The sequence below is a fragment of the Adhaeribacter sp. genome, assembly GCF_057359045.1.
Map to the genome: position 1 here is coordinate 1 of NZ_JBMQUD010000003.1, position 80,886 is coordinate 80,886.

The 80,886-nt window shown below is 43.1% G+C and carries 58 protein-coding genes and 2 tRNA genes; 35 read left to right on the plus strand and 25 right to left on the minus strand.

All coding sequences use genetic code 11. The features are described from left to right. The coding region (locus ACO1R6_RS00370; protein WP_486261332.1) for a M48 family metallopeptidase at positions 1–790 on the minus strand (790 nt) is incomplete at its 3' end. A gap of 254 nt (positions 791–1,044) precedes the next feature. Between ACO1R6_RS00370 and ACO1R6_RS00375 the strand changes: the two genes are divergently transcribed. The 9 genes from ACO1R6_RS00375 to ACO1R6_RS00415 all read left to right on the plus strand — a co-directional run bounded on the left by ACO1R6_RS00375 (position 1,045) and on the right by ACO1R6_RS00415 (position 11,288). Then, entirely contained in the window at positions 1,045–1,656 is a 612-nt protein-coding gene (locus ACO1R6_RS00375; protein WP_486261334.1) for a fumarylacetoacetate hydrolase family protein, read from the plus strand. Beyond that, complete coding sequence (locus ACO1R6_RS00380) at positions 1,643–3,565, plus strand: M23 family metallopeptidase (RefSeq protein ID WP_486261336.1); 1,923 nt, start codon at positions 1,643–1,645, stop codon at positions 3,563–3,565. Before ACO1R6_RS00375 ends, ACO1R6_RS00380 begins: the two co-directional genes overlap by 14 nt. 75 nt (positions 3,566–3,640) lie before the next feature. Next, entirely contained in the window at positions 3,641–4,090 is a 450-nt protein-coding gene (bcp, locus tag ACO1R6_RS00385) for a thioredoxin-dependent thiol peroxidase (RefSeq protein WP_486261338.1), read from the plus strand. 595 nt (positions 4,091–4,685) lie between these two features. Then, positions 4,686–6,092 carry a vWA domain-containing protein gene (locus tag ACO1R6_RS00390; protein ID WP_486261340.1) on the plus strand — a complete coding sequence of 469 codons (1,407 nt, stop codon included), beginning with the start codon at positions 4,686–4,688 and terminating at the stop codon, positions 6,090–6,092. Between the two features lie 454 nt (positions 6,093–6,546). Further along, positions 6,547–7,086: an RNA polymerase sigma factor gene (locus tag ACO1R6_RS00395; protein WP_486261448.1), complete on the plus strand. Its 540-nt coding sequence runs from the start codon at positions 6,547–6,549 to the stop codon at positions 7,084–7,086. A gap of 30 nt (positions 7,087–7,116) precedes the next feature. Then, entirely contained in the window at positions 7,117–7,542 is a 426-nt protein-coding gene (locus ACO1R6_RS00400) for a hypothetical protein (RefSeq protein WP_486261342.1), read from the plus strand. A gap of 7 nt (positions 7,543–7,549) precedes the next feature. Continuing rightward, positions 7,550–8,020, plus strand: a complete 471-nt coding sequence (locus ACO1R6_RS00405; protein ID WP_486261344.1) for a Spy/CpxP family protein refolding chaperone — start codon at positions 7,550–7,552, stop codon at positions 8,018–8,020. Between the two features lie 166 nt (positions 8,021–8,186). Continuing rightward, positions 8,187–9,374 carry an aspartate aminotransferase family protein gene (locus tag ACO1R6_RS00410; RefSeq protein WP_486261346.1) on the plus strand — a complete coding sequence of 396 codons (1,188 nt, stop codon included), beginning with the start codon at positions 8,187–8,189 and terminating at the stop codon, positions 9,372–9,374. Between the two features lie 156 nt (positions 9,375–9,530). Then, positions 9,531–11,288 carry an SLC13 family permease gene (locus ACO1R6_RS00415; protein WP_486261348.1) on the plus strand — a complete coding sequence of 586 codons (1,758 nt, stop codon included), beginning with the start codon at positions 9,531–9,533 and terminating at the stop codon, positions 11,286–11,288. A gap of 150 nt (positions 11,289–11,438) precedes the next feature. Here the strand turns inward: ACO1R6_RS00415 and ACO1R6_RS00420 are convergent, their stop codons facing one another. Then, the gene (locus ACO1R6_RS00420; RefSeq protein WP_486261350.1) at positions 11,439–11,870 is read right to left on the minus strand and encodes a tellurite resistance TerB family protein; all 432 of its coding nucleotides are present in this window, start codon (positions 11,868–11,870) and stop codon (positions 11,439–11,441) included. Positions 11,871–12,203: 333 nt separating this feature from the next. Here ACO1R6_RS00420 and pfkA point away from each other — a divergent pair, with 333 nt between their 5' ends. After that, positions 12,204–13,175 carry a 6-phosphofructokinase gene (gene pfkA, locus ACO1R6_RS00425; RefSeq protein ID WP_486261352.1) on the plus strand — a complete coding sequence of 324 codons (972 nt, stop codon included), beginning with the start codon at positions 12,204–12,206 and terminating at the stop codon, positions 13,173–13,175. A 140-nt stretch (positions 13,176–13,315) separates the two neighbouring features. Here the strand turns inward: pfkA and miaA are convergent, their stop codons facing one another. Further along, positions 13,316–14,248 (minus strand): tRNA (adenosine(37)-N6)-dimethylallyltransferase MiaA, encoded by a 933-nt coding sequence (miaA, locus tag ACO1R6_RS00430; RefSeq protein WP_486261354.1) that lies wholly within the window; start codon positions 14,246–14,248, stop codon positions 13,316–13,318. Positions 14,249–14,676: 428 nt separating this feature from the next. Here miaA and ACO1R6_RS00435 point away from each other — a divergent pair, with 428 nt between their 5' ends. From ACO1R6_RS00435 to ACO1R6_RS00455, 5 genes are read left to right on the plus strand one after another with little or no spacing between them, the layout of a single operon-like run. Next, positions 14,677–19,923, plus strand: a complete 5,247-nt coding sequence (locus tag ACO1R6_RS00435) for a PAS domain S-box protein (RefSeq protein ID WP_486261356.1) — start codon at positions 14,677–14,679, stop codon at positions 19,921–19,923. A gap of 1 nt (position 19,924) precedes the next feature. Beyond that, a complete protein-coding gene (locus tag ACO1R6_RS00440) occupies positions 19,925–20,302 on the plus strand; it encodes a response regulator (RefSeq protein ID WP_486261358.1) in 378 nt (125 codons plus the stop codon). A 9-nt stretch (positions 20,303–20,311) separates the two neighbouring features. Then, positions 20,312–20,587, plus strand: coding sequence for a hypothetical protein (locus tag ACO1R6_RS00445; protein ID WP_486261360.1), 276 nt, complete (start codon positions 20,312–20,314; stop codon positions 20,585–20,587). After that, positions 20,584–21,345 (plus strand): MBL fold metallo-hydrolase, encoded by a 762-nt coding sequence (locus tag ACO1R6_RS00450; protein ID WP_486261362.1) that lies wholly within the window; start codon positions 20,584–20,586, stop codon positions 21,343–21,345. Before ACO1R6_RS00445 ends, ACO1R6_RS00450 begins: the two co-directional genes overlap by 4 nt. A 3-nt stretch (positions 21,346–21,348) precedes the next feature. Continuing rightward, positions 21,349–22,929: an NFACT RNA binding domain-containing protein gene (locus tag ACO1R6_RS00455; RefSeq protein ID WP_486261365.1), complete on the plus strand. Its 1,581-nt coding sequence runs from the start codon at positions 21,349–21,351 to the stop codon at positions 22,927–22,929. A 159-nt stretch (positions 22,930–23,088) separates the two neighbouring features. Here ACO1R6_RS00455 and ACO1R6_RS00460 read toward each other — a convergent pair. After that, positions 23,089–23,171 (minus strand) — tRNA-Leu (locus ACO1R6_RS00460). Positions 23,172–23,403: 232 nt separating this feature from the next. Here ACO1R6_RS00460 and ACO1R6_RS00465 point away from each other — a divergent pair. Further along, positions 23,404–23,985 carry an RNA polymerase sigma factor gene (locus ACO1R6_RS00465; RefSeq protein WP_486261367.1) on the plus strand — a complete coding sequence of 194 codons (582 nt, stop codon included), beginning with the start codon at positions 23,404–23,406 and terminating at the stop codon, positions 23,983–23,985. 60 nt (positions 23,986–24,045) lie between these two features. After that, a complete protein-coding gene (locus ACO1R6_RS00470; protein WP_486261369.1) occupies positions 24,046–25,182 on the plus strand; it encodes a trypsin-like peptidase domain-containing protein in 1,137 nt (378 codons plus the stop codon). A 110-nt stretch (positions 25,183–25,292) separates the two neighbouring features. On the opposite strand, the gene ACO1R6_RS00475 is transcribed toward ACO1R6_RS00470, so the two are convergent. From ACO1R6_RS00475 to ACO1R6_RS00545, 15 genes are all read right to left on the minus strand, one after another. Beyond that, entirely contained in the window at positions 25,293–26,780 is a 1,488-nt protein-coding gene (locus ACO1R6_RS00475; RefSeq protein WP_486261371.1) for a glycoside hydrolase 5 family protein, read from the minus strand. A 100-nt stretch (positions 26,781–26,880) separates the two neighbouring features. Continuing rightward, complete coding sequence (locus ACO1R6_RS00480; protein WP_486261373.1) at positions 26,881–27,699, minus strand: TIGR04290 family methyltransferase; 819 nt, start codon at positions 27,697–27,699, stop codon at positions 26,881–26,883. A gap of 92 nt (positions 27,700–27,791) precedes the next feature. Beyond that, positions 27,792–28,883 (minus strand): CgeB family protein, encoded by a 1,092-nt coding sequence (locus ACO1R6_RS00485; protein WP_486261375.1) that lies wholly within the window; start codon positions 28,881–28,883, stop codon positions 27,792–27,794. Continuing rightward, a complete protein-coding gene (locus tag ACO1R6_RS00490) occupies positions 28,880–29,986 on the minus strand; it encodes a CgeB family protein (RefSeq protein WP_486261377.1) in 1,107 nt (368 codons plus the stop codon). Before ACO1R6_RS00490 ends, ACO1R6_RS00485 begins: the two co-directional genes overlap by 4 nt. Further along, the gene (locus ACO1R6_RS00495) at positions 29,976–31,112 is read right to left on the minus strand and encodes a CgeB family protein (protein WP_486261379.1); all 1,137 of its coding nucleotides are present in this window, start codon (positions 31,110–31,112) and stop codon (positions 29,976–29,978) included. Before ACO1R6_RS00495 ends, ACO1R6_RS00490 begins: the two co-directional genes overlap by 11 nt. A gap of 6 nt (positions 31,113–31,118) precedes the next feature. Beyond that, complete coding sequence (locus tag ACO1R6_RS00500) at positions 31,119–32,249, minus strand: glycosyltransferase family 4 protein (protein ID WP_486261381.1); 1,131 nt, start codon at positions 32,247–32,249, stop codon at positions 31,119–31,121. Further along, the gene (locus tag ACO1R6_RS00505; RefSeq protein ID WP_486261383.1) at positions 32,239–33,273 is read right to left on the minus strand and encodes a Gfo/Idh/MocA family protein; all 1,035 of its coding nucleotides are present in this window, start codon (positions 33,271–33,273) and stop codon (positions 32,239–32,241) included. The genes ACO1R6_RS00500 and ACO1R6_RS00505 overlap by 11 nt, the downstream gene beginning before the upstream one ends. A 210-nt stretch (positions 33,274–33,483) precedes the next feature. Continuing rightward, the gene (locus tag ACO1R6_RS00510; protein WP_486261385.1) at positions 33,484–34,494 is read right to left on the minus strand and encodes an MDR/zinc-dependent alcohol dehydrogenase-like family protein; all 1,011 of its coding nucleotides are present in this window, start codon (positions 34,492–34,494) and stop codon (positions 33,484–33,486) included. After that, positions 34,494–36,506, minus strand: a complete 2,013-nt coding sequence (locus tag ACO1R6_RS00515; protein WP_486261387.1) for a GDP-mannose 4,6-dehydratase — start codon at positions 36,504–36,506, stop codon at positions 34,494–34,496. The genes ACO1R6_RS00510 and ACO1R6_RS00515 overlap by 1 nt, the downstream gene beginning before the upstream one ends. A 36-nt stretch (positions 36,507–36,542) precedes the next feature. Then, positions 36,543–37,661, minus strand: a complete 1,119-nt coding sequence (locus tag ACO1R6_RS00520) for an SDR family NAD(P)-dependent oxidoreductase (protein WP_486261389.1) — start codon at positions 37,659–37,661, stop codon at positions 36,543–36,545. Positions 37,662–39,220: 1,559 nt separating this feature from the next. Further along, the gene (locus ACO1R6_RS00525; protein WP_486261391.1) at positions 39,221–39,472 is read right to left on the minus strand and encodes a hypothetical protein; all 252 of its coding nucleotides are present in this window, start codon (positions 39,470–39,472) and stop codon (positions 39,221–39,223) included. A gap of 186 nt (positions 39,473–39,658) precedes the next feature. Then, positions 39,659–39,937 (minus strand): hypothetical protein, encoded by a 279-nt coding sequence (locus tag ACO1R6_RS00530; protein ID WP_486261393.1) that lies wholly within the window; start codon positions 39,935–39,937, stop codon positions 39,659–39,661. A gap of 299 nt (positions 39,938–40,236) precedes the next feature. Then, entirely contained in the window at positions 40,237–40,773 is a 537-nt protein-coding gene (locus ACO1R6_RS00535) for a hypothetical protein (protein ID WP_486261395.1), read from the minus strand. Positions 40,774–41,236: 463 nt separating this feature from the next. Further along, positions 41,237–42,103 (minus strand): DMT family transporter, encoded by an 867-nt coding sequence (locus ACO1R6_RS00540; protein ID WP_486261397.1) that lies wholly within the window; start codon positions 42,101–42,103, stop codon positions 41,237–41,239. 211 nt (positions 42,104–42,314) lie between these two features. After that, positions 42,315–43,844, minus strand: a complete 1,530-nt coding sequence (locus tag ACO1R6_RS00545; RefSeq protein WP_486261399.1) for a hypothetical protein — start codon at positions 43,842–43,844, stop codon at positions 42,315–42,317. A 212-nt stretch (positions 43,845–44,056) separates the two neighbouring features. Between ACO1R6_RS00545 and rbsK the strand changes: the two genes are divergently transcribed. From rbsK to ACO1R6_RS00595, 10 genes are all read left to right on the plus strand, one after another. Continuing rightward, entirely contained in the window at positions 44,057–44,986 is a 930-nt protein-coding gene (rbsK, locus tag ACO1R6_RS00550; protein ID WP_486261401.1) for a ribokinase, read from the plus strand. Between the two features lie 74 nt (positions 44,987–45,060). Continuing rightward, positions 45,061–48,042, plus strand: coding sequence for a SusC/RagA family TonB-linked outer membrane protein (locus ACO1R6_RS00555; protein ID WP_486261403.1), 2,982 nt, complete (start codon positions 45,061–45,063; stop codon positions 48,040–48,042). Between the two features lie 26 nt (positions 48,043–48,068). Then, a complete protein-coding gene (locus ACO1R6_RS00560) occupies positions 48,069–49,583 on the plus strand; it encodes a RagB/SusD family nutrient uptake outer membrane protein (protein WP_486261406.1) in 1,515 nt (504 codons plus the stop codon). Positions 49,584–49,831: 248 nt separating this feature from the next. Continuing rightward, positions 49,832–50,788: a nucleoside hydrolase gene (locus tag ACO1R6_RS00565; RefSeq protein ID WP_486261408.1), complete on the plus strand. Its 957-nt coding sequence runs from the start codon at positions 49,832–49,834 to the stop codon at positions 50,786–50,788. 58 nt (positions 50,789–50,846) lie between these two features. After that, positions 50,847–52,427 carry an ADP-ribosylglycohydrolase family protein gene (locus ACO1R6_RS00570; RefSeq protein ID WP_486261410.1) on the plus strand — a complete coding sequence of 527 codons (1,581 nt, stop codon included), beginning with the start codon at positions 50,847–50,849 and terminating at the stop codon, positions 52,425–52,427. Positions 52,428–52,467: 40 nt separating this feature from the next. After that, positions 52,468–53,469, plus strand: coding sequence for a GRP family sugar transporter (locus tag ACO1R6_RS00575; RefSeq protein WP_486261412.1), 1,002 nt, complete (start codon positions 52,468–52,470; stop codon positions 53,467–53,469). Between the two features lie 1,093 nt (positions 53,470–54,562). Continuing rightward, positions 54,563–57,739: a SusC/RagA family TonB-linked outer membrane protein gene (locus ACO1R6_RS00580; RefSeq protein ID WP_486261414.1), complete on the plus strand. Its 3,177-nt coding sequence runs from the start codon at positions 54,563–54,565 to the stop codon at positions 57,737–57,739. 30 nt (positions 57,740–57,769) lie between these two features. Next, entirely contained in the window at positions 57,770–59,344 is a 1,575-nt protein-coding gene (locus ACO1R6_RS00585) for a RagB/SusD family nutrient uptake outer membrane protein (RefSeq protein ID WP_486261416.1), read from the plus strand. Between the two features lie 7 nt (positions 59,345–59,351). Further along, complete coding sequence (locus ACO1R6_RS00590; protein ID WP_486261418.1) at positions 59,352–60,275, plus strand: DUF6528 family protein; 924 nt, start codon at positions 59,352–59,354, stop codon at positions 60,273–60,275. A gap of 114 nt (positions 60,276–60,389) precedes the next feature. Beyond that, entirely contained in the window at positions 60,390–61,931 is a 1,542-nt protein-coding gene (locus ACO1R6_RS00595; protein WP_486261420.1) for an arylsulfatase, read from the plus strand. A 110-nt stretch (positions 61,932–62,041) separates the two neighbouring features. Here the strand turns inward: ACO1R6_RS00595 and ACO1R6_RS00600 are convergent, their stop codons facing one another. Together ACO1R6_RS00600 and ACO1R6_RS00605 are read right to left on the minus strand one after the other, a co-directional pair. Then, a complete protein-coding gene (locus tag ACO1R6_RS00600) occupies positions 62,042–63,568 on the minus strand; it encodes a RagB/SusD family nutrient uptake outer membrane protein (protein WP_486261422.1) in 1,527 nt (508 codons plus the stop codon). A gap of 24 nt (positions 63,569–63,592) precedes the next feature. Then, positions 63,593–66,631 carry a SusC/RagA family TonB-linked outer membrane protein gene (locus ACO1R6_RS00605; protein WP_486261424.1) on the minus strand — a complete coding sequence of 1,013 codons (3,039 nt, stop codon included), beginning with the start codon at positions 66,629–66,631 and terminating at the stop codon, positions 63,593–63,595. Between the two features lie 975 nt (positions 66,632–67,606). Between ACO1R6_RS00605 and ACO1R6_RS00610 the strand changes: the two genes are divergently transcribed. Then, positions 67,607–69,295: a helicase associated domain-containing protein gene (locus tag ACO1R6_RS00610; protein ID WP_486261426.1), complete on the plus strand. Its 1,689-nt coding sequence runs from the start codon at positions 67,607–67,609 to the stop codon at positions 69,293–69,295. Positions 69,296–69,816: 521 nt separating this feature from the next. Here the strand turns inward: ACO1R6_RS00610 and ACO1R6_RS00615 are convergent. Together ACO1R6_RS00615 and ACO1R6_RS00620 are read right to left on the minus strand one after the other, a co-directional pair. Continuing rightward, positions 69,817–70,080: a hypothetical protein gene (locus tag ACO1R6_RS00615; protein WP_486261428.1), complete on the minus strand. Its 264-nt coding sequence runs from the start codon at positions 70,078–70,080 to the stop codon at positions 69,817–69,819. 469 nt (positions 70,081–70,549) lie between these two features. Continuing rightward, positions 70,550–72,247, minus strand: a complete 1,698-nt coding sequence (locus ACO1R6_RS00620) for a glycosyltransferase family 39 protein (RefSeq protein ID WP_486261430.1) — start codon at positions 72,245–72,247, stop codon at positions 70,550–70,552. A 387-nt stretch (positions 72,248–72,634) separates the two neighbouring features. On the opposite strand from ACO1R6_RS00620, the gene ACO1R6_RS00625 reads away from it, so the two are divergent. Beyond that, positions 72,635–74,398: a hypothetical protein gene (locus ACO1R6_RS00625; protein ID WP_486261432.1), complete on the plus strand. Its 1,764-nt coding sequence runs from the start codon at positions 72,635–72,637 to the stop codon at positions 74,396–74,398. 325 nt (positions 74,399–74,723) lie between these two features. Continuing rightward, complete coding sequence (locus ACO1R6_RS00630; RefSeq protein WP_486261434.1) at positions 74,724–75,371, plus strand: Crp/Fnr family transcriptional regulator; 648 nt, start codon at positions 74,724–74,726, stop codon at positions 75,369–75,371. Positions 75,372–75,479: 108 nt separating this feature from the next. Here the strand turns inward: ACO1R6_RS00630 and ACO1R6_RS00635 are convergent, their stop codons facing one another. Continuing rightward, complete coding sequence (locus tag ACO1R6_RS00635; protein ID WP_486261436.1) at positions 75,480–75,644, minus strand: YgaP family membrane protein; 165 nt, start codon at positions 75,642–75,644, stop codon at positions 75,480–75,482. Between the two features lie 348 nt (positions 75,645–75,992). On the opposite strand from ACO1R6_RS00635, the gene ACO1R6_RS00640 reads away from it, so the two are divergent. The 5 genes from ACO1R6_RS00640 to ACO1R6_RS00660 all read left to right on the plus strand — a co-directional run bounded on the left by ACO1R6_RS00640 (position 75,993) and on the right by ACO1R6_RS00660 (position 80,107). Continuing rightward, positions 75,993–76,841 (plus strand): sulfite exporter TauE/SafE family protein, encoded by an 849-nt coding sequence (locus tag ACO1R6_RS00640; RefSeq protein ID WP_486261438.1) that lies wholly within the window; start codon positions 75,993–75,995, stop codon positions 76,839–76,841. Between the two features lie 121 nt (positions 76,842–76,962). Beyond that, the gene (locus ACO1R6_RS00645; protein WP_486261440.1) at positions 76,963–78,375 is read left to right on the plus strand and encodes an MBL fold metallo-hydrolase; all 1,413 of its coding nucleotides are present in this window, start codon (positions 76,963–76,965) and stop codon (positions 78,373–78,375) included. A gap of 192 nt (positions 78,376–78,567) precedes the next feature. Next, positions 78,568–78,906: a rhodanese-like domain-containing protein gene (locus ACO1R6_RS00650; protein WP_486261442.1), complete on the plus strand. Its 339-nt coding sequence runs from the start codon at positions 78,568–78,570 to the stop codon at positions 78,904–78,906. A 77-nt stretch (positions 78,907–78,983) separates the two neighbouring features. Continuing rightward, a complete protein-coding gene (locus ACO1R6_RS00655; protein WP_486261444.1) occupies positions 78,984–79,541 on the plus strand; it encodes a YeeE/YedE family protein in 558 nt (185 codons plus the stop codon). 152 nt (positions 79,542–79,693) lie between these two features. Further along, positions 79,694–80,107 (plus strand): YeeE/YedE family protein, encoded by a 414-nt coding sequence (locus tag ACO1R6_RS00660; protein WP_486261446.1) that lies wholly within the window; start codon positions 79,694–79,696, stop codon positions 80,105–80,107. A 703-nt stretch (positions 80,108–80,810) separates the two neighbouring features. Here ACO1R6_RS00660 and ACO1R6_RS00665 read toward each other — a convergent pair. Continuing rightward, positions 80,811–80,883: transfer RNA gene (locus tag ACO1R6_RS00665), tRNA-Lys, on the minus strand. Positions 80,884–80,886 lie beyond the last annotated feature (3 nt).

Genomic DNA, 80,886 nt, shown 5'->3' on the forward strand with positions numbered 1-80,886 from the left:
ATTTTTTTTTGTAATACTTAAGCGCTTCGGGCATTAATCGCTGAATATCCCGGATACGGGTAGCATCGGTAGGGTGCGAAGACAACAATTGCGGTGGTGCTGCGCCTCCTTTTTGTGCCGCCATACGTTCCCAGAAAGGAATGGCTTGCTGCGGATCGTAACCCGCCATGGCCATAAATATTAAACCTAAGTGGTCAGCTTCCGATTCCTGGTTACGGCCGTAATGCAACATACCTAACTGCGAACCAGCTCCCACAGCTGTTAATAAAATATTTTGCGCAACCGGCGTACGGTTAGCTACCGCCACTTGTGCGGCCGAACTACCCATCTGGGCTATTAACGCCTGGCTCATGCGCTCATCGCCGTGCTTAGCAATAGCATGTGCAATTTCGTGGCCCATTACTACTGCTAAACCAGTTTCGTTTTGGGTTAAAGGTAAAATACCGGTATAAACCGCCACTTTACCGCCCGGCATACACCAGGCGTTTACCTGTTTATCCTGAATTAAATTAAACTCCCACTGGAAACCCGCCAACTGGCTCGATAAGTTATTCTGAGCCATATATTGTTCTACGGCTCGCTGTACCCGCTGCCCTACCCTTTTAACCATGGCCGCATTAGAATTATTTAACACCGTAGAGGTATCTAAAACCTGCTTATAACTGGTGTAACTCATACTTTGCATTTCGGCACTAGACACCAACGATAATTGCCGCCGACCGGTAATAGGTACCGTTGAACAAGCTACAGTTGCAAGTAAAGCGGCAGAAACAAATATTTTTCTTAACATAGTTTTAGTTTTTTAAGGACTTAAATTTCTTAAAAACCTGAAGTACAATCTGAAACAACATTACTGCTCCATATTTCCCCTTATTATACCTCCGGCATTTTAAGTATATGCATATTACATGCCAAACACTTTTTATACGTTGGCGCGAATATAAAATGTTATAGCATGCTTTTACTAAAATATTTAATTCTGGTTAGCATATTTTTATGCCCGGAAATATCTGTTTATTTTTGAATGGAAAAGCCAAGGACTTTATGAAAATACTTGCCATCGGCCGAAATTACGCCGAACATATTGCCGAATTACAAAATGAAGTACCCGACGAACCCGTTATATTTTTTAAACCCGACACAGCTTTACTTAAAAATAACGATCCGTTTTATTTCCCCGATTTTTCACAAGATATTCACCACGAGGTGGAACTAACGCTACGGATTTGTAAAGAAGGCAAAAACATCAGTTCTAAATTTGCTTCTAAATATTACGATGCCATTGGCCTGGGTATAGATTTTACGGCCCGCGATTTACAAGCCAAAGCCAAAGCCAAAGGTTTGCCCTGGACTTTAGCCAAAGGGTTTAATGGCTCAGCCCCGGTTTCTGAATTTTTACCTGTTACCAATTTCCCGGATTTAAGTAACATTAATTTTAAACTACTGGTAAACGGCACCGAAAAACAAACCGGCAATACCAGCTTCATGTTAAATTCGTTTGATGAAATGATCGCTTACATGTCGCGGTTTATAACCTTAAAAAAAGGCGATATTATTTTTACCGGCACGCCCAAAGGCGTAGGTCCGGTAAAAATTGGCGACCGGTTAGAAGGATTTATAGAAGATAAAAAGCTTTTAGATTTTGAGATTAAGTAATAAAATAAGCCTGCCGTTCTTTTTCCTGTATTTTCTTTTTTCGTTTACCACTCAGGCCCAATTTAATCAGCTTACTTTACCCACCGATTTAGCGCCACCGGGTTACTTTGGTTTCCCGATAATGCCGGGTCAACAAAATTTTCTGGCTGGCAGTATGGGCGAAATCCGGCCGAACCATTTTCATGGGGGTATTGATATTAAAACCAACCAGGTAATTGACTTGCCGGTGTATGCTGCCGCCGATGGTTACGTGTCGCGCATTGAGGTATCTACCTACGGGTACGGCAACATGCTTTACATAACCCACCCCAACGGATTAGTAACCACGTACGCCCACCTCGAAACCTTTCATCCGGCTATTACCGACTACGTGCTGCGCAAGCATTACGAACAGGAGGCTTTTGAACTGCGGCTAAATGTACCCAAAGATTTATTTATTTTCCGGAAAGGCGACGAAATTGCCCGTTCCGGCAACACCGGCGGCTCGGCTGGTCCGCATTTACACTTTGAGGTGCGCGATGGCAAAAACAACCTGCAAAATCCACTTAAATACAATTTCCCGGAAATTAAAGACGATGTACCGCCCACTTTTACTTCGCTGGCGCTCCGCTCTTTATCTATTGATGGGCGCGTAAATAACCGCTTTGGCCGCTTTGAATTTACGCCGGTAAAAAGTGGCTTAAATTATACCTTACCCGATACCCTTACTGCCCACGGCTTAATTGGTTTGGAAGTACTGGCTTTTGATCGCTTAAGCCAGGCCCAAAATAAAAATGGCGTACAACAAGTTGACGTAGAGATAGACGGCAAACCGTTTTACACCCATGTAATTGATGGCGTGCCTTTTGATTTAAACCGGCAGGTATCCTGGCACATCAATTATGAGACTTATAAATCTACGGGCAAAAATTTTCAGAAACTGTATATTGATGATGGTAACCAACTGCCTTTGTACCGCACCGGCGCTAACCGGGGTAAATTAAATGTGCTTCCGGACAAAATTTACCAGGTAAGTGTGCAGCTAAAAGACTCGCACAATAATATTACCACGTTGCGCTTTGCTTTAAAAGGCGTAAAACCAAGTTATTTTTATACCCCGGGTCCGGTTGTTAAGAAGATAGATTTCAGCTACGATATCTCCGAGAATATTCTAAAAATAGTGGGCAACGATACTACCCGCAACGTGCCTAATGTACAGCTATTTGTAAATAAATTGCGTTACGATTTGTTGCCCAGCTACTCGCAGGCCTCTTACGCCGTTTACCTCTACGATTTACGCGGCGGCTTGCCCGACTCTATGCGTTGGAATAATATTACCAAGCGTTTTGCGCATAACCTGGCGGTGCCATCGGGTAGTGAGTATACTTTTTCGAACCGCTACCTCACGGCCGTATTCGGTAAAAATTCTTTATACGATACTTTGTACGTGCAAGCCTCTTTTGATAAAGGCATTTATGCTATCAATAATCCGCTTACCCCTTTATTTCAGCCGGTAAAAGTTACTTTAAAAACCGACGAAGTTATTCCGGATAAGAGCAAAGCAGCCGTATATTATTTGGGCTGGGGCAACAGCCGGGGCTTTTTGGGTGGCGCTTGGGAGGGCAATAATATTACTTTTTCAGCGCGTAACCTGGGTAAGTTTAAAATTTTAAGCGATACAAAAGCTCCTACCATGAAACTGGTTTCTAAATCGGCGCAGGTAATTAAAATCAAAATCGGCGACGATTTATCGGGCGTATCTTATTTCCGGGCCGAGTTGAATGGGGAATTTTTGCTGATGAAATTTGAACACAAAAACGCTACTTTAACTTCCGAACGGTTAAATAAATCGGAACCATTGGCCGGCGATTTGGTCCTGCGCTTAAAAGATGCTGTTGGCAATGAGGGTATTTACCGCCTTAAAATTTAAGCGTCGCCTTTTAAACAAAACCAAAGCGCGCCAGTTATAAACCGCACTCTTTAATTAAATTAAACCATTAAGCTTATGAAACTGCAAGTTGGCGACCAAGCCCCCGATTTCGCGATTCCGGATCAGGATGGCATTGCCCATAAATTATCGGATTACCGCGGCCGCAAACTCGTTATATATTTTTACCCCAAAGACGATACCCCCGGTTGTACTGCCCAGGCCTGTAACCTCCGCGACAATTATTACGACCTGCGCCAAAAAGGCTACGAGGTTATTGGCGTGAGCGTCGATGACGAGAAATCGCACCAGAAGTTTATTCAGAAGTTTGAACTGCCTTTTACCTTGCTCTCCGATACCGATAAAAAAATGGTAGAAGCGTACGGGGTTTGGCAGGAAAAATCGATGTACGGCCGCAAATACATGGGCACCATGCGCTACACTTTCCTCATCGACGAAAACGGTATTATCCAGGATATTATTACCAAGGTAGACACTAAAAACCATGCGGCCCAATTGGTGAAATAAACCGGTGGCTAACTAACTTTTATTATCTCTTTACCTGGCCCGGTGGGTGTTTAATTATGTAAACACCCGCCGGGCTTTTTATTTGCAAAATAATCCAGCGCTTTGCAAAGAATAATTTGTTTTAGAAACCACATCCCACTAAACTTAAAACTAAAACTTCTTTAAACCCGGGCCAGAAAAGCTAAATCTGCCTACCACCATTAATCTAAATTTTAAAACTTCTTCGGCTTAACCCGCTGACCTTTTATGGCAAAATAACACACCCAGGATATAGGATTCATTTTATAAACATAAAATATATAATAAGATTAATATACATACTTAAACTAAGCTTATTTTACCTATAATGGCTTATTAGCTAAGGTATAAATCTAACGTTGCCTCTTTGTAGAACAAATATTATTTTGCATAAAAATCAGATTACTCTTAAATAGTTTTTCTATCTTTAGGGTAATTTAGCTTTGCCGGCATATTGTTATATTTAAAGTTATTTAACGTAGGTGGGCATACATGAGGCCCACGCCTCTACAGCTTTAAGTATCAAAAAGTATTTACCAGGTAAATTTATCGTTATAAAAGAAATCTAAATCGGGGTATGGGGAAAAACCTCTTTCGGGCAATAATCTTAGCCAGCCTTATATGGGGTTTGGTTACCGGCAGTTGTGCCTTTGCCCAAACCAAAAATAATCCCGTTCCGCCTAAAAAAACCCGTATTCTTTTTTTACTCGATATGTCGGGTAGTATGCTGGCCAAATGGGAAAACAGCACCCGCACCGAAGTAGCCAAAAATTTGCTTTCTAAGCTGGTAGATTCTTTGCAGCAATACCAAAACCTGGAACTTGCCTTACGGGCTTACGGGCATTTATATGGCCGCGAAAGCAATAATTGCCAGGACTCTAAACTAGAAGTACCTTTTTCGGAGGGCAACGAAGCGCAAATTATTAACCGGTTAAAACAAATTACACCCAAAGGCAATACCCCTATCACGTACTCTTTGCAGCAATCGGCTAACGATTTTCCGGCCGATAAATTTGCCCGCAATATTATTATAATTATTACCGATGGCTTAGAATCTTGTGGCGGTGACCCTTGCGCGGCTTCGCTGGCATTGCAGCAAAAGCATATTTTTTTACGGCCTTTTGTTATTGGTATTGGGGCCGACAGCCAGTTTGAACAGCATTTTTCGTGTGTAGGGCAATATTTTAATGCCGCTGATATTAATGCGTTTAGTAAAATCCTGAACCAGGTGGTAGATATTGCTTTAAGCAATACATCCGTAGCCGTAGAATTAAAAGACGATCGTGGCCGCTCGGTAGAATCGAATGTAAATCTTACACTGGTAAATTCACTTACCAACGAACCCGAGTACAATTATGTGCATTACCTGGACCAGAACGGCAAACCCGATAACCTGAATATTGATGCCCTGATGAGTTATGATTTAGTCGTGAATACCGTGCCTCCCACTATTTTGCGCCGCTTAGAAATTCAGCCGGGTAAGCACAATGTATTTTCAGTAAAGGTACCCCAAGGCACCTTGCACCTGCGGCAAGACGGCCCTACGCCTTATGGTTTGGTACAAGCTTTGGTGCGGGAAAAAGGCTCCGATAAAATATTACTGGCCCAACCTTTTGGTTCCCGGCAAAAATATTTAACCGGCAATTACGATTTAGAAATACTTACTCTACCGCGCCTTTATTTACCCGATGTAACCGTTAAACCGAGCCAAACCAACACCATTACTTTTCCCTCGCCGGGCATTTTAAGCGTACCCAATGAGTTGCAGGGTTACGGCAGTTTATACACCATAAACGAAAACGGGCAACAAACCTGGATTTACAACTTTCCGGAAAACAGCAGCAAAATAAATTTACCCCTACAGCCAGGAAACTACCGCTTGGTTTACCGCACCAAATTTGCCAACGGCAGTAAATTTACCGATGTGCAAGATTTTACCATAAAATCGGCGGTTACCACTACGGTTAAACTCTTTACCAAATAATTTTTTCCAATAGCTTTTTTTACCAGCATTTCTCAGGCAAATACTACCAGCAGGTAAACAGTTTCTGTAAGGCCCTGCGGGCACTTATTTTTTTATTATTATTCTCTTAAATTCAAATTTCCTACAGAATTACAATTCTATATTGCTAGAAGTATTTTAGCCTGCATAAGCTTGGTTCAGAAAAAATTCTGTTACTCAGTTAATCCCAAAAAATAAGTTAAAGTCGATTTATGCTTTTTTGACCAAGATTTTTTCGGGTTCCGGCTATTTACCACAGCAAACATTCTAAAGGTACTAAACCCGAATACTTGGGCTAATCTATACTGGTTTAGACAATAAAATTATTAACCGCCCGGCGGAGTGTTATTTTATATAATGAAAATTAGTCATAAATTACTTCTTACATAAAAATTACTTGGCAACTATTAACCGCCTCGAACCGATTTTAAAAACCTTGGAAGATAAAGAGCTAGTCCAGAAATTTTTGGACCCGGATACCCGCAACTTTGCTTATAACCAGCTAGTGCGCAAGTATCAGCAAAAAGTTTACTGGCATATCCGCAAAATGGTAATCGACCACGACGATGCGGATGACCTCACCCAAGAAACTTTTATTAAAATCTGGAAAAATCTGGAAAATTTCCGCCAAGAATCGCAACTTTACACCTGGATTTACCGCATTGCCACGAACGAATGTTTAAATTTTCTGGCTTCGAAACGCCGCAAGTTTTTTTTACCAATTAACGATGTAGCCGCCGAATTATCCGAAAAGATTGATGCCACGCCTACTATGGCCGGCGACGAAATTCAGAAACAACTGCAAAAAGCGTTGCTCCGGTTACCCGATAAGCAACGCTTGGTGTTTAATATGCGTTACTACGACGATTTAACATACGAGCAAATATCAGAAATTGTAGGAACCTCTGTAGGTGCTTTAAAAGCTTCTTATCACTTAGCGGTAAAAAAAATTGAAGAATTTTTGACTTCACATTAAACCCAAGGCTTAGTTATAACTCTAACTAACATGAAACTGGACGAATTACCGAAGAAGAATATTTACGAGGCACCGGCGGGTTATTTCGAAAAGTTGCCGGGCGTTGTAATGGCCCGGGTACAGCAAGATAAACGCGTTTCCCAACCAGCCTGGATGCTTTGGCTCCGCAACTATGGTTTACAAGGGGCTTTAGCCGGATTGGTCTTATTATTGGGCATATTTTTTGTAACTTTCCGCAACCAGAACCAACCAACCGAAAACCCGGAACAATTATTAGCTACGGTATCTAAAACCGAAGTAGTAGATTATTTAGTAAATACAGAACAACTGCACCCTACCGACTTAGCTTATTTGTCGCAGGCCGAAAAAGATATTTCTTACGAATTTATTCAGGCTACCGAAGAAGATATCTGGCACGAAGTTGAGTTGGCCGACTTAAATGAAATTACCTTTTAATTAACGAATGAAAGATTTTAAATTTATTTTTACTTTTTTTTGGCTATTAACCGGCTCCGGTTTGTTCTTACAGGCCCAGAACCGTGACCAGCCCAGCAAAGAAAGATTACAAAATATTCAGAACGCCAAAATTGCTTACCTGACCGAAAAGTTAGACTTAACCCCGGAACAATCGCAGAAATTCTGGCCCATTTACAACCAGTTAGAAAGCGAGCGCGAGTTACTGCGCGATAAATCGCGGGCTTTACGCATGGAAAATATTGATGCCATGTCGGAAGCCGAAATCAGAACGGCCCTGAACAACCGTTTTAACTGGCGTCAGGAAGAACTGAACTTAGATAAAAATTACATGGAGCGGTTTATGCGGGTAATTTCGGTTAGGCAAATTGCTACTTTATACCGGAGCGAACGCGATTTTACCAAAGTTTTATTAAAAAAACTAGACACCGGCCAAACGGCCCGGGGCAGCAACCGATAGAACATTAACCAATAAAAAAGCCTGACTTAAACAAAGTCAGGCTTTTTTTTGATCTTTGCAGTCGAAAAGAAAAAATATCGGTTTTAAACTAGCGGAGCTAAAATACTGCCTGGCTTAACTGGTTATTACTTTTTAGGTCTAATTGTAACATACAGCCCCAAATTATATGCTTTCGAATCGCCAGTTATTTTTACAACACCAGGCCCAGACTTCTGATTTTCCGTTGCTTCTGGAAATTGAAAAAGCGGAAGGTGTTTACATGTACAGCCAGGACGGCCAACGTTACCTGGATTTAATTTCGGGCATTGGCGTTAGCAATGTAGGCCACCGGCATCCGCATGTGTTAGCGGCCATCCAGAACCAGTTAGATAAGTATTTGCACCTGATGGTATACGGCGAATTTGTGCAAGCCCCACAGGCCCAATTGGCTACCGAACTGCAAAAAACATTACCAGCTCCTTTAGATAATGTTTACTTGGTAAATTCCGGTGCCGAGGCCGTAGAGGGTGCTTTAAAACTAGCTAAACGCTATACCGGCCGTACCCAGTTTATTTCTTGTTTCAACTCTTACCACGGTTCTACGCACGGCGCTTTATCGGTTACCGGGAGCGAAAATTTTAAACGCGCTTACCGGCCGTTGCTACCCGGCGTCAGTCATATCCAGTATAATTATTTGCCCGATTTAGATAATATTACAAACCAAACAGCAGCGGTAATTATAGAAGCCGTACAGGGCGAAGCCGGCGTGCGGATACCGGATACAGATTATTTTATTGCCTTACGCCGCCAATGCGACCAGACCGGCACCTTGCTCATTCTCGATGAAATTCAGACGGGCTTTGGCCGTACCGGTACGTTCTGGGCTTTTGAGAAATACCAGATTATCCCCGATATTATATTATGCGCCAAAGGAATGGGCGGCGGCATGCCCATTGGGGCTTTTATTTCCTCGGCTAAGATTATGTCGGTTTTTAAGACGGAGCCTATTCTGGGCCATCTAACCACCTTTGGCGGCCATCCGGTATCTTGCGCTGCCTCTTTGGCTACGCTGCAAGTGGTACAATCAGAAAACCTGCTTGCGGCTGTACCCGGTAAAGCTAATTTATTTCGGGAGTTGTTGGTGCACCCCCAAATTAAGGCTATCCGCAACAGTGGCTTACTCATGGCCGTTGAATTTGCCTCCTTTGCCGTGTTAAAACCCATTATTGATCGGGCAATTACCAAAGGCGTACTTACCGATTGGTTTTTGTTTTGCGATAACGCTATGCGCATTGCCCCGCCCCTGACCATTAACCCTGACCAAATTAAAGAAGCCTGTACCCAAATTCTGGCTGCTATTGATGAATCCGCTTAATTTTATTAGCTTGAACCGCTTTAAAGAAAGGTTATATAATTCTTAATCGCATAGAACTATAATCAGCCCAAAGAGTAAAAGCAATACCTGTTGTAAAAAGCCAATGTTTTTTAATTCCGGACAGGTTTAATTAGCTGCTACGTTTTTAACCAGAATATGCAAATAGCTATTGTTTTAACATTGCTCGTTATAGCCATTATTTTATTCGCTACAGAAAAAATATCTGTAGACATGGTTACTTTAATCATGCTGATTGTATTGTGCACCACCCGGGTTATTACCCCCGCCGATGCCTTTGCCGGTTTCAGCAGCGATTTTATTGTAATACTGGCGTGTATATTTGTATTAACAGCGGCATTAGAAGAATCGGGTATTCTGGAGTTTTTAATTGCCCGACTGGTAAAAGTGGCCAGTAAAGGTGCGAATATTCTGTTGTTTCTGGTAATGCTTATTTCGGGTGCTATATCAGCATTTATGAACAACACCACTGTTACGGCTATGTTTGTTTCGCCGCTTATGGGTGTTTCCCGGAAACTTAAAATAAGCTCTTCTAAATTATTAATGCCGCTGGCTTTTTCTTCTATCCTGGGCGGTACCTGTACCTTAATTGGTACCTCAACCAACGTTGCAGTTAGTGGTTACATTGCCAAAGCCGGCTTAGATCCGGTAGGCATGTTCGAGATTTCGACTATTGGCATTACTATCTTTATAGTAGGCATTATTTACATGATGACCATTGGGAAAAGACTTTTGCCCAACCACCAGGAGCACGCACTTACCGAAGAATATGCCATGCAGAAATATATTACCGAAGTGCTGGTTAATCAAAATTCGCCGCTGGTGGGCCAACTGGTATATGCCTCGGATTTAAGCAAAAAAAAGTTTAAAATGCTGAATATTATCCGGGAGAAAGAAAAGTTTTTACCCGATTACCGGACGCGCATACAAGGCGGTGATATTTTGCTGGTAGAAGGCGAAATAGATGATTTGATAAAAATCCGGGAAACCAAAGGCATTGAAATTATGGCCGACGTGGTGCTGGAAGATGCCTTACAAAGTCCGGACATCCGGCTAGCCGAAATATTGATAACCGCGCATTCTAACCTTATCCGGCATACCATCCGGGAAATAGATTTTCAGCGGCGCTACGGCTTAATTGTGCTGGCCGTATCGCGCAAAGGCGAAACCCTACGGACCCAAATAAGTGATGTGCGCTTAAAATTAGGCGATTTGCTTTTGGTACAGGGCTCGCAGGAACGCTTAAATTATTTACGTTCTAACCAACACCTGGCTGTATTAGAAGAGTTTTCGCAGGTGCTGTTCCGGAAACGTAAAGGTATAATCACCATGTCGGCGTTTGTGCTGGCTATTATTCTGGGCTCGTTTAATATTCTGCCTTTATCAATCAGCTTTTTGAGCGCTGCTGTTATCAGTATATTAACGGGTTGCATTAGTACCGACCGGGCGTACCAGGCCATTGATTGGCGACTTTTAATTTTGATTGGGGGCATGACTGCTTTTGGTGCGGCCATGGATAAATCAGGGGCCGCCAATTACCTGGCCAATGGTATTGTAGATTTACTGGCCCCTTTCGGAACCCTGAGTATTCTGGCCGGTTTTATTTTCCTGACCGTTTTCTTAACCCAGCCCATGTCTAATGCAGCCGCCGCTTTGGTAATTGTACCGGTGGCCCTGCAAACCGCCGAAGCCCTGGATGCCAACCCCCGTACTTTTGCTATTGCCATTATGTTAGCAGCTTCGGTATCGCTGGTAACACCTTTCGAACCATCTTGTATTCTGGTTTACGGGCCGGGCAAATACCGCTTCAGCGATTTTCTTAAAATTGGTTCGGGACTTACATTAATTACCGTCCTGATTATAATATTTATGGTGCCTATATTCTGGCCTTTGTAATAAATTAAATAGTTTGGTTAAACTAATTGCAAGTTGCAAACAACGGTTTAACAGAACTTTGTTAAAAAAGAAAGCGGGGGCAAAACCTACTAATGTTTTACCCCCGCTTTCTTTTTGCGTGTAAATATTTATAGCGCCAGGTTAATGGCTTTATTTAATATTTAAAAAAGATTGCGATTCGTTTTTAATGTGCTCCCGCGAAAACCCATCTTTTACGCCCATCGAAATTTTACGAACCAAAACACCTACCACGGCTTTCCGGAAACCCAATTTGGCGGCCATTTCCATGCAAAATTCCATTTCGTTGTCGTCTACAATACCATCGGCCAGCATCATTTCTACCAGGTCATAAATTTGGTCAAACCGTTCCGAATCGTTTTCCGGAATATGTACCTTCACCGAATCGGTATTCGAAATTAAAGTGCGCACGTCTTCGGGTTTTAAACCATTTTTCTGGCCTACAGCAATTATATAATTCATTTCCGAAGAATCGATATGGCCATCTATTTTGGCCAACGCACCTAAATTGGCAATGTGGTTCTTAACCCGCTTAATTTGTTCATTTTCAAAAAGATTAAACATATCCGTTTATATTAAGTCTTAGACCTGATTAAAAAAATGGCTCGAAAAGTCTGGCATCCTATACCAAATCAGAAATAAAATTATTGTTTTTGCTCAGAAAATTAACGTAAGCAAGCCTGACCCGGGAACTACATAAGATACGATATATTATTGTTTTTGTATATGTTAACTGTTACTTTTTTAATTAAAACGGCTACAAAGGCCCGATTATATATTTTTTGTAAAAAAAAGGTTTCAGTATTATAGAAATTTAAATCTTAAGTTAAAATATAAGAAATTTAGCGAATTAATAGGGCTAAATTTATTTAATTTGCCGGCTTAATTAAGGTGAACATGAAACGAATTGCGGTTTTTACTTCTGGTGGCGATTCGCCGGGAATGAATGCTTGTATCCGGGCAGTAGTCAGAACGGCCATTTACCACGGTATTGAGGTATACGGCATCCGGAAAGGCTATAATGGCATGATTAAAGGTGAATTCTTCCGGATGGAATCTTCATCGGTGAGCAATACCATACAGAAAGGCGGTACCATTTTAAAATCGGCCCGGAGCCAAGAATTTATGACCCGCGAAGGCCGGGAAAAAGCGTATGAGCAATTAAAGAAATTTGAGATAGATGGTTTGGTAGCCATTGGTGGCAACGGTACTTTTACCGGCGCTACCCTTTTTCAGGAAGAATTTGGGATTCCGATTGTGGGGGCACCCGGCACCATTGATAACGATTTATACGGCACCGATTACACCATTGGCTACGATACAGCGGTAAATACGGCCCTCGACGCCATTGATAAAATACGCGATACCGCCGACAGCCACGAACGGGTATTTTTTATTGAAGTAATGGGCCGCGATTCTGGTTACATTGCCATGCCCTGCGCCATTGGCGGAGGTGCCGAAATTGTTATGATTCCGGAAACATCTACTTCCATAGACCAGGTGATAGATACTTTGCGCAACGGTTGGAGCCGCTCTAAAACGTCCTTTATCATTATAATTGCCGAAGGCGACGAAGAAGGCAATGCAACTCATATAGCTGCGCAGGTTAAAGAAGCTTTGCCCCAAATGGATGCCCGCGTAACAATTCTGGGCCACGTGCAACGGGGCGGTGCCCCAACAGCCGCCGACCGATTACTGGCCAGCCAGATTGGTATTGCAACCGTAGAGGGTTTAATAAACGGCAAAGCCGACGTAATGGCCGGGATAGTAAATTCGCGTTTGGTTTATACCCCGTTTAAAGATACCATTAACAAAAAGAAAATAATTAACCAGCGTTTTGTACGAATGGTTGAAATATTAAGCGTTTAATCTGTAGTACTTTAAAATTTTTAGCGGCAACCCATTACCTTCATTCAACAGAACAGGTTTTTACTTTCAGCATCACTGTTTCTGCTGAATGCAAGGTAAGGCCAATCGCCCCTATTTTTCGCTCTTACTTGTTTTTTAAATTATTCCGGCCGGCCGGTAGTTTGGTTTATATATGCTAGCATGGCCTCGTATTCATCCGGATGAAACCACTTAAAATCCGGGTCGCGGGTAAACCAGGTAAGCTGTCTTTTGGCATACCGCCGACTGTTGCGTTTAAGTAAACGTACCGTTTCGTCCCAATCCTGTTTACCTTCAAAAAAATCAAATATTTCTTGGTAACCAACGGTTTGTAATGCATTGTGGTGCCTGTAAGCATAAAATTCCCGTGCTTCTTCGGCTAAGCCAGCAATTAACATTTGGTCCATCCGTTGGTCAATGCGGGCGTACAATTCTGTTCGGTCGCGATTTAAACCAATTTTTATAATCCCGAAAGGCCTTTCTGCCCGGCTCTTTTTCCGGAAGGAGGAATAAGGCTGGCCCGTGCCATAACAAACCTCTAGTGCCCGGATTACCCGTTGCGGATTAGCCCGATCTACTTGCTGAAAATAAACCGGATCTTGTTTTTCGAGCTCGGCTAATAATGCAGGTAATCCTTGCTGGGCCAAAGTAGATATTAAATTTTCCCGAATCTGGGGGTTAATGGCGGGCATTTCGTCGAGGCCTTCACAAACCGCCTGGATGTACAGCCCCGAACCACCGGTTAAAATAACCAAATCAGTCTCGCTAAACAATTGTTGCAGTAACGCCAGCGCGTCTTGTTCATAAGCGCCACAACTATAAACCTGGGTTAAAGTATGCGAATTAATGAAATAATGCGGCACTGCGGCTAACTCAGCGGGAGTAGGTTTAGCCGTACCAATACTTAATTCTTTGTAAAATTGGCGAGAGTCGGCAGATACAATTGGTGCCTGAAGATGAGTAGCCAACCGCAAACACAGTTCTGTTTTACCTACCGCAGTTGGGCCAGCTACTACCAATAAAGTTTTTAAATCCGGAGCTTTTTGTAAAGGCATTAAAGGCAAATAATTAAGCAGCTTAAGATTTTTTAAGCCCGTAAAGTTACCCAGCAAATATTAATTTCGTATATCCAGTCACTTTTAAGTTTAAACCAGACGTTTTACTTTACCCTTTTATGTACTATTACACCACGCCTGATATTTTAACAAAATTTAGCCCTGCTACTTTAACTTATAGTACCAAAAGGCAAACGCCCGTATAGCTTATTCTATTAATGCAAAAAACCAAGCGTAAGTCATTCTCGTTTTAACATTTACAGCTACAAAACAAATCATAAATAAAACGGTAATTAGTTGTAAATATGATTATATTTTTTGAATTTTAACCTGATTTAAAAACATATCTATACTGTTTTAGATATATAAATATATTACAAATTTCTCTGCTCTAGCTACAACTTTTTATGCGCCATAATCCAGTATCTTTGCCTGAAGTTTCTGTAAAGGAGTTAGCCCAAAATTTATTGGACCTTACTTTGCAACTTACCGACTCTCAACAGAAATTATTGGTTTGCGCGCCCGACGGTAGTATCCTGGCCGCTACGCGACTTGCTCAAGACACCATTACCCTCGATCATTTACATGCGGTAAGCTTAACTAACCTGGTACCCGGTAGCGAAAAGAAAAAGATTTCGGACTTGCTGGTAAAATTACCGCAGAAAAAACACGCTAGCTTAGCTTTATCAGAGTCGCAAAAACCTAATAATAATTTAAACTTAAACCTTACTTACGTTCAGGATTTTGAAGGGCATGCTTTTATTTGTTGTACCCTGAACGACAAAACACCTGCTAATAAAACGACAGCGGGTAAAAATGTGAAAGAAGATAACTATAAAGAAATATTCGAAAACAGCTTAGAGAGTATATGTATACTCGATGCGCAGGGTAAAATTCTGGATCTGAACAAAGCAGCTTTACAATTATCTTCTTACCAGAAAGAAGAATTAATTAACAAACCCATTTCGGAAATTCTGGATTTTAACTCTTTTGAAAGTTCGTTTTTCCGGAAAAGGTTGACCCAAACCCTAAACGGCAATATTCAGAAATTTGACTCCTGGTTTAAAGGCAAAAACCAAGAACTGATTACCGTAGAAATAATTTTAACGCCAGGCTACTTTAAAGGTCAAAAAGTAATAATTGCCAGCGCCATAGATACTTTAAACCGGTTACATTCCGAGCAAAATATCCGGCTCCGCAACGACCAGCTTGAGTTTATTAATTATTTGCTGTCGCATTTACCTAGGTTTAAAACCACCGAAGAAATTCTGCAGTTTACCCTGGAGCAATTAATGGAAAAAACCCCGTTAATTGGAGGTGGCATTTACCTGTACCAGGAAGGCGATCACCTTTTAAATCTGCTGTCGGCCAGTGGTACCAACCAAGCGTTACTAAACAAAAATGCCTCGGTTGCGCTAGAACCGGAGTTAAAAGAAAAGCTTAACCGCAAAGAAATTCGCGACTCGGTAAAATTGCTGTATGCCTTTTTTGAAAAAGTCCTGCGAATTAAAGATTTGGTTATTATGCCGGTTTGCTCCGATAACTCGTGTGTAGCCGTGCTGGTACTATTTGTACACAATCCTAAAAAAATAACTTATTCATTTACTTCGCTTGTAGATTCTATTGGCAATGAAATAGGCCAATACATTACCAAACACGAGTTAAACCGTCAGTTAAGTTACTCCGAGAGCAAGTACCAGGCCCTCTACGATTCTTCGTCGGATGCCATTATTTTAAGTGAAGGTGTAACCATTGCCGATAGCAACCGCACAACCCAATCTATCATTGGCATTAGCAAAAATAATATTATTGGCAAAACCATTCCGGAAATTTTAGGCAATAATAACCCCGCCGAAGAAGAGCGCCTCCGAAATTATTTGCAGGAAGTACTGGAAAAAGGCGGAGAATTAAAATTTGAGTGGAAAAGAAAACATGCCGATTTGCCCAGCTTAGAGGCAGAAGTACGCTTCAACCGTATTTTAATTAGTGGCCGGTTCTACATCCAAACGGTAATCCGCGATATTACCGAACTTAAGCAAATACACATTGCCAAACGTAAAGAAGAGGTATTAACGGAATCTATTAACCAGTTCCGCGATTTCATCGGCAAAATAGAAATGGCCTATCTGAACGTGGACCTGACGGGCCAGATCAAATACGTAAATACTTACCTGCAAGATATTCTGGGTTACGAACCCGAAGAATTAATTGGTAAAGATTATTTTGATTTGTTTGTTTCGGGACCTGAGCAGGAAGAAAGACGCACGCTGTTCCTGGAATCGGTAAAGAACCGCAAACTCATTAATAATTTTGAACGCGAATTAAAAACGAAAAGCGGCGAAGCCCGGACATTTTTCTGGCAACGCATGTTTGAATACGATTCGGATGGCGAAATAATTGGCGTTATAAATTTAGGAAAAGACAATACCGATAAAAAAGCCGCTTTAGAAGCCATAAAGGATAATCGTAACCGGCTGCAAGATATATTTGATAATTCGCACGACTTAATCCAGAACGTATCTACCGATAACAAATTTTTATTTGTAAATAAAGCCTGGAAAGAAAAACTAGGTTTCGATGATTTTGATATTGAGAAACTTAGCCTGAATGATATTGTACACCCGTATTACAAGGCCAAGCTGATTTACCAGTTACGCAACCTGTACAAAGGCGAAAATGTAAATAAAATAGAAACGGTATTTCTGACCAAAACCGGCAAGCCGGTGCACTTAATTGGTAGTATTACCTGTACCTGGCAAGGCAATAAAGCCGTTGCTACCCGGGCTATTCTGCACGATATAACCGACCGGATTAAAGCCGAGCGTCTGCAAAAAGTTTATTACAGTATCGCTAACCTAGCCATTAGTAGCAAAGACTTACAATCGCTTTATGGCGCTATTCACCGTGAGCTGAGCAAAATTATTGAAACAAACAATATTTATATTGCTTTATGCAACGAAGATAAAACCCAATTAAATTACGTTTACTTCGTAGACCAATACAATACCGCCAATAGTACCGAAAGCGAAAGACCATTTGCCTTTGGCATTTCAGAATATATTATCAATACAGGTAAACCACTATTTCTGCTAAAAGAAGATATTCTGGAATTAGAAAATAAAGGCGTTATTCATATTGATGGCCCTATGCCCGAGGTAATATTGTGTTCCCCACTCATGGTGGGCGAGCGCATTATTGGGGTAATTGCCGTGCAGGATTATCGTAAACAAGAAGCCTACGTAAGTTCTGATATTGAAATCCTACATTTTATCTCGAACCAGGTAGCTTTGGCCATTGAGCGGAAGCGCAACGAGGTACAGATAAATAAACAAAATGCCCGGTTAAAAGCTATTTTCGAAAGCGGCTCCCACATGATGTGGTCGGTTAACCGCGATTTAATATTTACATCTTACAACCAGAACTTCTTTAATTTTTACAGCGAAAACTGGGGCACCCATCCGCAATTGGGTTTACCTTTATTCTATAATTTGGCCATTGCGGCTGGCAACCGCCCTGCCGAACAGGAAGCTGAAATTAACATCTGGCACGAGCTGTACCAGAAAGCTTTTGCGGGCCATCCGTGTCATTTTGAGCTAAGAAGTTACACGCCGCAAGGCGATATTAAATGGCAGGAAATATTTTTAAATCCCATTTACCTCGAAGACGGTTCTTTTGAAGAAATATCGGCCATGGCGCTGGATATTACGGAGAAGAAAGTTTCGGCGCTGGCGCTGGAAGAAAGCGAAGAAAAATTCCGGAATATCTTTACCTCCTTCCAGGATTTGTTCTATCAAACCGATGCTGATGGTAGAATAACCCTGATGAGCCCATCTGTAACTGAAATTCTGGGCTACCACCCCGATGAAGTTTCCGGTGAGCATGCCTCCATGCTTTATGCCGACCTGAATGAACGGGATACCCTGCTCCAAAGGTTAAGGGAACAAGGTAAAGTCCGGAACTTTGAAGCTGGCTTTAAAAGCAAAGACGGTTCAATCAAAGATTTTCTGATTAGTGCCAGCCAGGTTTACGACAGCAACGGCAATCCGTTAGGTACTGAAGGCGTAGCCCGCGACATTTCCGATATTAAGAAAATTCAGCTAGAATTAATAAAAGCCAAAGATCTGGCTGAAAGCTCTTTACAAGCCAAAACACAGTTTTTGGCCAACATGAGCCACGAACTGCGCACGCCTATGAACGGTATTATTGGTATGATTGATCTATTGTACCATGCCATTAATACAGAGGAGCAGAAAGAATATGTAGATACTTTGCGTAAATCATCGGAAGCGTTATTGGCCATCCTGAACGATATTCTCGATTTATCTAAAATACAAGCCGGTAAGCTATCTTTAAATATTACCGGTATAGATTTACATTATACTTTAAGCAAAATACACTCACTGTTTGCCAACCGGGCCCAACAGAAAAACCTGCGGTTTAATTATCATATTACCCCGCACACGCCGCAGTTTATTTATTCCGATGAAACCCGTTTGCTCCAGGTATTATCTAACCTTACTTCTAATGCTATTAAATTTACCAATTCGGGCACTATTAATTTAAATGTATCCAGTATTAGTACCGATGGCGAATTCTGCACCATTATGTTCCGGGTTAAAGACAGCGGCATAGGTATTACCGATGAAAACAAAAAGCTATTGTTTACCAATTTTACCCAGCTCGATAACTCTTCGACCAAATCTTTTGGCGGTACTGGTTTAGGCTTAGCCATTTCTAAACAATTGAGCGAATTATTGGGCGGCGAAATCGGGGTCGATTCGGTTTACGGCGAAGGCAGTACTTTCTGGTTTACCATTCAGTGCCGCATTGCCCACAACGAAGAAGACATTATTCAGCAACAGCAACTGCGCGAAGAATCAGATGATGTAAGCAAGTTTGAGCAAAACCCATACGTATTACTTGTAGACGATAACTTGATTAACCAGAAAGTAGCCGAGAAGCTTTTAATGCGCCTGGGTTGTAAAGCTGATATTGCTTCTAACGGTTACGAAGCCATAGAACTGGCCACTTCGCAAACCTACGATTTAATATTTATGGATATTCAGATGCCCGAAATGGATGGGGTTACTGCTACTGCCGAAATCAAGAAAATATTAGGCAAAGCTTGTCCGCCCATTATTGCCATGACGGCCTACTCCATGAAAGACGATGCCGATAAATTTTTAGGCCAAGGTTTAGACGATTATGTCTCTAAACCCGTAAAAGCTAATTTCCTGCACGCCGTTATTCAAAAATGGTTTGTGCATAAAGATAATGCTATTATTCAGGATACCGAAATAATACCGGAACCAGCAGAAACGGCCGCAGATGAAGCATTAATCGATGATAATGTAATAGAACAATTGCGCCAGATTGGCGGCGACGATTTTGCCAGAAGTTTGTACGATGAATTTGCAGAAGAAACCGAAGTTTTACTCGAAGAAGCTGGTATGGCCATTGCTTTAAAACAGCATAAAGAAATTTTAGATAAACTACACCAGTTAAAAGGTACCAGCTCTACATTAGGTATTATATTTGTGGCCGAAACAGCAAAAAAATTAGAACATGATATAAAAAAGAAAGAATTATCTAACGTAGATAAAGATTTTGCATTACTTTTAGATCATTATTCGAACTTTAGAAAAGACTATCCGAAAAAATTTACACTAAACTAAAATGGCTGAAAATAAAACTATACTGATAGCAGAAGATAGCTCTGTAATTCTTAATCTGACTAAGAAAATTCTGGAATTGCAGAATTATAAAATTCTTACAGCTAAGAATGGCGGTGAAGTCTTGAAACAGGTGGAAAAGCAAAAGATAGATGCCATCCTGATGGATTTAAATATTCCCGTAAAAAATGGCATGGAGTGCACCCGCGAAATCCGGAAACATTCCGACGAACAAATAGCCAAGATTCCGATTATTGCGGTAACCGGTAACGCGAATAATTATACCATGGATGATTTTAAAGAAGCCGGCATTAACGCTTATTTGCCTAAACCACTAGACTTTGATATGCTGGTACAAACGGTAAAACAATATGTATCTTAATCCGCAAGGATGGAGTTAAAGTACACCCGCTCTTTTTTAACCCGCCTGGAAGATATTTTTGCCGAATCGGACTTTATGTTGCGATACGAAAAAGGTAACTTTAAGGCGGGTTACTGTTTAATAAAGGATAGGAAAGTGGCCGTGGTAAATAAATATTTTCCGCTGGAAGGCCGCATTAATTGTTTATACGAAATATTACGCCACACCCCCCTGGATACCAGCCGGCTTACGGAAAAAAGCATGTTGTTGTACCAGGAAATTTGTAACCAGGAAAAGGCACTTTGACCGTAACTTTTTTAGGCACCGGCACCTCCCAGGGAGTACCGGTAATTGGTTGTGAATGTGAAGTTTGCCGTTCGCTCGATTTCCGGGATAAACGCCTCCGGGTTTCGGTGCATATTCAAACACAGGGCAAAAGCATTATTATCGATTCCGGGCCAGATTTCCGGCAACAAGTATTGCGGGAGCGCATTAAACGCCTCGATGCCCTGCTTTTTACCCACGAACACAAAGACCACACCTCCGGCTTAGACGATATCCGGGCTTACAATTTTATGCAGCACACCGACATGCCCCTTTACGGCGAAGAACGCGTGCTCAATCAGATTAAACAAGAATTTGCCTATATTTTTTCGGGTCATAATTACCCCGGTATACCGCGGGTAAACCTCTACCCCATTACCGAAGCACCCTTTACTTTAGACGATATTCCGGTGCAACCCATCCGGGTAAAACACTACAAATTGCCGGTACTGGGTTTCCGCATTCAAAATTTCACCTACATTACCGACGCCAATTATATCAGCGCCGAAGAAAAAAAGAAAATTATAGGCTCCGAGGTTATTGTGCTCAATGCCTTGCGGAAAGAACCACATATTTCGCATTATTCTTTAGCCGAAGCCCTGGATCTGTTAACTGAGTTACGCCCGCAAAAAGCTTACCTCACGCATATCAGTCATTTAATGGGCTTGCACCACGAAGTAGAAGCCGAACTACCCGAGTTTGTTAGTCTGGCCTACGATGGCCTGAAACTAGAACTTTAAACTGTGCACAACAATTATTACTTTCTGCGGCAGCTTACCCCGGCGCTCGAACAAAAAATACGGCATTTTACCATAGTCTCTTGTTTTAGCCAGGAAAAAGACGAGTTAATTATTGGGTTTACTGATAACCACACCGACTTTTACCTAAAAGCGCAACTTACCGAGCAATTTTCGGCTTTGTCTTTCCCGGCCACTTTTAACCGGGCGCGGGCCAATAGTGTAGATTTATTTCCCGAAATTATTGGCAAGAAAGTTTTAGCGGTAGTACAGCAGCCTAATGAGCGCAGCTTTTACTTAGAATTGGAAGACAACTGGGCACTTCTTTTTAAATTATTTGGTAACCGGGCCAACCTGGTTTTATACCGGCACCAGGAAGCCCAAACGCTCTTCCGGAAAAAGTTAATTAAAGATTTAGCCCTGCCGCTTTCGGCGCTGGGGCGCCAACTAGAGGTAAGCCAGGAATATTTCTTACTTAACCGCCACCAACCCGAAAAAATTTATCCTACGTTCGGCGATATTCCGGTTGATTATTTAAAAGAAAAAGGCTACGCTACAGCCGCGCCCGAAACGCAATGGCAATTACTAAACGAGGTAGTAAGTTTACTCGAAAATCCGGAATATTATATTACCCGGCATAAAGGAAAAATCCGCCTTAGCCTTTTACCGCTCGGCGAAATAAGCCACACCTTCACCGACCCTTTGCTTGCATTGCAGGAGTTTGTCCGGATTTATTTATCCCAAAATTATTTTGAAGCGCATTATACAGCCACGCACGCCAAACTTTCTCGACAATTGGCCGGAGCCAAAAAATACCTCGACCAGACCGAATACCAGATTCTGGAAATGGAATACGATAGTACCCTAAGTCAAACCGCTGATTTGATTATGGCCAATCTAACCCGTATCCGGCCCGAAGCAACCGAAGTAACTGTAGAAAATTTTTACCAGGAAAATCAGCCGCTTACCATTAAATTAAACCCCAAAGAAACGCCGCAAAAATTTGCCGAACGGCTTTACAAAAAGAACAAAAACCGCCAGATAGAAATACGTTACCTTATCGAAAGGTCTGAAGCAAAAAAAGTTGAAATAGGCCGACTGGAGCGTTTGCTGCATCAGCTTAATGGCATTAAAACAAACCAGGAGTTAAAAATTTTCCTGAAGCAAAACGATTTATTACAAACCGAAGCCAAAAAAGACAATGAGCATTTATTCCGCGAATTTATAACCGATGGCTTTAAAATACTGGTAGGTAAAAATGCTAAAAACAACGATTTACTTACCCAAAAACACAGCTACAAAGAAGATTTGTGGTTGCACGCCAAAGATGTATCGGGGTCGCACGTGGTAATCAAATACCAGGCTGGCAAAAGCTTTCCGGCGCCGGTGCTGGAAAAAGCCGCGCAACTGGCTGCCTGGTACTCCAAGCGCAAAAACGATTCGTTGTGCCCGGTGCTGTATACGCCCAAGAAATATGTACGCAAACCCAAAGGTGCCGAACCGGGTGCCGTTATCGTAGAACGCGAAAAAGTTATTCTGGTAAAACCACTAAATCCCTTCGAGAAATTCCCAGGCAAGAACGATTAGCTTTTTTACGTTTGGCTTTAGGTTCGCTAAATAACCGAATTATAAAAAGCTTAAATTAAGCAACTAGCTGGTTTAAGGTTTGTGAATAATATTCCGCCTAAAATATATTATCCTAAAAAAATAAAAGCCTGGCAACAAATATTGTTACCAGGCTTTAAGTGCGCGCGGGGAGATTCGAACTCCCACACCCGTAAGGCACCACCCCCTCAAGATGGCGTGTCTACCAGTTTCACCACGTGCGCATTTTTAAGGTATATTTTTGCGTTGTACCTATGCCCAAAGGTAAGAAGCATTTCAGAAGTGTGCAAGTGCCGCTGGCCTTACATTCTTACTTTTTCGCTTTGATTTTGAATTTAAGCTCGCCAAATTTGATTTTAGAATAAAGATAAAATGCCCGTATTACTATTTTTTATAAAATACGCTAAAATAAATGGGTTACAAAATTAACCAAATGGTATTAAGAGAGGAACGTGAATGCCTAATGTAGTTTATTTTTCGGAGGAGGCTTTGCTGGCAGGTATTCGGGACGAAGACGAAGCTGCCTTGGCTTACCTTTACAAGCAACATTACCCCATGGTTCTGCATTTGGTATTAAATAATAACGGTACCGAAGAAGAAGCTAAAGATATTTACCAGGAGGCAATAATTGTTTTTTTTGAAAAAATTCGGGACGAAACCCTCGAACTGAATTGCTTGATAAAAACATATTTGTATTCGGTTTGTAGGCGCTTATGGCTAAAACGTTTGGCCTTTAAAAACAGGTTTGCGGGTCTGGTCTCCGAATCAGATAATTATTTAGACGTAACCGACGATGTACAGGAACTGGAAGAGCGGGAATTGAAGTTTAGCAAAATGGGCGAAGCCTTATCGCAGTTAGGCGAGCCTTGCAAAACATTGCTCGAAGACTTTTACATCCAGGACTTAAACATGCAGGAAATAACCGAAAAGTTTGGTTATACCAACGCCGATAATACCAAGAACCAAAAGTACAAGTGTCTTTTACGTTTAAAAAAGGTATTTTTTAATATTTATAAAATTAAAGCCGAACGTTTTTAATCAAAACAAACAAGTAATAAAATCCGATTTACCTGCGGCAAAGCGTAAGTCACCCCATATATGAAAGAGTTAGAAGCCTTCAGTCAGATTGAGAAATACCTTAACGGCCAAATGCGCCGGGAAGAGCTCGCTGATTTTGAAATGCGATTACAAACCGACCCGGATTTAGCGGCTTATTACCGGGAATTTAAAGAAGTTGCGGGCACCTTGCAATTTTATAGCAAACGAAAAGCCTTAAAAGAGCAACTTAACGCCATTCATGCCGATATGGAAATGGCACCTGAGGTTGCCTCTACGTCGGCCACCAAACCTGTTATGACGCCTTTTGGCGGCAAACAAAAACGCCGGGTGTTCTGGAACCAACATTATGCCACCATTGCTGTGGCCGCTTCGGTAGCCATTTTAACGGTTTTTGGCACTCTGCTCAGTATAGATGTTTGGCGGTCTTTAGGTAAACAACAAAATGCCCGGTATACCGCACTTCGCCGGGAAGTAGAAATTATTAAGAACAGCCAGCGGGCAATTATAAAAGGTATTAACGGTTCCGATAACAGAACGGCGTCTAAAGCTATTCCGGCTACTTTTAGTGGTACAGGATTCGCTATCAGTTCCGAGGGCTACTTGGTTACCAGCTACCACGTAGTAAAAGACGCCGATTCGGTATTTATTGAAAACCGCACCGGCCAGCGTTATAAAGTAAAGAATATTTACCGCGACCAAACCCACGATTTGGCTATCCTGAAAATAGAAGATGCGGGCTTTACAGGGTTTGGCAATTTACCTTACGCGTTTAAATCAGAATTAAGCGATTTAGGCGAACGGGTTTATACGTTGGGTTATCCGCGTGAAGACATGGTTTTTGGCGAAGGCTCTTTAAGCTCCCGCAGCGGTTTTGAAGGTGATACAACCTCCTACCAGATTTCGATTCCATTAAATCCGGGTAACAGCGGCGGTCCTTTACTCGATAACCAAGGCAATTTAATTGGTGTTATCAGCGGCCAGCAACTCGACCAGCAAGGCGCTTCTTTTGCCGTTAAATCAACGTACCTGAAACAACTTGTAGAACAATTATCTGCAGATTCGCTGGAGGCACCAATCAAACTATCGCGGCGTAACAGCCTGGCCGGTACCCGCCGACCGGAGCAACTCAAAAAAATTCAGGATTTTGTATTTGTAATAAAGGTGTACAACAACTAAGTACACCTTTACTTATTTCTTCCTTTTATTATCTTTTTATTCCTGAATTAATCAAATCAGGCTGATAAAGAAATTCTATTTATTGCACTTTTTACCGTTTCCCGTTTTAGTTAACGGGTGCTCTGGTTAATATTCTTTTTTACAATGGCCATTGCTAAATCCGTAATTATGGGTAGCACTTTCAGTTCCAAATTAGGGGCGGTATTTTCTACCTCTTCGCGAGCTAATTCGCTGCCGCTTAGCGTATCCCAATAATTAATTGTGTACACACCCGGTCCTAAATCCGGAATGGTAATATTGGTTTGAATAGGGAGATCTGTTGCATCCAGCATACCTTTTTTAACTTTATTTTTCCGCAACAACCAAACTACGGCTTGGGCATCATCGGCGGAAGCAAATATTTCCAGGCCCGGTGCACTTGCTTTTACTTCCTGATTCAAGTTTTTCCGACGGAAAGTAGCCCAGTTAATATATTTCATAAACCGGCTTAAACCTTGTTGCGCACGGCGCATACCCGGCGTAAGCACGTGCGGATGCCGGTTCGGCCAGCGCATTCCGCCACCAGCCCCACCAGAGGCCAGGTGAGCCCACTGCATAAACCGGAAATATTCATCGTCGAAAGGTTCGGGCAAAGTCCGGTGTAAATCTTTAAACGCATGAATAGGCCCGTGCTCACTATCGAAAAATGGCCGGTTAGCCGGTAAATGTTCTAAGGCTTCGCGCACCAAAGCACCGGTACAAATGGCCGGATCAATTGTATTTTTAGGATGATTAATCGTTTTGGCGTCGTAGAAGTGGGTGGTGGCAAAATCGAGTTTTGGATGCCTGAAAATAACGTCGGCTACGGCTGGATGTTCTTGCAACACGGGTCCGAATAAAGAAACCGTTTGCAGATGCGCCCGGCCATACAGCCGCATTTCAACATTACGCACGTGGTCGCTGATTTCGTCAACAAACTGGTAAAAGGTATCTGTGGTATTTTCGGCGTGGGCCGGATGAATCTCGTTCCAGAGGTCCCAGGCAAAAAGGGCTCCGCTCCCGCCCCACCGCTCAGCGGCAAAGGTAAAGCGCGCCTTTATAGCCTGCAGAGTATCCGGGCACAGCAGCCATTGCGATCTTTTCCGGCACGGCCCACCCTGGGCCTGGTTATACGGGTGGTGTTTCCACCGGATCCACATCCAGAAAGTATCATAAGGGGTAAGTAACAAGCGTAAACCATACTTTTCGCAGAGGATAAATAAATCGTCCCAGAGGCGTACCATATTCGGCTGAAATTTACCGGCCGGCCGTTCCAGGTAACGGTTTTCGGTTTGGCAATATTCCAGCATAAACCGTAAACAGGTAACGCCATGCGCAGCCAGGTAGGCTAAATGTGCTTCTACTGCCGCCATATTTTTGCGGCGAAATAATCCGGCAAATTCTGGCCAGGTTACCGCGTCGTTTTGCCCAATAGGTGTCCAGGGATTACCGTCTTCTGTAATAAAATAAGGGGCATGGGGAGCAACCTTAATCCAGGATAAACTAGTTGCTTTTGTTTTTTCTTTTCCGAGTCTGGCGCTTTCCTGACCAACTTCCGGTTCCGATTCTATGTAAAACATTTATTCTGCCTTCTGCAACTTATGCCAACAAACTTAATTATAGGTAATGGCTTTAATTTCTTTCTATTAAGATTAATCAATTATTATAATCAGACTGGTACTAACGGGTAATGGTGCGGTTTTTATCTTTAACCTTAACCGCAACCGCTTCTTCCCAGGCCTGTCCGGTAGCAGACAAATATTCAGAATTATTCCAGGTATGCACCTGGTTCGGGTCTGCTTTATCGGGTTCACAAAGGTAAATTTCGTGGGCTGGCCGGTGCGTAATTTTTAAGCCGCAGGAACCCAGCATACCTTCTATGCAAGCATGGTTGGGTGCCCACCAATTGGTAATATCGCCTGCCAAACGGTGCTGGATAAAAGCCATTACGGGCCAGCCAGGCTCTAGCATTTTATCGCGATCCTGAATGTCTAAATCTTTGGGAACTTCCAGTTTTTCCTCGCCCGGCATGGTTAACGTCTGGAACACCATTAAACGTTTTAACTTTTGGGTAAGAATATCGAGCGAGAGCAAAGGGTAACGCAAATGGTATAACACGCCCATGTACCAGATTAAATCAAACTCCTGATCTAAATGGGCTACATCGTACACCTGCATTTGCCGGAACTCTACTTGTGCTTCTAACTCAAATTGCTTGGCCACCCAGTTAGCCTGGCGTAAATAATGCGGGTCTACGTCTATGCCCAATACTTGCGCGCCGCGTTTGGCCAACTCAATGGTGTAAAAACCGGCATTGCAACCAACATCTAAAACCCGCCAGCCGGTTAAATCAGTCGGAATATACGGTTCTATATCACGCCATTTAAAAGCCGGAAAATCGCCGAAAGCATGGCCGGGAGCGGTTTGGCTACCATCGGGTAAATGAATATTATGGAACCAGGGTCCAAGGGCTTGTATTTCCTGTTGGATAGTTTGCATCCTAATAATTATTTTCTGTAATGTTAAAAAGGCAAACCTTATACCGGTTAGTAAGCTAACAGGTTGGGCTTTGCCTTTAGGTTCAGCATTATTTAATTTACTTTAAGAGCACCCCGCAATTCCCGTAAATATTGGGTTAGTTCCAGGGCGCGATGGGCCGCGGTATGTTGGGCGAGTACTTTTTGCCGGGCTCTTTCAGCAATATTTTTCCGTTCTGTTTCAGATAACTCCTTTAAATACCGGAGAGTATCCTGGGCGGTACGCGCAATTAATATTTCGGTATCGAAAGAGAATAATGTCTCCAGCCCTTCCCAGTAATCGCTGATGATGGGTGTACCGCAAGCGGCCGCCTCAAACAGCCGCACACTAGGCGAGTAGCCGGCTTTAATCATATCGGCCCGGGTAATATTTTGTGTAAAGCGCTGGCGGGTATAAAATGCCCGGTGTTCGGCGGGCGGTAAATGCGGTATATATTGGGTATTGGCGGGCCAGGCAACCGAAGCAGGGTACTGCGGACCGGCCACCACAAATTTACCAACAGGCCAGGCCCGGGCCGCATCGAGCATTAAGCTTTCTAAAGGCGGCTGGCGATCGTCGCTGTAAGTACCCAGGTAGCCTAAATCCCACTGTATCTCCTGTTCTTCGGGATAATACAAATCTGGGTCGAAAGAACAGTAAAGTGGCCGCGCCATGGGCGAGCCAAATTTTTGTTCGAGTAAATCTAAAGTGGGCCCGCCGGTAAACGATAAATACAAATCGTACTGCGGAATTAAACCAGGATGCAAATATTCGTAATCTTCCCGCGCCAATTTGGCCAAGGTTACCGGGGTATCAATATCGTAAAAAGCTTTTACGCCCTGGGCCGTATTTATGACCCACTGCCCTACCGCCACTCCTTCCGGCACATAAGAACCCACTATTACCAAATCGGCGGCCTGCACGTGGTCGGTAAACCGGTGTTTAAGATCGTCTAATGAAGTATACAAGGCGGTGGTGCAATATTCCGGGTTAGGCAAATCACGGTTAGCTGCATACCAGGGCACATCGCGCTCCAGAAATAAAACCCGGTGCCCCAAGGCATTCAGTTCGCGCACCACTCCCCTAAAAGTAGTGGCATGCCCATTTCCCCACGACGATGTAATAGATAAACCCAGGATTACAATATCTAAAGTTTCTCTGGTCATACCAACTCCTCCGCGTTCCGGGCTATTTTGCTGTATAACAATCTCTCTAATTGGTCGGCGCGGTGGCCGTAAGTATGGGCTGCTAATACCTTTTTATAGGCGGCTTGTCCTATTTTCTGGGCTTTTTCGGGCGTTAAATCCGCCAGTATTTGGGCTACTTCCTTGCCGTCGCGGGCCACTAATATTTCAGAACCGGGTTGAAAAAAGTAATCTATGCCTTCCCAATAATCAGTAATTATGCAGGCAGCAGCACCAGCGGCCTCAAATACCCGGGTAGCCGGCGAAAACCCGTAGCGGGCCATACTTTCGCGGCTAATATTTAATACCGCTTTGGGTGTGCAGTTAAAAGCATTGTGCTCCTGGGTATACACGTGCCCGATGTAGGTAATATTCTGGCTCATGGGCTTATCACCCCAGCCGCTGCCGCCAATCATAAATTTCTGGTTTGGCAATTGGGCTGCTACATCCAGGAAAAAATGCTCAACACGCGCTTCGCGGTCGGGCAAGCGGTTACCTAAGAAGGCCAGGTCGCAGGCAAACTTAGTATCGGGCGCTACCGGAAAGTGCGTAGCAGTATCTAAGGCATTGTAGATGGGTACACATTGCCGGGCTCCCAGCGCTGCATAAGCCTGCACCACCGGGTCGCCGCCACCGTAAGTTAAAATTAAATCGTATTGCGGTATATGTTGTCGAAAAGGATCGGCCGGATTATGTTGTACCCGATCGAGGGTGGCCGGTGCATCTACATCCCAGAATACGACCATTCGCTCGGGGGTTTTAAGCTTAAGCACCTCCGCTTCCAGAAGTTCGTCAAAAACGCCTACGCCACTGGCTTTAATAACCAGATCAGCTCCGGTAGCAGCCTCCAGCATCTGAAAAACGGCTTCTTCGGTAGCGGGGTAAACCACTACTTTGGCCCATTCGGGATCAGGAATATCGCGGTGCTGCTGGCGTTCGTAAGCATCTGGTTCATAAAAGGTTACCTGGTGTCCGCGCTCGTGCAATGCCCGCACAATGCCGCGGTAGTAAGTAGCTGCCCCGTTCCAGTACGCCGAAACTAAGCTGGAGCCAAAAAATGCAATATTTAATTTTCTATTTTTCATGAACAATATCTTTGCTGGGGTAAATTTTATTTTTAGCGATGCCTAGTTCGGCACAAATATGCTCAAGTTCGGTTACCCGGTGGGCACAAGTATGGCGCTGTCGGATTACATCTAGGCCATTATCAATTAAAGTCTGGGCACGTGCCGGTTCCTGTAACACGGTTTGCAAATGTTGCTTCATTTCTTCGCCATTGCGGGCCACTAAAAAATCCTGGTCGGGCGTAAATAAATTTTCGGCATCTTCCCAGGGCGCCGAAATTAACGGAATGCCACAACTTAACGCTTCAAAAGGCCGGATAGTGGGTATTCCGGGCAAGGCTTCTACGTACGGACGGCGCGGCACGTGCACGGTTACTTTATATTTGGCAAATTCTTCGGGCGCTTTGTAATTGGGCAACCAGCCACCGTATTCAATACCGGCCGCAGCCAGCGATTTAAGGGCATGTTCGGGATAACGTACGCCGTAAATTTTTGCTTTGAGGCCAAGTTCTTTTACCGGGTTAATTAAAAACTCGTGCAACTCGGCGGTACGTTCTTCGTCGCCCCAGTTGCCTACCCAAATTAAATCGCCTGCCAAAGTGGTGCGCGGGTGCGGGTAAAAAACTGAGGTATCGGCAGCTTCGTGCCAGGTCCAGGCGCACTGCGTCCAGTTTTCTTTTAAATAAATTTGCCGGATAACTTCTCCAAAAGCCAAAACACCGTCGTAGTGACTTAAATCGTACCGCGACATGCTTTCCTTTTCGGTTATGGCACGGTGGTGCGTATCGTGAAAAATTAATTTATATTCCGGATGCGTTAAGTGGTGTTGGCCAATGCGTTTTACCAGTTCGTGTTCGCTCCATTCGTGCACCAATACCAAATCGGCACCCGCCAAAACTTTATCCAGGTTTAAAGAAGCCAGCTGGTAAAAATTGGTTTCGAGGTTGGGATAATATTCTTTTAATTCATCCAGCTTTTCGGGGCCGTAATCGTTAACCAGGTTTTGTAAACTCCAGCCATTCTCCGGTTCAAAAACCTGCACCGTGTGGCCCCGTTGGATGAGTTCCTGCACCACACCTCTTAAGAAATGCGCATTGCCGTGGTTCCAATCCGATAAGAGGGAATGGTAAAACATTACTATTTTCATCGGTATCTAATTCTGATATTTACTTTCGGATTCTTTTTCTGCTAAATCGCCTAAGAGTTGCTGATACACTTTGGTATAGTGGAAAGCAGTTTGTTTAATGCTGTATTGCAAACCTTGTTGCATGGCCCGGAAACCCATTATATTCCGGACAAATTCATCGGCAACTAATTTTTGTAGTGCCTCTTCCAGCGCTTCGGCATCATCGGGGTTTACGTAGGTAGCGGCTGCCCCCCAAATTTCGCGCAGGGCCGGTATATCGCCCACCACCAAGGCACAACCCGACAAAGCCGCTTCCAGTATTGCCAGGCCAAAGGGCTCGTATTTGGCCGGTAAAGCAAAAATTGCCGCCCGGCTGAGCCAATCAATTACCTCGGGCTTAGTTAAAGGGCCCAGAAAAGTAACGTTGGGGAGCAACTGCGTTTCGCCGGTTACCGGATGTCGGGCATCGCCGGCAATATATACCGGCCAGTTTAATGCTGCCGCCGCGTGGGCCAGCAGTTTAATATTTTTAGCCTCGTCCCAAACCCGGCCCATGCTAAATACAAAAGGCTCTTTGGCACGATAATCAAAAGCATCGGTTTTCTGGCCATTGTAAATTACCTGGCTCTTATTAAAAGGCCCGTAAAGTTGCTCAGCTTCTAATAACATGGCAGCCGAAGGCGCTACTACCAAGTCGGCGGCCTGCAAACCATCTGTAACTACCTGCCGGTACCGGGACCAGGAAGCGGGTATTTCTTCGTTCTTAACGGCCTGCCACCAAGATCCCACGCACGAGTGCACCACCATTACCACCGGTTTACCCCAGTTTAAGGGGCCGTGCGCAAAATTATTCAGGTGAATAATATCGGGTTTAAATTCCTGGTTTATGTGCAACAGCCATTCGCCGGCTTTTTCTAAATCTTGCCAGGGGTTATCCATCCATTCGAGTTGGAAGTTGCTTTCGTAGAGGGTTACCGCAGGCAGAGCAGCTATTTGCTCGTGTTGGCTAGAACTTAATTTACGACCCATAGTAGCTAAAGCAACGGCAACGCCGTACGGCTCCAGGGCTTGAATAAGTTCCAGGGCATACGTCCAAACCCCACCTACGGTGTCGGCGGTCATGAGTACCCGGAAAGTAGCGTTATTTTTAGCGGCCATATATTTTATCCAGCACCAAGGCCACTTTTTCGAATTCTTCTGCCTCCGGGTTAAAATTTTCGCCGGCGGCTAAACGGTTGGCCCAAACTACGCCAGCCCTCCCCGACCAATCGTCGGGGGGCGTACACAGAATTTCGGTTTGGGTGCCCCAGAAACGCTGGGCCTCGAAATCATAGAACGAGCCGTTTACATTTTTAAAGGCTACGCCCCCTTGCGTACCATAAAAAGTAGCATTGATAATAGCCTCTTGTCCGGCCGGCAAATTCCAGGAACAGCTTAAAGAAATATGCGTGCCGGTTTCCAAATTAATACTGGCCGTAGCAAAATCTTCTACCACTTCGGCATTATTCCGGATGCGCTGCCCCTTGGCAAACAAGCTGCTGGATACCCGCTCGACGGCCGGAAAATTTAAGCTCCACAAAGCTAAATCCACTAAATGCACACCCAAGTCAATTACACAGCCGCCACCCGACAATTTGGGATCGTAAAACCAAGCTTTATCAGGGCCATATGCATTATGAAAAGTAAGCTCTACCGCATAAATATTACCTAACTCGCCGGATTGCACTACCTGGTAAACAGCTTGCATGGCTTGCGTATACCGGTATGATAAATCTACGCCTAATAATTTATTTGCCTGCCGGGCCGCCGCTACTACCATTTGGGTTTCGGGGTAATTGCGGCCTAAGGGTTTCTGACAGAAAACCGCTTTACCCGCTTTTAAGGCCGTAATGGTTTGCTCGGCGTGCCCGGCGCTGGGCGTTGCAATTACAATACCGTCGGTGGAAGCCGTAAGCATATCGGGGAAAGAACTAACCACTTGGGCTTCGGGCGCTGTAGCCAAAGCGGCTTCGGTATTTTGTGGAACCGGATCGGAAATATACGCCACGGCACCGGCCTTATTTTTGGCAATTACTTCCAGCCGGTTACGGCCAATCCAACCCACCCCTAAAAAGCCTAACTGGGGAATTTTATCTTTTTGTTTTAATTCAGGAATATTTTCAAGTAACTGTTCTTCAGGCATATTGTATTTAATTATAACAGCTCTGGTTTTAACCAATTTACTTCTGTAGCAGAGCCCTTTGGTTGCCCGGCAATAATTTGCTTATTGGCCAGAATCCGTAAAATTTTAATTGCAGATGTCTGCTGCCGCAATCAAATTTTTAATTATTTTTTTGCTCACTTCCTACCCTGGCCAAAAGCATAACCGGCAAATATTTTTAATTTAAATAATTTAAAATTTAATCAGCGCTTTCATAAAGCCATCCGGACGCTCGGCTAAAGTATGAAAAGCATCGGCCATACTTTCTAAAGCAAACGTGTGGGTATAAAGCGGTGTTGGGTCCATGCGGCCGGTTTCAACGGCAGTAATGGCTTCTGCCATACCACTCAGGTAAATTTTCGGGTCACGTTCGTGGGCATTTATTACATCCAGGCCCCGCCAGTTCCAGAGCTGCACATTTACCGAGCGCATGCCATCCTGGTGGAAACCCGCAATAATTAATTTACCTCTTTCGGCGGTTAATTCACCGGCTAAATTTAAAGGCCATTCTTTACCGGTACATTCAATTACCCGTTCGCAAAATTGGTCGTTGGTTAAACTTTTTACCTTCTGAATTATTTGCCAGTGGTCGTCTAGTTTCACTATTTCGTCGGCTCCGGCCGCTTCGGCCATGGCCAACGAAAAATCGCGTTGCGATAAAGCAATCACCCGCGCGCCGGCTTTTTTAGCCAATTGCACCAGTAAAGCGCCTAAAAACCCAATACCCAGAATGGCTACGGTTTGGCCGGCCTGAATATCGGAGCGTTTAAAAATATTGATGGCGCAGCCCAAAGGTTCGCCGGGGAAAGGAATGCCAGCCAAAGAAGCAGGTAATTTTACTACGGCATCCGCTTCCGATAAGTCATACTGGGCATATGCGTTATAAGTAATGGCAGCTACGCGATCGCCCACTGCCACTTCGGTTACATTCGCACCAATGGCATCTACTACGCCCCAGCCCTCATGGCCCGGATTACCGGCCGCTATAGGGTAACTAAACCACTCCCGGCCTTGCCAAACCGGAATATTGGAGGCACACAAACCGCAACCTTCCATTTTAATCCGGACTTGGGTTAAGCTGGGCTCCGGCAGGGGTACTTCTTTTATTTCTACCTGTTGCGGGGCAATAATAACAGCGGCCCGCATGGTTTTAAATATACTTTCTTTTAATTCAGGAATATCGGTTTCTAACGCAAGATTCATTAGGCTAAAGCTACTTTGGTGTTTTCGTTTTCTTCTACAATAGAAAAGTCGGTGGGTAAGGTTACGCCCCGTACTTCGCACAACCACCGGTATAATTTAGATACGCCTTCTTGTACCGAGTGCTTCGGATACCAACCGGTTGCTTTTTTAAATTTACGAATATCCGAAACGTAATAATGCTGGTCGCCGGGACGCCATTTATCAAAATTTAGCGGGATTTTATGGCCCTGAAACTCACCAATCATTTGCAGGAGCTCTAACAAACTGGTGGTATTCTGGGCACCGCCGCCAATATTAAAGGCTTGGCCGCTAATGTCGGGCATGTGTTTTTGGGCGAGTAAAAAAGCATCTACTAAATCTTCCACAAACAATACATCGCGCACTTGCTTGCCATCGCCGTAAATACTGATAGCTTTGTTTTCGATGGCCCGAATGGCAAAATGAGCCACCCAGCCCTGGTCTTCGTTGCCGTACTGGTGCGGACCGTAAATACAGCTCATCCGGAAAACCACTGCCGGTAAATGATAGGTGCGGGCGTAATCAATTACGTACTGGTCGGCAGCGCCTTTAGAACAACCGTAAGGGCTATGAAAATCTAAGGGGCGGTCTTCGCCAATACCGTTTAAAAGAATATTTTTATCGGAAGGATTATACCGCGAACCGTTAGAAATAAATTGTAAATCTTCGAGGCCGCCGTATACTTTGTTTGTAGAGGTAAATACCAGCGGCGGCGGCGTTTTCTGCGCCCGAATGGCTTCTAATAAATTTAAGGTGCCGCGGGCATTTATTTCAAAATCGTTGATAGGCTTATCGAGTGAGGTAGTAACCGCTACCTGTGCCGCAAAATGAAAAACCTGGTCGGCTCCCTGTACTACTTTTTTTACGGTAGCTAAATCGCGGATATCGCCTACGCAAACCGCCAGCCCGTTAGGGTAATTATCGTACAGCCATTGTAAGTTATGTTCTACGCCGGTGCGCGATAAATTATCCAGAATTAATACTTTGCGGCCTTCTTCGAGTAAGCGTTTGGCTAAATTGGTACCCACAAAACCAGCTCCACCGGTAATGAGGCTATATTTTTCTGCAGTATGATAAGTAGTTTTGTGTTGCAGGCAAGTCAGTGCGTTTAGTCCCGCCAATCCGTTTTCGGCCCACAACCGGTATAATAACTTAGGTCTGCCATCGGCCTGTTTTAAACCAGAATATTCCAACTGGCCGACAACGTAGGTATCTTCCGCTGTTACATCTTCCAATTCACTATCCTGTAAGCCGCACCAATATACTTTAGCCACCTGGGCGTTCAGCAGAACCCGAAACGCAGCTAGTTGCTGAAACTCATCGGGCTGCCACCCAGTAAGACCAGCTTCGGTAATCCAGATATCGGCGGAACTGTGGTATTTCTTTAGTGCTGCCTGCGTTTGGGTAATAGTATTTTCCCAATTCATTTTTCCGGAAGCAGATACGGTGGCTAAGCCTATTGCATTTATTTGGTTAAGTACACCGTTATTATAAATATTCTGCAGTAAAACCGGGCTGGTATTTCCCAAAACAACTTTTTTGCCGTGCGTTTGGGCAACACCCAGTGCTGACACCAGCAACTCTGCCAGATCCGGTTGTTGGTTATCCGGAATACTTTGGTTTAAAGAATCGGCCGATAATTCTATCCAGGAAAAATGGGTGCCCAGATCAGAAATGAAATTATTTAATACATCGGGCAAATTCTTAATACTTATCTGTGTGGGGGCAGCAGTAAACGGGTATTTAAAACAAGGCAACAGGTTAACAGCTTGGGCCAATTGGGGTACCAACCAGGCGTACCAGTCTTTTCCTTGCGGGGTAGCATAGTCGGGCCAGGAAATTTCTAACCGCAAATCTTTTACCTTTAACTTGGCCAGGTCGGTAAGTACTTCTTCTACCCGATCTTTATCGCCGGGCCGAAAAGATGCGGCCAGTCCCAGCACCGGCAAACTCCTATTTACAGTAGTTAATTTTTTATTTTTAATCTCTGCCATGGATTTTATTTCTTATATTCTACAGGCGTTTATACATTATACCGTCAGGCCGCGGGCAGCTAATTCTGCACTGGCTTCGTTTACCCGGTCGTGGGCAATCTGGCCTTCAAGCCACTCGGCAAGCTCTAGTAAACCACTGTTAAAATCTACCTGCGGATAAAAACCGAGTATTTGCTGGGCCAGCGAAATATCGGCGTAACAATGCCGAATATCGCCCACGCGGTATTTGCCGGTAATCTGAGGCTTTAAATGGCTTTTATTTACCACGTGCGCCAACCTTTCGGCTATTTCGGTTATGGTGTAATTATTACCGCTGCCAACATTAAATACCTGACCATCAGCTTCGGGGGTTTCCAAGGCTAGGCGGCAAGCCAATGCTACATCGCGCACATGTACAAAATCGCGTTGCTGGTTACCATCTTCAAAGATCATTGGCGGATTATCATTCAGGAACCGGGAAGCAAAAATAGCTAAAACGCCGGTATACGGATTAGATAAGGCCTGGCGCGTACCATAAACGTTAAAAAAACGCATGGCTACAGTTGGTATGTTATATGCCCGGCCCACAATCAGGCTCATGCGTTCCTGGTCGTATTTAGACAAAGCATAAACCGAAGATAAGCAAGGCGTTTTACTTTCGGGGGTTGGTATCGGCTGCAATTCCGTTTCCGCACTGTCTAATACTTCCCATTTACCAGCTTTTAATTGCTCCAGCGGCCGTTCGCCGGCAATAACCATTTTGCCGGCGGCATTCTGGTACATGCCTTCGCCGTAAATACTCATGCTGGATGCCACCACTAGTTTCTGTACCGGATTTTTAGCTAAAGCTTCTAACAGAACGGCGGTACCGGTATTATTTACATCAGTATATTCTTTTATTTCGTACATGCTTTGCCCTACGCCTACCATCGCTGCCAGGTGAAAAACCGCATCTACCCCTTCTAATGCTTGCTCCACCATTTTTTTATCGCGCACATCCCCAACCAGCAGTTCTACTGCCGGGTTTAAATATTCCGGACGTTCGCAGTTTTTGCCGTGCACCTGCTCCGATAAATTATCGAGGGCCCGCACTTCGTAACCAAAATTGAGTAATTCATCGGCCAGGTGTGAGCCAATAAAACCCGCACCACCGGTAATTAATACTTTCTTCTTCATCTCTTTTTCTGATAGGACTTGGTGTTAATATGGGTATAAGCTTAGTCGCAATTCATAATTAATTAGTACTACTAACAGGTTAAAGGCAGCAACAATTTTTAAAGGCTGAACCAACCTGGCAAAGAAAAAACATTCTCATTCCGGATTCCCGGAGAATTGAGCCCTTAAACCAGCTTAAGCTCAGTTACTGTTTACAGGCACCAATATTCTGTTTCAAAATCAATGGAAGTACTTTTGGTTTTAAGTTTAACGGGGTACCTGGCCACTCCGGTCGAGTAACAAAATACCCATTGGGGTTAGAAACCTACTGACAGATGATAGAAATAAAGCCATAAGCCGCAGCACCTGTACACCAAATTCCCTTTCTACAGGGCAGTACTCCGTTTGCTTTACGAACTTGTAAGAAAAAAATCTGGCCAGAGGCGGTAGGTGGTTAACAATATTCTTGAATACTGGCTTAGTTTTTACCAACTGCTTACGTAATTTGGCGAAGATTATTCCTGCATCGTAAAAATTTACGGTTATCAAAGTTTTACTACCCGTAATATTTCTTCTCTCAACCAACAATTTTAATAGTCATATAGCTATATTCCGGAATTAACAATCTAAAACGTAATTTGAAAAAGGGGGTTATAGAAGAAGAAGCTAAAGTATTAATATATTAATATAATATTATATAAATAAAATCCAGTATCCTATTCTTTAAACTTTTGAATGATAAACATTTATAGAAAAAAATTTAACTTTAGCTATATTCCTTTTAATAATAGCCAGCCATCTATATAAGTATTAATTCCCCTATAAATAAGTATTTCTACGGGAAACTTTGCTTTTAAAAGCCATTCGGACACTAGTTCTTAGCGCTGGTAAAAGCATCAATTACGGGCAATAATTACCTAGCAAACACGATTAACCGGCCAAATTCTATACTATAAAAATTAAAAAGAATATCTATTATATAGGTAACAACTTTCAGGGAGTAAGGCTAATCTTTAGCGCTTTCAAAGAGCAATAAACGAACGCAATTTATTTAATGAGCCTATTAATATTTAACTTTTGGAAAATAAATATGGATTAAATTCCTTTTTGGAGCTACTTAAAAGATTAGAAAATACAAAGACCTGATAAATGATTAAGATTGGCTAAGTAAGTAAGCAATTTTAATCATAAATTAAAATTTCCAAGCTATTTAGTGTTTTGGAAAGTGCATGAACGCTTGCCCTTGCCACGTGTTTTCATCGGCAAGTAGTCTGGCAAAAGCTAAATAATTGGCGCCGATAACAGCACCAAAGGCAATGGTTACTACAATTTAACAAAACACGAAACAAGTTCAGAGATTTATAATTATTTGCCCAACTAAATAGGTATAATACTTTCGCCTAGTTACTGAAAACCAATTAGGTTAAACTAAAATATTAGCTTAATTAAATTTTAAACTAAGTAGATTAAAGGCAGAAGCAATTATTTATTTGATTGGGCAGGGGAATTTAGCCTTTTCGGCTGAAGCGAAAGGAAAAATAAAAATATTTATTTAGACCGATAAAGGTAAGCTAAATCCATTAGGAAAATTTTTTACCCTGGTATTCAGCCACTTGTTTATCGGTAATAACTTCATAAGTAACTTCGGGTGCGCCTCCGCCCAGCGGATGAAAATGCTTAACCCGTTTAATATACTCACCAGCCGGTGTTTTATAAATGATATAAATTTTGTCGTAGCTATCCGATTCGCTGCCAGTAGCGATTATTTCACAAAGCCGAATGTTATATTTTTGGCTATTTGATGCCGTAATCAGGTAGTCTTTTTGATTCATTCGCAATTATACTTGAATAGGGAAACCAAATATAACTCACGCACTGATTAAGATGCAACCCTACGCTGCAAATTAAATATGGTTACGGCAACTAAGAAAAATTTAACAAAAACTTAATTTCACCAGAAAATATATAACTAAAAAGCCGTTTTTACCATTTTAAACGCTATTGGCCTTTAAATTATTCTAATTCACTAAAACTTGAATTCCTTTAATTTCGAGGCTTAGTTTTTCAATTTCTTCTAGGCGGCCATTTACGTACCGGATGTCGTTGTCGGTGAAATATTTGGTTTTAACCAACCGGTTCTCCGGATCGATAGTGGCTATGCTGCAAGCTTCCGCTTCAGAAATACCATCTAATTTACACAGGTAGTTGTAAATATACTCCCGCAGTTTTAAAACCTGGAGTTGTTTATGCGTGGCAGTTAATTGGTTTCTAAAAGGAGTGGCTTGGTTCGTGAGCATAGCAAAATTAAGTTGAAGTTTAGAAATAGACTACATGGTCAGAAAATACAGCATTACGGAAACTGGCTAAAAAAAGTAATATAATAAAGAAAAATTTAAAAGTAAATAATACAGGCAATATATATTACCTGATACTCAATATTTAAGGATTTAATAATTGAGAGTTTTATAAAGAGAGCCTGTTGTTAAAGAAGCAGAAAAAACCCTGGCACTAGAAGCACCAGGGTTTGGACCTTTGTTTTCATAAATTCTACAGTAATCGGCTTTTAAAGAATTTAAAACGCGACTACTACCTGGTTCTAGAGTTTGGCGGTAATGCCTAAGCGTAACGCCGAAACTCCGTATCCAACTTCGCCAAAGGCACCAATTTTATCGGAAAAATAGTAGCGGGTACCCACATGCGCGCCCAGGAAAACACCCGATGAGTAAGGGCTGTGGTAATTCTCGATACCAGTGTTATCTTTATAAGAAGCTGTTCTTACCCCTAAGGTCAGGCCGGCATACGGGTCAAATTTATCTTCGGCCAAACCTAGTTCTTTTAATAAATCGCCTAAATGGTAAGAGGCGCGCCCCCCGAAATACAGAAAGGTATAGTTCCATTTGTAACCGCCATAACTGCGGCCATAACGGGCAAAATCGAAAAAGCCTCCTACCGCAATATTGTTTTTAATGCCCACCTCTACCGAAGCACCAATGGGAATGCCCCCGGCCGTATAGGCGCCTAGCCCAATACCGGCGTTAACATTAATACTCCGGTCAGATATATCCTGGGCTTGCGAAGGCAGAACGGCAAAAAACATTAAAATGGCGGTACAGATTAAAGTAAATTTTTTCATAGTGTTTTAGTTTTAGTGTTTGGTTCAGAATTTCTAATTTAACATAATAATTGAAATAAAATAATTAATGGCGTTTAATATGGGGTTAGGGTTTGGTTTAAGGTTTAACGAATAATGCTAATTAAAATTTATAAGTGCTTTAGGACTTCGCTTTAATGGGTTAAATAAGGTCTTAAATAATCTTTTCTGGAGCTGGTTTAAATAATTTATTTCTTTTGTTGATGTAAAAATAATGCGTACTAAACCGGATATAAAATTTTTCTGGCTGAATACCCGATATTGAATCCTGAAACCAATATTTAAAGTCCTGAAACCCAATCTTCGGACTTATTCCTCTTTTGTTTGCCTGAATATTCGTGCACACATTTACCATTAGCGCAGGCCCGCCAGGTTATACCACCAGGTAAATGCAGGCAAATGACGTATGAAGATGATTTAAATAAATTATAAGAAAAGGTGCCGTTTAGCGGAATTTTTCGCGTTGGGCCAAATATAGGCCCAGAATAACGAGCAAAGTACCGGCCACGGTAAACAGCGTTATGGGTTCATCGAGCAAGGCCCAGGCGTAAAAGAAACCAAATATGGGGCATAAAAATAACCACAAGGAAGCTCGAACGGCATCTTGGGCAACCAGGTAAAACCAAACCTGTAATGAAACAATCGATACCGGTAAAACCAACCAGGCTACCGAATACCAGAAAGTAGAATCGAAATGGCTGTTAGAAATATTAGCAGTAAGTAAAGTAAAAGGGAGTAAGCATAAGCCGCCCAGAAAAACCTGCCACCCGTTTATTACCACACTGGGTAATTGCCAATGCACCCGGGCGTAATAAACCGTTGCCACCGAAACCGACAACATGCCTACCAATAAAATAAGTAGACCAGTTACCGTGGCATAACTATTTTGTAACAACGGGTAAGTAGCCAATCCTACGCCGGTTAGTCCTAAAATTAAGCCCCCTACCTCGTACCAACGCAAAGGCCGCCGCAACCAAACGGCCGAAAACAAAGTGATAAACAGCGGATTGGTGGCTACTGCTAAGCTGCCAATACCTGCCGATACTTGTTTTAAAGCCAACACATAAGACCCTAAATAGATTGTGGTATTTAGCAAAGCAAATACTAATAAGTGCCGCCATTCTATGCCTCGGGGCAACCTGTTTTTACCGGCCTGCCAACCGTAAGCATAGGCCAGCATCAGGCCGCTGGCAATAAAAAAACGGGTATTCGCTAGTACCAACGGGTCGGCTACCTGCACACCAAACTTAGTAGCGGCACTTGCCGAAGCCCACAACATTGCGAAAAGGATACCCGGCAAAATCTGGCGCATGGTAACTGCTAAAAAGAAAATTTATGCTTCTGGGGCGCAAAGTTACCCAACGCCATCGGAAATCAAAGCATACTTGTTTTATCCAGTATTCTTAAAATTTAATTTAGTACCCAAATGAACCAATTAATCAGTTTTAGAAGAAGCTAGCTTCTAAAACGGATAAATATTTAAAACAAATACAGAAAACTTATATCATTGCTCCAGAGATAGTTTATACCTTATAAATTGCTTCTTTAGCAGATTTTGGCGGTTCAATAGCTAGCAAATGCGTTTTTTGTAGATGCGCTTTTACCCAATTCCGGAAGGGAAATTGCCGGAGCAACTGATTTTCATAGGCGTTTTCTTCCAGTTCAGCAAGGGCATCGGCGTAGTATCTTAAGGCCTTCATTTTATTAGCGGTACTTACCCATCTTTTTAAGAACTGCAGGGTTATCTTTTCGAGATTAAATAATTTACTACCGGTTCTTAGTTTGCGTTCCACCGATTTGATTTCGTAATGCAGGTAATCTTCGTTTTGCAGTTCCAGGTGAATGAGCAAATGTAGCAAGCGGCCTAAAACATACAATTGCGACGAAATAAAGCCGCCGGAACTATTTAAAATAACATTAACCAGTTGCAGCGATTTAGGAAAATCCTGAACACTAAAATAAACAACCGCCAGCCGGAAATACATAGTAGCCAAAGCATTGGGCGGTAGCATGGTTTTTTTAGCCAGAAATATTCCTTCGTACTCCTGGGCCAAAGCCAATGCCGCTTTATTATCGGCCTGTCCGGTTAAAAAGCCAATGCGATGAAAATATACCAGGTGCTGTTTTAGCAAGGACAAACTATCGGCGTGCGGTTGTACTTGCTCTAGTTGCTGCATAAAATAAGGCATACCGGTATAACTTTGCTTTAAGTATAAATCGGTTAAAATGCCGTGGAGCAAATAAATATAATAAACCGGCGAATCATGCCAAAGCGTTTTATTTTCCTGGAAAAGCGTGTCTAACTCTTTAAATATTTGCAGGCTCTGCTCCGGGCTGCCGGTCATCAGAAAGTAAGTAGACTGAAAATGCAAATGCATTTTTTTTGATTCGAAGGAATTATATTTTCTAGTGGCGTTAACCTGAAACTCTTCCAGCAGTAAGTCATTTAACCGGGCATTTTCGGTTTCGCTACGCACAGAGCCTTGCTTGTAATACCGGTAAATCAATATCTCGTAAAGCGAGGCATGGCGGTTAATAAATAATTCGTGGTAAAGCAGGTCGTTAATTTTTTCCTGTTTTTGCAGTAAAGCAGCTTCGTCGGTCTCCGGAAACTCCAGATTAGTGAGGTATTGTAATTCCAGGCGGGCAAACAACAGATAGTAGCTAAACTTTTCGTGGCGCAAAGCCAATTTCTTTGCCTTTTCTATCTCAGAAAAACAGCGATCAAATATTCCTTTATTAAATAAGATCTTTACATCGCCTAATAAATTTATTAGTCTGTTCTCCACCGATTTATCGGCTTCGAAATTGCGCAAACTGCGCATGAGCATCTTATATAAATGCTTACAGGCGGGCTCCAAAACAGCAGCTGGGAAAACTTTCTTTAACCTGCTCTTTACCACTTGGTCTGGCATATTGCCTTTTTCAATCATATCGTACAAATCGCCATAAATTTTATCGCCGGGCTGCCAGGGGTAACACCATTTAAAATAACGTTTCTCCGATTTAGATAAAGATTTTATTAAGGTGGTAAGGTGGTGGAAAGTAGCCATAGAAATGTCGGAATGCTGCTATTAAATCGAGTAATTTAACTAAAAAAATGGATTTAGAAGCTTGATAGAAATGTCTAAAGTACTTACAAATTAGGTTAAATTCTATTTAATATTTAAATAGTTTTAGTGCATTAGTTAGCCTAACCATTTCAGCAAGTCGGGAAATTTTAGGATTTACTTAGTGATGTAAAAACGGTTGAACATTAAATTATATGCACAAAAAAATAATAGTGGTTGGCAGTTCTAATACCGATATGGTAATAAAAGCCGACAAATTTCCTTTGCCCGGCGAAACGGTGCTGGGCGGTAAATTTTTCATGAACCCGGGCGGTAAAGGAGCTAACCAGGCGGTAACGGCCGCACGTTTAGGTGGGCAGGTTACGTTTATAACCAAAGTTGGCAACGACATATTTGGGCGCCAGGCTTTGCAGCAGTTTCAGCGCGAAAATATTGATGCCCAATTTGTAACCATAGATGCGGAGCATCCTTCCGGGGTGGCGCTCATTAACGTGGATGCCAGGGGCGAAAACTGTATATCGGTAGCACCTGGCTCCAATGGTCAGTTAAAGCCTTCTGATATAGAAATGGCGCTGGAATCGGCCGAAGAAAACACCATGGTATTGCTGCAGTTAGAAATTCCGTTGCCTACGGTGGATTTTGTAATCCGGAAAAGTTACGAAAAAAAGCTCCGGGTGGTATTAAATCCGGCTCCTGCCCAAACGTTACCTGCCGATATATTTCCGCTATTATACGTGATAACGCCCAATGAAACAGAAGCCGAATTGCTAACGGGTATTAGGGTAACAGATACAGCTACCGCCCAAAAAGCCGCCGGTAAATTGCAGGACCTGGGCGTGCCTAACGTAATTATTACCTTAGGGGCCAAAGGCGCTTACCTCCAATCCAGTTCCATTTCGCAGTTAATTCCGGCTCCGCAAGTGGCTGCCACCGATACCACTGCTGCCGGCGATTGTTTTAATGGCGCCCTAACGGTAGCGCTGGCCGAAAATCAGGCTTTAACCGATGCCGTGGCTTTTGCCTGCAAAGTGGCCGCTATTTCGGTTACACGCATGGGCGCCCAGGCTTCTATTCCTAACCGCCAAGAAGTACAGGCCCTGCCTGCTGTCGATTCTCCCGCGTGAGATGTATCTCCGAACCCGATTTAAGTTCTTTCATTAACGCTACCTGATTATTCACCACCAATACTTAAATTATTATGCAAAAAAAATACCTTTTCAGGTGTGGCTTAGCTTTGGCGCTGAGTTTGCACCAGGTACCATTTGTTTTCGCCAAAAGAACTTTAGCTTCCCAAAATCAGCAGCAGGCCCCGGTTAGTGTATCCGGCCGGGTTACTGATAAAACCGGCGCTGGTTTGCCTGGCGTTACCGTTTTAGAAAAGAATACTACCAACGGCACGGCCACCGATCCTAACGGAAATTTCAGGTTAACCACCACCAAAGAAACAGGTACTTTAGTTTTTTCTTTTATTGGTTATACTACCAAAGAAGTAGCTTTTAATGGGGCCGGTACTTATTCGGTTACGCTCGAAGACGACGCGAAAAGTTTACAGGAAGTAGTAGTAGTGGGTTACGGTACGCGGGAAAAAAGTCAGTTAACCGGCGCTATTTCTTCGGTATCGGCGGCCGATATAAAATCGGTGCCGGTTGTTTCGGCAGACCAGGCTTTGCAGGGCCGCGCCGCCGGGGTAGATGTAATTGCCTCGGGGCATGCACCCGGCGCTGGGGCCACCATCCGCATTCGCGGGGTAAATTCCATTCGGGCTAATAACGATCCGCTTTTCGTGGTAGATGGTATTCCAATTTCGGGCGGAATCAGCGATATTAACCCAAATATTATTGAGTCGATGGAAGTATTAAAGGATGCTTCGGCTACGGCTATCTACGGCGCCCGGGGTTCTAACGGGGTGGTTTTAATTACTACCAAGCGCGGTAAAGAAGGCAAAACCCAAGTTACTTACGACGGCTACGTGGGCGTTTCGAGTATATTAAACAAGATTGATGTCCTGGGTGCCGAAGAATGGGTGAAATACAAAAGCGCTTCTCTACGCACCAACCAACTAGATAAACTGCTGGACCCAATTGAACTGAAGAATTACAATGCCGGCCACCAGGTAGACTGGCAGGATTTTAACTTAAGAAAAGGCCGCCAGCAAAGCCATTCGGTGGGGGTACTGGGCGGCAACCAGAAAACAAGGTTCTCCATAAGCGCTAATTTCTTAGAGCAGCAAGGTATTGTTTATAATTCCGATTTTACCCGGGGCTCTTTGCAACTAAACCTGGACCATCAGATAAACGATCGCTTCAGAATAGGTACCTCTACCTTGCTTTCCACTTCAAAAGAAAATATTATTAACCTGGGGCAGGTACTGGGGCAGTCGATGCGGATTAGCCCCTTGGGCGATATTTACAACGAAGATGGTACTTACCGGCTCTTCCCGACCAGCGAAGCTTTGTTGGGTAACCCCCGCACCGATGCCGAAAACGAAAAAAATCAGCGAGAGCGCACCCGTATTTTTAGCAGCCTTTACGCCGAGTACGAGTTTTTAAAGGGCCTGAAATACCGTTTAAATTTTGGTCCGGATATTTCTTTTGATAACCGCGGGCGTTTTATCGGGAGCTATACCAACACCTTGCAGGGCGCACCCAACCGGGCAACCAATTCTAAAGCCAATACCAAAGCTTATACTTTAGAAAACATCATTTCTTACAATAAAACCTTTCGCGAAATTCATAACCTGGATGCTACTTTACTCCATAGTATTCAGGAGCAGACTTACGAAGATAATACCATGGAAGTAATGGGGCTGCCCTCCGAAAAGATGCTCTGGCACGATATGTCAGCGGGTCAAATCCGGGCTTTCGATTCGGATCAGCAGGTGTGGTCGATTCTTTCTTACATGGCCCGCATTAACTACAGCCTGAAAGAAAAATATTTACTTACTTTAACGGCCCGGCGCGACGGTTCTTCCCGGTTTGGGCAGGATAAAAAGTTCGGTTTCTTCCCATCTGCGGCCATTGGGTGGCGCATTAAGCAAGAAAGCTTTATGGATGGCGTAGCACCTGTTTCGGAATTAAAACTACGGGCCAGTTACGGCGCCATTGGCAATACAGCCCTTAACCCGTACCAATCAATGGGTAGCCTTACGCGGCGGTCTTATTTGTTTGGTTCGGAGCCGGCACTTGGTTTTGAGCCCAATACTTTGCCCAACTTCGAGCTGATGTGGGAAACCTCGCACCAGGCCAATATAGGTTTAGATTTTGGCTTGCTGGATAACCGGATTACCGGCTCTTTGGAATATTACCAGACTAAAACCACCGACCTGCTCCTGGACCGGGCGCTGGCGCCGCACAGCGGTTTTCAGCGGGTTTTATCTAATATAGGGGCTACTAAAAATTCGGGATATGAGTTAAATTTAAGTACCGTTAACCTCGATTTACCTAATGGCTTTCGGTGGACAACCAACCTGAACGGGGCTTTTAACAAAAACCAGATTTTGGATTTATACGGCGATGGTAAAGACGATGTGGGAAATCTCTGGTTTATTGGCCAGCCCATAAGTGTGCATTACGATTTGGTGTTTGATGGCATCTGGCAGGAAAACGAAGCCGATGCCGCCAAAATTTACGGCCGCACCCCCGGTCAGATTAAGGTAAAAGACCTGAATAACGATAACCAGATTACGGCCGCCGATCGAAAAATTCTGGGCTCGCCGTTTCCGAAATGGAGCGGCGGTATCACCAATAATTTTAGCTTTAAAGGCTTCGACTTATCGGTGTTTGTAAATACCCGCCAGGACTTTATGGTGAACAGCGCCATTTACGCCCTCGACAACCTGGAAGGCCGCTACAATATTCCCACGTTTGTAAATTATTACACCCTCGAAAACCCCAGCAATGATTTTCCGCGGCCCGTTTCGGCCGGTGCCAACAACCCTAATTTAAGTGTGCTGCGGTACCGCGATGCTTCTTTTGTAAGAGTCCGGAATATTAACCTGGGCTATAATTTCTCCGAAAATTTGCTAAAAGGCATCGGCATTCAGGCTTTACGGGTTTACGTGAGCGCCCAGAATCCTTTCACCTTCACCAAATTTAAAGGTTGGGATCCGGAATCCGGCACCAGCATAGATAGCTACCCCAGTACCAAAATGGCTTTAATGGGCGTGAATGTTAGTTTTTAAGAATCGGGATTTTTAAGTTAGAGAAAATGAAAACGAAAATATATTTATTATTTATTCTGTTACTCGGGAGCCAGGCCTGCACCAAAGATTTTCTGGAAGAAGATCCCAAATCGGTTTTGAACCCAGTAAATTTTTACGTAGACGAGCCGGCCCTGAACGCCGGCGTAAATGCTGCCTATGCTAATTTACGGGCTATTTACGGCGAAAGGGAAGAACCTTTCCGGTTAACCATTCTGGGTACCGATATTTTTACGCACGGCAAAGGCACATTAGGCTTACCTTTTAACCTTTACGATCCGGATTTGAACTCCTTTTCGGGTGAAGTGGAAAATATCTGGTCTACCTGTTACAAAATCATTAATATCAGCAATACCATAATTGAGTCGGCAACAGCTATAAAAATGGATGAGAAGCGAAAAGCACGGGCCGTTTCCGAAGCCAAATTTATTCGTGCCTTAGCTTATTACTGGCTGGTGCAGCAGTTCGGCGATATTCCGTTAATGACTACCCCCACCCAGGGCGTAATAACCGAAGCTACCCGCACCCCCAAAGCCGAAGTGTATAAATTAATGGTAGAAGATTTGCTGTACGCCGAAGCCAACTTGGACCCCAATTATCCGCAGTGGGGTCGCATCCGGAAAGGCACTGCGCAGCATTTGCTAAGTAAAGTTTACCTGATTACGCAGGATTGGAACAACGCCGCCACCTTCGCCAAAAAAGTAATCGCCGACCAGACCAACTACAGCTTGGTGCCTACTTTCAACGATATTTTTCTGCATACGAACCAAACAAATAAAGAAATAATATTCTCGGTGCAGTACGAAAACGATCCGGCTAATTCGGGTGCCGGCAACCAGTCGCACTTATTCTTCCAGAATTCTTATTCCGATATTCCGGGTATGCAACGGGTGCTGCAATGGGGACGACCTTTTTCACGGTATGCGCCTACCCCTTTTCTGATGAGTTTGTTTGATGACCAAAAAGATGAACGGACTGATATCTGGCGCACTTTCGACGATTATTACTATAATAATGCGGCTACTTTACCAGCTGGTAAAAAATTAAACGACCCGGTAGATGAGATCTGGCGAGATAAAATAGAGTTTCACCCCACACTATTAAAATATTGGGACCCCACCCGGCCCAACGTAAACGAAGCTCGGGGCAATAAAGATTTTATTGTTTTTAGGTTAGGCGAAACCTACTTAATTGCCGCCGAAGCCCTGATGATGGCGGGCAATACCGCCGAAGCTGTAACGTACTTTAACGAAGTGCGCAAGCGCGCCAGTCGCCCTGGTTTTGATTTATCCATAAGTGCTTCCCAGCTAAATATTGATATGATTCTGGATGAACGGGCCCGGGAATTGGCCGGCGAGATGCACCGTTGGTTCGATTTGGTTAGAACCGGCAAAGCCCTGGAACGAATTAAAGCTCATTCTGCCGCCGGACAAAATATTCAACCGCACCATTTGCTGCGGCCGATTCCTCAAAACCAAATCGACCGCTTAACGGCTCCCTTTCCACAAAACCAGAATTATTAAATAATTTAAGAGCGGGTGCTGTTTTTGCATAAATAGCCCCCATTCTTAATTTATAGGTATTTCACAAAGCTATTGAAAGGTCCCCCTCTGGCGGGGGTAGAGGAAGGATTTAAAGATTAAAACGACAACTTTGCAAAAGTCCTGATTTATTTAAAACTACTTGCCAATAGCCTGAAACCTGAACCAAGGCAATTAAATGCTGGCGGTACTAAAAAGATTTAGTCTTGTAAAAGATTTATATTTCAAACATGAAGAAAACGCTTAATATATTATTCCTGATTTTATTCTTTTGTCATTATAATTTTGCCCAGGTCCGGGTTATTCTGGATGCCGATATCGACTCAGATGTAGACGATGCTGAAGCCCTGGCCATGGTGCACACTTTAGCCGACCAAAAGAAAATAAATTTTATCGGGGTAATTGTTACCAGCGACGACCCGTACGCCGCCGAATGCACTTCCGCCATGAATAAATATTATGGCCGACCGCGCTTACCTATTGGGGTACTAAAAGATCAGCCCAACTTAAAAAATCACTCCCGTTATACCCGCCAGGTGGCCGCCGAATTTCCGCACAAGTTAAAATCTCATGAAAAAGCCGAAGATGCCACGGTTCTCTATCGTAAATTGTTAAGCAAAAGTCCGGATTCGTCGGTGGTTATTATTACTATTGGGCATTTAACCAATCTGCAAAATTTATTAAAATCAGGCGGCGATAAATATTCACCGTTAAGCGGCAAAGAACTGGTAAACCAAAAAGTGGCGAAATGGCTGTGTATGGGCGGCCAGTTCCCCGAAGGCAAAGAAGCCAACTTTTACCGCCCCGACCCCGGCTCAACGGTTTACTGCCTCCAAAACTGGGAAAAGCCGGTAATATTTGCCGGTTGGGAAGTGGGCGAAAAAATTATAACCGGCGGCGAATATTTAAAAAACAAACTTACGCCAGTTAATCCGGTTTACCGGGCCTACGAGCTTTACAACAATTTCAAAGGCCGGGCCAGTTGGGATCAGGTGGCCGTATTTTTATTAACAGCAGAAGCCGATCAATATTTTGAACTGGTGAGAGATGGCTACTGCCAGGTAAACCTCGATGGCAGCAACCAATGGGTACCGGGCAAAGCCCAAAACCACGCCTATGTAAAATTTAAACCGGGCGTTAATTACGAAGAAATTGGCCGGCTCATGGATGATATGGCAATAAAATAAAAATATAAGTAAAAAATATTCAACCACAAGCAATTACCAGAACCTCCAACATAGTTTTATGCAAATAAAAAAAACGCTACCACTAATTCTTAGTTTAACTTTCTTATTTTTTTCGGCCCAGGCGCAATCTAAAACCCAGGCTAAAAAAGAAACCGGTAAAGCAGCCGCTGGCAAAACCGTAACCTTATCTAAAGCAGTGCTGCGCGATAAAATTAAAGGCGGCTGGGCCGGACAAACCATTGGGGTTACTTTTGGCGGCCCAACCGAATTTAGATTTAACGGCACCCTGATTAACGATTATGTGCCTATAGTTTGGTACGACGGCTACCTGGAAAAAACCATGAAAGAGCACCCAGGTTTATACGACGATGTTTACATGGACCTGACTTTTGTGGATATTTTCGAAAAGAAAGGTTTAGATGCCCCCGTAAAAGATTTTGCCGATGCTTACGCCAATGCTGGTTATATGCTCTGGCACGCCAATCAGGTTGGCCGGTATAATATTCAGCACGGCATAGCGGCTCCGCAATCGGGGCACTGGCTAAATAACCCGCACGCCGATTGTATTGACTACCAGATTGAAGCCGATTTTGCCGGGTTAATGTCGCCGGGCATGCCCAACGCCGCTTCGCAGATTAGCGATAAAATTGGCCACATCATGAACTACGGCGATGGCTGGTACGGCGGCGTATACATGGGTGCCATGTATGCGCTGGCTTTTACTTCCGATAATATTCCTTTTATCGTTACCGAAGCGCTTAAAACCATTCCGGCACAAAGTGAATTTTACCAGTGCATGAACGATGTAATAACCTGGCATAAACAATACCCCAACGATTGGAAACAAACTTGGTTTGAAGTGCAAAAGAAATGGACAAATGATGTGGGTTGCCCCGAAGGCGTGTTTGTGCCTTTTAATATTGATGCCAAAGTAAATGCGGCTTATGTAATTATGGGCTTGCTCTACGGCAACGGCGATTTTTCCAAAACCATGGATATCAGCACCCGCGCCGGTCAGGATTCTGATTGTAATCCGTCGTCGGCGGGCGGTATTCTGGGCACCGTGCTGGGCTACGATAAAATTCCGGCGTACTGGAAAATGGGGTTAGCCGCTGCCGAGCCTATCGATTTTAAATATACCACCATGTCGTTGCAAGATGTATACGAAATCGGGTACAAACATGCTTTGCAAAATATTAAACGCCACGGCGGCCGCGAAACAGCCGATGCCGTGCAAATAATTTCCCAAAACCCGCAGCCGGTCCGGTTCGAAAAAAGCTTTGACGGCCATTATCCTACTGAGCGCCGCAGTGTCTGGAAACCCTTACAAAATGAGTTTACTTTTGATTTTGAAGGCATTGGGTTTGTGGTGCGGGGCGAAGCCAAACGAATAAATAATAACTTGCCCGAAGACAAATCTTTAAAAATGGAAGTTTTTCTCGATGGACAATTATTCCAGACGGTCGATTTGCCGGTAAGTTATACCAATCGCCGGTACGATTTAGCCTGGAAATACCAATTGCCCAAACAAAAACATACCGTCCGGCTTAAGTTAGTTAATGCCCCCGAAGGCTACCAGGTAAACCTTAGCGACCTGATATTGTATGCCGATCAGCCCGCAAAAACGACTCTTCCTTAATTTAAACCTCTTCCAAAAACCTTAATCTTACCCATCCGCCATGTTTATACTGGAAAATTACGGCTTGGCCGTTGCTTTTTGTTTTGTTACCATGCTTTGCTGGGGCTCCTGGGCCAATACCCAAAAATTAGCCGATAAAAACTGGCGTTTCGAATTATTTTATTGGGATTATGTAATCGGCATTTTAATCATATCCATCCTTTTTGCTTTTACGCTGGGCAGTACCGGCAATCAGGGCCGCAGTTTTCTGGATGATATAGCGCAAGCAGATTCGGCCAATATCCGGTCGGCGCTGATTGGGGGAGCCGTTTTTAACATTGCCAATATTTTATTAACCGCGGCCATTTCTATTGCCGGCATGTCGGTTGCCTTTCCGGTGGGTATTGGCATTGCCTTAATTTTAGGTGTAATCGATAATTATTCTGATAACCCCATTGGTAATGCCACGGTTTTGTTCAGTGGCGTGGCCCTAGTGGCGCTGGCTATTATTTTAAACGCCGCGGCTTATCGGCGCTTAGCGCGTACGGCGCAAAAAGTATCTACCAAAGGCTTACTGCTGGCTGTGGTAAGTGGTTGTTTAATGGGCTTGTTCTACGGCTTTGTCGCTAAATCGATGGCAAAAGATTTTGCCCAACCCGAAGCAGGTTTACTAACACCTTATACGGCCGTGGTGTTTTTTGCCGTGGGCATTTTTTTAAGCAATTTTATTCTAAATACCATTTTAATGAAGGTGCCGCTGGAAGGAGCTCCCGTGTCGTACGCCGATTATTTCCGGGGCAGCGGCCGCAGCCATTTAATGGGTATTTTGGGTGGTGCCATCTGGTGCATTGGCATGGCGTTTAATATTATTGCCTCGGGTAAAGCCGGACCAGCTATTTCTTATGGTTTAGGACAGGGCGCTACGGTCGTGGCCGCTCTGTGGGGAATTTATATCTGGCGCGAATTTAAAGCTGCCCCGGCGGGCACGGGTAAACTTCTTAATCTAATGTTGCTGTTTTTTGTAATTGGCATAGGGCTAATTATTGCTGCCCGGGAGATGTAATGCCCTGAATTGTTTACCTCCCTTACGAGAGTATACTAAAAAGTAAAATAAATATTAATATAAAAAAGCGCCCTGTGATTATTCTGGGGCGCTTTTCTGCTTTATCTGCTTTCTATATTTGTTCGGGATAATTCATGTTTAACCCTTTATTATTCTTATTTACTCCTTAGGCAAGCACCTAAATAATAAGTGATATTATTCATGCGCTTTATTCATTGGCTTTATTGTCGCCTACGCTCCTATACTGTAGGCTAATAATAGTTAGCAAAATAAATGGCGCCTTATCTAGCGGCAGTGGCCTGTAACCGACTTGCGGTTTACGCATTTCTATAAATATTTTAGAGGTTGCAATTCTTTAAATACCTATCTGCCAAAACCTTTTGTTTTACCCACTCCTACTCCGGAAATAATTCGGTAAAAAATTGGTGAGATTCTAAAAAGTGGCCCTTTTAGTATTACAATGCGATGGTTTAAGCAGAATTAATTTAATAATATAATAAAGTAAAAAATAAGATCCCGGGGTAGGCTATGTTTAATTTTGACTCTAAAATTTTAATGTATTTAAATTAGAATAAAAAAATCTGATTATGCTTTAAACGTAAAATGGCTCCTAATATTCTGTTAACCGGCAGGTAGTACAAACAGGTTTAGGTTGGCTAAATGTCGAAAATAGGTTCGTGCATACTTTTAGTTTATAGGAGCAGGTATCTGCTAAAAAAACCTAAAATTTATTATAAATATTATTAAATTATCACGATAATTAAGTTCCGCAAAACTGAATACTGCCTTATGCCTGCGCAGTTTAATTGCCCAAATAAACTAGGCCGTTAGGGAACAGTTTATTTATGCTCAATAGCTATACGCATCATTCCAGAGGCAATAGCTAAATATTCTTTCTGATTTTATAATTGTTTGCTTAAGCGTACCTGATTGAAGTAGATTACTTTTTCTATTGCGAAAACAACCTGCGGGTAGTAAACCATATTTTCCTAAAGCGCATGAAAGGCGGTATTGTACAGGAGAATTATTTTTGCAGCGCATTTATTACCGGCAGCACAGGTTTAATTTTTACTTTCTATTTATCATAATTGCTATGAAAAACAATTTACATCTCCTATGTATAACTGCAGCGCTCAGCTGTTTGTACGGGGGTACGTTGCAAGCCCAAAGCTTCGCGTATCATCCTGGCTTATCCTCTTCTGCTTTATCTAAGCCGGTTACAGCTACTGAAACCAGTAACGCTGTTACTGCTGAACTTTATGCGGGTACAACCCAAGTAGCCGATGTGCCGGTGAAGGGTCGGGTTTCTTCGGAAACCGGTGAGCCCTTACCGGGGGTTACAGCAGTAGTAAAAGGCACTAATATTGGTACGGCCACCAACGCCGATGGTACTTATGCTTTAAGTGTACCCGATGGCAAAGGAACCCTGGTATTCTCCTTTATTGGTTTTATGACGCAGGAAATAGCTATAAATAACCACACTACCCTGGATATTATCTTAAAAGCCGATGCCAAAGCCCTGGAAGAAGTTGTGGTAATTGGGTATGGTACCGAAAAGAAAGTTAACCTGACGGGTGCCGTTTCTACGCTGGGCATGAAGCAAAAAGAAAATATGCCCATTACCAATGCCAGTCAGGCGTTGCACGGCGTTGGCGGCGTTTGGGTTAACCAGGCCGGCGGCAAACCCGGTCAGGATGCCGGCTCTATCCGGATTAGAGGGGTAGGTACCACCAACAACAACAACCCGTTGGTTTTGGTAGATGGCATTGAATATAACATGAACGATATTAACCCAGCCACCATCGAGACCATTACGGTTTTAAAAGATGCATCGGCGGCTATTTACGGGTCTAGGGCGGCCAATGGCGTTATTCTGGTAACTACCAAAGGCGGTAAAAAAGGCAAAAGTGAGATAAATTATAGCTTCTCGCACGGTATACAAAGAGCCACCTTTGTACCCGATGCCGTTTGGGATCCCATCCTTTATATGCAAAGCAAAAACCAGGCTTTGCGTAACGAAGGCAAAACCGTAGTAGATTACAGCGATGCCCAGATAGAAGAATACCGCAATGGCATGGTTACCAATCCCTATGCTTATCCTAATCGGAATTATTTCAATGAGATTATTAAAAACGGTTATCTGCAGCAACACAATTTGCGGTTCTCGGGTGGTTCCGATAAAATAACGTATAGCTTGGCCCTGGGCTACATGGACCAGGACGGCATCTTTATAGCCGCCAATCATGCCAATCGGTACTCCATCGATTTAAATGCCACCGCTAATGTAACCGAAAAAATAAAAGTAGGTGCTACCATTAAAAGTATGTACCGCAAATATACCGAGCCCGCGCAGGGGACCGAGGCTTTTGTAAACCGGTTTTTCCGGGCCTTGCCTATTTTTGCTTCTTACCTCGAAGATGGCCGCTACGGCAATACAGTTTTTACTACGCCCGGCCAAAACGTTATTGCCAACCCCCACATGATGCTAAAAGAAGGGCTTAACGAACATGCTTCGGTGCGTACGCTCGCCAAAGTTTTTGCCGATATAACCCTGCCTTTTAATTTAACTTACAGTGCCAATTTAGGCGTAGATAAACTGGATGGTGCCTCCGACGAATTAAACGGAGCTAGTCGTCAGTTTAATCCTTACATGACTACTTACCACCCAATTACCAAAGTACCCAATTTCTTTAATCCTACTCCATACTCTTACGTTTACAACCAGAATAATTTAAATCTGTCGGCTTTTCATACGCTTAGCTGGACTCAGAAACTAGCCGAGGCCCATAACCTCTCGGCGATGGGTGGTATGAGTTACACCAAATTTGATAATAGCTTTTCTTCCAGCCAGGTATACGGTTACTTCGATAACACCCTGACCGATATTAATGCCGGTTCTATTAACCCGCAGGTAAGTGGCCGCCGTACCGAAGATGTATTGTTATCTTATTTCAGCCGGGTTGGTTATGACTACAAAGAAAAATATTTATTCGATGCGACTATCCGCCGCGATGGCTCCAGTCGCTTTGGTAGAGGAAACCGGTGGGGTACGTATTATGGCGTTTCGGCCGGCTGGAGACTCGATCAGGAGGCCTTCTTTAAAAATATAGGTAGCTTAAGTTTTGTCGATTTATTTAAAATCAGGGCTTCTTACGGTGAACTGGGCAACCAGGCTGTGCCATTATATAGCAACCTTACTACAGTAAATCTAGGTTCTGATTATGCTTTCAATAATACCATTGCCGCCGGAGCAGCCGTTACCAATGCCGTAGACCCGGGTATACACTGGGAAACCACACATACTTATGACATCGGGGCAGATTTTTCGGCCTGGAATGGCCGGCTAAATGTATCGTTTGATGTTTTTAAAAAGCGGACCACCGATATTTTACGGCAAGTTAATATTCCGGCCCAAGTGGGCGGTTTAACCGGTCCCCAAAGTAATATTGGCGTTGTAGATAATGATGGTTATGACATTAGCGTATCGCACCGTAACACCATTGGGGCTTTTTCTTATGATGTAGCCGGTGAATTTGGTTATGTAAGAAATAAGGTAGTTGATTTAAATGGCGCTAAGCAAATAGGCACCCGGCGCATTACCATCGAAGGCTATCCCCTTGATTCTTATTATTTATACGAGGTAGAAGGGTTCTTTCAGAACCAGGATGAAGTAAATAGCAGTGCCAAAATCAGCAATGCCGTAAGACCAGGTTACCTGAAGTACAAAGACCAAAACAACGATGGCAAAATAGATGGCGAAGACCGCATTATAACCGGCAGCACCATTCCCAAATATACTTTTGGGTTCAACCTCAATGTCCGTTATAAAGACATTAGCCTAAACTCTTTCTTCCAGGGCATACAGGGCGTAGATTTATACCCCACCGCTAACCTGGCTACGCCTTTTAACAACGGGGCCGGCGTAACAAACGAATGGATAACCAACTCCTGGACGCCGGATAAACCAAACGCGAAATTCCCGCTTTTAACCACTGCTACCGGCGCTACCGAAAATTTCCAACCTTCTACTTTCTGGTTGCGCGATGGCTCTTATCTGCGGTTAAAAAATATTCAGTTAAAATATAATTTGCCGGCTACCTTTATTTCCAGGTTCCATTTAAGCAATCTGGGTGTATTTGTAAACGGCGAAAACATGCTCACCTTTACCAAATTCCGGGACTTCGACCCTGAGAAAAATATTACCCAGGATAATTTATATGAATATCCTTCGGTAAAAACTTTCAGTTTTGGCATTAACGCTACTTTTTAATTATTCATCCGGATTTTAACCCTGCATACCATGAAAAAAATATATAGCCTTCTTTTAAGCAGTGCGCTTTTGCTGGGCTGTTCAGAAGATTTACTTGAGACCCGACCGTACGACCGCTATACCGAAGAAACTTACTGGACTTCGGAAAAAAATGCCGTAGCCGCTTTAAACGGTTGCTACGCGGTATTAAAAGAAGACGGTTTGTTTGGCGGTACAGCCACCCCCCTGTGGGAAGAAACTGCCACGCCCAATGCCTACAACTACGATAATTCCTTTGGCTTTAATGTAATTGCTTTAGGTACCCACACCGCCAGCCCGGCCAGTACCGCCGAAATTATTAATAATCGTTGGACGGATAGTTACCGCGGCATTGGCCGTTGCAACACCTTGCTGGCCGAGATTGACAAGGTGCCCATGAGCGAAACCTTAAAAGCGCAAATGAAAGCCGAAGCCCAATTTTTAAGAGGCTTGTACTATGCCATGCTGGAAATGTACTACGGTGGTGTGCCCTTAATTCTGGATAAGCCCAATACTGCCACCCAGGCCGCCCTGCCGCGCAATACCCGCGAAGAAGTAGTACAACAAATATTAAAAGACCTCGACGAAGCCGCCGCCGTTTTACCCGCTAAATATGCCGCCGCTGCCGATAAAGGCCGGGCTACCAAAGGTGCCGCTTGGGGCATTAAAGCCCGCGTTTTATTATTCGAGGCTAGCCCGCTTATAAATACCACCAACGATTTAGGCAAATGGACTACTGCGGCCAATGCCGCCAAGGCTGTTATGGATTTAGCGCCGCAAGCCGGCTACGATTTATTCCCGAACTACCGCACCTTGTTTTTACCGGCCAACGAAAACAACCAGGAAGTACTATTTGATGTGCAGTTTAAAGCCCCGGAACAAACCGGCAATTCTTTCGATTTAATCGTCCGGCAGTTTAATACCAACGCGCCGCTCCGCAATTTAATAGATGCTTATTACATGAAAGACGGCTTACCCATTACGCAATCGCCGTTGTATAACCCAGCCAAACCGTACGAAAACCGCGAACCCCGTTTTTATCAAAGTATTGTTTACCCCGGCGATATGTACATGGGCGCACCCGTTACGGCTACCAATCCGTTTAAAATAACCGGTTATACCTTTAAAAAATACGGTATTTACGACCGCGAAGCCGGTGGCGCCATATTAAACGCCGGCCAATCCGAAACGAATTACATGGTAATGCGCTATGCCGATATTTTACTCATGTATGCCGAAGCCCAGAACGAAGCCGCCGGACCCGATGCCAGCGTTTACGCGGCTATTAACAAGGTGCGCCAACGCGCCGGTTTAGATCCATACCAAGTACCATCTGGCAAAACCAAGGAAGAAATGCGCGAAATAATCCGGACCGAGAGAAGAATAGAACTGGCTGGCGAAGGCTTTTATTACACCGATATTCGCCGCTGGAAAACCGCCGAGCAAAATATGAATGCAACTATTTACAATTCGCAAAACCAGGCTATTGTAAAAAGAACGTTTAATGCGGCCCGCGATTATTGGTGGCCGGTTCCGCAAACCCAACGCGATTTAAATCCTAACTTAACCCAGAACGCTATTTATTAAACCGGCTATGGCAAACTGTTCTTGGTTTAAATGCTGGCTTTTAGGGATATTCTGTTTGGGGTTGGCGGCCGGGCAAAGCCAAACCCAAAAGAATAATTCCGAATTATTGGTTTGCGGCGATAGCTTGGTACTGGTAGTAGATTACCAACGCTCTAAAGACAGTATTCCGGCCGTAGTTTGGCAATGGGATGCCCGCACCGCCACCGGTTTACCCGAAAAATACCGCACCACTTATTTCCGGACCGTAGACGATAGCAAAGTAGTGGCCAAGGGGAAGCAAATATTGATTTCTTCTTCGTCGGGCGGTGTGGCCCTGGTAAACCGTGCTGATAAAAAAGTCCTTTTTTACGCGTACGTGCCCAATGCACATTCAATAGAGCTTTTACCCAACAACCGCGTAGCCGTAGCGGGTTCTACTGCCAAAAAGAATGGAAATTGTGTAGCGTTGTTTAACATCAGTCAGCCGGAAAAAGAAATATTTAGAGATAGTTTATTTTCGGGCCACGGCGTGGTTTGGGATGATAAAAGACAAGTTCTTTATGCGTTGGGTTATAGTGAACTGCGGCAGTACAAATTACAGGATTGGAATACCTCGGCCCCGAAATTAAAATTAGATAAGACCTGGAAAATTCCCGGTGAATCGGGCCATGATTTACAACTTTCGCCGGACGGCAACGCCTTATACCTGACCGAACACACCAGCCCTTGGGTATTTAACCTTAAAACTGCTGTCTTTACCAAACTGCCCGAATTAGCCGGCACCGCTAATGTAAAAAGCTTCGGGAAACACCCCCAAACCGGCCAACTCCTATTTACCATTCCGGAAGAAAGCTGGTGGACGTATCATGTTAAATTCCTGAACCCCAGCAAAAGTTTGGCTTTTCCGGGTATGCACGTGTACAAGGCCCGCTGGGCTACCGTCAGTAACTAACAAAACCAATTCGTTCATTTTAGCTCTTGCCAACTTTAATGTTTAAAACAGCCTTTACGCTTGTTTCATGCTTAGTCAGAATATTTATCCAACTAATATTTAAAGAACCTACCCATGGTAAAATATTTAAATTTTAAGCGAATACCACCGGTATATTTACTCCTGCTGGTATTTTTCTTAAACGTACCTGTAACCTATGCGCAAACCAGTAAAAGCACTTCTTCAGTTAAAAAAAAGCCTAATATCATTTACATCTATGCCGATGATTTAGGGTATGCCGAACTAGGCGCTTACGGTCAGCAGAAAATTAAAACTCCTAACTTAGATAAACTGGCCAAAGAAGGTATGCGGTTTACGCAACATTATACCAGTACCCCGGTTTGTGCGCCGGCCCGCTGCATGCTGCTAACCGGCCGCAATGCGGGTAAATCTTATATCCGGGGCAATTACGAGTTAGGCGATTTTTCTGACGATTTGGAAGGCGGCCAGATGCCCTTACCGGAAGGCACTTTTACCATTGGTCACTTAATGCAGCAAGCCGGTTATAAAACCGGGGCCATTGGCAAATGGGGCCTGGGGATGCATAACAGCACCGGCGACCCGAACAAACAAGGTTTCGATTATTTTTACGGCTACCTCGACCAAAAACAAGCCCACAATTATTACCCGACACACTTATGGGAAAACGGCAAATGGGATAAATTAAACAACCCGGTCATGGACGTGCACCCCAAGCTAGCCGAAATAGGCAAAAGCCCCAACTTTGACCAATATATTGGTAAAGATTACGCCTTAACCAAAATGGGCGACAAAGCGGTGCAGTTTATTCAGGAAAATAAAAACCGGCCCTTCTTTTTGTACCTACCTTTTGTAGCCCCGCACGTATCGTTGCAGGCCCCGCCCGAAGCTGTAAAAGAATATATCGGTCAGTTTAAAGAAGAGCCTTACCTGGGCGAGAAAGGCTACATTCCGGTAAAATATCCTTTATCTACTTACGCTGCCATGATTACTTACCTCGACAAACAAGTGGGCCGGGTACTGGAAGTTATAAAACAGCAAGGCCTCGACGAAAATACGCTTATTATGTTCTCGAGCGACAATGGTACTACTTTTAACGGCGGCGTACAGGCAGCCTTTTTTAACAGTGTGGGGCCATTCCGGGGTCTAAAAACCGATTTGTACGAAGGTGGCATCCGGGAGCCTTTTCTGGCACGCTGGCCCGGTAAAATTGCCCCCGGCAAAGTAAGCGATTTAATATCGGTGCAGCACGACATGATGGCGACCTTTGCCGAAATATTAGGTGTAAAAGCTCCAGCCAACGATGGCATTTCTTTGTTGCCTACTTTACTCGGAAAAGATAATTTGCAGAAAAAGCGCGATTACCTCTATTTTGAATTTCCGGAAAAAGGTGGCCAGGTGGCTATCCGGATGGGCAACTGGAAAGGCATTAGGACCAATGTCCGGCAGGATAAGAATGCGCCCTGGCAATTATATAATTTAAGCACCGATATGGGCGAAAAACAAGATGTGGCCGCTCAAAATCCAGAACTAATTAAGCAATTTGCGGCCATTGCCCAAAAAGAGCACCGTTGTTCGCACATAAAAGAATGGGAATTTGTTGATCCAAAATTTACCTTAAAAGCTACCGGAGATTAACTATTTGGCTTTCCCGCTTTATTTTAGCTTCAAAAGCCTAAACCATAAACTAATAAAAAAGAAAGGCTTTGATAAATATCAAAGCCTTTCTTTTGATAGCTAAGTTTTACTTAGTAACCCGGATTTTGCGGGGCCAGGTTAGGATTAATCTGAAGTTCGGTCCGGGGAAGGGGCATCAGGTAGTCGCGGCTAGCTGAAAAATTAGGATGGGGCTCCAAGGAATTAGGACCTTTGAAGACAATATCGCCCAATTGCCGGCGCTTTATATCATACCAACGTTTGTATTCAAAAGCTAGCTCCAGGCGTCGTTCCTCTAGTACCAAATCAATAAACTGACTTTTATTCATACCAGCCGTTAAACTTACGTTTTCAGGAAAACTATTTTGCTGACCGGCAGCATTGCGAGCCCGGGTTCTTATCTGGTTTATATACCCAATGGCTTCGGCATTAGGTCCATTACTCACTTCTGCCAAAGCTTCTGCAGCAATTAACAGGACCTCGGCATAACGCATAGCGGCATAATTTTGATCCGAATCGCGGCCTTCTGAATTGGAAGTGCCGGCAAAGCGGGCATATTTGGCAATGTGCGGACGCTTGGTATTTGGAAATTGGGTGTAAGGTTGCATTACCCCACCTATCAGAATGCTTTCGTCGAAACTTACTTTTTTTCGGTAATCACGCGCATCCCAGTTGTTAAATACGGCTATCGACGGCACACATACACTCCAGCCACTCCGGGGGGCATCGCCTCCTCTTACGCCGGTCATAGGAGGCATAATATCATCATTGGCTCCGCCCGAACCACTTTGCAGGCCCAGGAAATCAATGGCAAAAATATGCTCTTTTAAGTTGCCCGGCTGGGGTGCTTTAAACAAATCCTGGTAATCGGCAATCAGATCATAATCAAAACGCCCTTTGTTATCAATTACCCATTTGGCTTCGTCGTAGGCACCTTTATAATTCTGCATGGTTAAGTGTACCGAAGCTAAGTAAGACGCAGCGGTTCCTTTAGATGGCCGGCTGCGTACATTCCCGTTTGGTCGGTCGGGCAACCATTGTTTGGCAAATTCCAGGTCAGCTAAAATTTTAATATATACTTCGGCCTGTGGCGTTTTGCTAATAGATTTTACTGTATTAGGATCAGTAATAAAAAAATCGATATATGGAATATCACCAAAAACCTGCACCAGATGGAAATAGCTGAAAGCCCGAACGAAACGTGCTTCGGCAATTAGCGGATTAATCTGGTCTTCGGGTAACTTCAGCGATTCAGCGCCTGATATAGCGGCATTAGTAGCGCTGATTACCTGGTACCAATAAGGCCAGAATTGGTTCACCATGCCGTTGTTATCGTCCATATTAAAATCGTTTACCTGTTGCCTTTCGGCTGGTGTGCCCCGGTCACCTATATCTACCATATCGCTCCGGAGCATTAAGGCACTTACAAATTGCCGGCCATAAAGCCGTTCGCTGGCAATCCAGCCGTAAGCACCAAAAATAGCCGTTTCCACATCTTTGGTGTTGTTAAAAAAACCTTCGGGTGCCAACAAACCAACTGGTTTTTCTTCTAAATCGGCACAACTGAAAAGAAGGCCGGTAAGGGTAAACAGAAAAAATTTATTTATAGAAATTTTCATTTGCTTTATCTTAAAAATACTGTTTTAAAAACCAATATTAAGCCCAACGGTATAAGATTTGGCATTCGGATAACTACCATAATCCAAGCCCAGGTTACGGTTACTATTAACACTGCCTTCTGATGAGTAATTTACTTCCGGGTCATAGCCTTCGTATTTGGTAAAGGTCAAAATATTTTGAGCACTAATATAAACCCTTAGTTTATTAATGCGCAGGGTCTCCAGAAGCGGTTTAGGCAGATTATAACCCAAAGCCAGGTTCTTTAAACGCACATAACTGCCATCATAAACCCAGCGGGTAGAAAGCCGGCGGGTACGTCCGGTGGCTGCTTTCGGTACATTAGTATTGGTATTCGTAGGTGTCCAACGATTTAAAGCCGCCGTAGTAGCATTATTTATACCCGACAACAGGTTCAACTCCATGAGAGTATAACTTAAAATATCGTTGCCTTGCGAACCCTGGAAGAATACATTTAGGTCGAAACCTTTAAAACTAAAATCATTATTCAGCCCCCAGGTAAATTTTGGGTTTGGATTGCCTATAATGGTGCGGTCATCGCTGTTTAATGTACCATTGGGCTGACCGGTTAAATTACCCTGCGCATCTTTGCCGTTAATATCCCGGAATTTTTCACCTCCTGCCACTTGCTCAAAGCCTCCGCCGGGTATAAAGTTATCGCTTGTTTGGTAAACGCCGTCGTAAATCCAGCCATAAAAACTCCCTACCGGATAACCTTCCCGTAGAATCTGGGTTTCGCCTAAGCCAACTAAATGCCCCGGACCAGAAGCATATAATATTTGATTGCCGCCGGGTAATTTCAGCACTTTATTGCGGTTAGTTGATACGTTAACATCAGTACTCCAAGTGAAGGCACCCGTCAGATTTCTGGTATTCACGGTAAATTCAAAGCCTTTGTTTTCTACCGAACCCAGATTCTGCAATTGGCTCGGGTAACCAGTATATTGCGGCAAAGGCACGCTAAACAACAAATCATCCGTTACTTTCCGGTAATAATCTACTACAAAATTTAGCCGGTTATTAAATAATCCCAGGTCCAAACCTATATCAAGTTGTTTGGTAGTTTCCCAGGTCAGGTTTTCGTTGGCTACGGAGGTAGGCCGTACGGCTAATACTGGTTTACCATCGATAATGGTATAAACATCTGAGAACCTGGCTAACGTTTGGTACGGGCTAATACCCTGGTTACCGGTATGGCCGTAACTAACCCGCCACTTTAACTGGCTTATCTGAACCATATTAGCCATAAAAGATTCGTTAGACATTTTCCAGGCAAAAGCTCCGGAAGGGAAAGTAGCCCATTTATAATTTCTACTAAAGTTAGAAGAACCATCCCGGCGGATCGTAGCCGTAAACAGATACCGATCCAATAAAGAATAATTTAATCGGCCATAAACAGAACTTAACTGCGATTCAATAAGACCAGAAGTGGGGCTTTGCCTAACGGAAGATCCACCCAGGTTCCAGTAAGAAACCGCATTGGTTGTAAATGATTGGCCTGCCCCACCCCAGTTCTCATTGTTGGAGGTTTGAAAAGAATAGCCGCCCATAATAGAAAAATTATGGATGTCGCCGAACGTTTTACTGTAAGTTAAGTAATTCTCGTTCAAAATTAGGGTATTCTTCGTTCCATCTACGGTTGCCTCACCTCCTACCGAGCGGCCCACATTTAGGGTAGTAGGTGTAAAAGTACCAACTCGGCCATTGCTGGTAGTGGCCCCAAGAGTAGTCCGGAACTTTAAATCCTTAAATATATCGTACTCGGCGTATAAGTTTCCTTGTACCCGATCTGTAACCGATTCGTTTACCAATTGTGTAGCAATCGCATACGGGTTATCAATCGGGTCGCTTAGCCGGGCAATGGTAAATAAGCCATTAGCTCCATAAATAGGCTGGTCGGGCTCAAATTTAAAAGCCGAAGCAATTACCCCAGGCGTAAGCCCACTGGAACCTTCCTGGGTTCTGGCCTGGTTCCGGTTAACTCTTTGGGCAAAAAGGTTAAGCCCAATTTTAAGCTTTTCACTCGCTTTTATATCAACATTACTGGTAACCGAAAACCGATCGTAACCCGAATTCAAAATAATTCCTTTCTGATCGTAATAAGCGCCCGATAAGTAATATTTTACAGCATCGCTCCCCCCCGATATTGATAATTGGTGGTTCTGAATCCCACCTCTTCTGAAAATTTTATCTTGCCAGTCGGTATCAGCACCAGCCGATTCAAAAGCCGGCTTTACTTCTTTAATATACTCGGTAAACTGAGCGGCATTCAATAATTCTAAGCGGTTAATTTCAGTTTGCGTAGAAAATGCCGTGTTGTATTCAATTCTGGGTTTGCCGGTTTGTCCTTTTTTAGTCGTGATCATTACCACGCCATTGGCCCCACGCGAGCCATAAATAGCAGTTGCCGAAGCATCTTTTAACACCTCTAACGATTCTATGTCTTCCGGAGGAGGCAAAGCGCCGCCTACAAAACCATCTACTACATAAATAGGATCGCTGCTGGCATTAATGGAACTCCCGCCCCGAATACGCACTTTAAAGGTAGAACCTGGCTCGCCGTTATTGGCCTGAATTTGTACACCGGCCGATCGGCCCTGCAGAGCCTGTACAGTACCAATAGACGGATAAGCAGTTAATTGTTCTGATTTTACAGATGATACTGATCCGGTCACATCACTTTTCTTAACGGTACCATAACCCACTACTACTACTTCTTCCATAGCCTTGGCATCCATAGCCAAAGTAACGTTTATAGTAGTACGATTATTTATGACAACCTCTTGAGTGGCATAACCAATGTAAGAAAACACCAGGGTGCCGTTACTATTTGGCAAATTAATAGAATAATTTCCCTCTACGTCAGAGGTGGTGCCTACAGTAGAGCCTTTTAGCACAATTGTAACCCCTGGTAGCGCTTCACCGGTATTGCTGCTAATCTTTCCTTTGACGGCAATACCTTGAGCAAAAGCCCCCGCCACCAGAAAAAGGAATAATGGCAAAAGGGTAAGCCACTTTACTTTAAAAGATAATTGTTTAACCATAATTTTTGGGTAAATAGGTGGATTTGTAGTAATTAAAAGATAAAAAATAAAAAGTTTTTCAGTTGTTTATAGCACCAGATGCTTCTGTACTCTTCTTCTAAAAATTTTGTTTTAATCAAGATAATAAAAAGGTAAACGCATAATTTTATTTAGCAGGTTGCTTATTATACTTACTTAAGAAATACAGGTAAATTTGATAAATTACAAAGGCATGGGCGCAAGCAATTTAATTAATTATAACCAGTTTATAAATATTAAAACAGGTTTTGTCGGCGCATACCTAGTTTTTTTTTATGATCCGGCCTACAGACAGGCAATAATCAGATACTTGTTTCGGAGGAATTTTCCCGCTTTATACGTTAGTTGGTTGCCATTAATGACAGACAGAATATTTTTTAAACCAGCCAGCATTTATTTACCGGCAATATTTATTCTGAGTAAAAGATTGAACTTGGCCATGCCAGATTAGACTTGAACAAAAGAGCAAAACAGCCATTTAACCAGGAGGGTAACGTACGCGCGCATCCAGTGCTATGGCCCTAGTAATTATACAACCAGGTAAAATATAAACCTTTTGTTAAAAAATGTTTACACAAAGGTAATGGTACAATCAATTATTAATTGCTGAAACCAGAAAATAAACCGTAATTTTAAACCCGAAATCTTTATTAAGTGAAAGCAAAATTTTTAGTTCTGATTTAATCAACTTTTACAGTTTATGCGTATGGCTTTTTAATAACCAGCATTTATTACTGGAAAGCCACAAAAGTTAGTGCCAGTTAAGGCAATATAATACAAATCGTGGCATAAAGTCAGATACTGGTTAGAAAGAACCTATTTTAATTCGTAATTTGAGGCCCAGGCGCAATTTTACTTCATTTAATAATTTTATGAAATAATTATACGGTTTACGTAATAAGAAAATTTTAAAAGTTATTAAAAGTTAACCGAAGTAAACTTAATTTTCTTTTGGTCATGGGAATTTTAGAGAAAGAACTGTTTAATAGCAGGTTCTTCGAAAACTGGCATCTTCACTTCAACAAATTAGAAGCTTATCTTCAGAAAAAAAAGACGAGCCAACTGCCAGTTCCCGGTGATTTAGACGAAGAAGTACTCAAGTGGCTCGAAATCCAAAGAAAAATTAAAGACAAACTTCCGGCCGAACTAAAAGAGAAATTTACCGCTTTAGAAGCCGACTTATCGGAGTTTGATAATAGCTGGGACCACCTGTATCATCAGTTAACGCAATTCTACAAAGAAAGTAACCACTTAGCCCTGCCCGATGATGCCAAACACGAAGTTTTAAAAGATTGGCTGCTGCGGCAAATTCAGAATAAAAATTACCTTTCCGAAGAACAGTTTAATCTCCTGGACAAGTTAGGCGTTGAATGGGATTTAACCTTTACCCGCGACCAGCGCTGGAACCTGATGTATGCCAGGCTAAAAGAGTTTTACCTAACCTACGGGCATGGCCAGGTGCCGCAAAAATGGGAACAGGATAAAACTTTGGCAAACTGGGTGCGCGTACAACGTACGCTAAAAGCAACAAATAAATTACGGCCCGACCGGGAAGCAAAACTGAACCAACTGAATTTTGTTTGGCACATTCAGGCTATTTACGATGCCCAGTGGCAGCAGTATTACCAACAACTGCTGGCGTTTTACCAACAACACGGCCACTGCCGCGTACCCGGTAAATTTAAACAGCTAACCAGTTGGATTGAAAACCAAAGAACAAACAAAAAGAACAAAATATTATTGCCCGAACGGGAGCAGTTGCTAAACGAAATTGGGTTTATCTGGAGTTTTTCGAACATTAAAAAGAACCAATGGAACGAAAAGTACAAACAACTCCGCGCATTTAAAAAGAAACATGGGCACAGTTTTGTACCCGTAAATTACAAAGAAGACAAAGCCCTGGGTACTTGGGTAGCCTCCCAACGGCGGTTAGAAGCTAATGGACAATTAGGCCCTGAAAAGAAAAAGAAGTTAGACCAGTTAGGATTTGTGTGGCACACCGATACTTTAAAACAATTAAAATCTAAGTACGATGCCCAATGGAACCTTAATTTTGAACGCCTGAAAATTTACCGCCAGGTTTACGGCACCTGTCAGGTTTCGTTAAAAATTAACCCGGTTTTACAACGCTGGACCCGCTGGCAACGGAAATTATTTTACGAAGGCAACTTATCGGAAGAAAGATTGGCCAAACTAAACGAAATACGGTTTCCGTGGAATGTACAGGAAGGCTACTGGATGAAAATGTACGAGGCACTAGCTGAATTTAAAAAACAATTTGGTCATACGCGCGTGCCCCACCAATGGCCAGAAAATCAGCAGTTAGCCGCCTGGGTGTATCGCATGAAAATTGCCAAACCCGAGCTTTCGGCCCAAAAAGTAGAATTATTAGACTTACTGGGCTTTGATTGGAAAGTAAGCCGCAAAACCGTAGTTGCCTGGGAAGAAATGTACAACCGTTTGCTACAGTTTAAACAGGAATTTGGCCACACCCGCGTGCCGGTTAAATGGAGCCGAGATCCCAAATTGGGTAAATGGGTAAGCCGCATGCGCCAGGAAAAAGATAAACTACTCCCCGAACGCGTTAACTTGTTAAATAAAATCAATTTTGATTGGGGTAAGCAGTTTGTTTTAGGCCAGGACTAAACATTAGTGCCTGTATAGCGTTGTAGCCCCAAAATAATCCCTAATTCCATTAGATTAAGTACAATTTAATTAATCATTGCCAGGATTGGAGCGCAAAGGGATGTTGGCCTTAGGTTAAGCGGATTAATTTATGAGCCTTGTAAATTAAAACAGAATTTTAGGGTTTGGCATTAAAAATAAATGGCGGTCTTAAATGAGTGGGATTTATCTTTCGTGATCCCTAGAGACAAAACTATAACCGTTAATTAAATAATTAAAACTTTTTAGCTGTAATAACATCCCCGAAGGCAGGTAGCCAAAGTACATTAAGGCAGTTCCGCCCTATTATGTTCGTTCTCTATTTGCAATCAAGCAAACTGTCTCAAACAGCCTTTATATTGACGCAAATACCTTTCTAGGATCCATCCTGAGCTACTGCTACGCCCATTAGGCGACCAAAGTGCGCCCGGTTTTTATCTACCAGGAAACCATTCAGAAAATCATCAAACCGCACTGGTCATCCGTTTGCAAAATGCAGCGCATTACTTTGTAACCCAATTGTTTACTCCGCCCCCCCCCCGCATAGCAACAAAGGCATCGTTGTGGTGCTCTTGAGGGAAAGGCTTAGTTGTACTGGTGCCGGTACCTGGAAGCTTATAAAAAACCATTTGCATTGGTGCCGCATGCGCCTGATAGGTTAAAGTGGGCCGGTATTGGGTGTAAGTCGTGTCGCCATCCGGTCTATCACCGGGTTTGTATTTGCCTTCTCCGTAAATATAAGGCCAACCATAATGTTTAGCCGGCAAAAGCAATGGTACGGTTTGTATGCTGATCTACATCCGGTAAATTGTTGATTAAAATGCAGGGGACCTAAGGTGCCAGCCATATTCATATTGGCCACAAACAAATCTTTTATGGCTATCTTGTATAACTGAGTGCCTTTAATTGCCAATCCATGCACATCCTTAATGGTAGCAACTGTAGTTTTGGTATCGGTTACACCATCGTTATTGTTATCCCGCAGCATTATAACCACTCCGGCTTGCCGGCCGGTAACATACACTTGACCGGTACTGCTACGGCCAAATACGGGGCTTGCCTACATTTTCGGCAAAAGGGTAAGGTGATATAAAAAGTAAAGCTGAAAAGGGAAACAAAACCTGACAATAGATAGCTCAAAAAGTAAGAGACAATATCCTTAAAACGAATCAAGGCGGCAAGCTTCATACACTCCAAGCCACTGATCCGAGCCAAGCAAAGTTAAAGTAAACAAAATTATTTACTGGATAAATCGAATAAACTTACATTAGTATAGGTAGTCCGGTAAGTATCTGTTTCTTTGCTCATAGCGGCAAACTTGTTGTGGATTAACATTTTTCCCGGCTGTTTTAGGTTGGCTTCAAAATACCAGGTTGGCCGGTCCAGATAGTCGCCGATATTTACAAATAAATGTCTGTCGTAAACCAGCCAGACTCTTTTCTTGCCTAATAGAGGTTTAAAATCCGGACTAAGTTTATTAAAATAATCGTTTATATCCTTTGAAATAAATCGAACATCTCTCCCTTGCAGGGCGGTGTATTTCAGGTTATAAGTAGCTTTATAAAAACGGTAGGGAGGTAAATCATTCCAGTACACGTATACCACGTCACCAGGTTGGTAGCGCTCGTTAATGTAAAGAAAAGATTCGCGGTGGTGCTGTCGGGTTATGCCCACATTTTTTTCTGTATCCATCAGCTCCGGGTTAATTACCTGCACTACTGCATTATAAAATGGACCCGCCAGTAACAAGGCTGGCAGCAAATACCGCCATTTAGCCCTGGCCGGCAACAAATTCGTTAAATATTCGCAGCCTCGGGCCATTAACAAAATAGCCAGAGGTGCCAGAAATACCAGCAAACGATCATAGACGGGATAAAACATTAGCCCGGATGCCAGCAGTGTTAACACCAACGGAAAGATTAAAATAAAAAAGCGTTTATTATCTTGTCGGAAACATATAAACATTCCAACCATTAACAACAGTAAAAACAAGGGCATCATCCGGAAAATATTGCGCATGATAATATTGTCGTGGATGTCGGGCGTAAACCATAATAAACCCATGGGGTAGTTCATAAACCGGTAAATCATCTGGAAAAACCATTTCAGGTCGGCTAAACCGGTTGGTGGGAAAGGCATAAAAGCATCCTTGTGCTGGAACCAATCTATCAGCCACCCCGATTGGATATGTTCTTCGGAAAAAGCTAAGAAGTGAATTACAAAGGTTACCAGCCACATCGTAAAAGGAATAAGTGAGCGAAACAGAGCTTTCCAATTCTTTTTTATCAAGTAGTACAGGCTACAGCCAATTGCTATACCCGCCAGTATAAAAATAGAAGAAAAAGAAAACCAGAGCAGAACGACTCCTGCTAATCCCCATTTTAGTAAAGCTTTTATATCGTTTTTTTGATGGTAGCGAGTAAATGAATATAAAGCTATTATCGTGGCCAGCAGTTCGGTGCTGTATTGTTTGGCTTCTACAGCATGATAAATCAGTGGGGGTGCCAGGGCCAGCATGGCCAAGGCCACTACTACGCCCAAGGGCTTTAAAAAATAACGGGCCACTGGCATAAACAGGAGCAAAGAAGCAATTCCCGCAAGTAAAGGGATTAAGCGCAAGGCCATTTCGGATTTGCCAAAAAGCAGTACGCAGAGCCGCTCCAGCCAGAGAAACAAGATTGGAGCCTTTTGCTCATATTCCAACATAGGTGCCGTTAGCTCCCAAAAATTCATTTTAATCAGACTAGTAGCCAGGTAAATTTCATCTAACCAGAAAGAGCGGTTATCCAGGTAGTGGAAAAGCCGAAAGAAAATACCCAAAGCAACCATAAACCAGGCAAATTTATGCCATTTAGATTTTACCGGCTGATTCGTTGACGAGAAAACTAATTCTCTTGGCAATACCAGAGGAGCTGCGTTAAAGAAAGGTTTCATTATTTTAACGGTAAAGATTTAGTCAGATAAAGAAATTATACTTTTTGATGTTTATACTAATTGCCCAACAATTTAAATAATTTACCAACAGTTAAGCTTGAATATTAAATTTTTTTTATAAAAAATTAGATTATTATTACTGTTGTTACAAAAAGTTGGAGTTGCTGCCTGAAATAGCAATTAACTATAAGTGCGTTTAGGTAATTAAATTAACTGAATTTATAAACCATGATATAGGCATTCGGAAAGCAAATGCTGTATTAACCTGTACTATACAAGTAAAATTGCCAAAACTGCCTTATTCAGAATAGAACAGTTAATATTAAACCAAAATAGTTCTGGCTTAAGCAAGGTGCGTTTTGGTTTTGTTTTAATATAACTACTATTATGATTCTCCAGATATTAGAACATCCAAGTACCTTATCAAAAAGATTAAGTTCTTTTATAATTGATTCCGGCGACTATGCTCAACTGGGATGGATATTAATTTGTTTGCCGTTTATCTTTTTAGTTTTATATAGTACTTGGCTCAGCTTAAGCAGCAACAATAATAAGCTGGGTTCAGAAAAGTTTTTCCTTTTAATCACCGCCATTGGGTTGATAATACTTAGATATCCTTCGTATGCCGCAGGCGAAATAAATCCGGATGAGGCGGAGTGGATAGCCGGAGCCGCCACTTTAATCAATGACCCACGGTTTTGGCTATCTGTGGATGGAACTACCAGCGGCCCCTTAAACATTTTTCCGTTAGGATTAATTTATTTATTTAATATTAAAATATCATTTGCTACTGCCAGACTTTTTTGTAATATCTTTTTATTAATTCCAGCTATTTACTTCACCTATTTTGCTATAAAATACTTTTTTAGCCAAACAGTAGCCAGGATGGTAATAGTACCATTAATTATATTTCTTTTTCTTACCAGCCATTTCGACCTGAATTTTTATAGCAGTGAATATGTTCCTATTCTTTTATTATCGGTTCTTACCTATTTATATGCTCTGTTTAATAAAAAACCCCGAAACTTAATATTAATTGGGGCAGGAATAGGATTAGGACTGCTACCCTTTAGTAAGCTGCAAAGTCTGCCTATTGGTTTTATAATCGGCTTATTTTTTTTAATAGATATTTTACTTAACCGGTTAACAACGGGGTGGGGTAAAGTAAAAGCAATACTGATTTTTTTCTCCACTGGTTTAGCACCAACTATAATTACCATAATTTATTTATTTTATGTTAAGGCTCTCTATGATTTCTGGCAATCCTATATCCTTAACAATATAGTTTATGGCAGTGCTGTGCCTTTGGGTAATACATTGATAGCCCCACTTAAGATTATTTTAAAATATACCCAAAGTGCCATTCCTTATTATGTTATAGTGGCCATTATTCCGGTTATAGGTATTTACTATTATTTAACCAGTAAAAACCAAAAATTAAAACTTACAAATAAGCTTTTCTGGTTTGTTCACTTGTTATTTTTAGCGGCTTATTATGCAATAGGCAAAGGTTGGGAGTTTCCGCATTACCAATTATTTCTATTGCTGCCATTAACTTTGCTTAATGCGTTTTATCTCCAGTTAATTAATACCTCTAATCAACTAAACTTCTCGATATTAATGTTGGTTTTTTATGCAGTATTATCAATCCTTTTGCTTCTGCCAGGCAATGTTCTGTTAGCAAAAGTTTTGGCCGATAAAAACCTTCCGGAAAAGAATCCGGCCAGTATCCGGATTTTGAAATATGCTAAACCTAACGATAAGTTAGTAGTTTGGGGCTTTCAGGATATATTAGGTAGTAATGGCGTATATTACCTGGAAACTGGTTTAATTCAGGGCACGAGAGAATCCCATAGTCAGCGGCCAGAGGGTCATATGGGAATTACTCAGTTAAAATATTACCAAGAAAGATTTTTAAAAAATATCCAGGAAAACGAACCAGTTGCTTTACTGGATATTTCAAAAGCAGATACTAGTAATAACTTCTATCTGGATTTAAGAAATTATATTTCCCAATATTATTATTTAGATACAATAATGTACCGGAACCAAGCTGGCATAAATGCATCCGGAAGGGCTATTCTGGAACCTGGCTGGATTTCTTCAAAAGTATATATTCTTAAGAATAGATCTAAAGCATTTAACGATTAACTTAAATTTACCTCGTTAAGAGTACGTCTAAAATTCAGGTTTGTAATCTTGCAAGAATAATATCAATAAAAGCTACTTGCATAAAGTACAAGGAAGAAGCTGTTGTTTCCTCATAGTCTATGCTCAGGCAGTGGTGTGACTAATATCACTGAAAAGACTTTATGTATTTTGGTAATTTGATAAACTAAAACATATCTGCCCAGATTTTTTTGTACTGGGCAGATATGTTTTTTACTGATGTACGGATTTACTGATTGTCTGATATTTAACCATTAATCAAAAATATTATCTGAAGGAAGAAATCTGTACTGCTAAAATTATCTTTATGAAAACCATGGAAAAAGAAATAATACGGAAGCACTTCCCTCAGTTTGAGCCGCCACTACTGGATGAAATTTTAAGCCAAAGCACCCTGAAACAATTGGAGGAAGGCGAAGAAATATTGCGCACCGGACAGTACATCAGGTCTACCGTTTTGCTGCTTAGTGGGTTGCTGAAAATATACCGGGAAGATGAAGAAGGCAATGAGTTTCTGATGTACTACCTGGAACCCGGAAATGCCTGCGCCCTTTCGATGATGTGTGCGGTCCGCGACGAACAGAGCCAGATTATGGCCAAAGCCGTTACATCTTCAGAAGTAATTCTGATTCCATCGCACTTGTCGGAGTTATGGCTGGCCAAGTACAAAAGCTGGCACAACTTTGTAATTGCTTCTTACCGCCAACGCTTCGAAGAACTGCTACTAACCCTGGATAGCATTGCTTTTAAAAGCCTGGACGAGCGCCTCGTATTTTACCTGAAACGCCATGTTAAAGTTAGTGGCAAAGAAGTTCGGCTCTCGCACCAGCAAATTGCCGATGAACTCAACAGCTCCCGCGAAGTAATCTCTAGGCTCCTGAAAAAGCTGGAACAAACCGGCTCCATTACCCTGCACCGCAGTTACCTTGAAGTGCATGACCTGGGAAGCGTTTAGCTAAGATTGCTCCTTTTTTACTTTCCGGGTAGCGAATAAAATGTGCTAAATATTCATTCATTAATATTGGTAGTCTAAGCACAGATGATGCGGCTATCAGGAAGTGAATCAATGCTGGTGCCCTGTTGTTTTATGCCGGGCATTCCAACCAAATAACGCGTACCAAGGGCAATATCCAACCAGGCTGGTTAGTACAAAAATGCCACAAATTACCAGTAGCACCAAGGCTATGGTACCGGCAATTGTTCCGGTATTGTATAATACTCCAATCAAAACCCGGTATTTCCCATGTTTTTTTCATCTCTTTTGAATTTAAGGGTACAATTTAAATTTTAAGATTCAGTAATTGTAAAATCCAGTTGTGGTTGGCCGCCTGAGCCAAACAACTCCCGTCTACCAGATATATTTAATGAGATCGGCTTTATTAAATGAAAGAGGCCCTTACAGCACCTAATCAGTTACATTAGTCACATTGCAAAATCCCCCCTAGTCAACCGGTGCTAAATATTATTCCTTTTCTACCTACCACTCCGCGGTTCGCCGCACCTCGGTGATAATAGTCACTGAACCGGCTTACCCCGGGCCATACCTTTGTACCGTACTCCTTAAAACATCATAACCATGGAAATACTTGGATACATCGGGGCCCTCCTGATTGGGCTTTCTTTAGGGTTAATTGGTGGGGGCGGCTCCATTTTAACCGTGCCGGTGCTGGTATACTTAATTGGCCTGAGCCCGGTCATCTCAACCGCTTACTCGCTCTTTATCGTGGGCCTGACTAGCCTGGTGGGCAGCTATAAATTTTATAAAAAAGGTTTGGTCAGCCTGAAAACGGCCCTTGTTTTTGGTTTACCCTCTATTGTGGCAGTTTATGCTACCCGCCGCTACCTGGTGCCGGCCATCCCTGAAAACCTGTTTCATATCGGCGAACTAGTCGTGACTAAAGATTTGATGGTAATGCTGCTTTTTGCTGCCTTAATGGTATTTGCCTCTATCAGCATGATTTATAAAGGGAAGCTCAATGAACCCACGGATGATAATGCTGACAGAATAATGAGCGTGGAACATGTAGCTCCCCACTCCGAGCACCCGCAGCCAAAATTTAATTACGCCGGTATTCTGGCAGAAGGGCTGGTGGTAGGCACCTTAACGGGGCTAGTAGGCGCTGGCGGAGGCTTCCTAATTATTCCGGCCCTGGTACTATTCAGTAAACTTGATATGAAAATGGCCGTGGGTACTTCCCTGCTCATCATAGCGGCCAAATCATTGCTGGGTTTCATTGGCGACATTTATAACTATGAAATTAACTGGCTGTTCCTGGCTATATTTTCGGTTATCTCTATTGCCGGGATATTCGTGGGCACCTTTCTGTCTACCCAGATTCATGCGGAAAAACTAAAGACCTCTTTTGGTTGGTTCGTGCTGGTAATGGGTATCTATATCTTTACCAAAGAAATTTTCTTCGCCTAAATACCGGCGCGACTTTAGTCACTGTAATCAGTTTATTACCTTCCCAAATTTGTGGTACCATTAACCTAATGATGAGCACCTAATTGATAGATACATATTTTAAAATATAAAAATAAAAGCCATGAAAGTAGAACAGATTTATACCGGATGCCTAGCCCAAGACGCTTATTACATCGAGAGCAACGGCGAAGCCGCCATTGTGGACCCGTTGCGGGAGATTAAACCTTATCTGGAAAAAGCCGCTAAGGACGGTGCCAAAATTAAATACATACTGGAGACGCACTTCCACGCCGACTTTGTATCGGGTCACGTAGACCTGGCCAAAGCCACCGGTGCCGAAATAGTTTTTGGCCCCAATGCGCAACCTGCCTTTACCGCCCATATTGCCACCGACGGCGAAGAATTGAAATTGGGTAAGGCAACCCTAAAGGTGCTGCATACGCCCGGCCACACCATGGAGTCTACCACCTACCTGCTACAAGACGAGAATGGAAAAGAATATGGTTTATTTACCGGCGACACCTTATTTATTGGCGATGTGGGTCGGCCGGACCTGGCCGTGAAATCAGACCTGACCGAAGAGCAACTGGCCTGCCACCTTTACGAGTCACTCCGCGACAAGATTATGCCGCTGGCCGATGATATTATCGTATTTCCGGCCCACGGCGCTGGTTCTGCTTGTGGCAAAAACATGAGCAAGGAAACTACCGATTTGCTGGGCAACCAGAAAAAAACGAATTATGCCTTGCGAACCGATATGACCAAAGAAGAATTTGTACAGGAAGTGACATCTGGTTTGCTCCCGCCTCCGGGCTATTTCCCGATGAATGTGAAGATGAACCGCGAGGGTTACGCCAATATTGCAGAAGTATTACAGCAGGGCCAGCAGGCGCTCTCGCCGGAAGCCTTTGAAGCCGTTGCCAATGAAACCGGGGCTTTGGTACTGGATACCCGCCAGCCGCAAGAATTTGCTAAAGGCTTTATCCCAAACGCCATCAACATTGGCCTCGACGGTAACTTTGCACCCTGGGTGGGGGCGCTGATTCCAGACGTACAGCAACCCATATTATTTGTAGCTGATGAAGGGCGCGAAGAAGAAGTGGTAACCCGGCTGGCACGGGTAGGCTACGACCACACCATTGGCTACCTGAAAGGCAGCTTCCAAAGCTGGAAAGAGGCAGGCAAAGAAATAGATACCATTAACTCCATTTCCGCCGATGAGTTTGCCCGCCGCTATGCCCAGGATAATAACCTGAAAGTTGTGGATGTGCGCAAACCCGGTGAATACCAGGCCGAGCACGTAGCAAAGGCCCAGAGTGCGCCTTTGGACTACCTAAACGAGCATCTGGCCGAATTGCCTCAGGAACAGGAGATGTACCTGCACTGCGCCAGCGGTTACCGCTCCATGATTGCTGCCTCTATTCTAAAAACCAGGGGCTTTAATAAGGTAGTGAATGTGGATGGTGGCTTTAAGGCTATTTCGGAAACAACTGTACCCAAAACCGCTTACGTTTGCCCATCTACCCTGAAATAAGAATGTATTGTAAGCTGAGCCGGAGCAAAACCTAATTTAAAACTTTGCTCCAATCTTGCTTAATACAGATACCCGTGCGGTTTGGGAAATATTCTTTCCTGCGTGACCAAAGTCACTAAACCCGGATGAATATCGCCTGACCTTTGTACAGTTATTAAATAAAAGCACCAAAAGCACTGAACAGATAAAGATATGCTCATTTTTTTAAAGACCGCTCCTAACAACTACAAAGACCTGGACGGAAATACTTTTAAAGCAAAATACCAGCAGGCCGCTAAAGCCGAGTTGCTGGATGTTAGAACCGCCGCGGAGTTTGCCTCTGGCACTATCAAGGGCGCCCGCAACTTGGATGTAACCTCTCCTCAATTTAGAGCAGTTCTGCAAACGTTGGATAAGAGCAAGGAATATTATATGTTTTGCCGTAGCGGCAACCGCAGCGGCTTGGCCTGCAAACAGCTGTCGGCGCAAGGCTTTAAGGCTTACAATCTGGCTGGTGGCATTGGTAACTGGGCAGATAAAGAAAGCTATTAGAAATAGCGGTGCAAAATATTAAACCTTAGAACCGGACAGGGTTATTTGCCGGTGCTTATTAAAAAGAAAGAAAAGATATGTTAGAATTACTGAGGCAACCATGGCCATGGTACACGTCGGGCGCTATGATCGCTTTGGTGATGGTACTGCTACTATTTTTTGGAAAAACATTTGGTGTTTCGTCCAACCTGCGCACCATTTGTACCGCTTGCGGGGCGGGTAAACACGTCAAGTTTTTTGATTTTGACTGGCGCTCCCAAACCTGGAACCTGCTTTTCCTAGTCGGCGCAATTCTGGGCGGGTTCATCTCGTCGGAGCTCCTCAGCAGCAACGAGGCCGTGCAAATATCCCAAGCTACCATTCAGGATTTGCAGCAATTGGGTATATCTGCCCCAAAGGGTATACAGCCCAAGGAGCTTTTTAGCCTAGAGGCGCTTTTGAGTGTGAAAGGTTTTTCCCTATTACTTTTTGGCGGCTTTATGATTGGCTTTGGTGCCCGCTACGCCGGGGGCTGTACTTCCGGACATGCCATCAGTGGTTTATCAAACTTACAGCTGCCTTCGCTAATAGCCGTAGTAGGCTTCTTTATTGGTGGTTTGCTTACCACCTTCGTACTGCTGCCGCTTATTTTTTAATGGAAGTAAGCACCGAAAAAAGAGAAATAATTTTTTAATTATTAAGGGCTATTAGCTGATATTCGCTTAAGTCTATTTTCAAAAAAATCCTGATTACAAGAACTTAGACTATAGTTTTAACTAAAAACAATTCAAAATTTAAAGCAAAGACCTTGAAAGGAATTAAATTTATAATGGCCGGCATTATGTTCGGTATTGTTATGAGCAAATCGGAGGCAATTTCGTGGTTCCGTATCCAGGAGATGTTCCGTTTCCAGTCATTTCACATGTATGGTATCATTGGTACCGCGGTGGTATTGGGCACTATTGCTACTTACCTCATCAAAAGGTATAAATTGCGCGACTACCAAGGTAACTTAATTGTATTTCACCCAAAAGAAAAGTCTGTGTTGCGCTACCTGATTGGGGGTACCATCTTCGGGGTAGGCTGGGCGCTCACCGGGGCTTGTCCGGGTCCGATGTTTGTGAACATCGGCTATAGTTACTGGCCTATTTTGGTGGCCATTGTTGGGGCTACTGCCGGCACTTTCCTGTACGGGGTACTACGCGAGAAACTGCCGCATTAAATCGGTAAAAGCAATGCTCCCCATTATAGAGAAATCATCATTAACTTTATTGGATTCAAACTAAGTTCTGCTATCATCTATCAGAATCTAAATTTTAGTGAGGCTTTCACAGCATAAAGTCATCAAAACCAAAACATTCATTATTCATTTTATTTCTGAATTAACAATATCCTCTACATCCTACTTTATTTGTAAATAATAGCGCTGGACCCAGGTATTATCTAGCTTCCCGATTAACGGTAAATCAGTATAACTTCTCTCTTTGTACTTTTAAGTAACAAACAAAGCATCAGAACGGAGAACACTAACAAATCATGCCTTAATTAGCCGCAGTTAATAATTGCCTGCAAAACAAAGAGCTTGGTACAGCAGACTTTAGCGTTTTAAAATTAGAATGCCCTCAGAAAACTGATACACTAGAAGCTAAATTGGCTGATTTAATAGATGCTAAAAAAACATTGATGAGTTACTGAAGTCAGGCATTGACAAGCTATCTCGGTAAGATATTCTTTATGAAAATGGCACCTGGAAGACAAGAGAAAGATAATAAGTTCGATGTACCTCTAAAATTCAACTTACGATAAATGGCAACATTGAACCATCCGGATGGATGAACCTATAAATATTATCTATTTGATAATTAATAAAAACAGGAACCTGATAAATAGAAAAGCCACTGAAATTCAGTGGCTTTTACAAACAGTGATCCCGCTGGGACCCGAACACAGCACCCATACATTAAAAGTGTATTGCTCTACCAGCTGGGCTACAGAATCAGA

Excerpts from the sequence above, each read along its gene's own strand:
- ACO1R6_RS00375 (WP_486261334.1), top strand. The coding sequence starts at position 1,045 with ATGAAAATACTTGCCATCGGCCGAAATTACGCCGAACATATTGCCGAA.
- bcp (WP_486261338.1), top strand. The coding sequence starts at position 3,641 with ATGAAACTGCAAGTTGGCGACCAAGCCCCCGATTTCGCGATTCCGGAT.
- ACO1R6_RS00390 (WP_486261340.1), top strand. The coding sequence starts at position 4,686 with ATGGGGAAAAACCTCTTTCGGGCAATAATCTTAGCCAGCCTTATATGG.
- ACO1R6_RS00400 (WP_486261342.1), top strand. The coding sequence starts at position 7,117 with ATGAAACTGGACGAATTACCGAAGAAGAATATTTACGAGGCACCGGCG.
- ACO1R6_RS00405 (WP_486261344.1), top strand. The coding sequence starts at position 7,550 with ATGAAAGATTTTAAATTTATTTTTACTTTTTTTTGGCTATTAACCGGC.
- ACO1R6_RS00410 (WP_486261346.1), top strand. The coding sequence starts at position 8,187 with ATGCTTTCGAATCGCCAGTTATTTTTACAACACCAGGCCCAGACTTCT.
- ACO1R6_RS00415 (WP_486261348.1), top strand. The coding sequence starts at position 9,531 with ATGCAAATAGCTATTGTTTTAACATTGCTCGTTATAGCCATTATTTTA.
- ACO1R6_RS00420 (WP_486261350.1), bottom strand. The coding sequence starts at position 11,870 with ATGTTTAATCTTTTTGAAAATGAACAAATTAAGCGGGTTAAGAACCAC.
- pfkA (WP_486261352.1), top strand. The coding sequence starts at position 12,204 with ATGAAACGAATTGCGGTTTTTACTTCTGGTGGCGATTCGCCGGGAATG.
- miaA (WP_486261354.1), bottom strand. The coding sequence starts at position 14,248 with ATGCCTTTACAAAAAGCTCCGGATTTAAAAACTTTATTGGTAGTAGCT.
- ACO1R6_RS00440 (WP_486261358.1), top strand. The coding sequence starts at position 19,925 with ATGGCTGAAAATAAAACTATACTGATAGCAGAAGATAGCTCTGTAATT.
- ACO1R6_RS00445 (WP_486261360.1), top strand. The coding sequence starts at position 20,312 with ATGGAGTTAAAGTACACCCGCTCTTTTTTAACCCGCCTGGAAGATATT.
- ACO1R6_RS00465 (WP_486261367.1), top strand. The coding sequence starts at position 23,404 with ATGCCTAATGTAGTTTATTTTTCGGAGGAGGCTTTGCTGGCAGGTATT.
- ACO1R6_RS00470 (WP_486261369.1), top strand. The coding sequence starts at position 24,046 with ATGAAAGAGTTAGAAGCCTTCAGTCAGATTGAGAAATACCTTAACGGC.
- ACO1R6_RS00475 (WP_486261371.1), bottom strand. The coding sequence starts at position 26,780 with ATGTTTTACATAGAATCGGAACCGGAAGTTGGTCAGGAAAGCGCCAGA.
- ACO1R6_RS00480 (WP_486261373.1), bottom strand. The coding sequence starts at position 27,699 with ATGCAAACTATCCAACAGGAAATACAAGCCCTTGGACCCTGGTTCCAT.
- ACO1R6_RS00485 (WP_486261375.1), bottom strand. The coding sequence starts at position 28,883 with ATGACCAGAGAAACTTTAGATATTGTAATCCTGGGTTTATCTATTACA.
- ACO1R6_RS00490 (WP_486261377.1), bottom strand. The coding sequence starts at position 29,986 with ATGAAAAATAGAAAATTAAATATTGCATTTTTTGGCTCCAGCTTAGTT.
- ACO1R6_RS00495 (WP_486261379.1), bottom strand. The coding sequence starts at position 31,112 with ATGAAAATAGTAATGTTTTACCATTCCCTCTTATCGGATTGGAACCAC.
- ACO1R6_RS00500 (WP_486261381.1), bottom strand. The coding sequence starts at position 32,249 with ATGGCCGCTAAAAATAACGCTACTTTCCGGGTACTCATGACCGCCGAC.
- ACO1R6_RS00505 (WP_486261383.1), bottom strand. The coding sequence starts at position 33,273 with ATGCCTGAAGAACAGTTACTTGAAAATATTCCTGAATTAAAACAAAAA.
- ACO1R6_RS00510 (WP_486261385.1), bottom strand. The coding sequence starts at position 34,494 with ATGAATCTTGCGTTAGAAACCGATATTCCTGAATTAAAAGAAAGTATA.
- ACO1R6_RS00515 (WP_486261387.1), bottom strand. The coding sequence starts at position 36,506 with ATGGCAGAGATTAAAAATAAAAAATTAACTACTGTAAATAGGAGTTTG.
- ACO1R6_RS00520 (WP_486261389.1), bottom strand. The coding sequence starts at position 37,661 with ATGAAGAAGAAAGTATTAATTACCGGTGGTGCGGGTTTTATTGGCTCA.
- ACO1R6_RS00525 (WP_486261391.1), bottom strand. The coding sequence starts at position 39,472 with ATGAATCAAAAAGACTACCTGATTACGGCATCAAATAGCCAAAAATAT.
- ACO1R6_RS00530 (WP_486261393.1), bottom strand. The coding sequence starts at position 39,937 with ATGCTCACGAACCAAGCCACTCCTTTTAGAAACCAATTAACTGCCACG.
- ACO1R6_RS00535 (WP_486261395.1), bottom strand. The coding sequence starts at position 40,773 with ATGAAAAAATTTACTTTAATCTGTACCGCCATTTTAATGTTTTTTGCC.
- ACO1R6_RS00540 (WP_486261397.1), bottom strand. The coding sequence starts at position 42,103 with ATGCGCCAGATTTTGCCGGGTATCCTTTTCGCAATGTTGTGGGCTTCG.
- ACO1R6_RS00545 (WP_486261399.1), bottom strand. The coding sequence starts at position 43,844 with ATGGCTACTTTCCACCACCTTACCACCTTAATAAAATCTTTATCTAAA.
- rbsK (WP_486261401.1), top strand. The coding sequence starts at position 44,057 with ATGCACAAAAAAATAATAGTGGTTGGCAGTTCTAATACCGATATGGTA.
- ACO1R6_RS00555 (WP_486261403.1), top strand. The coding sequence starts at position 45,061 with ATGCAAAAAAAATACCTTTTCAGGTGTGGCTTAGCTTTGGCGCTGAGT.
- ACO1R6_RS00560 (WP_486261406.1), top strand. The coding sequence starts at position 48,069 with ATGAAAACGAAAATATATTTATTATTTATTCTGTTACTCGGGAGCCAG.
- ACO1R6_RS00565 (WP_486261408.1), top strand. The coding sequence starts at position 49,832 with ATGAAGAAAACGCTTAATATATTATTCCTGATTTTATTCTTTTGTCAT.
- ACO1R6_RS00570 (WP_486261410.1), top strand. The coding sequence starts at position 50,847 with ATGCAAATAAAAAAAACGCTACCACTAATTCTTAGTTTAACTTTCTTA.
- ACO1R6_RS00575 (WP_486261412.1), top strand. The coding sequence starts at position 52,468 with ATGTTTATACTGGAAAATTACGGCTTGGCCGTTGCTTTTTGTTTTGTT.
- ACO1R6_RS00580 (WP_486261414.1), top strand. The coding sequence starts at position 54,563 with ATGAAAAACAATTTACATCTCCTATGTATAACTGCAGCGCTCAGCTGT.
- ACO1R6_RS00585 (WP_486261416.1), top strand. The coding sequence starts at position 57,770 with ATGAAAAAAATATATAGCCTTCTTTTAAGCAGTGCGCTTTTGCTGGGC.
- ACO1R6_RS00590 (WP_486261418.1), top strand. The coding sequence starts at position 59,352 with ATGGCAAACTGTTCTTGGTTTAAATGCTGGCTTTTAGGGATATTCTGT.
- ACO1R6_RS00595 (WP_486261420.1), top strand. The coding sequence starts at position 60,390 with ATGGTAAAATATTTAAATTTTAAGCGAATACCACCGGTATATTTACTC.
- ACO1R6_RS00600 (WP_486261422.1), bottom strand. The coding sequence starts at position 63,568 with ATGAAAATTTCTATAAATAAATTTTTTCTGTTTACCCTTACCGGCCTT.
- ACO1R6_RS00605 (WP_486261424.1), bottom strand. The coding sequence starts at position 66,631 with ATGGTTAAACAATTATCTTTTAAAGTAAAGTGGCTTACCCTTTTGCCA.
- ACO1R6_RS00610 (WP_486261426.1), top strand. The coding sequence starts at position 67,607 with ATGGGAATTTTAGAGAAAGAACTGTTTAATAGCAGGTTCTTCGAAAAC.
- ACO1R6_RS00620 (WP_486261430.1), bottom strand. The coding sequence starts at position 72,247 with ATGAAACCTTTCTTTAACGCAGCTCCTCTGGTATTGCCAAGAGAATTA.
- ACO1R6_RS00625 (WP_486261432.1), top strand. The coding sequence starts at position 72,635 with ATGATTCTCCAGATATTAGAACATCCAAGTACCTTATCAAAAAGATTA.
- ACO1R6_RS00630 (WP_486261434.1), top strand. The coding sequence starts at position 74,724 with ATGAAAACCATGGAAAAAGAAATAATACGGAAGCACTTCCCTCAGTTT.
- ACO1R6_RS00640 (WP_486261438.1), top strand. The coding sequence starts at position 75,993 with ATGGAAATACTTGGATACATCGGGGCCCTCCTGATTGGGCTTTCTTTA.
- ACO1R6_RS00645 (WP_486261440.1), top strand. The coding sequence starts at position 76,963 with ATGAAAGTAGAACAGATTTATACCGGATGCCTAGCCCAAGACGCTTAT.
- ACO1R6_RS00650 (WP_486261442.1), top strand. The coding sequence starts at position 78,568 with ATGCTCATTTTTTTAAAGACCGCTCCTAACAACTACAAAGACCTGGAC.
- ACO1R6_RS00655 (WP_486261444.1), top strand. The coding sequence starts at position 78,984 with ATGTTAGAATTACTGAGGCAACCATGGCCATGGTACACGTCGGGCGCT.